Annotated in this window: 116 protein-coding genes, 1 pseudogene and 1 riboswitch (2 of these 118 only partly in view); of the genes and pseudogenes, 62 read left to right on the top strand and 55 right to left on the bottom strand. The window is 66.3% G+C overall.

Annotated features, from left to right (window positions below; translation table 11 throughout):
- Positions 1-604: the 5' portion of a hypothetical protein gene (locus MUN23_RS10790; protein ID WP_248763822.1), read on the bottom strand. The gene continues 104 nt to the left of window position 1, outside the view; the window shows 604 of its 708 coding nt (coding positions 1-604); the start codon lies at positions 602-604; its stop codon lies off the left edge, out of view.
- A 196-nt stretch (positions 605-800) separates the two neighbouring features.
- Entirely contained in the window at positions 801-1,652 is an 852-nt protein-coding gene (locus tag MUN23_RS10785) for a LysR family transcriptional regulator (RefSeq protein WP_248763821.1), read from the bottom strand.
- Between the two features lie 85 nt (positions 1,653-1,737).
- Between MUN23_RS10785 and MUN23_RS10780 the strand changes: the two genes are divergently transcribed.
- Positions 1,738-2,703 carry a DMT family transporter gene (locus tag MUN23_RS10780; RefSeq protein ID WP_248763820.1) on the top strand — a complete coding sequence of 322 codons (966 nt, stop codon included), beginning with the start codon at positions 1,738-1,740 and terminating at the stop codon, positions 2,701-2,703.
- Here the strand turns inward: MUN23_RS10780 and MUN23_RS10775 are convergent.
- Together MUN23_RS10775 and MUN23_RS10770 are read right to left on the bottom strand one after the other, a co-directional pair.
- Positions 2,612-3,958 (bottom strand): formimidoylglutamate deiminase, encoded by a 1,347-nt coding sequence (locus tag MUN23_RS10775; RefSeq protein WP_371876016.1) that lies wholly within the window; start codon positions 3,956-3,958, stop codon positions 2,612-2,614. The genes MUN23_RS10780 and MUN23_RS10775 overlap by 92 nt on opposite strands.
- Positions 3,955-5,154 (bottom strand): allantoate amidohydrolase, encoded by a 1,200-nt coding sequence (locus MUN23_RS10770; RefSeq protein ID WP_248763819.1) that lies wholly within the window; start codon positions 5,152-5,154, stop codon positions 3,955-3,957. The genes MUN23_RS10775 and MUN23_RS10770 overlap by 4 nt, the downstream gene beginning before the upstream one ends.
- Before the next feature lie 257 nt (positions 5,155-5,411).
- Here MUN23_RS10770 and MUN23_RS10765 point away from each other — a divergent pair, with 257 nt between their 5' ends.
- The 8 genes from MUN23_RS10765 (at position 5,412) to MUN23_RS10730 (ending at position 13,509) form a co-directional block, all read left to right on the top strand.
- Positions 5,412-6,098 (top strand): IclR family transcriptional regulator, encoded by a 687-nt coding sequence (locus MUN23_RS10765; protein ID WP_371876015.1) that lies wholly within the window; start codon positions 5,412-5,414, stop codon positions 6,096-6,098.
- On the top strand, positions 6,095-7,201 hold the full coding sequence (locus MUN23_RS10760; RefSeq protein WP_248763817.1) for an ABC transporter ATP-binding protein: 1,107 nt from the start codon (positions 6,095-6,097) through the stop codon (positions 7,199-7,201). Before MUN23_RS10765 ends, MUN23_RS10760 begins: the two co-directional genes overlap by 4 nt.
- On the top strand, positions 7,198-7,848 hold the full coding sequence (locus MUN23_RS10755) for an ABC transporter permease (protein WP_058930984.1): 651 nt from the start codon (positions 7,198-7,200) through the stop codon (positions 7,846-7,848). The genes MUN23_RS10760 and MUN23_RS10755 overlap by 4 nt, the downstream gene beginning before the upstream one ends.
- On the top strand, positions 7,845-8,561 hold the full coding sequence (locus tag MUN23_RS10750) for an ABC transporter permease (RefSeq protein WP_248763816.1): 717 nt from the start codon (positions 7,845-7,847) through the stop codon (positions 8,559-8,561). Before MUN23_RS10755 ends, MUN23_RS10750 begins: the two co-directional genes overlap by 4 nt.
- 96 nt (positions 8,562-8,657) lie before the next feature.
- The gene (locus MUN23_RS10745) at positions 8,658-9,563 is read left to right on the top strand and encodes an ABC transporter substrate-binding protein (protein WP_248763815.1); all 906 of its coding nucleotides are present in this window, start codon (positions 8,658-8,660) and stop codon (positions 9,561-9,563) included.
- A gap of 27 nt (positions 9,564-9,590) precedes the next feature.
- Positions 9,591-11,285 carry a urocanate hydratase gene (locus tag MUN23_RS10740; protein ID WP_248763814.1) on the top strand — a complete coding sequence of 565 codons (1,695 nt, stop codon included), beginning with the start codon at positions 9,591-9,593 and terminating at the stop codon, positions 11,283-11,285.
- 157 nt (positions 11,286-11,442) lie between these two features.
- On the top strand, positions 11,443-12,912 hold the full coding sequence (locus MUN23_RS10735; protein WP_248763813.1) for an aromatic amino acid lyase: 1,470 nt from the start codon (positions 11,443-11,445) through the stop codon (positions 12,910-12,912).
- Positions 12,913-13,035: 123 nt separating this feature from the next.
- Positions 13,036-13,509 (top strand): sensor histidine kinase, encoded by a 474-nt coding sequence (locus tag MUN23_RS10730; protein WP_248763812.1) that lies wholly within the window; start codon positions 13,036-13,038, stop codon positions 13,507-13,509.
- 24 nt (positions 13,510-13,533) lie between these two features.
- Here the strand turns inward: MUN23_RS10730 and MUN23_RS10725 are convergent, their stop codons facing one another.
- Positions 13,534-14,145 carry an NADPH-dependent FMN reductase gene (locus tag MUN23_RS10725; RefSeq protein WP_248763811.1) on the bottom strand — a complete coding sequence of 204 codons (612 nt, stop codon included), beginning with the start codon at positions 14,143-14,145 and terminating at the stop codon, positions 13,534-13,536.
- A gap of 195 nt (positions 14,146-14,340) precedes the next feature.
- Here MUN23_RS10725 and MUN23_RS23470 point away from each other — a divergent pair, with 195 nt between their 5' ends.
- Both MUN23_RS23470 and MUN23_RS10720 read left to right on the top strand, forming a co-directional pair.
- Complete coding sequence (locus MUN23_RS23470; protein ID WP_256468737.1) at positions 14,341-14,475, top strand: hypothetical protein; 135 nt, start codon at positions 14,341-14,343, stop codon at positions 14,473-14,475.
- Positions 14,476-14,635: 160 nt separating this feature from the next.
- The gene (locus tag MUN23_RS10720; protein WP_248763810.1) at positions 14,636-15,274 is read left to right on the top strand and encodes an SRPBCC family protein; all 639 of its coding nucleotides are present in this window, start codon (positions 14,636-14,638) and stop codon (positions 15,272-15,274) included.
- A 172-nt stretch (positions 15,275-15,446) separates the two neighbouring features.
- Here the strand turns inward: MUN23_RS10720 and MUN23_RS10715 are convergent, their stop codons facing one another.
- Positions 15,447-16,391 carry a hypothetical protein gene (locus MUN23_RS10715; RefSeq protein ID WP_248763809.1) on the bottom strand — a complete coding sequence of 315 codons (945 nt, stop codon included), beginning with the start codon at positions 16,389-16,391 and terminating at the stop codon, positions 15,447-15,449.
- A 211-nt stretch (positions 16,392-16,602) separates the two neighbouring features.
- On the opposite strand from MUN23_RS10715, the gene MUN23_RS10710 reads away from it, so the two are divergent.
- Complete coding sequence (locus MUN23_RS10710; protein WP_248763808.1) at positions 16,603-16,941, top strand: hypothetical protein; 339 nt, start codon at positions 16,603-16,605, stop codon at positions 16,939-16,941.
- Between the two features lie 65 nt (positions 16,942-17,006).
- Positions 17,007-17,654 carry a LysE family translocator gene (locus tag MUN23_RS10705; protein WP_248763807.1) on the top strand — a complete coding sequence of 216 codons (648 nt, stop codon included), beginning with the start codon at positions 17,007-17,009 and terminating at the stop codon, positions 17,652-17,654.
- 2 nt (positions 17,655-17,656) lie between these two features.
- Here the strand turns inward: MUN23_RS10705 and MUN23_RS10700 are convergent, their stop codons facing one another.
- Entirely contained in the window at positions 17,657-18,043 is a 387-nt protein-coding gene (locus MUN23_RS10700; RefSeq protein WP_248763806.1) for a hypothetical protein, read from the bottom strand.
- Between the two features lie 136 nt (positions 18,044-18,179).
- Here MUN23_RS10700 and MUN23_RS10695 point away from each other — a divergent pair, with 136 nt between their 5' ends.
- A complete protein-coding gene (locus tag MUN23_RS10695) occupies positions 18,180-18,761 on the top strand; it encodes an AAA family ATPase (RefSeq protein ID WP_248763805.1) in 582 nt (193 codons plus the stop codon).
- Positions 18,762-18,807: 46 nt separating this feature from the next.
- Here MUN23_RS10695 and MUN23_RS10690 read toward each other — a convergent pair whose 3' ends face one another.
- Positions 18,808-19,206: a cupin domain-containing protein gene (locus MUN23_RS10690; RefSeq protein ID WP_248763804.1), complete on the bottom strand. Its 399-nt coding sequence runs from the start codon at positions 19,204-19,206 to the stop codon at positions 18,808-18,810.
- Between the two features lie 317 nt (positions 19,207-19,523).
- On the opposite strand from MUN23_RS10690, the gene bcp reads away from it, so the two are divergent.
- The gene (gene bcp / locus MUN23_RS10685; protein ID WP_248763803.1) at positions 19,524-20,003 is read left to right on the top strand and encodes a thioredoxin-dependent thiol peroxidase; all 480 of its coding nucleotides are present in this window, start codon (positions 19,524-19,526) and stop codon (positions 20,001-20,003) included.
- A 40-nt stretch (positions 20,004-20,043) separates the two neighbouring features.
- Entirely contained in the window at positions 20,044-20,616 is a 573-nt protein-coding gene (locus MUN23_RS10680) for a GNAT family N-acetyltransferase (RefSeq protein WP_248763802.1), read from the top strand.
- A gap of 243 nt (positions 20,617-20,859) precedes the next feature.
- Here the strand turns inward: MUN23_RS10680 and MUN23_RS10675 are convergent, their stop codons facing one another.
- Positions 20,860-21,153: a hypothetical protein gene (locus tag MUN23_RS10675; RefSeq protein WP_248763801.1), complete on the bottom strand. Its 294-nt coding sequence runs from the start codon at positions 21,151-21,153 to the stop codon at positions 20,860-20,862.
- Between the two features lie 235 nt (positions 21,154-21,388).
- Between MUN23_RS10675 and MUN23_RS10670 the strand changes: the two genes are divergently transcribed.
- The 7 genes from MUN23_RS10670 (at position 21,389) to purM (ending at position 28,551) form a co-directional block, all read left to right on the top strand.
- Entirely contained in the window at positions 21,389-22,501 is a 1,113-nt protein-coding gene (locus MUN23_RS10670) for a PP2C family protein-serine/threonine phosphatase (RefSeq protein WP_248763800.1), read from the top strand.
- Positions 22,498-24,468, top strand: coding sequence for a glycosyltransferase family 2 protein (locus MUN23_RS10665; RefSeq protein WP_248763799.1), 1,971 nt, complete (start codon positions 22,498-22,500; stop codon positions 24,466-24,468). Before MUN23_RS10670 ends, MUN23_RS10665 begins: the two co-directional genes overlap by 4 nt.
- Positions 24,458-24,790, top strand: a complete 333-nt coding sequence (locus MUN23_RS10660; protein ID WP_058930966.1) for an STAS domain-containing protein — start codon at positions 24,458-24,460, stop codon at positions 24,788-24,790. The genes MUN23_RS10665 and MUN23_RS10660 overlap by 11 nt, the downstream gene beginning before the upstream one ends.
- Complete coding sequence (locus MUN23_RS10655) at positions 24,783-25,208, top strand: ATP-binding protein (protein ID WP_248763798.1); 426 nt, start codon at positions 24,783-24,785, stop codon at positions 25,206-25,208. Before MUN23_RS10660 ends, MUN23_RS10655 begins: the two co-directional genes overlap by 8 nt.
- Positions 25,209-25,307: 99 nt before the next feature.
- Entirely contained in the window at positions 25,308-25,616 is a 309-nt protein-coding gene (locus tag MUN23_RS10650; protein WP_248763797.1) for a hypothetical protein, read from the top strand.
- A gap of 89 nt (positions 25,617-25,705) precedes the next feature.
- Entirely contained in the window at positions 25,706-27,385 is a 1,680-nt protein-coding gene (purF, locus tag MUN23_RS10645; RefSeq protein ID WP_248763796.1) for an amidophosphoribosyltransferase, read from the top strand.
- Positions 27,382-28,551 (top strand): phosphoribosylformylglycinamidine cyclo-ligase, encoded by a 1,170-nt coding sequence (gene purM / locus MUN23_RS10640; protein WP_248763795.1) that lies wholly within the window; start codon positions 27,382-27,384, stop codon positions 28,549-28,551. The genes purF and purM overlap by 4 nt, the downstream gene beginning before the upstream one ends.
- 55 nt (positions 28,552-28,606) lie before the next feature.
- Here the strand turns inward: purM and MUN23_RS10635 are convergent, their stop codons facing one another.
- Together MUN23_RS10635 and MUN23_RS10630 are read right to left on the bottom strand one after the other, a co-directional pair.
- Positions 28,607-29,386, bottom strand: coding sequence for a VOC family protein (locus MUN23_RS10635; protein WP_248763793.1), 780 nt, complete (start codon positions 29,384-29,386; stop codon positions 28,607-28,609).
- Between the two features lie 230 nt (positions 29,387-29,616).
- On the bottom strand, positions 29,617-29,850 hold the full coding sequence (locus MUN23_RS10630) for a DUF3073 domain-containing protein (protein ID WP_056341155.1): 234 nt from the start codon (positions 29,848-29,850) through the stop codon (positions 29,617-29,619).
- A gap of 275 nt (positions 29,851-30,125) precedes the next feature.
- On the opposite strand from MUN23_RS10630, the gene MUN23_RS10625 reads away from it, so the two are divergent.
- From MUN23_RS10625 to MUN23_RS10610, 4 genes are all read left to right on the top strand, one after another.
- Complete coding sequence (locus tag MUN23_RS10625) at positions 30,126-30,767, top strand: septum formation family protein (RefSeq protein WP_248763791.1); 642 nt, start codon at positions 30,126-30,128, stop codon at positions 30,765-30,767.
- Positions 30,768-30,864: 97 nt separating this feature from the next.
- Positions 30,865-31,398: a hypothetical protein gene (locus MUN23_RS10620; protein WP_248763790.1), complete on the top strand. Its 534-nt coding sequence runs from the start codon at positions 30,865-30,867 to the stop codon at positions 31,396-31,398.
- A 33-nt stretch (positions 31,399-31,431) separates the two neighbouring features.
- Entirely contained in the window at positions 31,432-31,902 is a 471-nt protein-coding gene (locus MUN23_RS10615) for an SDR family NAD(P)-dependent oxidoreductase (protein WP_248763789.1), read from the top strand.
- A 13-nt stretch (positions 31,903-31,915) separates the two neighbouring features.
- Positions 31,916-32,371, top strand: coding sequence for a GNAT family N-acetyltransferase (locus tag MUN23_RS10610; protein WP_248763787.1), 456 nt, complete (start codon positions 31,916-31,918; stop codon positions 32,369-32,371).
- Positions 32,372-32,435: 64 nt separating this feature from the next.
- Here MUN23_RS10610 and MUN23_RS10605 read toward each other — a convergent pair whose 3' ends face one another.
- The 3 genes from MUN23_RS10605 to MUN23_RS10595 all read right to left on the bottom strand — a co-directional run bounded on the left by MUN23_RS10605 (position 32,436) and on the right by MUN23_RS10595 (position 33,634).
- Entirely contained in the window at positions 32,436-32,897 is a 462-nt protein-coding gene (locus MUN23_RS10605; RefSeq protein WP_248763785.1) for an ATP-binding protein, read from the bottom strand.
- A 123-nt stretch (positions 32,898-33,020) separates the two neighbouring features.
- A complete protein-coding gene (locus MUN23_RS10600) occupies positions 33,021-33,494 on the bottom strand; it encodes a DUF1990 family protein (RefSeq protein ID WP_256468736.1) in 474 nt (157 codons plus the stop codon).
- Positions 33,491-33,634: a hypothetical protein gene (locus MUN23_RS10595; RefSeq protein ID WP_248763782.1), complete on the bottom strand. Its 144-nt coding sequence runs from the start codon at positions 33,632-33,634 to the stop codon at positions 33,491-33,493. Before MUN23_RS10595 ends, MUN23_RS10600 begins: the two co-directional genes overlap by 4 nt.
- A 116-nt stretch (positions 33,635-33,750) precedes the next feature.
- On the opposite strand from MUN23_RS10595, the gene MUN23_RS10590 reads away from it, so the two are divergent.
- Positions 33,751-34,329 carry a DinB family protein gene (locus MUN23_RS10590; protein ID WP_248763781.1) on the top strand — a complete coding sequence of 193 codons (579 nt, stop codon included), beginning with the start codon at positions 33,751-33,753 and terminating at the stop codon, positions 34,327-34,329.
- A gap of 358 nt (positions 34,330-34,687) precedes the next feature.
- Here the strand turns inward: MUN23_RS10590 and MUN23_RS10585 are convergent, their stop codons facing one another.
- Positions 34,688-35,254, bottom strand: coding sequence for a GNAT family N-acetyltransferase (locus MUN23_RS10585; RefSeq protein ID WP_256468735.1), 567 nt, complete (start codon positions 35,252-35,254; stop codon positions 34,688-34,690).
- A 71-nt stretch (positions 35,255-35,325) separates the two neighbouring features.
- Here MUN23_RS10585 and MUN23_RS10580 point away from each other — a divergent pair, with 71 nt between their 5' ends.
- On the top strand, positions 35,326-35,475 hold the full coding sequence (locus MUN23_RS10580; protein WP_058930948.1) for a CopG family transcriptional regulator: 150 nt from the start codon (positions 35,326-35,328) through the stop codon (positions 35,473-35,475).
- Entirely contained in the window at positions 35,472-35,867 is a 396-nt protein-coding gene (locus MUN23_RS10575) for a VOC family protein (protein WP_248763778.1), read from the top strand. The genes MUN23_RS10580 and MUN23_RS10575 overlap by 4 nt, the downstream gene beginning before the upstream one ends.
- Positions 35,868-35,892: 25 nt before the next feature.
- On the opposite strand, the gene clpB is transcribed toward MUN23_RS10575, so the two are convergent.
- Positions 35,893-38,550, bottom strand: a complete 2,658-nt coding sequence (clpB, locus tag MUN23_RS10570; RefSeq protein ID WP_248763777.1) for an ATP-dependent chaperone ClpB — start codon at positions 38,548-38,550, stop codon at positions 35,893-35,895.
- 270 nt (positions 38,551-38,820) lie between these two features.
- On the opposite strand from clpB, the gene MUN23_RS10565 reads away from it, so the two are divergent.
- Together MUN23_RS10565 and MUN23_RS23640 are read left to right on the top strand one after the other, a co-directional pair.
- The gene (locus tag MUN23_RS10565) at positions 38,821-39,207 is read left to right on the top strand and encodes a hypothetical protein (RefSeq protein WP_248763775.1); all 387 of its coding nucleotides are present in this window, start codon (positions 38,821-38,823) and stop codon (positions 39,205-39,207) included.
- Positions 39,208-39,539: 332 nt separating this feature from the next.
- Entirely contained in the window at positions 39,540-39,749 is a 210-nt protein-coding gene (locus tag MUN23_RS23640; protein WP_371876039.1) for a YciI family protein, read from the top strand.
- 19 nt (positions 39,750-39,768) lie between these two features.
- Here MUN23_RS23640 and MUN23_RS10560 read toward each other — a convergent pair whose 3' ends face one another.
- From MUN23_RS10560 to MUN23_RS10540, 5 genes are all read right to left on the bottom strand, one after another.
- The gene (locus tag MUN23_RS10560) at positions 39,769-40,443 is read right to left on the bottom strand and encodes a hypothetical protein (protein ID WP_248763774.1); all 675 of its coding nucleotides are present in this window, start codon (positions 40,441-40,443) and stop codon (positions 39,769-39,771) included.
- A 68-nt stretch (positions 40,444-40,511) separates the two neighbouring features.
- Positions 40,512-41,573, bottom strand: a complete 1,062-nt coding sequence (locus MUN23_RS10555) for a sulfate/molybdate ABC transporter ATP-binding protein (RefSeq protein ID WP_248763772.1) — start codon at positions 41,571-41,573, stop codon at positions 40,512-40,514.
- Entirely contained in the window at positions 41,570-42,433 is an 864-nt protein-coding gene (locus MUN23_RS10550) for an ABC transporter permease (RefSeq protein ID WP_248763771.1), read from the bottom strand. The genes MUN23_RS10555 and MUN23_RS10550 overlap by 4 nt, the downstream gene beginning before the upstream one ends.
- Before the next feature lie 40 nt (positions 42,434-42,473).
- Positions 42,474-43,238, bottom strand: coding sequence for a molybdate ABC transporter substrate-binding protein (gene modA, locus MUN23_RS10545; protein WP_371876038.1), 765 nt, complete (start codon positions 43,236-43,238; stop codon positions 42,474-42,476).
- Positions 43,239-43,282: 44 nt separating this feature from the next.
- Positions 43,283-43,693 carry a molybdopterin-binding protein gene (locus MUN23_RS10540; RefSeq protein WP_056341185.1) on the bottom strand — a complete coding sequence of 137 codons (411 nt, stop codon included), beginning with the start codon at positions 43,691-43,693 and terminating at the stop codon, positions 43,283-43,285.
- A gap of 181 nt (positions 43,694-43,874) precedes the next feature.
- Here MUN23_RS10540 and MUN23_RS10535 point away from each other — a divergent pair, with 181 nt between their 5' ends.
- The 3 genes from MUN23_RS10535 to MUN23_RS10525 are packed head-to-tail and all read left to right on the top strand — an operon-like array spanning position 43,875 to position 46,611.
- On the top strand, positions 43,875-45,209 hold the full coding sequence (locus tag MUN23_RS10535; protein ID WP_248763769.1) for an FAD-binding oxidoreductase: 1,335 nt from the start codon (positions 43,875-43,877) through the stop codon (positions 45,207-45,209).
- Between the two features lie 37 nt (positions 45,210-45,246).
- Positions 45,247-46,116, top strand: coding sequence for a DUF4031 domain-containing protein (locus MUN23_RS10530; RefSeq protein WP_248763768.1), 870 nt, complete (start codon positions 45,247-45,249; stop codon positions 46,114-46,116).
- 60 nt (positions 46,117-46,176) lie between these two features.
- Positions 46,177-46,611 carry a VOC family protein gene (locus tag MUN23_RS10525; RefSeq protein ID WP_248763767.1) on the top strand — a complete coding sequence of 145 codons (435 nt, stop codon included), beginning with the start codon at positions 46,177-46,179 and terminating at the stop codon, positions 46,609-46,611.
- Here MUN23_RS10525 and MUN23_RS10520 read toward each other — a convergent pair.
- The 3 genes from MUN23_RS10520 to MUN23_RS10510 form a co-directional block, all read right to left on the bottom strand.
- On the bottom strand, positions 46,608-47,009 hold the full coding sequence (locus MUN23_RS10520; protein ID WP_248763765.1) for a YccF domain-containing protein: 402 nt from the start codon (positions 47,007-47,009) through the stop codon (positions 46,608-46,610). The two genes, MUN23_RS10525 and MUN23_RS10520, sit on opposite strands and share 4 nt — an antisense overlap.
- A gap of 103 nt (positions 47,010-47,112) precedes the next feature.
- Entirely contained in the window at positions 47,113-47,712 is a 600-nt protein-coding gene (locus MUN23_RS10515) for a phosphoribosylanthranilate isomerase (protein WP_248763764.1), read from the bottom strand.
- A 90-nt stretch (positions 47,713-47,802) separates the two neighbouring features.
- Positions 47,803-48,642, bottom strand: coding sequence for an aminoglycoside phosphotransferase family protein (locus MUN23_RS10510; protein WP_248763762.1), 840 nt, complete (start codon positions 48,640-48,642; stop codon positions 47,803-47,805).
- 73 nt (positions 48,643-48,715) lie between these two features.
- On the opposite strand from MUN23_RS10510, the gene MUN23_RS10505 reads away from it, so the two are divergent.
- From MUN23_RS10505 to MUN23_RS10490, 4 genes are all read left to right on the top strand, one after another.
- The gene (locus MUN23_RS10505; protein ID WP_248763761.1) at positions 48,716-49,366 is read left to right on the top strand and encodes a HutD family protein; all 651 of its coding nucleotides are present in this window, start codon (positions 48,716-48,718) and stop codon (positions 49,364-49,366) included.
- 84 nt (positions 49,367-49,450) lie between these two features.
- Positions 49,451-49,981 carry a ferritin gene (locus tag MUN23_RS10500; protein WP_248763759.1) on the top strand — a complete coding sequence of 177 codons (531 nt, stop codon included), beginning with the start codon at positions 49,451-49,453 and terminating at the stop codon, positions 49,979-49,981.
- A 72-nt stretch (positions 49,982-50,053) separates the two neighbouring features.
- Positions 50,054-50,119: riboswitch (guanidine-III (ykkC-III) riboswitch) on the top strand.
- A 9-nt stretch (positions 50,120-50,128) separates the two neighbouring features.
- Positions 50,129-50,452 (top strand): multidrug efflux SMR transporter, encoded by a 324-nt coding sequence (locus MUN23_RS10495; protein ID WP_248763758.1) that lies wholly within the window; start codon positions 50,129-50,131, stop codon positions 50,450-50,452.
- The gene (locus MUN23_RS10490) at positions 50,452-50,856 is read left to right on the top strand and encodes a multidrug efflux SMR transporter (protein WP_248763757.1); all 405 of its coding nucleotides are present in this window, start codon (positions 50,452-50,454) and stop codon (positions 50,854-50,856) included. Before MUN23_RS10495 ends, MUN23_RS10490 begins: the two co-directional genes overlap by 1 nt.
- Here the strand turns inward: MUN23_RS10490 and MUN23_RS10485 are convergent.
- The 4 genes from MUN23_RS10485 to MUN23_RS10470 all read right to left on the bottom strand — a co-directional run bounded on the left by MUN23_RS10485 (position 50,837) and on the right by MUN23_RS10470 (position 55,234).
- Positions 50,837-51,556, bottom strand: coding sequence for a sulfite exporter TauE/SafE family protein (locus tag MUN23_RS10485; RefSeq protein ID WP_248763756.1), 720 nt, complete (start codon positions 51,554-51,556; stop codon positions 50,837-50,839). The genes MUN23_RS10490 and MUN23_RS10485 overlap by 20 nt on opposite strands.
- Before the next feature lie 11 nt (positions 51,557-51,567).
- Positions 51,568-52,680, bottom strand: coding sequence for a YeiH family protein (locus MUN23_RS10480; RefSeq protein ID WP_248763754.1), 1,113 nt, complete (start codon positions 52,678-52,680; stop codon positions 51,568-51,570).
- Complete coding sequence (locus MUN23_RS10475; RefSeq protein ID WP_248763753.1) at positions 52,677-53,771, bottom strand: phosphotransacetylase; 1,095 nt, start codon at positions 53,769-53,771, stop codon at positions 52,677-52,679. The genes MUN23_RS10480 and MUN23_RS10475 overlap by 4 nt, the downstream gene beginning before the upstream one ends.
- 98 nt (positions 53,772-53,869) lie before the next feature.
- Positions 53,870-55,234: an aspartate aminotransferase family protein gene (locus MUN23_RS10470; RefSeq protein ID WP_248763751.1), complete on the bottom strand. Its 1,365-nt coding sequence runs from the start codon at positions 55,232-55,234 to the stop codon at positions 53,870-53,872.
- A 231-nt stretch (positions 55,235-55,465) separates the two neighbouring features.
- On the opposite strand from MUN23_RS10470, the gene ald reads away from it, so the two are divergent.
- A complete protein-coding gene (ald, locus tag MUN23_RS10465) occupies positions 55,466-56,587 on the top strand; it encodes an alanine dehydrogenase (RefSeq protein ID WP_248763749.1) in 1,122 nt (373 codons plus the stop codon).
- A gap of 94 nt (positions 56,588-56,681) precedes the next feature.
- A complete protein-coding gene (locus MUN23_RS10460; protein WP_248763748.1) occupies positions 56,682-58,148 on the top strand; it encodes a PLP-dependent aminotransferase family protein in 1,467 nt (488 codons plus the stop codon).
- Between the two features lie 126 nt (positions 58,149-58,274).
- Here MUN23_RS10460 and xsc read toward each other — a convergent pair whose 3' ends face one another.
- Positions 58,275-60,185 (bottom strand): sulfoacetaldehyde acetyltransferase, encoded by a 1,911-nt coding sequence (gene xsc, locus MUN23_RS10455; RefSeq protein ID WP_248763747.1) that lies wholly within the window; start codon positions 60,183-60,185, stop codon positions 58,275-58,277.
- A gap of 206 nt (positions 60,186-60,391) precedes the next feature.
- Here xsc and MUN23_RS10450 point away from each other — a divergent pair, with 206 nt between their 5' ends.
- The 3 genes from MUN23_RS10450 to MUN23_RS10440 are packed head-to-tail and all read left to right on the top strand — an operon-like array spanning position 60,392 to position 64,128.
- The gene (locus tag MUN23_RS10450; RefSeq protein ID WP_248763745.1) at positions 60,392-61,318 is read left to right on the top strand and encodes an IclR family transcriptional regulator; all 927 of its coding nucleotides are present in this window, start codon (positions 60,392-60,394) and stop codon (positions 61,316-61,318) included.
- On the top strand, positions 61,306-62,328 hold the full coding sequence (locus tag MUN23_RS10445; protein ID WP_248763743.1) for an AAA family ATPase: 1,023 nt from the start codon (positions 61,306-61,308) through the stop codon (positions 62,326-62,328). Before MUN23_RS10450 ends, MUN23_RS10445 begins: the two co-directional genes overlap by 13 nt.
- Positions 62,329-62,337: 9 nt before the next feature.
- A complete protein-coding gene (locus MUN23_RS10440; RefSeq protein ID WP_248763742.1) occupies positions 62,338-64,128 on the top strand; it encodes a cobalt chelatase in 1,791 nt (596 codons plus the stop codon).
- A gap of 114 nt (positions 64,129-64,242) precedes the next feature.
- Here the strand turns inward: MUN23_RS10440 and MUN23_RS10435 are convergent, their stop codons facing one another.
- Positions 64,243-65,664, bottom strand: coding sequence for an amino acid permease (locus MUN23_RS10435; protein ID WP_248763741.1), 1,422 nt, complete (start codon positions 65,662-65,664; stop codon positions 64,243-64,245).
- Positions 65,665-66,067: 403 nt separating this feature from the next.
- Between MUN23_RS10435 and MUN23_RS10430 the strand changes: the two genes are divergently transcribed.
- The 3 genes from MUN23_RS10430 (at position 66,068) to MUN23_RS10420 (ending at position 68,449) form a co-directional block, all read left to right on the top strand.
- Positions 66,068-66,706, top strand: a complete 639-nt coding sequence (locus tag MUN23_RS10430; RefSeq protein WP_248763740.1) for a nucleoside/nucleotide kinase family protein — start codon at positions 66,068-66,070, stop codon at positions 66,704-66,706.
- An 86-nt stretch (positions 66,707-66,792) separates the two neighbouring features.
- Positions 66,793-67,788: an aldo/keto reductase gene (locus MUN23_RS10425; protein ID WP_248763738.1), complete on the top strand. Its 996-nt coding sequence runs from the start codon at positions 66,793-66,795 to the stop codon at positions 67,786-67,788.
- A 10-nt stretch (positions 67,789-67,798) separates the two neighbouring features.
- Complete coding sequence (locus MUN23_RS10420; protein WP_248763737.1) at positions 67,799-68,449, top strand: MBL fold metallo-hydrolase; 651 nt, start codon at positions 67,799-67,801, stop codon at positions 68,447-68,449.
- Between the two features lie 133 nt (positions 68,450-68,582).
- Here MUN23_RS10420 and MUN23_RS10415 read toward each other — a convergent pair whose 3' ends face one another.
- The gene (locus MUN23_RS10415) at positions 68,583-70,514 is read right to left on the bottom strand and encodes a DEAD/DEAH box helicase (RefSeq protein ID WP_248763736.1); all 1,932 of its coding nucleotides are present in this window, start codon (positions 70,512-70,514) and stop codon (positions 68,583-68,585) included.
- 326 nt (positions 70,515-70,840) lie between these two features.
- On the opposite strand from MUN23_RS10415, the gene MUN23_RS10410 reads away from it, so the two are divergent.
- Positions 70,841-71,566, top strand: a complete 726-nt coding sequence (locus tag MUN23_RS10410; RefSeq protein ID WP_248763735.1) for a bifunctional 2-polyprenyl-6-hydroxyphenol methylase/3-demethylubiquinol 3-O-methyltransferase UbiG — start codon at positions 70,841-70,843, stop codon at positions 71,564-71,566.
- A gap of 10 nt (positions 71,567-71,576) precedes the next feature.
- On the opposite strand, the gene MUN23_RS10405 is transcribed toward MUN23_RS10410, so the two are convergent.
- Together MUN23_RS10405 and MUN23_RS10400 are read right to left on the bottom strand one after the other, a co-directional pair.
- Positions 71,577-72,959 (bottom strand): MFS transporter, encoded by a 1,383-nt coding sequence (locus tag MUN23_RS10405; protein WP_248763734.1) that lies wholly within the window; start codon positions 72,957-72,959, stop codon positions 71,577-71,579.
- Between the two features lies 1 nt (position 72,960).
- A complete protein-coding gene (locus MUN23_RS10400; protein ID WP_248764051.1) occupies positions 72,961-74,301 on the bottom strand; it encodes an MFS transporter in 1,341 nt (446 codons plus the stop codon).
- Positions 74,302-74,465: 164 nt separating this feature from the next.
- Between MUN23_RS10400 and MUN23_RS10395 the strand changes: the two genes are divergently transcribed.
- Together MUN23_RS10395 and trmB are read left to right on the top strand one after the other, a co-directional pair.
- On the top strand, positions 74,466-74,861 hold the full coding sequence (locus MUN23_RS10395; RefSeq protein ID WP_248763732.1) for a hypothetical protein: 396 nt from the start codon (positions 74,466-74,468) through the stop codon (positions 74,859-74,861).
- 117 nt (positions 74,862-74,978) lie between these two features.
- Positions 74,979-75,902, top strand: coding sequence for a tRNA (guanosine(46)-N7)-methyltransferase TrmB (gene trmB, locus MUN23_RS10390; RefSeq protein ID WP_248763731.1), 924 nt, complete (start codon positions 74,979-74,981; stop codon positions 75,900-75,902).
- A gap of 60 nt (positions 75,903-75,962) precedes the next feature.
- On the opposite strand, the gene MUN23_RS10385 is transcribed toward trmB, so the two are convergent.
- The gene (locus MUN23_RS10385) at positions 75,963-76,409 is read right to left on the bottom strand and encodes a hypothetical protein (RefSeq protein ID WP_248763730.1); all 447 of its coding nucleotides are present in this window, start codon (positions 76,407-76,409) and stop codon (positions 75,963-75,965) included.
- A 62-nt stretch (positions 76,410-76,471) separates the two neighbouring features.
- Positions 76,472-78,064 (bottom strand): hypothetical protein, encoded by a 1,593-nt coding sequence (locus MUN23_RS10380; protein ID WP_248763729.1) that lies wholly within the window; start codon positions 78,062-78,064, stop codon positions 76,472-76,474.
- Positions 78,065-78,277: 213 nt separating this feature from the next.
- On the opposite strand from MUN23_RS10380, the gene MUN23_RS10375 reads away from it, so the two are divergent.
- Complete coding sequence (locus tag MUN23_RS10375; protein WP_248764050.1) at positions 78,278-79,129, top strand: DUF1206 domain-containing protein; 852 nt, start codon at positions 78,278-78,280, stop codon at positions 79,127-79,129.
- A gap of 78 nt (positions 79,130-79,207) precedes the next feature.
- A complete protein-coding gene (locus tag MUN23_RS10370; protein WP_248763728.1) occupies positions 79,208-79,690 on the top strand; it encodes a type II toxin-antitoxin system RatA family toxin in 483 nt (160 codons plus the stop codon).
- On the opposite strand, the gene MUN23_RS10365 is transcribed toward MUN23_RS10370, so the two are convergent.
- Both MUN23_RS10365 and MUN23_RS10360 read right to left on the bottom strand, forming a co-directional pair.
- Positions 79,691-80,356, bottom strand: coding sequence for an anti-sigma factor (locus MUN23_RS10365; protein WP_248763726.1), 666 nt, complete (start codon positions 80,354-80,356; stop codon positions 79,691-79,693).
- The gene (locus tag MUN23_RS10360; RefSeq protein WP_058930911.1) at positions 80,353-80,853 is read right to left on the bottom strand and encodes a sigma-70 family RNA polymerase sigma factor; all 501 of its coding nucleotides are present in this window, start codon (positions 80,851-80,853) and stop codon (positions 80,353-80,355) included. Before MUN23_RS10360 ends, MUN23_RS10365 begins: the two co-directional genes overlap by 4 nt.
- Positions 80,854-81,043: 190 nt before the next feature.
- On the opposite strand from MUN23_RS10360, the gene MUN23_RS10355 reads away from it, so the two are divergent.
- A complete protein-coding gene (locus MUN23_RS10355; protein ID WP_248763724.1) occupies positions 81,044-81,571 on the top strand; it encodes a hypothetical protein in 528 nt (175 codons plus the stop codon).
- Positions 81,572-81,644: 73 nt separating this feature from the next.
- Here MUN23_RS10355 and MUN23_RS10350 read toward each other — a convergent pair whose 3' ends face one another.
- The 3 genes and pseudogenes from MUN23_RS10350 to MUN23_RS10340 form a co-directional block, all read right to left on the bottom strand.
- The gene (locus MUN23_RS10350; RefSeq protein ID WP_248763722.1) at positions 81,645-82,457 is read right to left on the bottom strand and encodes a hypothetical protein; all 813 of its coding nucleotides are present in this window, start codon (positions 82,455-82,457) and stop codon (positions 81,645-81,647) included.
- A pseudogene (locus MUN23_RS10345) lies at positions 82,450-83,029 on the bottom strand (RNA polymerase sigma factor). The gene MUN23_RS10350 and the pseudogene MUN23_RS10345 overlap by 8 nt, the downstream one beginning before the upstream one ends.
- A gap of 155 nt (positions 83,030-83,184) precedes the next feature.
- Positions 83,185-83,826, bottom strand: coding sequence for a protein tyrosine phosphatase (locus MUN23_RS10340; RefSeq protein ID WP_248763721.1), 642 nt, complete (start codon positions 83,824-83,826; stop codon positions 83,185-83,187).
- A gap of 201 nt (positions 83,827-84,027) precedes the next feature.
- On the opposite strand from MUN23_RS10340, the gene MUN23_RS10335 reads away from it, so the two are divergent.
- On the top strand, positions 84,028-84,573 hold the full coding sequence (locus MUN23_RS10335; protein ID WP_248763720.1) for a DUF5655 domain-containing protein: 546 nt from the start codon (positions 84,028-84,030) through the stop codon (positions 84,571-84,573).
- A 72-nt stretch (positions 84,574-84,645) separates the two neighbouring features.
- On the opposite strand, the gene MUN23_RS10330 is transcribed toward MUN23_RS10335, so the two are convergent.
- Positions 84,646-85,497, bottom strand: coding sequence for a DMP19 family protein (locus MUN23_RS10330; RefSeq protein WP_248763719.1), 852 nt, complete (start codon positions 85,495-85,497; stop codon positions 84,646-84,648).
- Positions 85,498-85,688: 191 nt separating this feature from the next.
- Between MUN23_RS10330 and MUN23_RS10325 the strand changes: the two genes are divergently transcribed.
- Entirely contained in the window at positions 85,689-89,141 is a 3,453-nt protein-coding gene (locus MUN23_RS10325; RefSeq protein WP_248763718.1) for a DEAD/DEAH box helicase, read from the top strand.
- Between the two features lie 25 nt (positions 89,142-89,166).
- Here the strand turns inward: MUN23_RS10325 and MUN23_RS10320 are convergent, their stop codons facing one another.
- Positions 89,167-89,943, bottom strand: coding sequence for an HNH endonuclease family protein (locus MUN23_RS10320; protein ID WP_248763716.1), 777 nt, complete (start codon positions 89,941-89,943; stop codon positions 89,167-89,169).
- Positions 89,944-90,030: 87 nt separating this feature from the next.
- Between MUN23_RS10320 and MUN23_RS10315 the strand changes: the two genes are divergently transcribed.
- Together MUN23_RS10315 and MUN23_RS10310 are read left to right on the top strand one after the other, a co-directional pair.
- Positions 90,031-91,644 (top strand): HNH endonuclease signature motif containing protein, encoded by a 1,614-nt coding sequence (locus MUN23_RS10315; protein ID WP_248763714.1) that lies wholly within the window; start codon positions 90,031-90,033, stop codon positions 91,642-91,644.
- 93 nt (positions 91,645-91,737) lie between these two features.
- Positions 91,738-92,760, top strand: a complete 1,023-nt coding sequence (locus MUN23_RS10310; RefSeq protein WP_248763713.1) for a glycoside hydrolase — start codon at positions 91,738-91,740, stop codon at positions 92,758-92,760.
- Positions 92,761-92,864: 104 nt separating this feature from the next.
- Here MUN23_RS10310 and gdhA read toward each other — a convergent pair whose 3' ends face one another.
- The 4 genes from gdhA to MUN23_RS10290 all read right to left on the bottom strand — a co-directional run bounded on the left by gdhA (position 92,865) and on the right by MUN23_RS10290 (position 97,632).
- Complete coding sequence (gene gdhA, locus MUN23_RS10305; protein ID WP_104063221.1) at positions 92,865-94,202, bottom strand: NADP-specific glutamate dehydrogenase; 1,338 nt, start codon at positions 94,200-94,202, stop codon at positions 92,865-92,867.
- An 86-nt stretch (positions 94,203-94,288) separates the two neighbouring features.
- Positions 94,289-95,101, bottom strand: a complete 813-nt coding sequence (gene nagB / locus MUN23_RS10300) for a glucosamine-6-phosphate deaminase (RefSeq protein ID WP_248763712.1) — start codon at positions 95,099-95,101, stop codon at positions 94,289-94,291.
- Entirely contained in the window at positions 95,082-96,368 is a 1,287-nt protein-coding gene (locus MUN23_RS10295) for an N-acetylglucosamine-6-phosphate deacetylase (RefSeq protein WP_248763711.1), read from the bottom strand. Before MUN23_RS10295 ends, nagB begins: the two co-directional genes overlap by 20 nt.
- Positions 96,358-97,632: a PTS transporter subunit EIIC gene (locus tag MUN23_RS10290; RefSeq protein WP_248763709.1), complete on the bottom strand. Its 1,275-nt coding sequence runs from the start codon at positions 97,630-97,632 to the stop codon at positions 96,358-96,360. The genes MUN23_RS10295 and MUN23_RS10290 overlap by 11 nt, the downstream gene beginning before the upstream one ends.
- A 186-nt stretch (positions 97,633-97,818) precedes the next feature.
- On the opposite strand from MUN23_RS10290, the gene MUN23_RS10285 reads away from it, so the two are divergent.
- From MUN23_RS10285 to MUN23_RS10270, 4 genes are all read left to right on the top strand, one after another.
- Complete coding sequence (locus MUN23_RS10285) at positions 97,819-98,049, top strand: glucose PTS transporter subunit EIIB (protein ID WP_058930899.1); 231 nt, start codon at positions 97,819-97,821, stop codon at positions 98,047-98,049.
- Positions 98,046-98,561 (top strand): PTS glucose transporter subunit IIA, encoded by a 516-nt coding sequence (locus tag MUN23_RS10280; RefSeq protein WP_248763708.1) that lies wholly within the window; start codon positions 98,046-98,048, stop codon positions 98,559-98,561. Before MUN23_RS10285 ends, MUN23_RS10280 begins: the two co-directional genes overlap by 4 nt.
- Before the next feature lie 5 nt (positions 98,562-98,566).
- Positions 98,567-99,286 carry a GntR family transcriptional regulator gene (locus MUN23_RS10275; RefSeq protein ID WP_248763706.1) on the top strand — a complete coding sequence of 240 codons (720 nt, stop codon included), beginning with the start codon at positions 98,567-98,569 and terminating at the stop codon, positions 99,284-99,286.
- A gap of 157 nt (positions 99,287-99,443) precedes the next feature.
- On the top strand, positions 99,444-100,301 hold the full coding sequence (locus MUN23_RS10270) for a prephenate dehydratase (protein WP_248763704.1): 858 nt from the start codon (positions 99,444-99,446) through the stop codon (positions 100,299-100,301).
- A gap of 39 nt (positions 100,302-100,340) precedes the next feature.
- On the opposite strand, the gene MUN23_RS10265 is transcribed toward MUN23_RS10270, so the two are convergent.
- From MUN23_RS10265 to MUN23_RS10230, 8 genes are all read right to left on the bottom strand, one after another.
- Positions 100,341-102,260: an FAD-binding monooxygenase gene (locus tag MUN23_RS10265; protein WP_248763703.1), complete on the bottom strand. Its 1,920-nt coding sequence runs from the start codon at positions 102,258-102,260 to the stop codon at positions 100,341-100,343.
- A 155-nt stretch (positions 102,261-102,415) separates the two neighbouring features.
- A complete protein-coding gene (locus MUN23_RS10260) occupies positions 102,416-102,862 on the bottom strand; it encodes a hypothetical protein (protein ID WP_248763701.1) in 447 nt (148 codons plus the stop codon).
- A 56-nt stretch (positions 102,863-102,918) separates the two neighbouring features.
- Positions 102,919-103,344, bottom strand: a complete 426-nt coding sequence (locus MUN23_RS10255) for a heat shock protein transcriptional repressor HspR (RefSeq protein ID WP_256468729.1) — start codon at positions 103,342-103,344, stop codon at positions 102,919-102,921.
- A 15-nt stretch (positions 103,345-103,359) separates the two neighbouring features.
- Complete coding sequence (locus tag MUN23_RS10250) at positions 103,360-104,343, bottom strand: DnaJ C-terminal domain-containing protein (RefSeq protein ID WP_248763699.1); 984 nt, start codon at positions 104,341-104,343, stop codon at positions 103,360-103,362.
- Between the two features lie 94 nt (positions 104,344-104,437).
- Positions 104,438-105,124, bottom strand: a complete 687-nt coding sequence (locus tag MUN23_RS10245) for a nucleotide exchange factor GrpE (RefSeq protein WP_248763698.1) — start codon at positions 105,122-105,124, stop codon at positions 104,438-104,440.
- A 2-nt stretch (positions 105,125-105,126) separates the two neighbouring features.
- Entirely contained in the window at positions 105,127-107,007 is a 1,881-nt protein-coding gene (gene dnaK, locus MUN23_RS10240; protein WP_248763697.1) for a molecular chaperone DnaK, read from the bottom strand.
- A gap of 221 nt (positions 107,008-107,228) precedes the next feature.
- Positions 107,229-107,456, bottom strand: coding sequence for a hypothetical protein (locus tag MUN23_RS10235; RefSeq protein WP_248763694.1), 228 nt, complete (start codon positions 107,454-107,456; stop codon positions 107,229-107,231).
- Between the two features lie 69 nt (positions 107,457-107,525).
- Positions 107,526-108,305: a TetR/AcrR family transcriptional regulator gene (locus MUN23_RS10230; protein WP_248763693.1), complete on the bottom strand. Its 780-nt coding sequence runs from the start codon at positions 108,303-108,305 to the stop codon at positions 107,526-107,528.
- Between the two features lie 126 nt (positions 108,306-108,431).
- On the opposite strand from MUN23_RS10230, the gene MUN23_RS10225 reads away from it, so the two are divergent.
- On the top strand, positions 108,432-109,361 hold the full coding sequence (locus MUN23_RS10225) for an NAD-dependent epimerase/dehydratase family protein (RefSeq protein WP_248763691.1): 930 nt from the start codon (positions 108,432-108,434) through the stop codon (positions 109,359-109,361).
- Between the two features lie 29 nt (positions 109,362-109,390).
- Here MUN23_RS10225 and MUN23_RS10220 read toward each other — a convergent pair whose 3' ends face one another.
- Positions 109,391-110,979, bottom strand: the 3' portion of a protein-coding gene (locus MUN23_RS10220) for an efflux RND transporter permease subunit (RefSeq protein ID WP_248763690.1). Its footprint extends 655 nt past the window's final position; the window shows 1,589 of its 2,244 coding nt (coding positions 656-2,244); its start codon lies beyond the right edge, outside the window; it ends in the stop codon at positions 109,391-109,393.

Raw genomic sequence — 110,979 nt, 5'->3', positions numbered from 1 at the left:
CCGGCGTCACGTTGTTCTCCGCGTTGTAATACGCGCCGAACATGGCAGCGGTGGGCGGCCAGGTGAAGAAATGGAAGATGGCGCACGCCGAATCACCGGTGGGCGCCGGGACCGAGGTGATGCCGTAGGCCGCGGCCGGGATGTGGGCCGGCCCCGGCATGGCGTCATTCCCGCGGGTCTCGAAAACGAACCGAGGTGCCACGCCGCCCTGCGCCAGCAGCGGCAACTCCTCAGATTCCAGCACCGAGTACGGGTAGCGCTCCAGGCATGTTGAGCCGGTGGCAAAGTTGGTCTGAAGCGAAGCCAGCGGCTTGCCGGCCTGGTTGGTCACCTCGGCGAAGGCACCGCCGCCTTCGGGCAGTTCGCCGGCCGGGTCCCGGATGCTCCACGCGGCCGGGTGTTCGAACGACAGTTGGCCGTCCGCCGTGGTGTAGACGGTCCAGGCGGCCGACGCCGGCGCGGTGCCGGTGGCACTCGGCGAGACTGTCGCCGTCGGCATGGCAGTTGTGGTTCCGGTGGCCGTCGCTGCGGTGACGGTGGGGCTGGGACTCGACGTCGTCGTCGGTCCCGCCTGGGGGCCGCAGCCCGTGAAGAGCAAAGCCATCAGAATGGCTGTAGAAAAAACCGCGCCTGACACGGCCGGACTGCGCATCACACCCTCCTTTGGGTCCGAGTTTGGTCCTTAAATTGTGGGGCTGGCGGGCGCGCCAGGATCCGGCGGCGGCCCGATTGGCGCCGAACCGTTGCGGGGATAACAAACGGATCCCGCAAACGCCCGGGTCAGGAAGCAAACGCGCGGCTCAGGAATAGAGCGCCGCGAGCAGCTCGACGACGCCCTGCGTCCCCGCAGGCGGGTCGGACTTGGACCAGGCGACATAAACGGGAACCGGGGCGGCATCACGCACGTGCCGGTATACAACACCCTTGCGCCGGTACTGGTGCGCCGTTGATTCCGCAGTGATGCCCCGCGCCTTGCCGCTGCCGATCACCGTCAGCCAATCGTCGACGTCGTCCGTGGCGATAGTGCGCTGCGGCTGCTGGCCTTCCGGCCACAGGTCCAGGCGCGTACTTCCGGTGCGCCGGTCCAGGGCCATCGGTTTGCCCGCGGCTTCTGCAAGGGTGATGCTTCGCTTGCCGGCAAGGGCGTCATCCGCTGCCATGGCGCAGAAGCGGCTCTCCAGTCCGATGAGGACAAGGCTGAGCGCCGCCGTGTCGGGGACCCGTCGCAGGATGGCGAAGTCGCTGGTTCCTTCCGCCAGTCCCGCCGTCGGGGTGTTGGTCCGGATGAAGTTCAGCTCCGTGTTGGGAAACGCGTCAGCCCACCTGCGCTGGAATTCCGTGGTGTGCCGGCCCAGCGCGGACCAGGCGTAGCCGATCCGGACTGTGCCGCCGCCGTCGGCCGCCTCCTGCTGGATGGCCTCCAGAATCGAGAGAACGCGGCGGGCGTGACGGACCGTCCGGTCGCCGGCGGCCGTGAACTCAATGCTCCTGGTGGTGCGGTGCATCAGGCGCACCCCCAAGGCGCGCTCCAGCGCGGCAATGTTGCGCGACACCGCCGCCTGCGACATCCCCAGCTCGATGGCGGCGTCCGTAAACGTGCCTGCTTCGGCCACCCCAACCAGGCAACGCAGGTGCCGCAGCTCCATCTCCATGACGTCATTCTATTCATACGCTGTACGCATAAGAGAGCCCGTCTATGCATTTTGGAGGAACTTGCTGCGGCCCCACACTCCAGGGATGGACAACACACTAACTGCCGGCCGCGGCCGGGCCGGCGCCATCCTCGTGGCGAGCGCACTCTCCAACCAGCTGGGTGCTGCCAGCGGTTCACTGGCCTTCCCCGCAATAGGCCCGGTGGGCGTGGTCGCAGCGCGGCAGCTTATTGCCGCGGCGGTGCTGCTGCCACTTGTCCGGCCACGCATCTTCTCCTTCACCCGCCACCAGTGGTGGCCCGTTCTTCTGCTGGCGCTGGTGTTCGGGACGATGAACCTCTCCCTGTACGCGGCCGTGGAGCGCATCGGGCTGGGCCTCGCGGTCACCCTCGAATTCCTGGGCCCCCTGGCCCTCGCCCTGATCGGTTCACGGACCAAGGTGAGCGCCGCCTGCGCCCTCCTGGCCGCGGCCGGGGTTGTGGCCATCACGCAGCCGGAGGCGTCCACGGACTACGTGGGCATCGGCCTGGGACTGGTCGCCGCGTGCAGCTGGGCCGCCTACATTCTCCTGAACAGGACCGTGGGCAAGCGGATCCCGGGCATCCAGGGGACCGCTGCCGCAACCGGGGTGTCGGCAGCACTCTTCCTCCCCGTGGGGCTGGTGACGTTCCTCAACCACCAGCCGGACGCCTTCACCATCCTCTGCGCAGCAGGCGCCGGGGTACTGGCGTCCGTGGTCCCGTACGTCGCGGACGTGGTCACCCTGCGCCGCATCCCCACCAGCCTGTTCGGGGTCCTGATGAGCATCAACCCCGTCTTTGCGGCTTTGGTGGGGGCGCTGGCGCTCGGTGAAGCCCTGGGCATTGTGCAGTGGGCCGGTATTTTCCTGATCGCGGCGGCGAACGCGGCCCTGACCGCCGGGGCCGGGCGGCGCCCGCCAGTACCGCTGATGCCGACGGTCAGGAGAAGTTCTTCAGGGCTGCCGTCAGCAGGTTTCCCGCCGCTCCCAGGCGGTGATGCACGCCGTCGGACGCCACCAACTCCCCGTTGATGACCACGGACGTGACGTCGGAGGCGGTGGCGCTCAACGGGAGCTGCTGCGGTTTCGATCCCGCGGTCCGTGCCGAGCCGGCGGCCACAGCCACCAGATCGCAGACAGTACCAACGCGCAAGGCCTCCGGTGCCACCGGCGTGGCCATGGAGCGGGCTGCCCCCTCCGTGGCGGCGTGGAGCAGCTCCTCCGGAGAGAACCGGCCGCGCTCCCCGGAGCCCAGGCGCTCCCCGTATTCCAGGGCCCGCATCTCGATCCAGGGGTCGATCACGGCATGCTGGTCAGTCCCCAGCGCGATGGAGGCGCCGGCGTCGGACAGCGCCCGGGCGGGCCCGATGCCGTCGGCCAGGTCCGCCTCGGTGGTGGGACAGATGACCGCTGTTGCCCCGGCGTTTCCGAGCAAGGCGATGTCTTCAGCCGTCAGGTGCGTGCAGTGGACTGCAGACAGGCGCGGGCTCAGCAGGCCGTGCCGGGCCAGGAGTCCTGTGGGCGTCAGCCCGTGCGCTGCCACGCACGCCGCGTTCTCGGCGGGCTGCTCGCTCAGGTGGATGTGCAGCGGCAGGTCGTGCGGCAGCTGTTCGGCCACCACGGCCAGGTCCGCCTCCGGTACCCCGCGGACGGAATGGAGCGCCGCCCCAACACTGACCATGCCCTGCGGGAAGGTCCCTGAGATGTGGGTCCGAAGGGAAGCCAGCCGGTCAAGCCAGGCGTGCACGTCCCGGTCCCCGAACCGTGCCTGTTCAGGGCTCAGCGGCATGCCAATGCCGCCGGCCAGGTACAGCGTGTCCAGGAGCGTCAGCCGGATGCCGGCGGAAGCAGCAGCCCTCGCCAAGGCAAGCTCCATGGCATGCGGTTCCGCGTACGGTTTCCCGCCGGGCTGGTGGTGAACGTAATGGAACTCGGCCACGCTGCTGAAGCCGGCCACCACCATTTCGACAAAAACCGCCGTCGCGAGCTGCTCGTAGGCTTCGGGCGTCAGCTCCGCTGCACTCCGGTACATGTGCTCCCGCCAGACCCAGAAATCGCCGCGATTGTGGTGCGTGCGGCCGCGCAGGATCCGGTGGAACGCGTGCGAATGGGCGTTGGCCGCGGCGGGGAAAACAACGCCGGGCAGGAGATGCGCGCCGGGCGAGGCGTCTACGGACGGGGAGATGCGGGTGATCCGGCCGTCCTCAGCCTCGATCTCCACCCGTTCGGCAACTGAGGGACCGGCACCGACGTCGACCATTGCCTGCTCGCACCAGTACCGCATCACAGCAGGCCCGCCAGGACGTCCGCGAGGGCCGCAGCGCCCGCGCCGGCGTCCTCGTCCGTGACGTGCTCTTCCGGGGAGTGCGAAATTCCGCTGGGGTTCCGGACGAACAGCATGGCGGACGGCACAAACCCGGCCAACACACCGGCATCATGACCTGCCCCGGTGGCCAGCAGCGGCGCGTCCGGCAGCATCCCGCTGATGCTTCGGGTCAGGCCCGGATCAAAATGCACCGTCCCGCTGTAGGACTCCTCGGTCAGAGTCACGGTGCAGCCTTCCTCCGCTGACACCCGCTGGGCCCTCCCATGGATGGCTTCGATCAGCCGGGCGGTGACGGCGTCGTCCGGGTGGCGAGCATCCAGCCACATGTCCACCCTGGAGGCGATGACGTTGGTGCCGCCCGGCACCGGGATCAGGCGCCCCACCGTGGCGCGCGCATCGGGTTGGCGGGCGGCGGCCTGCCGGATGGCCACGATGATCTGGGCGGCCGCCACCATCGGATCCGCCCGGTCCGCCATCAGGGTGGTCCCGGCGTGGTTGCCCTGGCCGCTGATGCTGAGCTTCCAGCGCCCGTGGCCCAGGATGGAACTGCCGACGGCGATGGCCGGGCCGCCCGCGCCGAGGCCCTTGCCCTGCTCCACGTGCAGTTCAACGAAGTCACCGATCCGTGCCAGCGCCTGCGGATCCGGCCCGATGTGGCGCGGGTCCAGGCCATTGGCGCGGGCGACGTCGGCGAAGGTGTTGCCGTCGCCGTCGCGCAGGTTCCGCGCTTTGTCGACGTCGATGGCTCCGGTCAGGAGGCGGGATCCGAGGCAGGCAACTCCAAAGCGGGACCCCTCCTCTTCCGGGAAGGCGGTAATGGCCAGGGAGCGGTGCGGCTGGACGCCCCGGGCCTTGAGGAGATCGACGGCGGCCAGCGCGGACGCGACCCCCAGGGGACCGTCGAAGGCCCCGCCGCCGGGGACGGAGTCGAGGTGGCTGCCGGTCACCAGGGCACCATCCTGGGGCTTGCCCCACCACGCCCAGATGATGCCGTTCCGGTCGGTCTCGACGTCCAGGCCACGCCGCGTTGCCTGCTCGATGAACCAGGACCTCAGGTCGAGTTCCGCCGTCGAGTAGACGGCCCGCGAATAGCCTCCGCGGACCGCATCGCGGCCCACGTCCTTGATGGAATCGAGGAGTTGGTTGACGGTTTCCACATGAACCTCCGATTGGTACGAACTGCCACCAAGTAAAAGCCACTTTCCATTCCATGGCAAGGCTTGGGGACAACTGCCCGTGACAGTTAACGAGCCCGCAACACGTCGGAAACAGGACTGTCGCACTGGCGGCGATCAACCCGGATTTTGTGAAGAACGAGTGAAATGTAGGCGCCACCTATTGTCATCGAGTGAAAGTTGGTTTTTACTTAGTGGCAAGACATAGTGATTCACACCACTCGAAAGCGGGTCAACCAGTGGCTGCAGATTCTTCAACCCGGACGGTGGAACGGGCCCTGGCGCTGCTGAGTGCCGTCTGTACAGACGGTGCCATCAGCCTCAGCGACGCGGCCCGGCTGGTTGATCTGTCCGCCAGCACGGCCCTGCGCCTGCTCCGGACGCTGGAGGCCAGCGGGTTCGTATCACGGGATCCGGGCGGGAACTTCAGGCCCGGCGCCAGCGTCATCCAGCTGGGGGCACTGGCCCTGGGCCACGAATCCCTGGTCTCCCTCTGCACCCCGGCTATGAAGGAACTCGTCGCAAAAACCGGTGAGTCCTGCTACCTCAGCATTCCCGGCACTGGCGACACCGGAATCTACATAGCAATCGTTGAAGGAACCCACTCGATCCGGCATGCCAGCTGGGTCGGCAGAAGCATCCCGCTGGAGGGATCGGCCGCAGGCAAAGTCCTCACCGGTGGCGAGTCCGAACGCGGCTTCGCAGTCATGCGCAGCGGCGTTGAAGATGACGTGACGGCGGTTGCCGCCCCCGTCATCATGGGCGGCCGGACCGTGGCCGCCCTGAGCATCGTGGCGCCCAGTTACAGGCTGAACGAGCTGAAGGCAACGAAGATCGGCGCGGACCTGGCGAAGGTGGCCAAAACCATTCTCACCACGCCCTCCGAAAACCATGAAAAGCCCCTGGAAAGCATGGATACAAAATGATCAGGTTTGAAAGTGTTACCAAGACCTACCCGGACGGGACAGTGGCCGTGGATGGGCTGGACCTCGAAGCCCCCACCGGCAAGCTGACCATCCTTGTGGGCCCGTCAGGCTGCGGGAAGACCACCTCGCTCCGGATGATCAACCGCCTCATCGAGCCCACCGCCGGAACCATTTACCTTGATGACCAGCCCACCTCCGGAATGGACGCAGCTTTGCTCCGCCGCAGGATCGGCTACGTGATCCAGCACGCCGGGCTCTTCCCGCACCGCACCATCGTTGACAACGTGGCCACCATGCCGCTGCTCCTGGGCGAGAGCCGGCAGAAAGCCCGTATGAAGGCCCTTGAGCTCATGGAGCGCGTTGGCCTTCCGGCGAACTTCGCCAAGCGGTACCCCTGGCAGCTCTCGGGCGGCCAGCAGCAGCGTGTTGGCGTGGCCCGCGCCTTGGCATCGGACCCCGCGTTCATGCTTATGGACGAACCCTTCAGCGCCGTGGACCCCGTGGTCCGTGCGCAGCTCCAGGACGAATTCCTCCGCCTGCAGCGTGAAATCGGGAAGACCATCATCATGGTCACCCACGACATCGACGAAGCCCTCAAGCTGGGGGACCAGGTGGCGGTGATGCGCGTCGGCGGGAAGCTCGCCCAGATGGCCACGCCGTCGGAGCTGCTTACCTCCCCGGCCGACGAGTTTGTGGCCGACTTCGTGGGACGCGACCGGGGCTACCGTTCCCTCGGCTTCACCAGCGCAGCCGGAACCGTGACGGTGAGCGAAGAGGCTGTGGTTCAGCTCGGAGACTCCGCCGCGGAGGCACACGCCAAGGCCACCGGCGCGTGGGTCCTGGTGGTTGACGGCGGACGGAAGCCACTTGGCTGGGCACAGCCCGAGCTGATCGTCGGCGAGCTCAAGCGGGAGCATCTGAACCTCAGCGGCACGTCCGCAACATCGGCCGGCACCATGCGCCAGCTGCTTGACGCAGCACTGTCCTCCCCCAGCCGGCGCGGCGTCGTCGTCAATGACACCGGTGAGCTCATCGGCACGGTCACTGCGTCCGACATCGTCAAGGCCATCGAAGCCGAACCACACCTGGAGACGGCGCGATGAACATTGAATGGCTGGGCCGCCAGTTCGACAATATTGTCTTCCTGCTCGGCTGGCATGTCCTGCTTGCCGTCACCCCGTTGATCCTCGGCCTGCTGATTGCCCTGCCCCTGGGCTGGTGGGCACACCGCAGCCGCCGGATCTACCCCCTCTTGGTGGGCATCGCGGGCCTGCTGTACACCGTGCCCTCGCTGGCATTGTTCGTGCTGCTGCCGCTGGTGCTGGGCACCAAGATCCTGGACCCCCTCAACATCGTGGCCGCGCTGACCATCTACACGGTGGCGCTGCTGGTCCGAGTGGTTGCCGATGCCCTGGATTCCGTTCCTGAGGACACCGCCCAGGCGGCCAAGGCCATGGGCTACCGCGGCTACCAGAGCCTCCTCAAAGTTGAACTTCCCGTCGGCGTTCCGGTGATCTGCGCCGGTCTCCGCGTCGCAGCGGTCTCCAACGTCAGCCTGGTGTCAGTGGCCGCGCTGCTGGGTATCCCCCAGCTCGGTTCCCTCTTCACCCAAGGCTTCCAGCTGCGGTTCTTCACCCCGATCATCGCCGGCATCATCCTCTGCGTGGTCCTGGCCATGATCCTTGACGGCCTGATCATCCTCCTCAACCGGTGGCTGACACCGTGGACCCCCAAGGTGGTGGCATCATGAACTACTTGTTCGACCCCGCGCACTGGACCGGCGCTGACGGCATCCCGAACCTGATCGGCGAGCACCTCGTTTACTCGCTCATCGCCCTCGCCATCGCGGCCGTCATCGCAGTTCCGCTCGGCGTCTACATCGGTGTCACCGGCAAGGGCGTCTTCATGATCGCCGGCCTGGCCAATGCCCTCCGCGCCCTGCCCAGCGTGGGACTGCTGATCCTGCTCGTGCTGCTGATCTCGCCGGCCTTCCCGTCCAAGATGGGCTACATCCTGCCTAGCCTCATCGTCCTGGTACTGCTCGCGGTGCCGCCCATCCTGACCAACACCTATGCCGGCATCCGGGCAGTGGATGCGGCCGCCGTCGACGCTGCCAAGGGCATGGGCTTCCGCACCATGAAGATCCTCACGGATGTTCAGCTCCCCTGCTCGCTCCCGCTGGTGCTGTCCGGCGTACGCAGCGCTTTGCTGCAGATCATCTCGACGGCGACCATCGCGGCCTACATTTCGCTCGGTGGACTCGGCCGCCTGCTGATCGACGGCAAGGCCCAGAACGACTACAACCAGATGGTTGCCGGCGCCGTGCTGGTAGCCCTGATGGCCCTGGTCTTTGACCAGCTGCTCGCCTTCATCACGCGCCGGATCGTCTCACCAGGACTGACCCGGCGCACCGTCAAATCGGCCGCCGCGGCCGACACCGTGAAAATCCCCGTCACGGTCTGAATCACCGCCCCACGCATCATCCCCCCTCGCCGTCCGGCGAAAACCCCAGCCTGGCCACTGCATACCCTGCGCCAGCCTCCCCCAGAGAGCATCGACATGAAAAAGTACCTGACCGGCATCACCCTCGCGGCCGCTGCCGCCCTTGCCCTGACCGCCTGCGGCGGGGATCCCATGAGCAACTCCAACACCCAGGCAGGCTCCAGCGACAGCATCATTGTGGGCTCCGCGGACTTCCCGGAAAGCCAGCTCATCGCCAAGATCTACGCCGAGGCCCTCAAGTCGAAGGGCGTCCAGGTGACCGAAAAGCCCAGTATCGGCAGCCGCGAAGTCACCATCCCGGCCCTCAAAGACGGCTCCATCGACCTCATGCCCGAATACGGCGGAGCCCTCCTGCAGTACCTTGATTCCACGACCAAGGCAGTCTCCTCCGAAGAGGTTGCCAAGGAACTGGCCACCAAGGTCCCCTCCGGGCTGACCATGCTGACGGCGTCCGAAGCCGAGGACAAGGACGTCCTGGCGGTCAAGAAGGAAACGGCCGAAAAGCACAACCTCAAGTCCATCAGCGACCTCCAGCCCGTGGCCAAGGAGCTCGTCCTGGGCGGCCCGCCGGAGTGGAAGACCCGCCTGAACGGTGTGGCCGGCCTCAAGTCGGTCTACGACCTGGAGTTCAAGGAGTTCTCAGCGCTCGACGCCGGCGGTCCCCTGACGCTGAACGCCCTGCTTTCCGGCCAGGTACAGGTAGCCGACATCTTCAGCACCGACCCTGCTCTGGCCGCCAACAACCTGGTTGCCCTCGAAGACGACAAGAACCTCTTCCTGTCCGAGAACATCGTCCCGGTCATCAACGAGAAGAAGTCCACGGCCACCGTCAAGGAGGTCCTGGACAAGGTCTCGGCCGCGCTCACCACGGAAGACCTGATCGAGATGAACGGCCGCGTGGCGAAGTTCGAGGACATAGGCGAAATCGCCAAGGACTGGCTCAAGTCCAAGAACCTGGCCTAGGCCGCGCAGGATATTAGGAGAAGTACATTGAAAGCCGATTTCACTACCGGTGCCCGCCCGGTCAAAGCTGCCCGCGGCACCGAGCTCACCGCCAAGAGCTGGCAGACCGAAGCCCCGCTGCGGATGCTGATGAACAATCTGGATCCCGAGGTCGCCGAACGCCCGGATGATCTGGTGGTTTACGGCGGGACCGGCCGTGCCGTCCGGTCCTGGGCGGCGTTCGATGCGATCACCCGCACCCTGGAAACGATGGAGAAGGACGAGACGCTGCTGGTCCAGTCCGGCAAGCCGGTCGGTGTGTTCCGGACCAACGAGTGGGCGCCGCGGGTGTTGCTGGCGAACTCCAACCTCGTGGGCGACTGGGCGAACTGGCCCGAGTTCCGCCGGCTCGAGGCCGAGGGCCTGATGATGTATGGCCAGATGACCGCCGGGTCCTGGATCTATATCGGCACCCAGGGCATCCTGCAGGGCACCTTCGAGACGTTCGCCGCGATCGCCCGCAAACTCACCGGCGACGAGAACGGGACCCTCGCCGGGACCCTGACCCTCACGGGCGGGTGCGGGGGCATGGGCGGGGCCCAGCCGCTCGCGGTGACCCTGAACGAGGGCGCCTGCCTGATCGTGGACGTCGACGAGACCCGGCTGCGCCGCCGGGCCGGCAAACGCTACCTCGACGAGGTCGAAACCGACCTCGACACCGCCATCGCCAAGGTCCTGGCGGCCAAGGAGGAGCGCCGGGGCTGGTCCGTCGGGTACGTCGGGAACGCCGCCGAGGTCTTCCCCGAGATCCTGCGCCGCCACATCGCCGGCGAGCTCACGGTCGATATCGTCACGGACCAGACCTCGGCGCATGACCCGCTGTCCTACCTGCCCGAAGGCATCACGGTCGCCGAGTGGCAGGCCGAGGCCGCCGCGGACCCGGAGGGCTTCACGAAGAAGGCCCAGGCGTCCATGGCCCGGCAGGTCCAGGCGATGGTGGAGTTCCAGGACGCCGGCGCGGAGGTCTTCGATTACGGCAACTCGATCCGTGACGAGGCCCGCACGGGCGGCTATGCCCGTGCCTTCGAGTTCCCCGGCTTCGTCCCGGCGTACATCCGGCCGCTGTTCTGCGAGGGTCTGGGCCCGTTCCGCTGGGTCGCGCTCTCCGGAGACCCGGAGGACATCGCGGTCACGGATGCGGCGATCAAGGAACTGTTCCCGGAGAACAAGCACCTGCACCGCTGGATCGACGCCGCCCAGGAACGGGTGGAGTTCGAAGGCCTGCCGGCGAGGATCTGCTGGCTCGGCTACGGCGACCGCGCCAAGGCCGGGCTGCTGTTCAACCAGCTCGTGGCGGACGGCAAGGTCAAGGCCCCGATCGTGATCGGCCGTGACCACCTGGACTCCGGCTCGGTCGCTTCCCCGTACCGGGAGACCGAGGCCATGGCCGACGGCTCCGACGCGATCGCGGACTGGCCGCTGCTCAACGCCCTGCTCAACACCGCCTCCGGCGCCACCTGGGTCTCGATCCACCACGGCGGCGGCGTCGGGATCGGCCGCTCCATCCACGCCGGCCAGGTCTCCGTCGCCGACGGCACCGACCTCGCCGCGCAGAAACTCGAACGCCTCCTCACCAACGACCCCGGCATGGGCGTCATCCGCCACGCCGACGCCGGCTACGACCGCGCCGTCGACGTCGCCAAAGAACGCGGCGTCCGCATCCCCATGCAAGAAACCCGGTAACCGACCAGAACCGGTGGTTGAGCTGGGCCCACGCCAGTCGGGTTCCCTGAGCGAGCTTGCGAGCTTAGGGGGCTGGCGGGGAGCGAAATCCCGGTTTCGACAAGCTCAACCACCGAGGAACAAGGCTCGATCACCGGCCCAGAGAAAGAATCAGTCCATGATTGAAATCGACGGCACACAGCTGGCTTTGGCCGACATCACCAAGGTGGCTGCCGGAGGCACCCGGGTGACGCTGGCGCCGTCGGCCGTTGAACGGATGGCGGCATCCCAGCGGTCTGCGCGGGCAACCGCCCGCGCCCGGCCCGTTTATGGGCGTTCCACCGGGGTCGGCGCCAACCGCTCCGTCACCCTGGATCCAACGGATACAGGGATGGACCTGCATGGGCTGAATCTACTGCGCAGCCATGCGGTGGATGCCGGACGTGCCCTCGACCGTGAAACCGTGCGGGCGATGCTGGTGATCCGGCTCTCCCAGCTGGCGGCAGGTGCCTCCGGCATCAACCCGGCCATAGCCGAAGCGCTCGTGGAGATGTTGAACCGTGATGCTTTGCCGGAGGTGCGGGAATTCGGCGGGATCGGGACGGCGGACCTGCCGGCTTTGGCCGGGACCGCACTCACACTCCTGGGAGAGCGGCCAACCATGGGCGGCGGCGTCATCCCCGAAGCGCTGGACGGCTGGGGCACGGAGGACGCCCTACCATTCATCAGTTCGAGCGCGCTCACCGTTGCCCAGGCCGTGCTGGGCCATCAGAAACTTGCCGTCCTGGTGGAGAACCTCACGCTGGTGAGTGCTCTGTCCTTCATGGCGATGTCAGGCAATCCGGAAGCGTTCAGCCCTGAAGTGGCCCGGGCGTCCGATTCGGCTGCTGTGGGGGAAACGGCGACGACACTTCACGGGCTGGTGGCTGGGACCGGCGTGGCCGCCCGGATCCAGGATCCGTACTGTCTGCGCACTTTGCCCCAGGTCCTCGGGGCGGTCACGGAGGAGCTTGCCTCGCTTGAAATGCTCCTGAACCGGCTTGTGGTTGCCGGCCACGAGAACCCGATGGTCTTCGGCTCTGAGACCGACGGGACCAACGGGGTGGCCCATCACGGCCTCTTCCAGATGACAACCCTTGCCAGGCGGATAGACGCGCTGCACTTGGCCCTGGGGACGGCCTGCGCCACCAACCTCCGCCGGATAGACCTGCTCTGCGACCCCGCGTTTACGGGTCTCAACCGGTTCCTGGCAGCCGACGATTCCGGCCAATCCGGCGTCATGATGCTCGAATACGTAGCTGCAGCCGCCGCGGGGCTTGTACGCGCCAACGCCCAGCCCGCGAGCCTGCAGACAGTGGTCCTGTCCCTCGGCGCCGAGGAAGACGCCAGCTTCGCCAGCCTGGCGGCATCCCGGCTGGACTCCACCGTCCAGGCGCTGGCGACCATGACGGCCGTTGAATTGGTGTGTTCAGCGCGGGCACTGCGGATGCAGGGACGGAAAACGTCCGAGTTCAGCAATCCACTGCTCAGGAGAACCCTCGAAACCGGATTCACGCTGCCGGCTGCCAACCAGGACCGCGACCTCCGCCCCGACGTCGATGCGGCGTTGAAACTCGTCCGGCTGCCGGCCTTGGGACGACACGCGTAAAACAACACGGAATCTTCCCCGAAAAATTGATCCAACCTTGAGCCAACCCTTGGCAACTCATGCAGTGGGCGGTCCACGCTGGATTTATCACCACAAGAATACGGCGGGGAAGCAGGAAGATTCATGGGGAAGGAATCAGCTCTGGACGAGGTCGTCGCGGTGGGAGGACTGATCACTGATCACCACCCGCTCGACTTCCACACCTTGGGGCTGGCCGGTTGCATTGACCGGCTGACCGGCCCCCTCCGTCAGCAAGGAACGGCAGTCCGCTGGGAAACTCCGCACTGGGGCATCGAGATCCCGGCGGACTGCGCGTCCCTCCTCTACCAATCGGCCCGCGAAGCGCTGAGCAACGCCTTCAAGTACTCCGACGCCGCCGAGCTCACCGTCCAGTTGTCTGCCGTTGACCACGGCATCCGTCTTGTGGTGTCCGACGACGGCACGGGCTTTGACTGCGACCTCGCGTTAAGCGGCAAGAACCACGGCTACGGGCTGCGGCTGATGTCCGTGGCAGTACATGAGGCCGGCGGCACCGTCAACGTCTGTTCGAAGCCAGGGCAGGGCACCACCGTGACGGTCACCCTCCCCCTGGACTGAGCCTGCGGGCTTGGGAAGGCTGGACTACCGTGAAAGCTTGTCCGGATCCGGCTCCGGATCGCCGATGTGGCCCGGCGCATTGGCGGCCAGTACCCGCTGGACGAACGCGGCGTATTCCTCCATGTAGTGCCGCAGGAACTTGGCAGTCGATTCATCCCGTATTTCGCCGCCTTCCCCGAAAACCTCGGGCTTGAAGTGAATGTACACTTCCGGGGCGTTCAATTGGGGGGCGTCCAGGAAGCTCAGCACACTCCGCATGGAGGACTGCATCACCGCCGTGCCGATGCTGCCCGGCGAGGCGCCGATGATGCCGGTGGGCTTGCGCGCGAAGGAGTTGGTGCCCCAGGGCCGCGACGCCCAGTCGATGGCATTCTTGAGCGCTCCCGGAATGGAGCGGTTGTATTCGGGGGACACAAACAGGATGCCGTCCGAGGCCTCGATCGCTTCCTTGAGGGCGCGGCCTGCCGGCGGGAAATCGGCGTCGTAGTCGTAGCTGTAGAGGGGCAGGTCCTTAATAGGGATCTCGGTGAATTCAAGGTCCGCCGGGGCCAGCTTGATGAGGGCCTTGGCGAGTGTGCGGTTGATGGAGCCGGTGGCCAGGCTCCCCACGAAGTATCCAATTTTCTGCGTTGCCATGAGATTGTTCCTTCCCAACAGCCGGCAGAACCGGCTGGCCGTAGAGCTTAACAGGATGAAGCGGGCACAGTGCGCCCCCAGTCCAGCACAGAACACGTGCCGCCGCCAGAGCTCTGGAAGGGTTCTTGACACCCCGCTTCGGGAGGCGCTGAATGATGGTTGAGGCACATTCCACACACCATAGGAGCGGTTGAGATGAAGGAAAAACCAGTCGTGGCGCAGCGCATCCACAGCGAGGCTCCGGCCGAAGGGGACGAGTTGGCGGACCCCACCGACATCCGAGTGCACTCCCAGGAACCCGCCGAAGGCGCCGACACAGACGACGACTAACCGCCGTCTCACTCCCCTCTGGCCCATGCGCCTCTGAAGCCTTGCCACTGACGCCCCGCCCCTGACGCCTTGCCTCTGACGCCTTGCCCGCAACGGCGATAGGTAAGCATACTGACTGTATTCAGTTTGTCATCAGACCGTTCCAGTCAAAGGAGACGTTGTGAGCAGCAAAGTCGAGAAGCGGATTGTGGTTGACGTGCCGGTCAGCACCGCCTACAACCAGTGGACCCAGTTCGAGGATTTTCCGCAGTTCATGGGTGGCGTGGAGAGCGTGACCCAGCTCAGTGCCGACCGCCTGAAGTGGGTGGCCCATATCGCCGGGGTCCGCCGTCAGTGGGAAGCCACCATCGTGGAGCAGATCCCGGACCGCAGGATCGAGTGGGCGTCCACCGAAGGGGCCACAAACTCCGGTGCCGTGGAATTCGCCGACGCCGGCGGCAACAAGACCGAGCTCTCCCTCACCCTGGAGTACCAGCCGGAGGGCATGGTGGAGAAGGTGGGCGACCTGCTGCACGTCGTGACCCGCCAGGCGGAGCACGACCTGAAGAAGTTCAAGGAGTTCATCGAACACGAGGGCCATGCCACGGGCGCCTGGCGGGAATCCGTCCCCAAGGGCGAGCCGTCGGCGTACAACCGGTACACGCACCCATTCGACCAGACCGGCGGGATGGTCGATCTTGAGGGCGAGTCGGACGGCTCGGCAGAGGGCGAGATCCGCAGCGCGGCCCAACGCAACGTCAAGAAACCGGACGACGACGGCACTATCCCGCCGCTCGGCGGTACCTTGGGCGACCGTTGACGGGCGGAGTCGCAGACTGGCGGAGTCGAACCTAAGGTGCCGCCCGCCGTCGTACTTTGCAACAGCAGTACGCGGCATCAGCTGCCCGGCCCCACACAAGCTGCCTGGCCCCGCACGAGCGATGCTGCCCCGCACCGCTCAAGCGGGGCAGCACCGTCCCAACGTAAGCGGCCTAATCGCGGGCCGGTACCAGCACCACTTCATGCGGACTGGCCGGCCGCATGAACTGCGCATTCACGGCAGCCAGTGTGTTCCCGAACCGCGCAACCGTGGTGGGAACATCGAAGTGGGGACTGGTGATGGTGTCCTCGATCTCGCCGGAGGAGAGATCGTTGGAGAGGTCAATCCGGACGATCTGGTTCAGGAAGTTCTGCACCGCCCAGACGGTATGGCCCCGGACCAGGATGCCGTCAACATTCGGCACATCCACACCCTCAATCAAGGCGCTGTGGCCGGTCTCCGGGTCGACGGTGTAGAGGGCCCTGTTGTTCGAATGAGCCACGATCAGGACCCGGTCGCCCTTGGCGGCGGCAATGCCGTTGAGGTCGAAGCCCGGAGTCAGCTCGGCAGCCGGCCCGCACAGCGGCAGGAACTCAACAGTGCCCAGCTCGCCGTGCCTGCCCACGGGGAGGAAGTAGAGCTCGCCAGCGGCCGAGTTCGTGAACCACGCGCCGTCCCGCGTCAGGGCGACGTCGTTGATGAACCCGGGAGCGAGCGCGAAGTCAGCCACCGGCTCGCCTGATTCAGTGTCATAGACGAACGCCTTGCCCGTGCGGCCGCCCGCTACAAACAGCAGGTTGTTTCGCGTATCTGCCTTCATCCCGACGGCGGCCCTGGGCTGCGAATCAAATTCGGATACGTCGATGAACAGCCGCGCTTTGCCTTCACGGATGTCGCCGCGGTAAATGTCCCCAAGTGCCAGGTCTCCGGCGTAGAACGTGGTTCCGCTGCCGGCTGCGATCCCCTCGGCGGAGGTGGCATCCTTGAGCACAATGACCGAGTCTTCCGGCGGCGACGCCGAGGCCGGGAGGACAGGCGCCAACAGCCCCATGAGTGCAATGAACCCAATGGCGGTACGGCGCTGTACTTTTCCTGAATTCTGGGTTGTGCGGGCCATGATTCTTCCTTGAATTTAGGTGATCCGCACGGGCCAACCTGCGGCAGGCCCGCACGATTGTCCTGCCAGTCTATGCACGCCGAGAACCGCCCCGCCAGAGTCCAAAGCCCCCTCTCTGCCGGGTCACACTCCGCCCTCCTGAGCCCCCGGAGCGGCAAGGCGCCGCGGTCTCTGCTTACAATCGAAACCTCAATCAACTACTGAGGGACCCATGAAGAAACTCGCCACCGCCCTGATCGCTGCCGGCCTCGTGCTTTCCGCTTCTGCGTGCACCGCGCCCACCAAACTTTCCACCCCCGAAACCTGCGACCGCGTCAAGGCCGTCCTGGCGAACCCCGCGAACAACGTGGGCAAGACCGGCCTGGTGCGTCTCGCCAACCAGATCCGGCCCATCGAAGTTGTGGCATCGGATGACCTCAAGCCTGCGCTCGGATCCATCATCGCGTTCACGGACGAGTCCGCCAAGGAAACCCCGGACGAGGCCAAGCTCGCCGAGCTGGAGTCCAAGTACCAGGAAGCCGGCGCCGCCTTCACGAAGCACTGCAGCTAAGACGCCTCCTGCGCTAACGTTCGACGGCGGCCGGTTGGCCGCCGTCGTTGGCTTATCCTTGGCTCGTGGATCTCTATCAGTCACTGCTCTCGTTCGGCTTTGTGGCCGGACTCCTGACGCTGGTTCCGGGCATCGACACGGCACTGGTGCTCCGTTCGTCCCTCGCCAGGACCCGCGGTTTCGCCTTCGCCACGGCCCTGGGCATCTCCACCGGACTGATGGTGTGGGGAATCGCGGCTGCCGTGGGCGTCTCGGCGCTGCTGGCAGCATCTGAGCTGGCCTACCGGGCACTCACCATCGCCGGCGCCGCCTACATGGTGTGGCTTGGCGCTTCCCTGCTGTGGAAGAGCCGGGCCAAGGACCAGCCGTCCGCCTCGCCCGAGGTTGGAGTGCCCGCGGCGGCCCGCCATCAACTGTTCCAGGGCTGGCTGACCGGGACAGGCACTAATCTGCTTAATCCGAAGGTGGGGGTGTTCTACATCGCCACGATTCCCCAGTTCATCCCGCCGGGGACACCTCCGCTGCTGATGGGAATTTTGCTGGCCGGCGTCCACTGCGTCCTGGGCCTTGCGTGGCTGACCTTCCTGATTTTCGGAGCAGGCTTTGCCTCCAAATGGCTGAAAAGCGCCCGCAGCCTCCGGATCATCGACCGCATCACCGGCACCGTCCTGGTCGGTTTCGGGCTGCGGCTCGCCCTCGAACCAAAGCACTGACGCTAGTTCAGGGACAGGACCAGGTAGAGGGCTGTCAGGATCACCACTGTGGGTGTCATGACCAGGCGCTCCGGTTTGCTGCGGGAGATCCCGTTCAGCACGATGCCCACCGCGAAATAGGCCGTCAGCACCCAACAGAAGACGTCCGTGAAACCTTGGTTCACCAGCGGGGCCGCCATGCCAGCCTTGGCCAGCCCAACATAGGCGAAGAGGACGTAAAGGATGATCGAGGTGGCGCTGCCGATCCGCAGCTTGGTGGGCAGGACGTTGTGCTGGCCTCCCCACGCGAACCGTCCCAGTGGTGCTCCCGCGATCAGGGCGGCCTGAAAAACCGCGAGCGCGGCCAAGAGTACACACGCGGCAATCGCGGCTAGCTGGGCTAACTGCATCGAAGATCCCCCTTCTGCGGGAGCGGTAGCCGGCCTGTTGCAGGCACCGTCCGGACGTAAGCTTATTGTGACCTCCACCTCATGATGGGACGATCACACGGTCCCTTCCGTTAAACCATTGGCGAAAGGAGGCCAAGTGCTTATTGTCTTAACCGGAATCGACGGCTCGGGAAAATCCACGGCCGCCCGCGCCTTGGTAGATGCGGCCCAGGCTGACGGCGAAAGCGCCCTGCTGCTCAGCAACCATGCCGGCAGGCGGAGCATGTCCGTGCTGGCTGAACGGCTGGCCATCCGCTGGCCCCGCCACCTGGCCGACGCCGTGGAAACCACCCTCCGCGTGGCCAACGTGCTGGTGTCCCATGCCCGAGCAAACCGTGTCGACGGATTGGTGGTGATGGACCGGCACCTTCACTGCCAGCTGGCCCTGCGCGCGGCCAAAGGTCTCCGGCGTGGCCGCCTGCTCCCGTGGCTGATTTCGTCCCTGCCGGAGCCTGACGCCGTGGTGCACCTGGACGTTGAGCCTGCGTTGGCACACGATCGCATCATGGCCCGCGGCACCGATTCGGAGACGCTGGCTGACCTGGTGGACTTGCGCGACGCCTACCGCTCCATGCCGGAATACGCGGGTTTCGTACAGCTCGACGCCGACTGCCCGCCGGCCGAGGTTGTGGCCAGGCTCAAGCGGATCATCCGCGCGGAACCTGCCGTGGCTGTATAGCCCCGCCCTGGCCCCGGCAGGCCAGCTCCGGCTCAAATCAGCGCGCTCAAATCAGCGCGTGGGATCCCTTGCTCCGCGGCCGGCCGAAGGACGCCGTACCCAGGAATTCGATGGCGACGAACGGCTCGGAGCCAACCACCCACTCATCGTGCCCGGGAGGCAACGCATAGGTGTCATGGGCGCGGATGGTGGACCTCACGCCGTCGGACGTTTGAATCTCCAGGCTTCCGGACACACAGTAACCGAGGTGGTTGTGCTCGCAGAAGTCTGTCAGTTCAGTAGGCTTGGCGGACTCGGACCAGCGCCAGCCTGGAGCGAGGATGAGGCGGGCCACCGAGTAGTCGTCAACGGTGACGAGATCGAACTCGGCCTTGTCCGGACACCGTTTCTTGTCCGGGATGTCAAAGGATTTTACGGCCAGTGCTCTGATGAAATTTGCGGTCATGGGGAAACAGCCTTGGGATCATGTGCGGTGGACGCTTAGGGCTGGGACCAAGCGGTTGTGCGTGGATGCCGGCTAGCGGCTACGTAGTGCGGATCACGTACTGCGGAGACCAGAAGTGCGTACCTCTAACCGTATCCATCCGGCGCCTCAAGTCAATGGACCGCCGGACATTCACGGGGCCGAAAAGGGCCCCCTGCACAGGTCCCGGCCCCGGACCAGCCGGAATACTTCAAATGACGCCGGAGTTGTTGTTTAAACTGGAAAGCCGATTCACTGGTTTCCTGTCTTTTGCCATCAGAGTCTCCCGAAGGAACGCCATGAGCCCCCAACTGACCATCAAACTTCAGCCAGGTACCCAGGCCCCCGAGTTCACGCTTCAGGACGCCGAGGGCAAGGAAACCTCCCTGGCCAACTACCGCGGCAAGAACGTCATCGTGTACTTCTACCCGGAGGCGGCAACCCCCGGGTGCACCACCGAGGCCTGCGATTTCCGCGACAGCCTCTCATCCCTGCAGGGCTCCGGCTATGAAGTCCTGGGCATCTCCCCCGACGCCCCGGAGAGGCTGGCTAACTTCACCGGCGACTTCAACCTGACCTTCCCGCTGCTCTCCGACGAGGACCACGCAGTTGCCCTGGCCTACGGCGCGTGGGGCGAGAAGCTGGTCGACGGCGAGATCGTCGAAGGCCTCGTCCGCTCCACCGTGGTGGTGGACCCCGACGGCAACGTGTCGCTGGCCCAGTACCAGGTCAAGGCGCAGGGCCACGTGGCAGCCCTCCGGGAGTCCCTGGGGGTCTAGTCTGTCAGGGCACGGGTAGCCCACCAACCGGGAGTCAGGCATGACGATCGAAGTCCGTCCGGGAACGCTGTTCGAAGACGTCAAAACGATGGTTGGACCCAAGCGGCCCGATGCCAACGTGTGCTGGTGCCTGAGCTACCGCATCCCGTCCAAGCAGAACCTTGCGCTGCGCGGAACGGCCCGCGGCGACCTGGTGAAGGAGCTGGTGGCGCAGGATCCGCCGCCAGGGGTTCTGGCGTACGACAGCGACGAAGTAGTCGGGTGGGCAGCTGTCCATCCGCGCGCCGACACCAGCTTTGCCCGCAACCGCAGGATTCCGCACGTGGACGACCTCGATGTTTGGTCTGTGTGGTGCATCCGGGTCCGGCCCGGTTACCGCGGCAAAGGGATCTCCCATCACCTGCTCAAAGGTGCCGTGGAGCTGGCCCGCGGATACGGCGCGCCCGCCATTGAGGGGTACCCGGTGGACAACGGCGGCAGCAAGGTGGACCTCACCATGGCGTACGTGGGCACGCGCAAACTCTTTGAGAAGGCCGGGTTCGTCAAGGCGGCTGATACGGATTCGGTGCTCAACGGATTCCCGCGCGTCCTGATGCGCCTGGACCTGCGCTGATTCCGCGCGAACTGACGCGGGACCAGCTGACCCAGCCTGCGCTAAATCAGGGTTTCTTCCGCCAGCTGCCCGGCCAGTCGTTATCTATGAACCACAAGGCCAGCAGCACCGCGTCCATGGTCATAAGCCCAGCTAAAAGATAAGCCCACCCGGTGTACCAATGCACGGCAATCTCCTGACCTGGTATCCCCCAGCCACTTGATTGTCCTCAAGTGTGGCACGGAAAGGGTCAGCAGGGAACGGCTACTTTGCGAGCGCCGCCAGACGGCCGTGAACTTCGGTTTCGCGGTTGAGGAGGCGGGTGAGCTGTTCGACTTTTTCCGAGAGCTCCAGGCCGACGGCCAGCCGGTCCCCCGGCCAGCTCGAAGCCTCCCAGGACTCCCCCAGGGCCTGGGCCAGCGAGCGGGACAGCGAGCGGAGCTTCCAGGAATGGCTCAGGTAGTGAACGGTGCTGCGCGGGCGGCGGCCCTGCTTCAAGAGCCGCCGCCACGAGCGCCCCAGCCTGCCCGGCAGTCTGACGGATTCCGTTGGTTCCATAAGTCCTGCACCGTCCTCCGGCAATCCGCACATTCCGTTCAAAACTGGTCCTTCGAGTGTGGCCAAGGAGCCTCAAGGTCCCATCAAGGGCAGGTAAGTATTCCGGCAAGTCCGGGCCACACCAAGGCCAGCACAAGGCCGCCCGCCCCTGAATGCCGGTACTGCGACGACTTCCGACCGTCTATGTCAGGTCCATGACATGCTTCAGCGGCACTAATACGGTAGAAGTAGAGGCATGCCTTCCATGCCCGAACCGCGCCGTGCCGTTGTGATTGAGGACGATCCGGACATCCGAGGCCTCCTTGTCCGGATCCTGGCCAAGGAGGGTTTCGAGGTCACCCACGCTGAAGCCGGTCTGCCAGGCGTGGAGGAGGTCCGCCGCGCCAAGCCGGATCTCATCACCCTGGACCTGAACCTCCCGGACGTGGACGGGCTGGAAGTCTGCAAACTCCTCCGTGAATTCTCCGATGCCTTCATCGTGATGCTCACCGCCCGTGCCGACGAACTGGACAAGCTCACGGGCCTGGACAACGGCGCCGATGACTACATCAGCAAGCCATTCAGCCCGCGCGAACTCCAATCCAGGATCAACGCCCTGTTCCGCCGCCGGCAGCCGTCCGCCGCGGACACAGCCGTGGCGAGCGAGCTGGAGCGGGCCACCGAGGTCCAGCAGAGCCTGCTGCCCCAGGAGGACGTCCGGGTGGACGGGTACGACGTCGCCGGCGTCTTTCGCCCCTCCCGCAGCGTCGGCGGTGACTTCTACGATTGGTACCGCACGCCGGAGGGTCTGCACCTGACGTTCGCCGATGCCATGGGCAAGGGCATCGGCGCCGCCCTCATCGCGGCCACTGTCCGGGCCGTCATGCGGTCCACGGGACAGCGCCAGGACCTGGACGCCGCCTTCGCCTCCGCCAGCACCACCATCGCGGCGGACCTGGATTCCTCCAACTCTTTTGTCACCCTCTTCCACGCCCGCCTGGACGCCGCTTCCGGCGTCGTCAGCTATGTCGACGCCGGCCACGGACTGGCACTGCATGTCACCGCCGAGGGGTCGGCGCACCGTCTCCCCAGCGGCGGTCCGCCCGTGGGCGCCTGGGCCGGATCCGCCTGGCCGCAGTCCGCCGTCGGCCTGGCCCCGGGAGACTCCCTGGTGGTGGCCAGCGACGGCGTGCTGGACGTTTTTGACTCGGTGGAGCAATTCACCGAGGCGGTGCTCGCCGCAGCCCATGGCCAGGTTTCTGCGCAGTCCGCCAGCGACGCCATCATGGCACTGGCCCCTGCCGAAACCGCCGAGGATGACGTCACCGTCGTGGTGGTCCGCCGCCTGCCTGAGCCAGCCCCGGCATGACGCGCTTCTGGACCCGCCTGGTTGTGGTCCTGACGGTCATCTTCGGCCTGAACTATGTGGGCTGGCGCTGGGCGTCGTCGCTGAACTGGGATGCCTGGTGGATCGCCGTGCCCCTGGTGCTGGCTGAGACCTACAGCCTGATCGACGTGATGCTGTTCGGGATGACCGTGTGGCAGCTCAAGATCCGCAAGGGAGCCCCCGCGCCGCCCCACGATGCCACCGTGGACGTCTTCATCACCACATACAACGAAGACCTGGACATGGTGATGACCACTGCCCTGGCGGCCCAGAAGATCCGGCACCCGCACAGCACCTGGATTCTCGACGACGGCGCCCGGCCCGAGCTGAAGGCCCTCGCCGAACAGCACGGGCTGGGTTATGTGACGCGGAGCGGGGACTGGACCACCAACGTGCCGCGCCACGCCAAGGCCGGCAACCTGAACAACGCCCTGATGGTCACGCACGGCGAATTCCTGCTGATCCTGGACGCGGACCAGATCCCCGAACCGGACATCCTGGAAAAGACCCTGGGCTATTTCAACAACCGCCGGGTGGCCCTGGTCCAGACCCCGCAGTACTTCAGCAACGTGCCCGCCCACGATCCACTCGGCAGCCAGGCACCCCTGTTCTACGGCCCCATCCAGCAGGGCAAGGACGGCTGGAACGCGGCGTTCTTCTGCGGCTCCAACGCCATCCTGCGCCGCGAAGCACTGATGCAGCTGGGCCTGGTGGGCTACGTCAAGGAGACTGAAAAGAGCATCCGCCGTGCCCTCACGGCGTCCCGGTCCGCCATCCGCCAGGCGCGGAAATCCGCTGACATGGACACCCCGCTCGTAGCTGAAGTGCTGGATGCGGTGGAGGCCGCCACGCGCGAAGCCCAGGAGCAGCTGGCGGCCGGACAGCCATTGAGCGAGATCACGTACCGGGTCCGCCGCCGCGTGGACGCGGCCGTGCAGACGCTGGTCCAGGCTGACATGTCCGCGCTGCAGGCCGACCTCGAAGAGATCGCCGCCATGGAAATCGCCCACGTGGGTGATGCCGGCGTCCCCGTGGTGGCCGATGACGCCGTACAGCGCATGTCGGCCCGTGACTGGTCGCCGCTCGGCGCGCTGGAATCCGTGCAGGCCGTCCTTGATGCCCTGAGCGTTGAACGCAACGACGAAGCCCAGCCGGTCATGCCGCTGGCCACCATCTCCGTCACGGAGGACATGGCCACAGCAATGCGCATGCACGCCATGGGCTGGGAAAGCGTCTACCACCACGAGATCCTGGCCTATGGACTGGCGCCCGAGGACCTCAAGACCATGCTCACCCAGCGCCTCCGCTGGGCGCAGGGGACCATCCAGGTGCTGCTCCGCGAGAACCCGCTGGCCCAGAAGGGTCTGAAGATCGGCCAGCGGCTGATGTACTTCGCCACCATGTGGACCTACCTCAGCGGCTACGCGGCGATCATCTACTTCGCCGCCCCCATCATCTACCTGCTGCTGGGCGTCCTGCCCGTGGCCAGCCTCAGCTGGGACTTCTTCATCCGGTTCATCCCGTTCATGGTTGCAAACCAGCTGCTGTTCGTCGTCGCCGGCCGCGGGATCCCCACCTGGCGCGGCCAGCAGTACAGCCTCGCGCTGTTCCCCACCTGGATCAAGGCCTGTTCGACGGCGGCCCGGAACGTCTGGTTCGGCCGTCCCCTCGGGTTCGCCGTGACCCCGAAGTCCCGCCAGAGCGGCGGCCCCAGCTGGAGCCTCATCCGCCCCCAGATCGTGGTGACCGTGCTGCTGGCGGTGGCCGCCGTCGTCGGGATTATCCGCCTGACCGCGGGACTGGCGGAGCCGCTTGGCACGCTGGTGAACGTGGCCTGGGTTATTTTTGACCTGGTGATCATGAGCGTCCTGGTCCGCGCTGTTTTGTACAAGGGGTACGTACCCGCTGAGGACGTCGAGGCTGGAGAGAGGAAACGGGATGGAGTTTAGTTATGAAGTCAAGGATTCGTATGCGGAGGTCAAGGCGGACGGGCGGCTGAACATGGTGTCCGCGCCTAAGCTGCGCGAATTCGTCACCGATGTGATCGCCGGCGGTTCCTCGCGGATCGTGGTGAACCTGGAGAACACGGCGTTTATGGATTCCTCCGGCCTCGGCGCGCTGATCGGGTGCCTCAAGGCCGCCCGTCAGGCCGGCGGGGACCTGCGCATCGCCGCCGTCCAGCCGCAGGTCAAAATGGTTCTTGAGCTGACCAGCATGGACCGGGTGTTGACTGCCTACGCCTCCGCCGACGAGGCGTTCAGCAATGACTGAGGTCCTGGCCCGGCGGACGTTCCGGGGACTGTCCTCTGCCGAGTCCATCGACTCCGTCCACAACGAACTGGACAAACTCTGGGAGGACGCCCCGTTCGTCCAGGCCATGGACCAGATGACCTTCACCACGGCGGTGATCGAGTCCGCGTCCAACATCGTCCAGCACGCGCGGCCGGCCAAGGCGCAGAAACCCGTGGAGCTGGGAGTGGACATCAGCGTCCAGCCCACGCTCCTGCAGGCCCGGGTCAGCGCGTTCTTCGCCAAGCCCCCGTTCGGCCCACTGGAACCGAGGACTCCGGACGACGATTCCGAGTCCGGCCGCGGCCTGGCGCTCATCGAGGCGCTCGTCACCACCGTGACCTTCGAACGGCAGGACGGCACCAACACCTGGATCCTGTCCCGGACGTCACAGCCCTGACCCTCCCACCCCGGATGCTCTATCACCTACGGTTCCCATTCGGCTGCTGTGGCAGCTGTACGTGATAGAGCAACGCCAATGATGAGTAGGCTAGAGGGCATGGCTTTTGAAGAAACCCCCGCTGAACGCCGCGAGGTCACCGTCCGCCGGGCACCGAAATATGTGCCGTTCCTCATCCTCGGCGCCCTGGTGGGCGCAGCGGTGGCTGCCGCCGTCGCATACGGTCTCCCCGGTGACGAATCCTTCGAGCGCGGCTCGGTGTTCGGCTTCTTCCTGGTGATGTTCGGCGCCGGCGGCGCGGTGCTGGGCGCCGTGGTGGCCCTGCTGCTGGACCGGCGAAGCGTCAAGCGCCAGAAACGTGCCATCGTGGAAGCGGTTCCGGATTCAGAGCCCGACGACGGCGCTTAGCCGCTGCACGTCGCCTGCGGCCGGCCCCCGGCCCGGTCACAAAGCCGGCGGCGGAAAAGTCTTAGCGCATCTCGTGAGATAATCGACCAGTGGCACGCGGCGATGGAAAACTTTCTCATGATCTTCTCCCTGGCGAAAAGGGACCTCAGGACGCTTGTGGCGTTTTCGGGGTCTGGGCACCAGGTGAAGAAGTAGCAAAACTAACCTATTACGGGCTGTATGCATTGCAGCACCGCGGTCAGGAGTCGGCTGGTATAGCTACCAGTGACGGCAAGCGGATCAACGTCTACAAGGACATGGGCCTCGTATCCCAGGTCTTCGACGAGACCACGCTGAACACGCTGACCGGGCACCTGGCGGTGGGACACTGCCGCTACTCCACCACCGGAGCCAGCCACTGGGCCAACGCCCAGCCCACCCTCGGCGCCACCAGCACCGGCACGGTTGCCCTGGCGCACAACGGCAACCTGACCAACACGGCCGAGCTCAACGCCATGATCATGGAACGCAACGGCGGCCAGCTCAGCGGCGAAATGAAGCAGGGCAACACCTCGGACACCGCCCTGGTCACGGCATTGCTCGAAGGCGAGGAGGGCAAGACCCTCGAACAGACCGCCATGGAGCTGCTGCCGAAGATCAAGGGCGGCTTCTGTTTCGTCTTCATGGACGAAGGCACCCTCTACGCAGCTCGCGACACCTACGGAATCCGCCCGCTGGTCCTCGGCCGGCTGGAGCGCGGCTGGGTGGTTGCCTCCGAGCAGTCAGCCCTGGCCACCGTCGGCGCCAGCTTCATCCGTGAAATCGAGCCAGGCGAATTCATCGCCATCGACGAGGACGGCGTTCGTTCCAAGCGCTTCGCGGAGGCGACGCCGGCCGGCTGCGTTTTCGAATACGTTTACCTTGCCCGTCCGGACGCCGCCATCGCGGGACGCTCCGTGTACGAGTCCCGCGTGGAGATGGGCCGCCAGCTGGCCCGCGAAAACACCCAGGACGCGGACATCGTCATCCCGGTCCCGGAGTCCGGCACCCCTGCGGCCGTGGGTTACGCCGAGGAATCCGGCATTCCCTTCGCGCACGGCTTCGTCAAGAACTCCTACGTGGGCCGCACGTTCATCCAGCCCTCGCAGACCCTGCGCCAGCTGGGCATCCGGCTCAAGCTGAACGCCCTCGAGTCCGTGATCCGTGGCAAGCGCGTCGTGGTGGTGGATGACTCGATCGTCCGCGGCAACACCCAGCGCGCCATCGTCCGGATGCTCCGCGAGGCCGGCGCCGCGTCCGTCCACATCAAGATCTCCTCCCCGCCGGTCAAGTGGCCGTGCTTCTACGGCATCGACTTCGCCTCCCGCGCGGAACTGATCGCCAACGGCGCCACCATCGAGGAAATCTCCCAGGCCATCGGCGCCGATTCCCTGGCGTACATCTCCGAAGACGGCATGATCAACGCGACCATGCAGCCGCGGGAGCGCCTCTGCACCGCCTGCTTCACCGGCCAGTACCCCATCACGCTCCCGGGCGCGGACAAACTGGGCAAGAACCTGCTGGAGCGCACCGACCTCGGCGGCCTCACGCCGTCGCCCTCTGCGCTCCCCGGCGCAACGGTGGCACTGGCCATCGACGCCGAGGAGGACCCGGCGGACAAGGCCGGCGCCACCGGCTGCGATCCGGGACCGGACGCCGAGTTCGAGAACCTGCTCACCGAAGAAGACCACGTGCCCGCGATCCGCCACGAAGCCACCACCCCCGGCGCTGAAAAGAAAGAGTCCGTATGACTTCCGCAACCCCCGCCGCCGGCAACAGCCCACTGATCCCCGCAGGCATCACGTACGCCTCCGCGGGTGTTGACGTTGAAGCCGGCGACCGCGCCGTGGAACTGATGAAGGGCGCCGTGAAGGCCACCCACAATTCCTCCGTCATCGGCGGTGTGGGCGGCTTCGCCGGCCTGTACGACGTCTCGCGCCTGCTGACCTTCAAGCGCCCGCTGCTGGCCACGTCCACCGACGGCGTGGGCACCAAGGTAGCCATCGCGCAGGCCATGGATATCCACGACACCATCGGCTTTGACCTGGTGGGCATGGTGGTTGACGACATCGTCGTAGTGGGCGCCGAGCCGCTCTTTATGACTGACTACATCGCCTGCGGCAAGGTTGTCCCGGAGCGCATCGCGGACATCGTCCGTGGCATCGCCGCGGCCTGCTCCGTGGCCGGCACCGCCCTGGTGGGCGGCGAAACCGCCGAGCACCCCGGCCTGCTGGGCGAGCACGAATACGATGTTGCCGGTGCCGCCACCGGCGTTGTTGAAGCTTCCGACCTGCTGGGCCCGGACCGCGTCCGCGCCGGCGACGTTGTGATCGGGATGGCCTCCTCCGGCCTGCACTCCAACGGCTACTCCCTGGTCCGCCGCGTCATCAACCACGCCGGCTGGGCACTGGACCGCCAGGTCTCCGAACTCGGCCGCACGCTGGGCGAGGAACTACTGGAGCCCACCCGCGTCTACGCTGCAGACTGCCTGGACCTGGCCCGCGCCTTCCCGGTCAGCGGCTCCGCCGGAGGTGCAGCCGTGCACGGCTTCAGCCACGTCACCGGCGGCGGCCTGGCCGCCAACCTGGCCCGCGTGCTGCCGCAGGGCCTCGTGGCCACCGTGGACCGCGCCACCTGGGAGCTTCCGGCCATCTTCAAGCTGGTCTCCGAGCTGGGCAACGTCCCGCTGGCCGACCTTGAGCGCACGCTGAACCTCGGCGTGGGCATGGTGGCCATCGTGTCCGCCGAAGCCGCAGACGCCGCCGTGGCCCGACTCAATGACCGCGGCGTCCCGTCCTGGATCATGGGCACCGTCACCGCGGACTCGGATTCCATCTTCAAGTCCGGTCCGGACTACGTCCAGGGCGCCAAGGGTGTGGACGGCGGCGCCGTCCGTTTGGTCAACGCCTACGCCTAAAGCGCGTCCTCGGGTGCCCCGCAACCGCCAACTGGCGGCTGGGGGGCATCCGTGTTTAAACCTCCAGCAGGCTGAACTCACCGCCCTGCGGGTCCCGGAGGGTGGCCGTGGCGCCCGGAGTATCGTCGTCATCCGGCTCCGGCGCGATCAGCACTTCCGCCCCCGCCGCCACGGCCTTCCGCACGGCCTCGGCCACGTCGGTGACGCCGAAGTAGATCTGCCATCTGGCAGGCGCCTCGGCCGCGACGATCCCGGCCACCTCCGCGCCGTTCACCATCAGCGTGCTGTACGTCCCGCCGTCGTCCTGGGGATACTCGGTCACCTCGTGGCCGAACAGTTGCTGGAAGAACCCGACGGCGGCCCGCGGCTCGGGCGTCAGCAGTTCCGTCCAGGACAGCGCACCGGCCTCGTTGTACCGGCCGGAGCCTGTGTGGGTCCCGGGCTGCCACACGCCGGTGGTCCCGCCGCCTGGAGGATCCACAAACACCATCACGCCGGTGTCCGCCACTTTCTCGGGGCCGAACTGCACAGCGCCGCCGGCGTGGGGAACTTCCTCGGCCAGCGCACCGGCGTCCTCGGCCGCGAAGTAGATGTTCCATTGGGCGCGCGTGCCGAGAGATTCCTGGTGCGGGTTCTGCGGCGCCACCACGGCCACCAGGTCCTCCCCCGCGAACGCCTGGGCATAGCTGCGGCCATCGGGCGTGGGGAGGTCCTTGAAGGTCCACCCGAACACCGCCGTGTAGAAGGCCTTGGCTGCTTCCACGTCCCGGGTCTGGACGTCAGCCCAGCACGGTTCACCATGGCGGTAGCTGGGGGATGAGGAGTTTCCTGGCATGGGAGGTCCTTTCGCGGGCGGCACACGCATCAACGCCTCCAGTCAACACCAAAAAGCCCGCCGCCGGCACCGGGTTTCGGCGCAGGCAACGGGCCTGATAACTGAGGCCAGCACCGCGGGTCCGCTGGGATCCGGGGTGCTGAAAAGAAGCGCTGTACTAACGAACGGCGTCCGAACGTACTGCAGCGTCGCGGGGCCGGGCACCTTGCGGCGGGGCCGGCGTGCAACAACTAGCCGATCCGACGGGTGTGTACCTCGTCGTCGTCTTCTTCCAAATCGTCCGCGTACTTATCCACATAAGCCGAATAGTCCGGTTCAACCGGGTCATTCGCGAAATGGCTCGTGGCACGACCTTCAGGACCTTTGAGCTCTCGCTGAAGGGCCGAATAGTCAGTGTTCGGGGAATAGTACTTAATATCCCGAGCCTGCTTGGTAGCTTTTGCCTTTTGACGGCCGCGCCCCATGGCGTGACCCCCTTTTGTACTCGGACCGGAGGTGGTCACCTTGGCTATCGGTGAGGCCCCGGAATGTTTGGTCAATTTGTCGTAACACCTAGATTACATGCTTTCCGCGCACGGTGCGCCCCGGCCCGTGCGCGCGGACGCCATGTCGGGTACCCTTTCCGCCGCGACGCGCACGGTTCCCGGCTTTTTTGTTGGATAGAGTCTCTTCATCAGCTGCCGATCCGGGTCCCCGGAGAATCCAGCATCCCGAGGCGAAACCCAGGAGGGGTATCCGGATGGACAACCAGGAACCGCGCCCCGTCCCGCCCAAACCTGCCGCTCCGCCCACCGCCGGATTGCCGCAGGTGGCTTTTCCGGCAACTGCGGTGGAGCCCCCGGCGCGGAAGCCGCGGCGGGTCGCTTCTACGCTCCTGAAGACTGTCTTCGTGGTGGTTCTGCTCGGTGTGGTGGGAGGCCTGGTGTGGCTCGCCGCGTGGCTGGATTCCGGGGCACCGGAAACGACCGGCGACGGCGGCTCCGTGATCGTGGAAACCTCACCCACCCCCCTGGCCACGCCGCTCCCGCTCCCCCGTGAGGGTGTGGAGCCGCCGGACTACCGGCTGGGCGACTGCTTCAAGGATTTTGACCCCGAGGCTTTGCGGTCAACGGTGGTGGCCTGCGATGCAGGCCACTCAGCCCAGCTTGTGGCCGTTTTCCGCTACCCCGCCGTCGGCTCCTATCCGGGCCGGGAGGCCCTGGCCGCCAAGGCCCTGGAGGCCTGCCAGGCGGCGAAGCTGGGACCGGCGGCGAACGAGTACACGCTGAACTTCCAGCGGGCCTACCCCAGCAGCACCAGTTGGGAATCAGGCGACCGGCGCGTGGACTGCTACGTCACGGCCGACGGCGGGAACGTCATCAACGCCAGCGCGCTGCCCTAACAGACCGCATTGCCCGCGAACGGATACAGAGCCTACGGCTTCATTGCATTCGGCGGTTCGCTGGATTGACCTTTGGGCTGGGGTTTAGGCTCGGGGCATGTCAGCTCTTTGGGGGACGCAGACTCAGCGCACACGGGTCCTGTTCGTTTCGGCCGCACTGGTGGTGTCGCTGTCGGGCTGTGAGTACGGTGGCCCGGCTGAGGGTGCAGCTGGCTCCTCGTCCCAAGGCGCAACGGCGCAGCCCCGGTCAACCGGCGTTACTTCGGCGCCGAACAGCGACCCGCGGGCATCATCGCTCGAAGACATGAGTGACTGGTCATCTCAGCAGCTGAAACCGGCGCTGCCCGGCCAAGTGGCGGGCAGCGCCAGTTCGAATTCAACCACCGGCTTTGGGATGACGGCCAAGCCCGGCAATTACGAACTGCACTTCCTGTGCGAAGGACCCACCGGCGTCGAGTTGTCAGTGGCGAGCTGGGCAGGCGCCGCCGTTCTGGATCCAGTCCGTGTCGCGTGCGACGGCGGGGTGTTCGCGGCGCAAGTGAAGCTGGACACCGACGGTGCAGACTTCACCATGAATCCCGGCAGCGGCCCAGACGGACGCTATGCCTTCAGGCTCGTCCCCGCTTCGTAGCTTCTGGAAGTCCTGGACGGCCGCCCCGTCGATTTGCTGATCAACAACGCGGCCCAAGGAGCGCCCCATGATGAGCTGGGATCGATTCCAGCCGATGGGGTCTTGAACGCGGTCGACGTAAACGCCGCGGGTCCGTTGCGACTGGTGCAGTTCCTGTTGCCAAACCTGCTGGCGGCGCCTGATCCGATCGTCGTCAACGTGACCTCTCGCCTGGGCTCCCTGTCGGCCCAGACCAGCGGTACGTTCGCGGACCTGTCCACAAGTTATGCCTACAAGATGTCCAAGGCGGCGCAGAACATGCTGACCATCGCGCTGGCTCAGGACCGTCAGGGGCGGGTCCGCTGCTGGGCAGTGCACACTGGGAAACTGGCCACGGACATGGGACAGGCCGACGCATCCAAGGATCCTCGCACTGCTGCTGCGCAACTGAGAGAACTCGTCGACTCTGGCGACCGCACCTCGCCCCGGTTCTGTGCGCTCGGGGAACGGGACCTCCCCTGGTAGCTACAGTAGGCGGATGCTCATCATTCGACAGGCAACCACCGCTGATACGCCCAGCCTCATCCGTCTGCGGGCCGCGTGGGTTGCAGAGCAAACAGGGGTATCGACCGAGGATCCGGACTTCGAGACTGACTACCGAGCCTGGCAGGAAAATAACGCGCGCACCATGTTCGTCGCAGATCTGCACGGCACGCTTATCGGAATGCTGAATCTCATGGTCTTTGAGCGGATGCCTAAACCCGGCAAGAAGTCGACCTGCTGGGTGTATCTCGGGAACGCCTTCGTTGCTGCCGACTATCGCAACTGTGGAGTGGGAGGCCAGCTATTGGAGGCGGCTAGTCAGTTCTCACAGAGCATCAAGGCAGCCCGGATCGTCCTCTCCCCCTCAGCCGAATCAAAGACCTTCTATGCCAGGTACGGGTTTGCTCCGGCCGAGGAACTGCTCGTCAAACGCTTCGAGTACGAGAGTTAGAAACGCCTTGCCGGTGTAGATACCTGGTGTCGCATCGGCGAACATGAACGCCATCATTGGGCCACTACGTAATGACCGTGAGTGGACCTTCCTCTGCTGTGGAGACTTCGAAGTGGTCGAAATATTCGGCCGCCAGTTCAGCGCTCAACTGGAAATCGTCCGCGTGGCCGGCCATGCGGGCGCGGACGCGGGCAAGTGCAACTTCGCGGGTCGTGGCCAGGTAGATGGTCTCGGGCTCGACACCCAGCGGCGTTAACAGGAGACGGTAATCCTCCCTCATGCTCCTGGACCAGAATGAAAAGTCGAGAACAACATCTGCCCCTGACGCGACCAGATCTAGGAGGCGGGCCTTAAGCGCCGCCGCGATCTGCCGCTGGATGCCCTCCTCAACGGGCATGATGCGGAGTCCCATCTGCCACGCCACTTCGTCAAAGGACAGCCGGACCATACCTTCGGCCGCCAAGCGACCGGCAACAGCGGATTTGCCGGAGCCCGCCGGCCCGCACATGAAGATAACTCGACTCATACTCACGATCGTACGCAGGGCAATCTCGCACCGACGGGGATCTTAACCCCCCATACTGTTTTGTTTCCAGCGGATGAGGCGACGACGGTAACTGTCACCCTTCACGGCGATTAGTTCGCTAGTTCATCGGAGAGCCCGCAGGTATCGCCTCCGCACGATTCGCTGCGCCACCAGAAGGAGTGGGTAGAGCACTCGCCACGGCTGCCGTGCGGCCGCCCGGGTCAGGGAGCGGATGGTGAGGTGCACGTCGTCGCCACGGCGGTCGACGATGAAGGCTTCTTCGCCGTCGACGGGGTGACCTGGCATCGTCCGGTAGGAGAACCCGCTTCGGTCAGGCTCCTGCACGACAGTCACAACTTCGACCGGTTCTACAACGGTGAAGCCCAACGCGCGGGCCGTCACGATCGCGCGGTCGCCTGCGGACACCTGGCTCGTGGTGTCCACATCAAAACCACTCGCGGTTTTTACCTTCCAACGGAGCACCTCTGATGCAGCGCGCTGCCAAACAAGGTCGCCGCTTCCCACTATGGCTGTGACTTCTGACCGACGGTATTTGCGATCACTGGGAGGCCACGGCCGTAAGTCCGGGCTGGTCACACAGAGCCGTCAGTTCGGGTTGCGTCAGCCTTTTCGGCCTTTCGGGCCGCAATGTTTCCGTCCCGCGTCGCCGCCCGGATGACCCCATAGAGGACGTAAAAGAAAATGGCCGCAAAAACGGCCGACAGGACAATATCCATGTGTTGTTCTTCCCCCAAGAAGTTTTGCAGTCCCGTTCGGACGTTTGAAAGCCTACGTCAGATAACCGCCATGTTGTTTGCGGTTTTAGGCGTCGCCCTAAGGCAGAGTGAGGGATATGGATCAAAAGGCTGACTTGCTTGGGTACCTTCGCCTTCGAAGGGCAGATCTTCTCGCGAAACTCGACGGCGTCAGCGAGTACGACATTCGCCGTCCGATGACGCCCACAGCTACCAACCTCCTGGGGCTGGTCAAGCACGTCGGTGGCGTGCAATTGGAATACTTCAGCGACGTCTTCGGCAGACCGCACGGCCGGGAAGTGCCCTGGTTGTCCGATGCTGGGGAAGTCGACGATGATATGTGGGCAACGGCCGACGAGAGCCGGGCAGACATCATTGACTTCTACCATTTCTCCGCTCGACAAAGCGACGCGACGATAGAGTCACTCAGCCTCGACTCTGCAGGTGAAGTACCTTGGTGGACGCCCGAGCGCCGACGTGTGACCCTCCATCAGATCCTGGTTCACGTGTGCGTTGAGACAGCCCGGCATGCAGGGCATGCCGACATTTTGCGCGAGCTAATCGACGGCACAGCGGGCAACGGACCGCAAGATCCGAACGTGCCAAGCCGCACATCGGAAGAATGGGCTGCCTATCGGTCCCGGATTGAAGCCGCTGCACGCGAAGCCGGACGATAAAGTCAGCGCCTACGAAATTTCGGACAGGTGATCAGTTGGGAACCATGGACTCGAAGTATGTGCGCTACCAGGCAGGCATCGCCAATGGCCGTGGACGCTACCCGGGCATCTTTAATCTCGCCAACGGTTTAGCAAACGGTGGCAGACTCAGCACCCAGGACTGGGCTTCCTGGCGGCGCTCAAATGACCATTACGATTCCGCATATTTGAATCCGTCGACGATGGATAAATCGATATACGACCATGCAATCAACCCGACAGCGGAGGCTTGGTTCAAATGCACAGCTGGGCATTTGCTCGTCCGCGTTGAGTTCTACACGGACCTTCTAAGCCGGTACGGCATTGAGTGGCAAGTGCTTCATTCAAACGATCCCGGACGGTTGTTGTACGAAGACGACGTACAGGTAATAGTCGCGCCCCATGCCGCCAGCTGAACTCCGAGAACCATCCGGGTCGTGACGGCCCCGCCATGATCGTTCTCGGTGTACCTCATGCCAATTTTCTCCACCACCCGACGAGAAGCCATATTTTCTGGATGGATAATGGCGACGAGCTGCCTAACAGCGAGCTCGTCGCGTGCGAATTCCATGCACGCCGCGGCCGCTTCGGTCGCATATCCCCGGCCCCACGCCTCCGCTCGGAGGTGAAATCCGACCTCCAACTCGCTGCGACCATTGACCTGCTGCCAGGTAAGTCCGCAGTCGCCCAGAAACTCGCCATCGAGGGTTTCCACAATCCAAAGGCCGTACCCGTGCGTGGCGTAGTTCGCTTCATTCCAGGCGATCCAGTGCGCGGCCTCTTCCCGCGTCTTGGGCGCAGGGTAATACGCCATGACAGCAGGATCACCCAGAAGCGCAGTCATGTTGTCCAGGTCTGCTGACGCCATCTGCCGGAATCGAAGCCGGGACGTCTTTCCGGGAATCACCTACGAAGCCTACAGGCGCCCCCGCACGCTGGCCCTTGTGCATCGAATGCTAGATTGCTAGCATTCTAGCCATGGCCGATAAAACACAGTTCAACATCTACCTGCCGACGGACCTGGTCAAGCAGGTCAAACACGCAGCCATCGAACGCGGACTATCACTGTCGTCGTTCGTTGAAGAAACGCTGACCCAGGCCCTCAACAAGGAAGGTTCCACCAAATGAGAGTTACTCCAATCCGCTTCGTGCGGAACATCGAGGCCGCCAACAAGTTCTATTCCACGCTTGGGTTGAACGAGAACGCTGCAGCAACGAGCGGAACCTGGGCGGACCTGCACGGCAACGGCGGGCAACTTGGGCTCCACATTGCCCAAGCGGGAACCACACACTCAGATGCGGGAGCAGTCGCGCTGCACTTCTCCACCGACGAAAGGCTGGAGCTCACCGCAGAGCGACTAAGAGCTGCCGGATATGCCCCGTCGGACATCATGGACGAAACGTTCGGCCGTTTCATCACTGTCAATGACCCCGAGGGATACCGCATCCAAGTCAACGAAGTGGATGCGGACCTCCAAAACCTCAGCTATGAAATACGGGAATCTGCTGCCCTGAAATAGGTTTCGCCCGAGCCTTGCAGGACCGCTATTCCTTGCGCCGCACCACCAGGCCCGTGCCAGCGGGAGCATCGCCGTCGGGTCCCGCAAGCGCCTCCAGCCCTTCGATCGTGAGTTCGTCGACGTCGGCCGCGGTGTCCACCAGCACCGTGTCACCGTCGGCGATGTCGCCGGACAGGATGGCCTTGGCCAGGCGGTCGCCGATCTCCCGCTGTACTAGCCGGCGCAGTGGCCGGGCACCGTACGCGGAGTCGAAGCCGGACATGGCCAGCCAGGCTCGGGCGCCGTCGGACACGTCCAGGAAGAGCCGGCGATCGTGCAGCCTCCTGCCGAGCTCGGCCACCTGCAGTTCCACAATCTCCGCCAGCTCGTCAACGGTCAGGGCTTCAAACAGCACAATCTCGTCCAGCCGGTTCAGGAACTCCGGCTTGAAAGAGGCGTTGACCATGGTCATGACCGCGGTCCGCTTGGCCTGCGCGTCCAGCGACTGGTCCACCAGGAACTGGCTGCCCAGGTTGGACGTCAGCACCAGGATGGCGTTGCGGAAGTCCACGGTGCGGCCCTGGCCATCGGTGAGGCGGCCGTCGTCGAGCACCTGCAGGAGGATGTCGAAAACCTCCGGATGGGCCTTTTCCACCTCGTCCAGCAGGACCACCGAGTACGGCCGGCGGCGGACGGCCTCCGTCAGCTGGCCGCCCTCCTCGTAGCCGACGTACCCCGGAGGGGCACCCACCAGCCGCGCCACCGAGTGCTTCTCGCCGTACTCGGACATGTCCAGCCGCACCATGGCGCGTTCGTCGTCGAACAGGAAATCCGCGAGCGCCTTGGCCAGCTCGGTCTTGCCCACGCCCGTGGGCCCCAGGAACAGGAACGAACCCGTGGGCCGGTTGGGATCGCTGATGCCGGCCCGGGCGCGACGGACGGCGTCGGACACCGCGGCCACCGCCTTGGCCTGGCCGATCAGGCGCTTGCCGAGCTCCTGCTCCATATGGAGCAGCTTCTGGCTTTCACCCTGCAGCATGCGCCCGGCGGGGATGCCGGTCCACGCGGAAATGACCTCGGCAATGTCGTCCGCGGTGACCTCGTCAGCCACCATCTGGGCAGGCTTTTCCGTCACCGCCTCTTCGGCTGCGGCGGCCGCATTCAGCTCCCGCTCCACTGCCGGAATCTCGCCGTACAGGATCCGCGACGCCGTCTCCAGGTCGCCTTCGCGCTGCGCCTTGTCCGCCGTGGAGCGGAGCTCATCGAGCTTGGCTTTCAGGTCGCCCACCCGGTTGAGCCCGGCCCTTTCGGCCGCCCAGCGCGCATTCAGCGCGTCCAGCTCCTCGCTCTTGTCGGCCTTGTCCGCGCGGAGGGCCGCCAGCCGTTCCACCGAAGCGGCGTCCTTCTCGTTCGCGAGGGCCAGTTCCTCCATGGTGAGCCGGTCCACGGCACGGCGCAGCCGGTCGATCTCCTCCGGTGCGGAGTCGATCTCCATCCGCAGCCGCGAGGCGGCCTCGTCCACGAGGTCGATGGCCTTGTCCGGCAGCTGGCGGCCGGAAATGTAGCGGTTGGACAAGGTTGCGGCGGCTACCAGCGCAGAGTCGGCGATGGTGACCTTGTGGTGCGCCTCGTAGCGTTCCTTGAGTCCGCGGAGGATCCCGATGGTATCTTCCACGCTGGGCTCACCCACGTACACCTGCTGGAACCTCCGCTCCAGCGCGGGGTCCTTCTCGATGTTCTCGCGGTACTCATCCAAGGTGGTGGCACCGATCAGCCGCAGCTCACCGCGTGCCAACATGGGCTTGAGCATGTTGCCGGCATCCATCGATGATTCCCCCGTGGCGCCGGCGCCCACCACCGTGTGGATCTCGTCGATGAACGTGACAATCTGGCCGTCCGAATTCTTGATCTCCTCCAGGACGGCCTTGAGCCGCTCCTCGAACTCGCCGCGGTACTTCGCCCCTGCCACCATGGACGCGAGGTCGAGGGCGATCAGATTCTTGCCCCTCAGGCTTTCCGGGACATCGCCCGCCACGATCCGTTGGGCGAGCCCTTCGACGACGGCCGTCTTGCCAACGCCCGGCTCGCCGATAATGACAGGGTTGTTCTTGGTGCGGCGGCTCAGCACCTGGATGATGCGCCGGATCTCGGTATCGCGGCCGATCACCGGGTCCAGCTTGCCCGCACGCGCCATCGCGGTAAGGTCAGTGCCGAACCGCTCCAGCGACTGGAACGTGTTTTCCGGGTCCGGCGTGGTGACCTTGCGGTCGCCGCGGACACCCGGCAGGGCGGCGAGCAGCGCTTCATGGGAGGCACCGGCGTCGCGCATTAACCGCCCGACGGCGTCACTCCCGGCAGAGAGCCCCAGCAGCAGCACTTCGGTCGAGACATACGTGTCACCCAGCCGGTCGGCCTCGTTTTTCGCGTTCTGGATGGCCAGCAGCGCGGGCCGGGACAGCTGGGCCTGCTGCGTGGAGCCGCCCGACGTTGCCGGCAGCGCCTTGATGGCGCCACTCGCCTGCACGCTGACGGTATCCGGGTCTGCGCCGGTGGCGCGGAGAAGCGCCACGGCGACGCCTTCCCGCTGATCCATCAGCGCCTTGAGCAGGTGGGCAGGTTCCACCTGGGGATTCCCCGCCGTCGAGGCGTTCATGGCTGCTGCCGAAAGAGCCTCCTGGCTCTTGGTGGTGAATTTGACGTCCAAAGAGAGCTCCTTCCGGGATGTGCATTTTTCGCTAAGTTGAGTCTACAACGCTCAACTTTGAGGAAATGCCCTCTACGCCCCATGTTTGCCGACGGCGAACTGCCTGTCCAGAGCCGCACCACGCCTATGTGGAAATCCGTGTCCAGGGACTGGCGTAGCGACAAGATGCTCGCGAAAAGTGTTGTGCGGAGCTAGAGGCAATCGTTAGAATCCTGTCACTGCGGTTGGGGCCGCCCGACAAAGAATCGGAAGGACCCTAACATGAACCGTTTGACCCGCTTGGTCGTCGCCTCCGGCGCTGGCCTGGCTCTCGCCCTCACTGCCTCGCCGGCGCTGGCCGCGCCGCCGTCCGACCCGGGCAGCAACCGCGCCCAGGTGGAACAGACCGAAACCAGCAGCCCCGATGGGTCATACACCTATGACTACCGCGGCGCGACCCGAAACGTCGACGGCCACTACACGACGAACACCCGCGATCAGACGACTGCCAGCCAGTCGTCGTTCGACTATAAAACGCACTACACGCTGACGGACAACGTGACAAAGTTGAGTAGCCAGAACACGTTTACCGAGGATGGCGTGACGTGCCGCGCCAACTCCCAGGTTGTCCTCACGAACGGTGAGACGCGCACGGAGAAGACGCGTTCGAGCTGCTGAGGGAAAACTGAGGCCGGCCCCTAAGGGGCCGGCCTCACTCGTTAAGAGCTGCTCAGGAATCCGTTGACAATGTCATTAAGATTCCTCGAGGCCCTCCTTCGTCGGGGGCCGTCGGCCACCCCTGCCGTAGCGGCGCGTGACGCCCTAGGATCATCCTGTGACCGGCGGGAGATCCTTTCGGCGCACGAAGACAAGGACGTACCGTGAAGAAATTTGTGGTTCTGTACAAATCGCCCAAGCCAGCCGAAGAAGCCATGGCGGAAGCGAGCCCCGAAGAGGCCGAGGCCGGCATGAAAATGTGGATGGATTGAGCTGCCAGGGCCGGTGACGGCATCGTTGACCTCGGAACGCCGCTGGGCGCCGCCAAGGTCCTGGACGGTTCGGCAGTCACAGATGCCGAGGCAACGCTGGGCGGATACAGCGTCATCCAGGCCGAGGACCTGAACGCCGCTGTTGCGTTGATGGAAGGCCACCCGCACTTCATGTCCGGCGAAGGCGCCACCATCCAGATCCACGAAACACTCGACATCCCGGGGATGTAGCCAGCGGTCTGCGGCCGGTTTAGGGCTTTGCCGGATAGCCGGCCGCAGGCTTGGTTTCGATGTAGTTGATCACCAGGAACTCCCCCGCCGGGACGAGTTCCACGTACCAGCGGGTCGGTGTGTCCAGGTCCTCCCAGCTGCCCTGTCCGGCAATCACGGGGCGGTAGACGGCGTCGAACTTCAGGAACGTGCCGCTGTCCGTGGCGCTCGAATCGATCTCCTGCAGCAGCTCAAACGTGCCGCGCCCGCCCGAGCCCGCCTCGGCAACGCGGACCGCCGCCAGGTTCTGCTGGTTCATCACCTTCACCGCCGCAAAGTATTCCTGCCACGCGACGTCGCTGTGCGTGGTGAACAGCGTGCTCGAATAGGCTTCGGCGTTTTTTGCAGCGAGGTCTGCGACGCAGTCTTCCGGGACGGCCTTGCCCGGGCTCCAGGCCCTGACCAGCTCGGAGCCGGCGTTGAGCCATCCGCTGTAGGCGTTCAGGACGCTGCCGATGGTTTCGCGCGGCGTGCCCTTGGGGATCCGGACCGGCGACACGTCGTCCCGGCCCACAAACGGGCACTCCGGCGGCAGCACGGACGCAGGCGTTGCCGGGGCGATGTCCGGCAGCGGCGTCGGCGACGGGAACAGGCTGCACCCGGACAGGCCCGCCAGCAGCGCCAGGACGGCAGCCGCCGTCGTAATTTTCTTCATCGTTCTCCCCCAATACCGCCGCCGCGTCCGGACGACGCTGACCAGCCTACCCGCACATTCCCGCCCCTTCAGCCCGGGTAGATGGCCACGGCACCGGCCTTGATCACGAAGAACACCTGCATGCCCGGCGCCAATCCGAGATCAACAGAGGCCGCCGGCGTGATGTCCGCGCTCAGCTGCCCGCCCTCCCCGGCGCGGACCCGGATCCCGTCCCCGTGCGGCTCCAGGTCGGTAATGGTCACGGCGAAGGAGTTCCGCGGGCTGCCATGCGCTTCGGTGAGGAAAACGGAAACGGCCGACGGCGGGAAGACAGCCACGCCCGGCTGACCGGTGAGGAGCGGGGCGGCTACGTCGTGGTGGCCATAGAGGTTAAGGGCGCCGGACCGCAGACCGTGTTCGGTCAGGTGGCCGGCCACAAAGTTGAGTCCGGCGAGTCCGGCCGCGAACCGGCTGCGCGGGCGCTGGAGGATGACGCGGGTGGGGCCTTCCTCAATGATCCGCCCGTTTTCGAAGATGACCACCCGGTCGGCCAGCATCAGGGCATCGAGGACGTCGTGCGTGATGATGATGGCGCGCCGGCCCGTCAGAACGCGCTTGAGCAGGCGCCGGAGCAGCGGCGCGGCATGGATATCCAGCGCGGCCATCGGCTCGTCCAGGAGCAGGAGCCCGGGGTCGGCAGCGAGGGCCCGCGCCACCGCAACGCGCTGCGCCTGGCCGCCGGAGAGCTCGGCCGGGCGGCGGGACTGCAGCTCCGTCGCCTCGACTTCCGCAAGCCACCGCAGGGCGGACTCCCGCGCGGCTGGCTTTGAAGCCCCCGCACTCCGGGGCCCAAAAGCCACGTTCTCCAGCACGCTCAGGTGCGGGAACAGCAGCGGTTCCTGGGCCAGGAGCGCCGTGCCGCGCCGGTGCGGAGCCGTCCATGGGCCGCGTCCTGCGGTGAGGTCAAACAGCGTCCTGCCGTCCAGTTCGGCCGTGCCCGAGTCCGGGTGCAGCAGGCCCGCGATGACGTTCAGCAGGGTGGATTTGCCCGCGCCGTTGGCCCCCATCACGGCAACCGTTTCGGCCGGTCCCACCGCGAGGGAGACGTCGAACCCGCGGCCGGCCACGGCGGCCTGAACCGAGAACGTCACCGGACCGCACCTCCCTGGGCGGGCGCCGTCGTCGTGCGTTCCCCGCTAAGCGCGGGGGCCCGTTCGGCGGCGCGGGGACTGCGGTACGCGAGCGCCACCACGGCAACCGCCACCGCCACGAGGACCAGGGAAAGCGCGACGGCGGCATCGGCGTCCGTTTCCCGCTGCAGGTAAATTTCCAGCGGCAGGGTCCGGGTCACCCCCTGCAGGCTGCCCGCGAACGTGAGGGTGGCGCCGAATTCGCCCAGGCTGCGCGCGAAGGACAGCACCGCGCCGGAGGCCAGACCCGGCAGCACGAGCGGGAGGGTGACCCGGCGGAGCACCGTGGTGGGCCCGGCGCCGAGCGTCGCGGCCACCGCTTCGTACCGGTTCCCGGCGGTCCGCAGGGCACCCTCGAGGCTGACCACCAGGAACGGAAGGGCCACAAAGGTCTGGGCCAGGATGACCGCCGTCGTCGAAAAGGCGATCTGCAGGCCGGCCACTTCCAGCGTCCGCCCCAGCAGCCCCTGTCGCCCGAACGTGTACAGGAGTGCGATGCCGCCCACCACGGGCGGAAGCACCAGCGGGAGCAGGACCAGTGAGCGGAGGAAGCGCTGGCCGGGGAAGCTGCCGCGGGCCAGGACCAGGGCCAGCGGCACACCCAGCACGATGCACAGAAGGGTGCTGGCCGCGGACGTGCGCAGGCTCAGCCCAAGGGCCTGCAGCGACGCTTCCGAGGTGACCAGCGGAATGAACTGCGCCCAGTTGACCCTGGCCACCATGGCCGCGAGCGGCAGCACCACAAACAGGCCGCCGGCAGCGGCAAGGACGTAAATCCAGCGCGGGACGCCGCCGTACCCGCCGTTCCTGGCCTGTCTCATGGTCTCCTTGGGTGCGGCTTTACATACGGGTGTTGCTTACTTACGGGGCGCCGAAGCCGGCCGCGCTCAGGGTTTTCTGCCCGTCGGCGCCCGTCACCATGGCGATGAAGGCCGCCGCCAGTTCCTTGTTCCGGCTCGAGCCTACTGGGGCGATGGGATACGTGTTGACTGCCTTGCCGGATTCGTCGAACGGGATTCCCTTGACCTTGCCGCCGGCGCCTTTGACGTCGGTGACGTAGACCAGGCCGGCGTCGGCCTCGCCCGAGGTGACCTTGCCCAGGACGTCCGTCACCGATGACTCCTCGCTGACCGGCGAGAGGGTCACGCCCGCGGCCTTTTCCACCGTGTCCGCGGCCGCCCCGCACGGAACCTGGCTCGCGCAGACAACCACCTTGACGCCCGGTTTGGCCAGGTCGGCGAAGGACGCGATCGACGCCGGGTTGGACGGCGGGACGGCGATCTCCAGGACGTTGGTGGCGAAGTTCTTCGCGGTCCCGTCCAGGAGCTTGGCATCGGCCAGCTTGGTCATGTTCTTGGTGTCGGCGGAGGCAAAAACTTCGGCCGGTGCGCCCTGGGTGATCTGGGTGACCAGGTCCGAGGACCCGGCGAAGCTCAGCACGATCTTGGTTCCCGGGTTCTTCGCCTCGAAGTCACTGGCCAGCTTGGTGAACGTCGCTTTGAGCGACGCGGCCGCGAAGACCGTGATGGTCCCCGAGACCTGGCCGGCGGCGTCCGGGGACTGCGACGCGGCTGACTGCGTGGCCGTGGGCGTCGTAGCCGGTGCGCACGCGGCGACGCCCAGCATGAGGGCAGCCGTGATGATGGCCGCGCTGGCGTGTTTGCTGATGCTCAAATGATGCTCTTTCCGTGCGGGGTTTCGATGATGACTGTGGTTGCTTTGACCACCGCTGTGGCCACGGAGCCCAGTTCCAGGCCCAGGTCCCGGACGGCTTCGCTGCTCATCAGCGACACCACCCGGAACGGTCCGCACTGGAGTTCCACCTGCGCCATGACCTTGTCCGCAGTGATCCCCGTGACCAGGCCAACGAACCTGTTGCGCGCCGAACTCCCTGAACGGTGCGGGTCCTCGGGAAGCTGCGCGAGCTTCTGGGCGTGCCGGGCCAGTTCGAGGCCGTCGACTGCCAGCCGGCCGGCGTCGTCCTTTACGGGCGTGAGGCTGCCGTTCTCGGTCCAGCGCCGGACTGTGTCGTCACTAACGCCGAGGAACCGGGCGGCTTCGGATACGCGAATAGTTGGCATTTCATGATCCTAGTCCGCATTTGCGGGTTTTCTTAGTAGTTTCCGCCGCGGATCAGAATATGACTTTGCCGCTTCTTCCGCCCCCTCGCGAGCCTCCGGACCGGCCACCTATGGAACGTCGTGTGCCGAAGTCCTACGCTATGTGGAGGGGAGGGGCCGCAGTCGCTGAGGAGCGTTTGTGATGAAGTGGATCAGGCCTGACAGCCCCGACTATGACCCGGCCCGGAAGGTCTTCAACGCCATGATTGACCGGCGGCCGGCGGTCATTGCCCAGTGCTCAAATGATGCGGACGTGGCCGAAGCCCTGCGCTACGGACGGCAGAACTCCCTCGCCATTGCCGTCCGCGCCGGTGGCCACTCAGTGGCCGGAATGTCCATGAACAACGACGGCCTGGTGATCGATGTCCGGCCCATGAAGTCGATCGACGTGGACCCCGAATCCGGCATCGTCACGGTGGGAGCAGGCGTGACGTGGGGCGAGTTCGACCGCGCTACCCAGGAGCATGCCCTGGCTGTGACCGGCGGGCGGGCCTCCACCACCGGCGTCGCCGGCTTCACCCTGGGCGGCGGATCCGGTTGGCTGGAGCGGTCCTTCGGGTTCGCGTGCGACAGTCTCGTCTCGGTGGACCTGGTGACGGCCGACGGCGAGCGCGTCACCGCGAGCGTCCGTGAAAACCCCGAGCTCTTCTGGGCTCTCCATGGCGGCGGCGGCAATTTCGGCGTGGCCACGTCCTTCACGTTCCAGGCGCACCGGCTCGGCCCGGTGGTCCACGCCGGGTTTTGGCTGTGGCCCGGGGAGGCAGCCACTGATGTTTCGCGGGCGTTCCGGGACCTGGCTCTGGCCGCCCCTGATGGCGTGGGCCTGGGGCTCCTGTATTTCACTGCGCCGCCGGAGCCGTTTGTTCCGGAGCACCTGGTGGGGAAGATGGCCACTCTCATCGCCTACCTGTACGCGGGTGAGCCCGAGGAGGGCTCCGAACATGCCCGGCCGTTCCGCGAGCTGGGGCCGGCCGCTGACCTGGTGGCCGACACTCCCTATGCAGAGTTCAACGGCTCCATCGACGATCCGCCGGACCACTACAACTACTGGAGCGCGGACTACCACGACGAACTTCCCGATGCGGCCCTGGACCTGTTTGTGGAGTCGGCCCGGAACCTGCCCGATGCCACGTCCCAGCAGCTCATCGCCCGCTGGGGCGGTGCCGTCGGCGGGAACGCGGGGGCGGCCACGCCCTTGAACAACCGGAACGCGGCCTGGGTGAGCCACCCCTACGGCATCTCGCCAACACCCGAGGAAGGCCAGCTGGCCAAGGCCTGGGTGAAGGACTTCCGCGGCAAGATCGCACCCTATGCCACGGGTGGCGTGTGGCTCAACTTCATCGGCAACGAAGGCCAGGAGCGCATCCGCGCCGCGTTCGGCAACGGAAACTACGCGCGACTGGCCAGGGTCAAACGCGACTTCGATCCGCGGAACGTCTTCCAGGGCAACCAGAACATCCTGCCGGCCGGCTCCTGACCGGCCCAGCGGAGAGCCGCCGCACTAGACTTCCCCCATGGCGATTTACCTGGATCCGCCGCTGTGGCCCGCCCACGGCACACACTTTTCGCACCTCATCTCGGACACGTCGCTGGCGGAACTGCACGCCTTCGCCGCCGCGGCCGGCATCCCGGACCGGGCGTTCGACGGCGACCATTACGACGTCGCCGAGCGCCGGTTCGATGACCTGGTGGCTGCGGGCGCCATTCCGGTGGAAGGCCGGATCCTGGTGCGCAAGCTCATCGCCAGCGGGCTGCGCATCCCGGCCCGGCAGCGCAACAAGTCACTCAAGGTCCCATTGCTGAACCGCTGGGAAACCATCATGCCCGGACACGACGCCCTCTTCCTGGACCTGCTGGACCGCTGGAGCGAGGACCACCGCCGGTATCACGGCTGCACGCATCTGCTGGCAGTACTTGAGGCCATGGACCTGCTTACCGACCCCGCCGATCCGCCGCGGACCGTGCTGCTCGCAGCCTGGTTCCACGATGCCGTGTACCGAGGGGTCGCCGGCCTGGACGAGGAGGAATCGGCCCGCCTCGCCGAGGAGCGCCTCACGGACGCGGGTCTTCCGGCCGCCCAAGTCGAGGAGGTGGCCCGGCTGGTCAGGCTGACGTCGGACCACCGCCCGGAACCAGGGGACGACGACGGCGCCCTCCTCTGCGACGCGGACCTGTCAGTCCTCGGCGGCGAACCTGAGCCGTACGCCCGGTATGTGGCCGCCGTCCGGGAAGATTACGCGCACATCGGCGACGCCGACTTCGCGGCCGGCCGCGCCGCCGTCGTCCGTCACCTGCTGGAACTGGACCCCCTCTTCCACAGCGACCGCGCACGGGAACTGTGGCTCGAAGCCGCCCGCCGGAACCTGCGGGGCGAGCTGGCCTGACTCAACGCCGCAACCGCCGGAAGCCTTTACGGGCGCCCCGGCCGGTGCAAGACTGCTCGGATGAACCTGCGCATCCAATCTGTCAGCGTCGACTCCACCGACCCCAAAGTGCCCGCCGATTTCTGGGAGAAGGCCCTGGGCTGGCGCCGCACCTACGAGGTGGAGGACGAAATCGTACTGGAGCCGCCCGCAGGCAGCCCGGCCGACGGCGTCAGCCCGGACCTGCTGTTCGTGAAGGTGCCGGAGCAGAAGGAGATCAAGAACAGGCTGCACCTGGACCTGCGTCCGGATGACCAGGCCGAGGAGGTGCAGCGGCTGGAAGCCCTTGGCGCGTCGCGCATTTCGGTCGGGCAGGGGCCGGAGGTGACCTGGGTGGTCATGGCTGACCCGGACGGAAACGAATTCTGCGTGCTGCGGGCGCTCCGGTCAGAGGAGCTCGAAGCCCAGGGACTGGTCCCCGGGTTTAGCGAAACCCCCGGGAATGCCGCCGGCTAACGGTACGCGGTAACGAACGGGCTGTTGGTGGGAACGATCTGCTTGCCCAGCGGCATCAGGCTGACCGGGATGAGCTTGAGGTTGGCGATGGCCAGGGGGATGCCGATGATGGTGACCGCCATGGCAATGGCCGTGAGCACGTGGCCGATCGCGATCCAGATACCGGCCACCACCAGCCAGATGACATTCCCCAGCAGCGGGAACACGCCCGTCCCGCCCGGCTTGTCCACCACCATGCGCCCGAACGGCCAGAGCGTGTACGCCGCAATCCGGAACGACGCGATGCCCCACGGGATGGTGACGATCAGCAGGCAGCAGATGATGCCGGCCAGGAAATAGCCCAGAGCGAGCCAGAGTCCGCCGAATACCAGCCAGATGATGTTGAGCAGAGTCTTCATCTGTCCATTGTGCCCCGCGGGGTCTGACAAAAACGTAGGGGTATGCCCTGATTGGCCCCTGATCTTCGGCCCTGGAACTTGGACCCTAAACCTGGACCGGGCCTCAGCCCTTGGCGGCCTTCACGAAGGCCCGGATCTTGTCCAGGTCCTTCACACCACGGGAAACCTCGACGCCGGAGGAGACGTCCACGCCCCACGCGCCTGAGGCTGCGGTGGCGTGCGCCACGGTGTCTTGATCCAGGCCGCCGGCCAGCAGCCACTTGCGGTCCTGGAGCGCCGTCACGTCCACCATGGAGGCGTAGTCCCAGGCCTCTCCGGAACCGGGCACGGCGGCATCAATCAACAGAAGTTCCTCCCCCCAGTCGGCGAACGCGCCTGCTGTGGCAGCCATGGTGACCGCCCTGATCAGCTTCATGCCGGCGTCGTGCACTGTTGTGACGTCTTCCGGGGTGAGGTCCGCGTGCAGCTGCAACCATTCCAGGCCGGCCGCGCGGGCGATGGCAATGGCATCGGCGACAGGTTCATGCCGGAAAACGCCGATGGCAATCACGCCTTCCGGCACATCGGCCAGAAGGGTGGAAACCTGCGACGGCGAGACCACCCGCGGGCTGGCAGTCAGGACAAAGCCGACGGCGTCCGCCCCGGCATCCACGGCGGCACGGACTGATTCGGGCGTACTGAGACCACAAACTTTGACGAACATTTTCCGGCTCCTTCAGGCTGTCTTCGCATAGTCCCCCCGGAGGAGGCTAACAGGCAAGTACCCGCGGCGCCGATGTTGGCCGGTTCCATTTCAGGAGCCGGACAGCACACGCTCCACCATGGCGCGGCCCGTCTGTTCAAACGCGGCGTCGCCCACCTGGTTGGCCCACACCACCGTGCCGATGGACTGGTTAAGGTTCTCCAGCCGCCACAGGTCAGCCTCCGCCGGGCCCACCGTTTTGCCCAGGCCCGCATAGAACGCATCCGCCAGGTCGGGCCGGCCCACGAACCTCTGGTGGCTGAGCCGCACCAGATCGTGCACCCACGGACGCGGATCGGCCCGGCCGAAGTCGATGACCTTGATCTGACCGTTGTCCTGCAGCCAGTTCCTCGGCTGGTAATCGCCGTGCGTTGCCACCAGCTGCGCCACGCCCGGCCGCAGGGCATCGAGCGCCTGTTCAAAGCTGTCGAGTTGGGATTCGGGGAGCAGCCCGTGGGCGCGGTCCATCCATGCCCGGGTCTTTGCCGTGAGGGCTGTTGCGTACGTGGACGAGTCCCCGGCCGGCCGGTGAATCCTCGCCAGCAGCTCCCCCGCCTGGCGGTAGGTTTCCGGATCATCCTCTGCCGGCGTCCCCTCCACCAATGTTCCCGGCAGGAATTCCGTCACCAGGATCCCGGCCTCCGCCGAGGCCTGCCGTAACGCCGGAACGCGGCCGTGGAGCCCTTCGAAACCGCCGGAATGGGCGGCGATCTCGCGGCGGATATGGTGGCTGGTGGTGCTCGCCTTGACGATGAATCCTTCGCCCGACGGCGTTACAACGTGGAGGACGTTCGTGTCCTGCAGAGGCCAGGAGTAGTCCTGCACCATGCTGAATTCCCCAAGCCAGGATGTCAGCAGCCGGCTCTGTTCCTCGGTGATCCCCTGGCGCATTTGCCCAGCATGCCACGCGTGGCGGCGACGCCCAAACACAGGCCAGGACGCCCAAACAAACTAGGCTGGTCCGATGGAGATCATCCGCTTCGCAGAACTCAGGTCCGAACCGTGGCGCAACGGCGGCGGGGTGACCCGGGAGCTTGCCAGCCACCCGAAGGCCGCCTCGGCGCAGGACGGCGCCTGGGACTGGCGGGTCAGCATCGCCGATGTCAGCAAGGCCGGGGATTTCTCGGCGTTCCCGGGCATGGAACGTGTGCTGACCGTGATCGACGGCGAGCTGCTCCTCCTCACGGTGGACGGCGCCGAGCACCCGCTGGAAAAGTACCGGCCGTTCAGGTTCTCCGGCGAAGCTGCCGCGCACGGGGCCCTGCCCACCGGGGACATCCGCGACCTGAATGTCATCACCCGGACGGCGTCCTTCAAGGGCTTCACGTCCATCATCGAGCTCTCCAAAAAGCGCGCGCACCCTGTTTTTGAGGGCCAGCTTGCTGTGCTGCTGCAGGGCCAGGCCACCGTCAGCGCGGGCAACCTCAGCGTCAGCGCGGAAGCCGCGGAAGCCACTGCCGCCGCGGAAGCCGACGGCGACGAAGCTGCCCCCAGCCCCACGGAACCCGAGGCACTCAACAGGTATGACGCCGTCGTCGGCTCCGATACCGGGACCCCCGAAATCCTGGGCCGCGGCTTCCTGGCCGTGGTTTCAATCGACCGCGTGACTGCCTGATCCAGCGCTGCAGGCTAGCCTCGCCTTCGTTATCTGAGCCTTCCCACACTGGTCAGCGGCGCGGGGCGCTCCTAGACTCTGGCTATGACCTCCACACCCTTTAATGCGCTCCTGTCCACCCAGATCGGCAACGAATTCGCGGCCTCGCAGCAGTACATCGCCGTGGCCACTTGGTTCGCCAACCAGGACCTCCCGCAGCTGGCCCGCTACTTCTACCGGCAGTCGGTGGAGGAGCGGAACCACGCCATGATGATGGTGCAGTACATGCTGGACCGCGACATTGAATTCACCATCCCCGGCGTCCCCACCGTGCGCAACGACTTCTCCTCCGTGACCGAGCCGCTGGCCCTGGCGCTGGAGCAGGAGAAGGAAGTGACGGCCGCGATCGAGGCCTTGTTCCGCGCTGCCCGTTCCGAGGACGACGCCCTGGGCGAGCAGTTTATGCTGTGGTTCCTGAAGGAGCAGGTGGAGGAGGTTGCCGCCATGACCACCCTCTTTAACATCGCCGAGCGCGCGGACAACCTGTTCGACATCGAGAACTTCATCGCCCGCGAAACGGTGGGCAACGGGGGCCGCGACTCCTCCGCTCCGGAAACCGCCGGCGGCGCGCTCTAAAGTTCTGCCCGCCCGGCCGGTGAGGTTGGCCACCAACCCGGCCACCCGCCGTCGGGCGTTGCTATGCTGGAAACAAGGCTCCGCACAGGACCCTCCGGACGACGGTTCAGTACCCGGCACGCGACAAGACTGGCCAAAGGATCTGTCATGTCGTGGTTAATTCTCATTCTTTCCGGGGCGCTGGAGGCCGTCTGGGCCGCAGCCCTGCACCGGACATTCCAGGCCTCTGGCCGACGCCGGCTCGCGCCTGCCCTCCTCTTCCTGGTCTCCGTCCTCGCCAGCATGGCCGGCCTCGCCATCGCCATGCAGTCCATCCCCACCGGCACCGCGTACGCCGTGTGGGTGGGCGTGGGCGTGGTGCTGACCTCCGCCTACGCGATCATCACCAAGGCGGAACGTCCGACGACGGCGCGCCTGCTGCTGCTCACCGGCATCGCCGCGTGCGTAGTTGGCCTGAAGGTGGTGGCGTAATGAACAAGCGTTCCGCTGCGTGGCTGATGCTGCTGGCCTCCGCCGTGCTGGAAGCCGTGTGGGCCACCGCCCTGGGCCTGTCCGACGGTTTCACCCGGCCCCTGCCCACTCTTGTTTTCGCCGTGACGGCCACCCTGAGCATGATCGGCCTCGGCCTGGCCATCCGCAGCATCCCGCTTGGCACTGCCTACGCCGTCTGGGTGGGGATCGGCGCTGCCCTGACGGTGGGCTGGGCGATGGCCACGGGCGTCGAACCCTTCAGCGTCCTGAAGGTGCTGTTCATCGGGGGGATTGTGGCCTGCGCGGCCGGGTTGAAGGCGCTGCCGGCTGGCAGGAACACTGAGCCAGCCACCGAGGACACGCCGGCGTCGGGAACCGTGCCCGTCAGGCCAGAGCGCCTTTGATCAGCAGGCTCACCCCGGCAACCAGGCACAGGCTGAGGGCCGCGGGACGGATGGCGGCGGCGGAAATCCGCTTCACCACCGGCCGCGATGCCAGTGCCCCGAGGGCAACGCCCGGCAGCAGCCAGCCGGTGAGCAGCAGTTCCTCCGTGCCGAAGGAACCGGCGCCCGCCAGGGCGAGCAACGAGACCAACGACGAAACCAGAAAAAACAGGGAGAGGTTGGCGCGGTACCGGGCCGGGTCCTCGCTCCGGTAAACCACCACAAGCGGCGGCCCTGAGGTGGAGGCAACCGTACCCAGGACTCCGCCGAGCAGGCCGGCCGCGAACAGGGAGAAGCGGTTTTGCGGGATGCGGAACCCCTTGAGTCCGGTGAGCACGCTGGCCACCACCAGCCCGCCAACGATCATCCCGGTCCATTTGCCGTTCAGCAGGGGCAGCACACACAGTCCGGCAACGGCACCGGGCAGGCACCCGGCAATCGCCAGCGTGAGATCCACGTGCCGCAGTCCCCTCCGGTTCTGCCAGCTCACGAACAGCATCACCACCACAGACACGAGAAGCAGCGGGCCGGGCACCAGCTGCGGGCTGATCATCAGCAGCAGCGGCGAGGAGACGATGCCGAATCCGGACCCGGTGCCGGCCTGCGCCACCACGGCGACGGCAACTATGAGGGCCGCGATGATGAGTTCCGTGGTGGTCATGATGTCCATTCCTAGATGAATTGCACTCCCACGTAGGCGAGTACTCCGATGAGGCCCCAGGAGAGCATGGCGACGACGATCGCCCTGCCGCTGGTGTGAAGAATTGACCGTATTTGCACGGACGCTCCCAGCCCGAACAGCGCCGCAGCGAGCAGAAGGTCCTGGGCGAGCGCAGCACCTTCCAGGACCGCATGCGGCAGGATTCCCAGCGTCCGCAACACGATCATCGCCATGAACCCGGCCACGAACAGCGGGATCAGGGGTGGGAATTTGAGCTTGCCTTCTTCCATGCCGGCGGCGGCGTTGCTGTGCTGGGAACGGTTGCGCCGGGAACGACTGCGGTAGCGCTGCACCAAAGCGGCGGCGGTGACCATTGGGGCGAGCATCAGGACACGGGTGAGCTTGATGACCAGGGCCCCTGCCAGGGCCGCGGTGCCTGCCGTCTGTGCCGTCGCGACAACCTGCCCCACGTCATGGACGCTGGCCCCCACCCAATGCCCGAACTGCACCTCGTCCAGGCCGAGAGGACCCATGAGGGCCGGCAGCACGGCGATGGCAAGGGTTCCGCACAGGGTCACGAGCGCGATGGGCACCACGGTGCCGCGGTGATCCGTCCTGGTCACTCCGCTCATGGCCCCGATGGCGGAGGCGCCGCAGATGGAAAAGCCTGCGGCCAGGAGCAAAGGCTGGTCCCCCGGAAGCCTGAAAGCCTTGCCCAGCAGCAAGGTGCCCACGAAGGTCAGCAGCACGATGCCCACGACGATTCCCAGCGTCGCCCAGCCGAGGGCCGCGACGTCTATGAGGCTCAGCTTCAGTCCGAGCAGCACGATTCCGAGCCTCATGAACCTCCTGGCGGCCAGCACCAGCCCAGGCTGCATGACTCCTTCGACTGCCGGGCCGATCCCGGGCAGGTTGGCGGAAAGGATGCCCAGGATGACGGCCACCGTGAGGAAGGGGAGCACCGGGACGGCCGCGTGGACAAGCCAGGCGACAGCCACGGCAGCGGCCGCCAGTGCGAGCCCAGGCAGCCGCCCGTCCCGCAGGCCTCGCGGGAGAAATCCACGCTGTTTGCCGCTTCCTTCTGGCTTGTCGCTTCCTACGGGCGTGGCAACGTCTTGTGTCATGGTCGTCTGCGATCCTCCCGGAGCGGGCTTGCGCCGTGCTCAGGCCGGATCTCCTTTCTGTCGAGTACGGAGAGCGATTGCATGGCGCTCAACAGGCCAACGGACGCGATGTCCCCGGCGCTGCAACCACGGGACAAATCGTTCAGGGGCGCTGCCAGCCCCTGCAGGATCGGGCCCACGGCCACGGCTCCCCCGAGCCGTTCGGTGATCTTGTAGCCGATGTTTCCGGCGTCCAGGCTGGGGAACACCAGCACATTTGCCTGACCCGCCACCTCCGAGCCGGGTGCTTTCGCCGCCCCGATGGCGGGGACCATCGCGGCATCAAACTGCAGCTCGCCGTCCACGTGCAGCAGCGGGTGGCGGGTCCGCAGGATTTCCATCGCGGACCTGACCTTGTTCACGTGCGAGTGGCTAGCGCTGCCCCGGGTACTGAAGGACAGCATGGCCACCTTCGGCGACTGCCCCGTCAGCGCCTGGTGCATGGCGGCCGCCGAGGCGGCGATGTCCGCCAGCTGTTCGGCGGAAGGATCGGGAACGACGGCGCAATCGCCGAACGTCAGTTCCCTTCCGTCGGGCAGCAGCATCAGGAACGAGCTGCTCAGGGTGGTGCAGCCGGGGTCCAGGCCCACCACGCGCAGCGCGGCCCGGAGCACCAGCGCCGTGGGCGTCCCGGCACCGGCAACACAGGCGTCCAGATACCCGGCCCGCAACGCTGCCGCGGCAACATGGACCGGTTCCCGGCTGGCGTGGGTCAACAGCCCGGGCTTGCGGGCGTAAGCCTCCCCGATCAGCGCGGCGATGCTGCTGTCGCCGGCCAGCCCGCCGACGTCGAGGATGGCGTCGCCGGGCAGCACACAGTCCAGTTCGGCCGCCACGCGCCGGATTTCACGGCTCCGGCCAATGAGCCTGGGGTTGATGATCCCTTCCGCGGCCAGCGCACTGGCAGCGCGGACGGCACGCTCGTCCTCGCCGTCGGCGAATCCGACCACCCGGCCGCGGCCGGACAGCTCCTGGCGCCAGCGCTCAAACAGCGCGCTTCCCGCGGGCGGCGCTGCCTGCGGAATGCGCTTCTCAACAATCGCCGTCACCATGGTTGCACCTCTTCTCTCGAACCTGCGGAGGTCACATCGGATCCTGCGGAGGCGTCCACGAAGGGGCGCCTCCGCAGGCGAAGAACCGGATGCGGTGGTTAGGGCTGGATGGCCTTCTCGATGTCGGTGAGCATGCCGTCCACACCATGCAGCAGCGCGGACAGGACCTCTGCGTCGGCCACGAGCGGCGGGGAGATCATGATCATGGTGGCACCGCGGTCATCCCCCCGCAGGATCACCTTGGTCCGCTTGAAGGACTCGGGAAGGACTTCGCGAAGGACCTTCAGCGACTCGGCTTGGGTCAGTTCGCGGCCGCTGAAACTGTCCGCCATGAGTTCGATCGCGTAGAAGAAGCCCATGCCCCGGACTGCCTTGACGCAGCGGTGCGAGTTCTTCAGGGATTCCAGGGCCTCCATGAGCTTCGGGCCATGTTCCTGTACGTTGCCCAGGACGTTTTCGTCGCGCATGGCGGTGATGTTGGCGACCGCGACGGCGGTGGAGACCGGGTGCCCGCCCCAGGTGGCGCCGTGCGTGAAGACGCCGCCCGTGGATGAGTTAAACAGCTCCTGGACCAGCTGCTCGCGGACGATCAGGCCGCCCAGGGGTGCATAGCCTGAAGTGGAGCCTTTGGCGAAGGTGACCAGGTCCGGGACCACGCCGGTGACGCCGTAGCCGAAGAAGTGGCCAAGCCGGCCGAAGGAACAGATGACTTCATCGGAGACCAGAAGGATCCCGTACTTGTCGCACAGTGCGCGCAGGGCCGGCCAGTAGCCGTCAGGTGCCACGAGGGCTCCGCGGCCGTTCTGGACCGGCTCGACAAAGATGGCCGCAACGGTTTCCGGACCCTCTTCGAGGACAACCCGCTCAATGGCGCGGAAGCAGTCGAGTTCCGTGACCGGGCCGCAGTCGCCGGTGAAACCGAGGGTGTTCGGGACGCTGCGGATTCCCGGCAGGAGCTCGCCGAACGGTTCCTTGATCTTGGGCAGTTGCGTGATGGACAGGGCACCCATGGTGGTGCCGTGGTAGGCCATGTCGCGGCTGATGACTTTGGTGCGCTGCGGCTGGCCCTGGCTGCGGAAGTACTGGCGGGCAAACTTCAGGGCCGTCTCCACGGCCTCGGAGCCGGAGTTGACGAAGAACGTGGTGCCCAGGTCCCCCGGGGCCAGGTCCGCGATGAGCGCGGCGGCCTCGATGGCCGGCGGGTGCGCCGAGCCCCAGTTGGAGGCGTAGGCCAGGGTGCTGATCTGCTCGCTGGCAGCCTTGGCGATGTCCTGGCGGCCGTGGCCCATGTTCACGCAGAAGAGCCCGGCGAGGCCGTCCAGGTAGCGGTCCCCTTCGGTGTCGATGAGGTAGCTGCCTTCGCCCCGGACAAAAATCGGGAACTCGCTGTCCCAGGTGTCCTTGCGGGTGAAGTGGGGTCCGAGGTGGCGCCGGGCCTGGGCCCGGAGTGTGGTGGCGTCCAAAACTATCTCCTTCTTGTCGAGGTGAGTAGCGATGATCGAAGCCTAGGCTGGCGGCCACCCCGGGCATCAGGGCCACATCGTGCCCGGCTGATGGGTCCAGTTTGGTCCCGTCAGCCGGCGCGCATCTGGTGCTTCTGGTCCCATCCTGGACCGGACCATACTTCGATAACGCTGCGCAGCCCGCACGGCGGACTTATTTGCAGAGCACCCATCAACAACATGGAGGTCACAATGAAGATCGGCATCCCGAAGGAAAGCAAATCCCACGAATACCGAGTAGCCGTCACGCCGGCCGGCGTCCACGAGCTCGTTACCCACGGGCACGATGTGTTTATTGAGGCCGGCGCCGGAGAAGGCTCGTCCATCTCCGATGACGCCTACACGGTAGCGGGAGCCACCATCCTTCAGACGGCCGACGAGGTCTGGGCCGCCGCCGATCTGCTGCTCAAGGTCAAGGAACCGATCGCGGGGGAATACCACCGCAGGCGGCCGGACCTGACGATCTTCACCTACTTGCACCTGGCCGCCGACGAGGCCTGCACCCGGGCCCTGCTCGACGCCGGCAGCACCTCCATTGCCTACGAGACGGTCCAGCTCGAAGACGGCTCGCTGCCGCTGCTGTTCCCCATGAGTGAAGTGGCCGGCCGGCTGGCTCCCCTGGTGGGCGCACAGTGCCTGACCCGCCCCGAGGGTGGCCGCGGCGTACTGATCGGCGGCGTCTCCGGTGTGGCACCGGCCCGCGTGGTCATCATCGGCGCCGGCGTGTCCGGCATGAACGCCGTTGCCGTGGCTGCCGGCATGTGGGCGGACGTGGTCCTCTTCGACAAGAACGTGGACAAGCTGCGCGCAGCAGACCGGATGTACCAGGGCCGGGTCCGCACGCTCGCCGCCAACCAGCTCGCCATCGAGCAGGAGGTCATCCAGGCCGACCTCGTCATCGGCGCCGTGCTGGTCCCCGGGGCCAAGGCGCCCAAGATCATCTCCAACGAACTGGTCTCCCGCATGAAGCCCGGCAGCGTCCTGGTGGACATCGCCATCGACCAGGGCGGCTGCTTCGAAGACTCGCACCCCACCACGCACCAGGAACCCACCTTCCGCGTCCACGGCTCGGTCTTCTACTGCGTGGCCAACATGCCGGGCGCCGTTCCCCACACCTCCACCTACGCACTGACCAACGTCACACTGCCGTACGTGCTGCAGATCGCCGACAAGGGTGTGGAGCGGGCCGTGGCAGAGAACGCGGCACTGCGCGCAGGCCTGAGCACACTGGGCGGGCGCCTGACCAACGCGGCCGTCGGCGCAGCCCACGGCATCGACGTCGCTGATGCACTGGAATCTTTGGCCCGTAGCTAAGGTACAAGGAGTAATTCTTGGCGGGGGAGTTCATACTGAACTCCCCCGCTTCTTTCGGTCCTGATACTTCATCGCGCTGCTTGGGAGGCGAAACGTGCCACGGACACTCATAGAGATTGACCGCAGCTCCAGCGAACCCCTGTACCGGCAGGTCCGTCGCGTCATCGAGCACGGCATCGCCGTCGGCATCTTCGATTCACGCCGCAGGCTCCCCAGCTCCCGGGAACTGGCCGCCGAGCTCAAGGTTGCCCGCAACACCATCAACCTGGCGTACCAGGAACTGCTCACCGAGGGCCTGGTACTCAGCCACGAACGCAGCGGAATCTTCGTCAACCCGGAAATGCTGGCCGCGGCGGAAGCCGAAGTACCGGCCACGGATTCGATGATCGATTGGTCCTCCCGGATGCGCCGCTACGCGGACGAGGGCGTCCCGGAGGTGGAAAAGAACGCGGACTGGCACACGTATCCGTACCCGTTCGTCGCCGGCCAGGTGGACGTCCACAGCTTCCCCGCCACGGCCTGGATACGGAGCCTGCGCGAAGCCCTCTACCAGCCCCACCGCTTCGCCAGCCTCCAGGACAGCGTGGGCGCCGACGACCCGATGCTGATCGAGATGATCCGCCGCCAGATCCTGCCGGCACGCGGCATCGAGGCCGGTGCGGACGAAATCCTGATCACGGTCGGGTCCCAGCAGGGACTGGACCTGCTGGCCAGGACTCTGCTCGGCCCCCACCAGCGCGTGGGCATCGAGAACCCCGGGTATCTGGACGCCCGCCACATCTTCCTGCGCACCGGCGCCCAGGTCTACGGGATCGACGTCGACCAGGACGGGCTCTGCCTTCCCGGGACCCTCAGCGGCACCGCCTTGCTCTACGTCACCCCCAGCCACCACCACCCCACCAACGTCACGCTGAGCATGGAGCGCCGCCGTCGTCTGCTCAAGCTCGCCGCCGCGTCCGGAACGGTCCTCATCGAAGACGACTACGACAGCGAGTTCCGCTACGAAGGCAGCCCCAGCCCCGCGCTGAAGGCCCTGGATTCCACCGGCGACGTGCTGTACCTGGGCACGTTCTCCAAGTTCCTCTCCCCCGGGCTGCGGCTCGGGTTCCTGGTAGGGCCCGCAGAACTGATCACGGAACTGCGGCGCGTGCGGCGGTACCAGGTACGCCACCCTCCCGGGCACATGCAGCGCGCCCTCGCCCTGATGATCGACAGCGGCGATTACCACCGCGCCCTGCGCCGTCACCGGCGGCAGCTGAAGACGCGCTGGGAGACGGTCACCGAGATCTCCGCACTGTGCCTCCCCTGGGAGCAGGGCCCGTACCCGCCCGGTGGCGTCAGCCTCTGGATGGAGGGACCGGCCCGGCTCGATGCCGTGGAGCTCGTGCGCCGTGCCGAAAAGCGCGGTGTGCTGATCGAGCGCGGGGACATCTTCTTCAGCCAGGAAAATGCGCCGCGGAACTGCTTCCGGATCGGCTTCGGCGCCATTCCCACGCGTTCCATCCCGGAGGGCCTGGCCCGCGTGGGCGAGGTGGCCACGAAGCTGCTCGCCGAGGGGTAGTCCGGTCCCGCGGCGCCGGACCAGGCGCCGGCAACGGTCCGGCCTCTTAGCACCGGCAAAAGCCAAAGACTCCCCGGACCTTTCGGTCCGGGGAGTCTTTGTGTCACCTACCACTGGCTGTCCGGTTTACACGTAGTCCTTGTACTTCTCGAGCGTGCGGACCGGCTTCGCGAGGGCATCGCGGCGGAAGGGGTCTCCCAGTTCGCGGGTGCACATAATCTCGATGACCGTGGTCTTGCCCTCTTCCATCTGGGCGGCGAGCGCGCGCTTGAGCGCGGGGCCCACCTCGTCGAGCTGGTCGACCACGATGCCTTCGGCTCCCATGGTCTGGGCCATGGCGGCGAAGCTCTCGCCGTTGTCGAGTTCTCCGGCGATGAAGCGTCGGTTGTAGAACTCCACCTGGTTCTTTTTCTCCGCACCCCACTGGCGGTTACGGAAGACGACGGCGGTAACAGGGATGTCGTGCCGCACGGCGGTGAGGACTTCGCCCATGCTCATGGCCCAGGCACCGTCGCCGGCGTAGGCCACGGCGGGACGGTCCATGGCTGCTGCCTTGGCGCCGATCATGGTCGGCAGGGCGTAGCCGCAGTTGCCGAAGCTCATCGGGGCGAAGAAGCTGCGCGGTTTCTCGAAGCGCAGGTAGCTGTGGGCCACTGAGTTGATGTTGCCGATGTCCGTGGAGATCATGACGTTCTCCGGCATGGCCTTCTCCAGCTCGCGGAGCACCTGGCGCGGGGACAGCCAGTTGCCGTCTTCGTTCTTGTGCTCCTCGAGCATGTCGAGGCTGTACTCATCCTTTTCGTGCGTCCACGCGGTGAGTTCCTCTTCCCAGCTTTCCTTCTCGGCCTTGATAGTGGCGGCACGCTCGGCCTTCGTGGCGTCGCAGGCGAGGGTGAGCTGGTCCAGGCGCTTGCTCAGCTCAAGTGCCACGGCCTTGGCATCGCCGCAGATGCCCACGCTGATCTTCTTGACCAGGCCCAGCATGGTGTGGTCGGCGTCGATCTGGATGATCTTCGCTTCGGTGGGCCAGTACGCCTGGCCGTACTGCGGCAGGGTGCCGAACGGGCCCAGACGGGTGCCGAGGGCGATCACGACGTCAGCCTGGGAGATGAGCTTCATGCCTGCCTTGGATCCCTGGTAGCCCAGCGGACCGGCCCAGAGCGGGTGGCTGGCCGGGAAGGAGTCGTTGTGCTGGTAGCTGTTGACCACCGGGGCGCCCAGGCGTTCGGCCAGGGCTTTGCATTCCTCGACACCGTCGGCCATGACCACGCCGCCGCCGGAGACGATCACGGGGAACTTGGCCGTGGCGAGCAGGGCGGCTGCCTCGTCCAGGCTCTTGGTACCGCCGGCGCCGCGATCCACGCGGCGCGGCTGCGGGATCTCGACAGTGATCTCGCCGTAGAAATAGTCACGCGGGATGTTCAGCTGTGTGGGTCCGTTTTCAGACATGGCGCGGTCGAAGCAGCGGCCGGTGAATTCGGCCATGCGGGCCGGGTGGGTCACGTGGCCCTGGTATTTGGTGAATTCCTGGAACATGGGCAGCTGCTTGGCCTCCTGGAAGCCGCCGAGGCCGATGCCCGTGGTGCCGGCTTCCGGCGTCACGATGACCACGGGGCTGTGCGCCCAGAATGCCGCGGCGATGCCGGTGACGCAGTTGCTGATGCCCGGGCCGTTCTGGCCGATGACCACGCCGTGGCGTCCGCTGGCACGGGCATAGCCGTCAGCCATGTGGGCTGCGCCCTGCTCGTGGACCACTGGAACCAGACGGATGCCTGCGGGGGCGAAGATGTCCATGGCGTCCATGAAGGCTGAACCCATGATGCCGAAAATGTCGGTGACGTCGTTGGCGACCATGGTCTCCACGAAGGCCTCCGAGGGTGTCATTTTCTGCACGCCCTTGGCGACTTCGCGGGCGGCCTTGGCCGGTGCTCCCTGGGCCGGGGCGCCTTTGCCCCGCCCCTCGGATGAGTCGGTGACGAGCGCTTCTGCCGTGCCGTCGTCGGCAACGGATGAGAGTTCGACGGTGTCTTGGCTCATGATGATTGCTCCTCCTCCAGGATTTCGCCCAGATACGTTTGACTATAAAAAATGGAACGTAGCGTTCCTGTTTTGGTGCTGATGCCGAGATTATGGCAAAAAAACAATAACGTCAACGGGTATTTCAATTATTCGGAACGATGCGTACGATATTCTTGAACCAGATGCCAATTTCGGTGCGGCTTGACCACGTGGAGGACAACAAAATGGCTGAGATTCACAGGCTGGGCGAGCCCGCCCTGCAGGCGCCGACGGAGCTGGCCGGGGACACGCCCACCATGCGGCTGTTCTCGCTGCTGGAACTGATCGCCACCAAGGACCAGCTCTTCACGCTCCAGGGCCTGGTGGAGGAAACGGGCACACCCAAGCCCACGCTGCACCGCATGCTGCAGCAGCTGGAAGGCTCCGGCCTTCTGATCCGGGAGAACAACGGCCGGCACTACGGCACCGGGGTGCGGCTGCGGCGCATGGCGGAGAATCTGCTGATCAATGACATGCACCACGGCGCACGCCATGCGGTGCTGCGAAACCTGGTCGCGGAACTGGGCGAGAGCTGCAACGTGACGGCGGTGTCCGGCAGCGAAGTGGTCTACCTGGACCGTATCGAAACGTCCGAACCGCTGCGGATCACCCTCCAGCCCGGCTCCCGGGTGCCGGTGCACTGCTCGGCCAGCGGGAAGATGATCCTCTCCCAGCTCAGCCCGGCACAGCGCAGGCGCCTCATTGCCGCCGCGCCGCTGGAACGCTACACGAACAAGACCGTGACGGACCCCGAGCTGATCGAGGAGGAACTCCAGCGCGTCCGCCGGGACGGCTACGCGATCGACGACGAGGAATTCCTCCCAGGCATGGTGTGCGTGGCCGTGCTGGTTCCCACAGCGAACACCGTGTCCAACCTCTGCGTCGCGGTCCAGGCGCCGGTCATGCGGCTCACCCCCGAGAAGGGGCTGAAGCTGCTCCCGGCCCTGCAGCGTGCTGCGGCGGCGATCGGTCTGATCGAGGCAGAGGCCGGTTCCGGCACCGCTGAAGGAACCGTCGACGGCGGCAGCACCACCGGGGGCAGCCAGGCCGGGGCGGCCGGCATCGACGCGGGCCGCTCTGACGGCGTGGAGGACGAGCTGTGGACCAGCTGAGCCGCCTGATGCCGGACGAGATGGTTTCAGTCCGCGAGGTGTTCAATCTCGATTCTGACCTCAAGGTGGCGGCCTTCCGGGAAGCCGACGAGCACGTCCCCGAGGTGGACCCCGCCTACCGTTTCAACCACGACGTCACCCTGGCCATCCTGGCCGCCTTCACCCGGAACCGGCGGATGCTGCTCCAGGGCCTGCACGGCACAGGCAAGTCCACGCACATCGAGCAGGTGGCCGCGCGGCTGAACTGGCCCTGTGTCCGGGTGAACCTGGACGGCCACATCAGCCGCCTTGACCTGGTGGGCCGCGACACCGTGGTGCTGAAGGACGGCAAGCAGGTCACCGAGTTCCAGGAAGGGATTGTCCCCTGGGCCATCCAACGGCCCGTGGCCCTGATCCTGGACGAGTACGACGCCGGCCGCCCGGACGTGATGTTCGTGATCCAGCGGCTTCTGGAACGCGACGGCAAGCTGACCCTGCTGGACCAGAACCGGGTCCTTGACGTGCACCCCGGGTTCCGGCTCTTTGCCACGGCCAACACCGTGGGACTGGGAAACCTCAACGGCATGTACCACGGCGTCCAGCGGCTCAACCATGCGCAGATCGACCGCTGGAACATCGTCGCCGCCCTGAACCATCCCCCGGCGGAGGACGAGATCGGGATCGTGCTGGCGCGGGTCCCTGAGCTGGACGACGCGGCCGGCCGAAAACTGGTGGCGTCCATGGTGGCCGTGGCCAAGCTGACGCGGGACGGCTTCCGGGTGGGCGATCTGTCCACCCTGATGTCCCCGCGCACCGTCATCACCTGGGCCGAGAACATCGGGATCTTCGGCGATCCCGGCAAGGCGTTCCAGCTGTCCTTCGTCAACAAGTGCGATGAAGCCGAGCAGCCACTCATTGCCGAGTACTTCCAGCGCTGCTTTGACCGGGAGCTGGAAGCGCCACGGACCTCGGGGTACCTGCCCGCCGAGCTGCCGCCGACCCGCGCCTTCGCTGCCGCCGCGGCCAGCTAAGGGCCGCCCATGGCCTCCCTGGCGGAACAGACGGAGCAGGCGGAGAGGGAAGGGGCGGAGACCGCCGCCCGGCAGCTCGCCGCCACCTCGCTGCGCCGCCGCAAGCAGACCCTTGAACTGTGCGCCGCAGCCATGCGCGGGCTCAGCAGGCAGGGCGGCCTGCACTTCCGCGGCCCCGCGCTGTACCGGGAGAGCACCCCGGTGGCCATGCCCGCGCCCCATCTCCACCCGGGCACGGACGCCGTTACCTTGGACGCCTTCCGCGGCGCGGCGGACGGCATGGCGCTGCGGCTGCAGCACAGCGATGCCGCGCTGCATGCGGAGTTCTGCCCCGCAACGCCGGCACGAAGGCTGGTGTTTGAGATGCTCGAACAGTTCCGTACCGAGTCGCTGGCCGACGCCGCCATGCCGGGGGTCCGGGCCAACCTGAACCGCCGCTTCCAGCAATGGTCCCGGGAGTTCGAGGCGTCCACGCTGGCGGACACGGACCTGGGACTCATTCTCTTCACCGTGGCCCAGGTCTGCCGGGCGAGGATCACCGCGGAGCCGATGTCCCCGGACTTCGAGGACCGGATTGAATCCGCCCGGGCCGAGCTTGCCCCGCACCTCGGCACGCATCTGGCCGCCCTGCGGCGGGAACGGTTCTCCCAGCCGGGCTTTGCCCGCCATTCCCTCGCCATCGCGGAGACCGTCGCCGCCATCAGCGAGCACCTGGAAGCCCGGGAAGCGCGGCCCTCCCGCTCCAGCGGCCGGGTGCCGCAGTTCCAGCTGCTCTTCGATCAGGACAGCAACGACGACGCCGTCCCCACCGCCGGGTATGGGCGCAGCGATGCGCTGGAAGCCGGAGGGGACGGCTACCGAAAGTTCACCACGGCCTATGACCGCGAGCTCCACGCCACGGATTTGGTCCGCGCCGAACTACTGCGCGGATATCGGCAGCAGCTGGACGACGACATTGCCAGGCAGGGCATCAACGTGCCCCGGCTGGGCCGTGCCCTGGGCGCGGTGCTGTCCACAGCCGTCCAGGACGGCTGGGACGGCGACGCCATTGAGGGCCGGCTCGACGGCAGCAGGCTCGCCCGGCTGGTCACGGCATCCGGGGACCGCAGGGTGTTCCGGACCGAACGGATCGAACCCCGGACCGACGCTACAGTGACGTTCCTGGTGGACTGCTCCGGTTCCATGAAGGAGCACAGCGCCGCCGTGGCCGCCCTGGTGGACGTCTACGCGCGCGCCCTGGAACTGGCGGGGGCGCGCTGCGAAGTCCTGGGCTTCACCACCGCCGCCTGGAACGGCGGCCGCGCCGGGAAGGACTGGATCCGTACCGGCAGGCCCCCGCATCCGGGGCGGCTCAACGAGGTGCGGCACCTGGTCTTCAAGGACGCAGACACCCCGTGGCGGCGGGCCCGCCCGGCCATTGCCGGGCTCATGAAGAAGGACCTGTTCCGTGAAGGAGTCGACGGCGAGGCCGTGGACTGGGCCTGCGCTCGGCTCGGGGGCGGCCCTGGGAACGGCGGCACGGGGAGCAACGGCTCCGAACGGCGGATCCTGCTGGTGGTGTCCGACGGCAGCCCGATGGACGGCGCCACCGCCCTGGCCAACGACGGCCACTATCTGGAACAGCATCTCCGGGATGTCGTGGCGGCGCACGAAGCCGCCGGCAACGCGGAGATCTTCGGACTGGGCGTGGGGCTGGATCTCTCGCCGTATTACCGCAGGAACATCGCACTGGACCTCTCGCGCGGAAGCAGTGCCGCCGTCGTCGGGCAGGTCCTGGCCATGCTTGCCGGACGCCGCTGACGCTACCCCCGTGCGGCGAAGCCGCTCAACGCAAAAGCCCGCCGCGGGGATGTGCCTCCATTGGCACTTCCCCGCGGCGGGCTTTACGGACCGGACGGACATCCGGCCTGAAGATCAGGGGCGGGCCGCTACCGGCTGCTTGTCGGGCTCCTCCTCGAGCCCTTCAGCCGAGGGGTCCAAGGACGGATCCGCCGGAAGGTCGGCGGCGTCGTTGCCGGCTTCTTCTCCAGGCGTACGGCCGTAGCGCCGGCGCAGCTCGTAGCTGAGCAGGATGATCACGAGCGTCACGCCGCTCATCACGAACTGGGTCTGGGTGCTGGGCAGCAGGGCCATGGCGGCGATGACCAAGAGCATAAGCGCGATGGTTGCGTAGCTGAGCCACGGGAACAGCCACATCTTCAGTTTCAGCGCGCCGGGGTCGTCGCGGTCCAGCCTCTTGCGCAGCACCACCTGTGACAGTGCGATCGCCAGGTAGACGAAGAGCGCCACGGCACCGTAGGAGTTCACCAGGAAGGCGAACACCACATCGCCCCACACGTAGACACACACCACCGAAACGTAGCCCACGGTGGTGCCCAGCAGGATGGCACGGCGCGGAACGCCGCTCCGTGACAGCTTGGTGAAGAACTTGGGGGCATCGCCGTTGCGGGTGAGCGCAAACAGCATGCGCGAGGTGGTGTACAGGGCTGAGTTCAGGCACGAGAGCACTGCCGTGAGGACAATGAAGTTCATGATGGTGGACACCGCCGGGATACCCAGGACGTCCAGCACCGCCGCGTAGGGGCTCACGCCGACGCTCTCGGCATCCCACCTCTGGATCGCCACCACCACGAAGATCGAGCCGACGTAGAAGGTCACCACCCGGGCCACGATGGAGCGCATGGCCTTCTTGACGGAACGCTCGGGGTCTTCGGACTCGGCGGCCGCAATGGTGATGATTTCCGCGCCGGTGTAGAAGGCCACACAGGGAACGACGGCGGCCAGCACGGCACCCCAGCCCAGCGGCGTGAAGCCACCGTGGTCAAAGAGGTTGCCGATGCCCGGCGTCGACTCGGGCCACAGGCCGGTGATCCACAGTACGCCCAGCCCCAGGAACAGGACGATGGCCACCACTTTGATGGAGCTGAACCAGTACTCGAACTCGCCGAAGGAGCGGGCCGAAGCCATGTTCGTGGCGCTCAGTACCACCATCAGGCCCAGGCTGAGCATCCACAACGGAACCATGGGGAACCACAGCTGGATGATCCGGCCACCGGCAATCGCCTCGACTGCCACCACAATCACAAAGAAGTACCAGTACATCCAGCCGGTGGCGAACCCGGCCCGCTGTCCCAGCGCCTGGCGTGCGTAGACATAAAAAGAGCCCACCACCGGACGCGCTACGGCCATTTCGGCCAGCATCCGCATGAGGAGCAAGGTGATGACGCCTGCGATCGCAAACGAGACGATGGCCGCCGGGCCGGTGCTGCTGATCACAACGCCACTGCCGACGAACAACCCGGCACCGATGACGCCCCCAATGGCGATCAAATTCATGTGTCTGTTCTTGAGGCCCTTGCTAAGGCCGGCGTTGTCGGCCTGCCGGGGTTCGGCTTGATACACGTTTCCTCCAAGATGCTCTGACGAAACCCGTTGAAGTGCACTTCGGTGCCCGCGCCACGAAGCGCGAAGCCAGGTCCACCGGAGGTTCGGACCGTACTGCAATCACTGGGTGATTCAGATCACTCCTCCTGGTGTAGCCATAAACCTACGGAGCCGACATAGGGGGTGCACAGGGCCAGATCACGCGGAAAAGAGGGAGCCAGCGTTGAAAGCGTGGGTCCAGGAAGTGTCTCATGGCTGCAGTCCCGTCCGAAGATGACTGCACCTCCACCGCCGCGACCTCCGCGTTCCGATAGTGGAAACCTGGGAGGACCGGCCTCCGGTTTAGGCTTTTGCCATGGACTCCCCCGAAGTACAGCAGGCACTCGCCGCCCTGCGGCACAGGCTCGACGGCGGCCGGCGGCTACTCCTGGGCATCACGGGCGCACCCGGCTCCGGCAAGTCCACGTTCGCGGCCCGGCTGCAGCGGGAGTTCGGCCCTGGTACCGCCGTCGTGGTGCCGATGGACGGCTTCCACCTGGGCAACGCGATCATCAACGGCACACCGCTGCGACAGCGCAAGGGCGCAATGGACACGTTCGACGTCGGCGGCTACCTCTCGCTGTTGCAGCGGCTCGTGCGGCGGAATGAGGCCGTGGTGTACGCGCCCGAGTTCCGGCGGACTTTGGACGAACCGGTGGCCGCGTCCATCGCAGTCCCCGCGTCCGTGCCGCTGGTGATCACCGAGGGAAACTATCTGCTGGCGGAGATGCCTGAGTGGAAGGATGTCCGGGCGCAGCTGGATGAGGTCTGGTTCATGGATTCCCCTCCCGCGCTGCGGCTGGCCCGGCTGGTGGACCGGCACGTGGAATTCGGCATGGACCGGGCCGCAGCGGAGGCGTGGGCGGCGGGACCGGATGAGGCCAACGCGGTGATAATCGAGGCAACGCGGCAGGGCGCCGACCGGATCATCCCGTGGTGCCAGGACATCGGCTAGGAATCCAGGACATCGGCTAGGAATACTGGGGCAAGGGCCGGGGTTCTTGGCTGGGACGAGAATCCACAAACGAATGGAGAGCGCTCATGACTGCACCATTGGTACACCTCGGCGACGGCCTCAACGTCAGCCCCCTGGGTTTCGGCGGCATGGCCCTCACCCCGGTCTACGGCGAAGTTGACCCGCACGAGGCCCTCAAAACCCTGCACCATGCGGTGGATGCCGGCGTCAGCTTCATTGACACCGCGGACATCTACGGCGGAGGCAGCAACGAGCAACTCATCGCGCAGCTGCTCAAGGACCGGCGGGGTGAAGTGCAGCTCGCCACGAAGTTTTCCCTGGTGGGCTCGCCGGCTGATGGCTACACGGATGTCCGGGGAGATGCCGCCTACGTTCGGCAGGCGGTCGACGCCAGCCTGAAGCGGCTTGGCACGGACGTGATCGACCTCTACTACATGCACCGCCGTGACCTCCGCGTTCCGATTGTGGAAACCGTGGAGGCCATGGCGGGGCTGGTGCAGCAGGGCAAGGTCAAACACCTCGGCCTGTCAGAGGTGACCGCGCAGGAGCTGGCCGAAGCCCACTCCGTGCACCCCATCGCCGCGGTCCAAAGCGAATGGTCCATCTGGAGCCGCGATGTGGAACGCAACGTGGTTCCGGCCGCGGCCAGCCTGGGCGTCGGCTTTGTGCCGTATTCGCCACTGGGCCGGGGATTCCTCACCGGCACGGTGGACGCTTCCAGTTTGGGAGCCAACGACTTCCGACGCCGGATCCCGCGGTTCGCCGCGGACGCCTTTGACGCGAACCAGGGCGTCGTGGCGGCCGTGCGGACGGTCGCCACTGAGCTGTCTGCAACACCTGCCCAGGTTGCACTCGCGTGGCTGCTGGAGCAGGGCAAACGGCGGGGACTGGCCGTGGTCCCCATCTCCGGCACGCGCAAGACGCACCGGATCGACGAAAACCTGGGCGCCCTGTCCCTGGACCTGACCCCGGCGCAACTGGAGGCGCTGGACCAGGCTGCGGACGCCGTCGTCGGCTCCCGCTCGGCGGACCCCAACTGGGTGTCCCAGGGCCGTGAATAGACTGAAACCCATGGACACGCTCATTCACGACCTCCCCGACATCACCATCCGCAGCATTTCCGTCAGCGAGATGAACAACAACGTGTACCTGCTGACCGCGAAGGCCAGCGGCGCACAGCTGCTGATTGATGCCGCGGACGACCTTCCGGCCATCCAGGCGATGCTGCAGGACGCCGCTGCGGATACCGCGGCCACAACCAGACTGGCGCAGATTGCAACGACGCACCAGCATTGGGACCACGTCCGGGTACTGCCGGCGTTGGTGGCAGCCACGGGCGCCCCAACCCTTGCCGGAAAGGACGACGCCGAGGCGATGCCAGTGCCCGTGGACCGGATCCTGGAACAGGGGGATACCTGCGCCGTGGACGGCTTCGAGCTCACCGCCGTGCACCTGCGCGGCCATACCCCGGGATCGATCGCGTTTGTGTACCAGGCCCCGGAAGGGCCCGCCCACATTTTCAGCGGGGATTCGTTGTTCCCGGGCGGCGTGGGCAACACCCAGAATGATCCTCAGCGGTTCACGTCGCTGCTGGACGATGTCACCGCGCGGCTGTTCGAGGCCTACCCGGACGACACATTGGTGCACCCGGGCCACGGCAGCCCCACCACCCTCGGCGCGGAACGCCCGCACCTTGAGGAGTGGCGCGCCCGCGGCTGGTAACTTTCGCTACGCTTTCCGGCTGGCGCTGCGCTTCGTGATTTGCGCTACGCGAAATGCCGGTCGCTGCGGATATATCCGTCGCGGCCGGCATTCTGCGTATCGCTAGCTACTTTACGTAGCGAAAACACGAATCTTAGCGGCTGCGGCGTTCGTTCGAGGCCGGAGCCGACGCGCGGCGGGGACCGCTGCGTGCCGGACGGCCACTGCCGCCACCGTTACCGGCGTACGAGCCACCGGACGTGCCGCCGGTGTTGGAGGACCAAACAGCCTTGTTGCCGGCGTTGCCACCGTTGCCCGAGTTGCCGCCGTTGCCCGTGGAGGCACCGGCGCGCTGGCCGGATCCACCCGTGCGGGCACCTGCACCGGCGCCCGCAGTGCGGGCTCCGGCTGCGCGCTGGCCCGTTGCCGGACGTCCGCCGCGCTGTCCGCCGGTGGTTGCCGGGCGGCCCGTGCCGCCACGGGGAGCATCGCTGCGGGTAACGCGTGAATCAGAACGGCCGTCGGAACCGCGGCCGGCCGCTGCACGGCCACCTGCTGCGGGGACGTCGTTGCGGTGCGTGGAGCCTGTGGCGCCGTGGCCGCGGGAATTGCGGCGAGCAGCAGCTGCTGCAATGGCGCGGTCCTCGTTCTGCTCAGCTACACGGTCAAATGCTGCCCGTGCCTCGGTGCGGCCTTCGTAGGCAACAGCGCGGCGCTCGGCGCGCGGAAGATCGGTGCGGGTCGGCTCAGCGGAGACGCGTCCACGTCCACCACGGCCGCCACGGCCACCGGCGGTGGGGCCTTCCTGGCTGCGGCGGGCGCGCTTGCGCTCGGCGTTGGCACCCGTGGAGGTGCCGCCACCCTGCTGTGCGGACTTTTTGGCGAGAAGAGCGGCGCGGGTGCGCGGATCGATCTTATCGGCCATTTCGCCCACGAGCTCGGCAACCAGCGGGGAGTTGGCGGTGACGCGCTCGAAGTTGACCTCGACGCCGGCCGCCTTCATGAGCTTCTTGACGTCGGACTGCTGCTCCGGGAGGGTCAGCGTGACCACGGTGCCGTCCGAACCTGCGCGGGCCGTACGGCCTGAGCGGTGGAGGTATGCCTTGTGCTCTGTGGGCGGATCCACGTGGATCACCAGTTCGACGTCGTCCACGTGGACGCCGCGGGCTGCGACGTCGGTGGCCACCAGGACGCGGACGTCACCGGAGGAAAACTCGGCCAGGTTGCGGTCACGGGCGTTCTGCGAGAGGTTGCCGTGCAGATCGACGGCGGGGATCCCGGCGTCGGTAAGGGTCTTGGCCAGCTTGCGGGCGTGGTGCTTGGTCCGCATAAAGAGGACGCGGCGGCCGGCGCCCGAGGCGAGCTCAACGATCAGCTGCTTCTTGACGGTCTGGTCGTTGACCACCAGGACGTGGTGCTCCATGGTGGTCACGGCGGCCTGTGACTCGTCCACGGCGTGGGTCAGCGGGTTGGACAGGTAGCGCTGGACGATCTTGTCCACGCCGTTGTCCAGGGTGGCGGAGAACAGCAGTCGCTGGCCCTGGCTGGGGGTCATGTCCATGAGCTTCTTGACCACCGGGAGGAAGCCGAGGTCGGCCATGTGGTCGGCCTCGTCCAGGACGGTGATCTCGACGCCTTCGAGCGTCAGGATGCGCTGGCGGATCAGGTCCTCCAGGCGGCCCGGGCAGGCGATGACAATGTCGACGCCGGCGCGCAGCGCCTTTTCCTGGCGTGCCTGGGAGATGCCGCCGTAGATCACGGTGGTGGTCAGGCCCATGGCCTTGGCCATCGGCTCGATGGTGGCGTTGATCTGGGTGGCCAGTTCACGGGTCGGCGCGAGGACCAGGCCCATGGGGCGGCCGGGCTTGCGGAAGTGCTTGGCTTCCCGCTCAGCGAGTCGTGCTACAAGCGGGATGGCGAAAGCGATGGTCTTGCCGGAGCCGGTGCGGCCGCGGCCCAGGACGTCGCGTCCGGCCAGGGTGTCCGGGAGGGTCTTGACCTGGATGGGGAACGGCTCAACAATTCCCTGTGCGGTGAGGGTGTCGGCAAGTTCTTTGGGTGTGCCGAGGGCAGCAAAAGTAGTCATATATTTCATGGTCTTTCAGGCGGTATCCGTGCGGATATCGGCCCCCGATGCCGGTTGGCTCAAGGGTTTCGCCGAAGAAAAGTCAGGTGATCAACCGTGCTGCTGCCCAATTCTGGGCGGCGGCTGGGACCAAATGGAACGCGTTCATCGACGCAGGATGTGCCTCTCACATGAAAAAACCCGCTTCCCAAATGAAGGGACGAGCGGGCATCACTGCACATCAAGTCCCCTAAGCGTACCATCCCCGCGCCTTGGCCTCTTTCAGGCAGGTGGTGCTGGGGGTGCTGGCGTTGCCTTTGGGTGCCCGGCAGGCGCAGGCTTGAGGCATGACTGAACAGGGTGCGGACCACCACCACACAACGGACGACGGCGACACCCGGCTGGGGGATGCACCGCAGCGCAGTGCCGCCGAGGCGTGGGACGAAAGGTACCGGAGCAAGCCGAAATTCTGGAGCGGGAAACCCAACCCGCAACTGGTCCGCGAAGGCGCTGGACTGAAGCCGGGCAAGGCGCTGGACCTGGGCTGCGGCGAAGGGGCCGACGCCATCTGGCTCGCCCAGCAGGGCTGGACCGTCACCGCCGTCGACGTTTCCGCCGTCGCTCTGGAACGGGCAGCAACCCACGAAAAGTCGGCCCTGGACCGCGAGAGTGTGCACGCCGAGGGAGCGGGTGAAATTCCCAGCCGCATCCACTGGCAACAGTGTGATCTGGAGGACTGGCAGCCCACGGCAACCTTCGATCTGGTGACCTCCCAGTTCCTGCATTCCCCGCACCTGGCGTGGCAGGGTCCGCTGCGGACGGCGGCTGCGGCGGTCAAGCCGGGCGGCACGCTGCTGATCGTGGGCCATCATCCGGACCACCTGCCGCCGTGGGGAAACCACACCAGACCGGAGATGTTCTACACCCCGGCGCAGCTCGTGGCGGAGCTCGGCCTGGACTCGCCGGACTGGCAGCTGGAGGTCAACACCACACGGGAGCGGACGGCTTCGGGTCCTGACGGCGAGGAAGCCATCATCGGCGACACCGTACTCCGCGCCACCCGGCTGGCTTGAGTTTTTGTAGTTAGCGGGAAACCCGCGGCGCCACCGCAACCGCGGCGACGGCCACCACCGCCGTCAGTGCGAAGACCCCCGCGAACGATTCCGCCGTCGTCGTAAACGCCGCGAACACGATGCCCGTGGCGGCGAGCGCCAGCGCCCCGCCCAGCGAGTCCGAGATGGACATCGCCGAGCTGTTGAAGCCTTCGTTTTCCTTGGCGGACATGGCGAGCGTCATCACGCTGAGCCGCGGATACAGCAGCCCCATGCCGCCGCCGGCGAAGAGCCAGCCGGCAATCGCGACGGCGGCAGGCCAGTGGAGCGCCGACGTCGCCAGCGTGAGGAGAATGGCTCCCAGCACGAGCGCTGAGCCGATGCGCACCGCGGCCCGGTGCTTCAGCCGGGTGCCGAGGCGGCCCTGAATGGCGGCCGCGGCTGCCCACGACAACGCGCCTCCGGTGAGTGCCAGGCCGGCGAACGTCGGCGGGAACTGGTACTCCTCGATCAGCAGGTACGGCAGGTAGACCTCGGCGCCGAAGAATGCGGCAGACGCCAGGCCGCGGGTCAGGATCACGCTGGGCAGGCCGCGGCGGGCGAGCAGTGTTCCGCGCGGTACCAGCGGCCGCACGGCTACGAGGGCAATCACGACGGCGGCCGCGGCCAGGAGTGCCGGGGCTGCGGGAATGCCCGCGATGGTGACTCCGGCGGAGAGGTTCAGCCCCAGCACAGCGAGCGCGGCGAGCGCCGCCCAGGCCAGGCGGCCCAGCGCCCAGGGCGGGACCGTGGCCTGCTCAGCAGGCCGGTCGATGCCGCGGAGCACCGGAACAATCATCACGAGGGCGGGCACCACCAGGCCCACCACACCCAGGAACACCCAGTGCCAGCTCAGGACCTCCGCCACGATGCCGGCCGCGAACGGGCCCACCAGGGACGGGATCACCCACGCGGCGGAGAAGGCAGCGAAGATCCCGGGGTGCAGGACGGCCGGGTAGACGCGGGCCACCACCACGTAGAGCGCCACCGTCAGCGCGCCGCCGCCAAGCCCCTGCACCAGGCGGCCGGCAACCAGCATGGGCATGGACACGGCCGTGCCCGCGATGATCAGGCCCAGCACGAACAGGGCCACGGAGGCGTACAGCGGGACTGTTGGGCCGCGGCGGTCCGACCAGTTTCCGGCCGCCACCATCCCGATCACGCCGGTGGCCAGCGGCCCGGCGAAGGCCAGCGCATACAGGCTGGCGCCGTCGAGCTCGCGGCTGACGACAGGCATGATGGTGGTCACGGCGAGCGATTCGAAGGCCGCGAGGAACACCAGGGCACATGCGCCGATGGTGACCCACAGGTACGGTCGCTGCAGGATCCCGGCTGTGGTGGCGGAATGCGTGGCCGGCAGGGCGGGTTCCTGCACGCTATTGGCCCGATCGGCTGGAGTCGCCGATGTAGCGGTTCCGGCCCGCGCGGTAACCGAACACCGCGGCCAGTGAACCGACCACCAGGAACAGCACCCCGGCGGCCGTGAACGATCCCGTGGCCTGGTGCAGCTGGCCCACCATCAGCGTGCCGGTGGAACCTAGCCCGTAGCCCACGCCCTGCATCATCCCGGACAGGTGCGCCGCGGTGTGCCCGTCGCGGGTCCGCAGCATGATCATGGTCAGGGCAACCGCGGTGAGGCTTCCCTGGCCCAGGCCGAGCAGCCCCGTCCACACCCAGATGAGTTCCAGGGGTCCGAAGATGCTCAGCGCAAACCCGCCGCCGGTCATCAGCGCCACCACTACAGCGATGGCCCGCTGGTCACGGAACCTCGCCGCCAGTGCAGGGGCAAACAGCGAACCCGTCATCTGGAGCACGATCGAAACAGAGACCATCAGGCCGGCCGTGCCGCCGTCCACGCCGCGTTCGCGCAGGATCGGCGCCAGCCAGGCAAAAACGCTGAAGGACATCATGGCCTGCAGCACCATGAAGATGGTCACCTGCCATGCCACCGCCGAACGCCACACGTTGACGCCGAGGTTGGCGGCCTGGTGCCGGACGGGATGCTGGCGCAGCGCCACCGGAAGGAACAGCAAAAGTACGACGGCGGCAGGAACGGCCCAGAACCACAGCGCCGAGGTCCACTCCCCCGTCGCCGTGAAGACGGGGTAGGTAAAGCCGGCTCCGAGGGCGGCCGACGCGCAGATGGCAGTGGTGTACAGGCCGCCCATGAGACCCAGCCGATGCGGGAAATCGCGCTTCACCAGCCCTGGCAGCAATACGTTGCACAGGGCGATGGCGGCACCGCAGGCAGCAGTTCCCGCCAGCAAAGTAGGGAGGTGGCCGGCACCGGGCACGAGGCCGCCGATGTCCGCGGGCCGCAGCAGCAGCCCCGCCGTGAGTACTGCCATGGCACCAAGCAGGACGCGTTCGGCGCCGAACCGGCGGGCCAGGACAGGGGCCAGCGGCGCGAAGACCCCCAGGAGCGTCACGGGCACGGTGGTGAGCACCACGACGGCCCAGCCCGGCAGGCCGGCGTCGGACGTGATCTCCGGAAGAACCGCAGCGAAACTGGAGAACACCGTGCGGAGGTTCAGCCCGATAAGCACCAGGCAGAGGCCCAGGTACACGAGCGCGCGCCGGCTGCCCCGCGGGCTCTCCGGACCGCCGCCCGACTGGCCCGGAAGGCGCGTCGGGGCGGCTGGGGGGATGTCGTCGATTTCGGCGTCGATCAGCAGTCCAGGCACGTCAACGTTGTCAGCACGGGTCACGGGACCCATTCTGTCATTGCGCATCCTTGAGCCCTCACGCCCGGACTGGCCTTGGCGCCAGCCGGCCCTTGCGAAGTTATCCACATAGGCCAGAAAGGGGCTGGTGACCCGCTTGGAGCGACTCTAGTTTGGGATCAGCAAGCGGTATCCAGCCACAGCATTCGGGAGAAACCATGAGCCTCGCACCGTTGCACGATCCGTCCATTGCGCCAGCCCCGGCCTCGCCGAAGGCCCACGGCAGCGGCGAAGGGACAGCCAGCCTCGCCTTCAGCCTCATTGCGCCCGCCAGTATGTTTTTGACTGGGCCGCTCAGCCTATTGGTTGCCCTCTTTACGAGGCCTTCCGAGGGCGCTGGGCGGCTGGACTGGGTTGCACCGTTGGTGCTGTGGAGCTATCCGGCGCTGTTTGGCCTGCTCGCAGTGGCGCTCGGCATTGTTTCGCTCCGCGTATTTGTGCGTCGGTCAAACGGTTGGCGGGCTGGTGTGGCTGCGTTGTGGATATCGGCGGCCGAGGTTGCCGTGGGCCTGGTGCTCGTGCTCAGGGACGGGGACTTTATGATCCTCTTCTGAGATTTCATTTTCCTTTCCGACTTCGCAGGGCGACCATTTTCGCGTTCCATCGCGTCCCGTTCGAGGCTCAGGTGAGTGCCCAAGCCGTGGGCGTGGGCCCCGGGTATTCTGGAAGGGATGAGCGAATCCCCAGAATCTCCCCAGCCTCCGCATGTCCCGCGCCCGGTGACACCCGGAACCCAGGCGTCTTTCGGCACCTACGGCGGCAGGCCGGTGAGCTTTGTGCGCCGCGGCACCCGCCTCCAGGGACGCCGGCAGACGGCGTGGGAAGAGCACTCGGACCGGTGGGCGCTGGACGTGCCCCGGCACATTGCGAACACGTCGGTCCACCCGGACTACACCTTCGACGCTGAGTCCGAGTTCGGCCGCAAGGCACCGCTGATTGTGGAAATCGGTTCGGGGCTGGGCGATGCCATCTGCCACGCGGCCGAGGAAAACCCGGACACGGACTTCCTGGCTGTCGAGGTCTATACCCCGGGGCTGGCCAACACCATCATCAAGATCAACAGCCGCGGGCTGAACAACGTCCGGGTGGTGGAAGCCAACGCGCCCGAGGTCCTGGCCACCATGCTGCCGGCAGGATCCGTCAGCGAGCTGTGGGTGTTCTTCCCCGATCCCTGGCACAAGTCACGCCACCACAAGCGCCGCCTCATCCAGCCGGAGTTCGCCGAACTGGCAGCACGGGCACTCACCAAGGGCGGACTGTGGCGGGTCGCCACGGACTGGTCCAACTACGCCGTCCACGTCCGCGACGTCCTCGCGGACTCCCCAGACTTCGAAAACCTCCACACGGGCGAGCGCCACGGCCCGGAAAGTCCGCTCACCCAGGTGTGGCAATCCGGCGTCGAAACCCTGGTGGGCGGCGCGCCCGTCCGCGAAGGCCGGGCGCCGGTGAGTACCGCGCATACAGGCCCCAACGAGGGTGTGGATGAAACGGGCGGCTGGGCGCCACGCTTCGAAGGCCGGATCCGCACGAGTTTCGAGGCGAAGGCCCACGAGGCCGGCCGGCTGATCTTCGACCTCTGCTACCGCCGCCGCTGAGCCACGGAAACTGAGTAGTTATGAGCCGTCATAACGACACCTACTGCTACTTAGTTGGGGTCAGTTCACGCTGATGGAGGCGACGATCTCCTTGAGCATCCCCAGCCGCGGCTCGATCTCCGGGTTCACGTACGGCCAGATCACCACAACACCGATGAAGCGGTTGTTCTCCCAAACACCCACAGTGGCCGCGACCCTCGCCTCGCCTGTCGGATCCGTGTATCCAACCACGACGGCGTACGAGGACTTACCGGGTACGTTCAGTTCGCCTTCGGTGAGGATGGTCCCGGCCCGGTCTTCAAGGTAGAAGCCTGACATCAGGTGTGCCCAGCCGTTAGCCTGCGCGGCGCCGGTCACGGAGGTGTCGTCCTTGATGACCGTCACCAGGACACCGCCCAGCAGGCCATACTGCTCAGTGTTTGGCCCGGCGGCGGAGTCCTCCAGAACCTGGGTGTGCTCGGGGAAGTCTGCCGTGAATCCCAGCGGGGACTCGATATGAACTGACATGGTTGCTCCTTAGCGGTAAGTCTTGGCTGGGCTGGCCGGCACGTGCGGATCCGCACGGGACGTCAGAGCTCCTCGAGCTTGGTGTCGTTCGGGACCTTATAGTACGTGGACACGTTGGTGGTTGCCTTGTTCTCGGTTTTGACCTCCACCTCGCCGGCCTTGAGGTCAACGCCGAACTCGTTGGATGCCGTCACCACACTGTTCACCTGGACCGTGGCGGAACCTGCCGCGTAGAGCTTGGCCGCGTCGTGGCCGGCCGCAACTGTGTCTCCCAACGCCATATTGCGCATGTAGCTATCGATCACAGGCGCGTTCTCCGGTGAGTACTCAACATTGATCTTCACGGTGCCCTGAGTGCCCACTGTCACGCTGGACTCAGCCTTTGCGCCCTGGAGGTCGGCACCCGTGCTGGCGCCCGAGGCAACCGTGCCCTCCATGGATACGGCGACCGATTCCATGTTGCCGTTCTTATCCAGGTTCACTTCCAGGCCGCCCTTGCCCGAGGCCTCGAACACCCTGCCGTCAAGGTCCAGCTTGCCCTGGGCCGACACCTCGGCGCTGGCGGTGGCCGTGCCGTCCGTCAGGTTCCGCTCGTAGGCAAGATCCAGCTTCGCCGAGCCCGAAGCCTGGCCGGATTCACCCTCGGCTTCCAGGGAAAGGGTTCCCTTGGCTTTGTCGTCGTGGCCGGTGGAGCCGTTGTCGTCCGCAGCATCGTTGATGGTGTCCAGGACGTAGCCGGGCGGGTTGCCTGCCATATCCTTGATCTCACCGACGCTGTCCGGCGGGAGATCCGTGTAAATCTGGTTGCGGGCGGCCATGGCCTCCTCCAGGCTGCCGAATTTGTACTCGCGCGAGGCCTCTCCGTTCAGCGTGACCCCGGCCGTGCCGGTGGTGTCGTTTACTCCTACGCCCACGTTTCCGTAGACCTTTATGGTGGCCGAACCGTCTGCATTCTCTACGACGACGGTGCCCACCTCCGCGCCGGCGTGGAACCAGGCCACCCGGGCATCAAGGGAGGCCTTGCCAGACTCCGTGTATACAGGAGTTTCTGTCCTGGCGAGTTCCCGGAGGTGGGCACTCGCCTGATCCTGGGCGGACTGGGGAATCCCGCCGTCCATCCTCATGAGGTCCTCGGCGAACGGGCCGTTCTCGTCTTCGCCTTCTATCAGGTATTTCCGGTCCGCCTCGGACAGGCTGGCCCACCACTTGGCTTGCTCTTCCGGGCTGGCCTTGAGCATGCCATCCATGTCCCCCTTCAGCTCCTGGCGGTGGGCCTCAGCCGCTGCCGCCTTCGCCACCTGTTCCTCCAGCCAGTTCTGGGCGCGGCTGCCCAGGTCCTTGATTTTGTCCAGGACGCTGGTCCCGCCACCGCCACTGCTGCCGCCGCCGGTCGCGGCAGAGGACTGTTCCTGTTCGTTTGCGTGCTGCAGGAGCAGCTTGGAGTTGTGGCGGAGGCTGGATGCCACCCGCTCCAGGCTGGGGCGGTGGTTGCCGGACCAGTCCTGCCGGAACAGCTCGCCGTCGGCACCCTTCCATGGCGCGGACTGGATCTGGCCCTGCAGGGAGCTGGCCCGGCTGCTGAGCAACGCGGCCGCCTTGTCAACGGCCCTCGCCAGCTCCCGCAGCTGGCTGACGTCGGCGCCGTAAAAAGTCATGGTGTCTCCCCCGGAGAATATTAAGAGTTAGTTCTATCGCTGGACATATCGTCGCATGGTGGCAATTCTCCCGCGATGGGGAACACTCCCATCGCCGGGCACACCAACGCACGTGCAGTTATTGTCGGTCCGCGGTGCGCAAGAGTTGGTACTGTTCGCGGCCGGTTTCCCGTGGCACGATGGGGTTGTGCGGGGGCACGCAAATCTGCGCCCCTGCGGCGCTGGCCCGAAGGAAGCGCCATCAAAAGAGAACTCAAAGACGCCGCAGGCGCGGCGGAGGACGTCACCAACTCGCGCGCACTGGAGTTGCTGGCGAGGGTGGGTTTCGCGGTAAGCGGCCTACTGCACTTTCTGGTGGGCGCCATAGCCATCCGCCTCGCCATGGGCGGTTCAGGGAATGCTGATTTCAGCGGGGCTGTTTCCGAACTGGCCAGCCAGCCCGCCGGGCCGTTCCTCCTGTGGGCAAGCTTTGCCGCCTGCGCGGCCCTTGCCCTCTGGCAGGCGAGCGATGCCGTCTTCGACTACAACCGGCTGCCCACCAAGGACAAAGCCGGCAAGAAGGCCAAAGCGGCAGCGCAGGCCGTGGTGTTTGCGGGGCTCGCCGTGACCCTGGCCAGCTTCGCCATGGGCACAGGGTCCGGCGGCGACAACCAGCAATCGGCAAGCGACCTCACCGTCGCCGTCATGAAGGCCCCCGGCGGCGTAGCACTGATGGTCCTCGTGGGACTAGGCGTCGCCATCACCGGGATCATCTACGGCATCCGCGGAATCAAGAAGACCTTCGAGAAACACCTCACGATGCCCGTTTCCCGCCCTGCCCGGACGGCCGTCTCCGCCTTGGGCGTGACCGGCTACGTCGCCAAAGGCGTAGTCCTGCTGCTGACCGGGATGCTCATCACCATCGCCACCCTGCAGGCCGATCCGGGTGAATCCACGGGCCTGGACGGTGGACTCAGGGCCCTGCGCGACCAGCCCTTCGGCGTGTATTTGCTGGCCGCCGTGGGCACCGGCCTCATCTGCTACGGCGTGTACATGGTGGTCCGGGCTCGCCTGGCCAAAATGTAGGGTGGGGCGCCATCACCGGGCCCCACCTGGAACACCCGACCCAACCCGGAACACCCGGCCTCCGGTTAGGGTGGGTCCATGCCCCAGGTACGCGCCGAACGCCTCATCCGCCTCGATCCGGAGACAGTCTTTGCCCTCTCCCAGACCACGGGTGCGTTCCGGCTCCAATGGGACCCGTTCATCTCGGCCCAAGGTTTCCTGGACGGCGCAACGTCCGCCGGAAAGGGCGTCCGGACCCGGACCGTGTCCCGCCTGGGCCTGGTGATGGTGAGCGAATACGTTTCCTATGCGCCACCCAGGAATGTGGGTATGACCATGGTGTCCGGACCGTGGTTCTTCGGGAATTTCGGCGGCGGCTGGCGTTTCACCGCGGACGACGGCGGCACGCGCACCGTCTGGAAGTACACCTTTTCGTGCCGCCCGGCCTGGTTGCGGCCGGTGGCGGAGCGGATGGGCGCCTGGCTCCTGGGCCGTGAGATCAATAAGAGGATCGAAGCGTTTGCCCGTGCCTGCGAGGATCCGGCCCTGGTCGCCGAGTTCCGCGCCCTCACTGCACAATAATCAAGGCACTGTAATCACAGCCACGGCGTGCTGGGTTTCGTCCCGCAGTTCCAGGCTGGCGATGCTGGCCAGCTGAACAGGCGTGGCGCCCGTGACCTTCACCCTTCCGCTCGGCGTGGCGGTCCAGGCGCAGGCCCGGTCCTCGCCGCCGTCGCGGTCCCGGATCCAAAGCGAAAGGGTTCCGTCCAGCGGCAGTTTGCTGCCGTTCACGGCCAGCTCGGTGCCCCATGTTTTCCGGGCGAGGTCGATGCTGAACTGCAGGCCATTGCCGGACTGGACCGAGTAGCTGGCGTCCGGCGCTGGCGGCCGGCTGAGCAGCGGGGCCGCCGCTATGCCCAACGCGAGGCACGCGGCGGCGACGGCACCCACCAACGCCACCCACCGCCGTCGTAATTTACGACGCCGGGTGGCCAGTTCATCGAGGACCCTGCGCGGCACGGAGCTGGCCGGCTCAGCGGCCACCCCGGGGCGGGTGCTCCCGGTGAGCGCCACCGCGTCCGGGACGGGCAGCGCGTCGAGCAGGGCCGGCAGGCTTTCAAGCTCGGCAAGTTCGGTGCGGCAGTCCGCGCAGTCCTCAAGGTGGGCTTCGAAACGTTGCGAATCCGCGGGATCAAGCCCGCCGAGCACGTAGGCGCCCAGCAGCTGGTGCAGCTCAGAGGCGTTCACCGCTCCACCCCCATCTCATCGAGGATGGTCCGCAGCGCCCTGACGGCGTAATAGGCCCGGGACTTCACGGTTCCGCTGGGGATGTTCAGCTGCACGGCGGCCTCGTTGACGGTGAAACGGCGGTAGTGGAGGGCGACGAGGACATCGCGGTGTTCGGTACTGAGCCGCAGTAGCGCCTCTTCCATCAGCACGCGGTTCAGGAGTTCATCCACGCGTTCCACGGCCTCGGCGGGATCGGCGAGTTCGCGTTCCATCACTTCGGCCGGACGCCTTTGGGCTTTGCGGTAGTTGTCGATCATGATGTTCCGCGCTGTACGGAACAGGTAGCTGCGGAGGCTTCCGGTGATGTCCGGGGCCTGCTGCCAGACGCGCAGCACGGTCTCCTGGACCACGTCCTCTGCCAGCTGTGGGTCGCGGGAGGCGCTGAGGACAAAACGGCGCAGGGCGGAGCCGTGTTCGCGGTAGATCGCAGCCACCACGTCCTCGTCCAGCGGCATGCCGCCCTCCTGTCCCTGATCCGGTCTGCGGTTACAAATGCGCGCCTACAACGACGCTGAAGCTCCGAGCACTCATGCGATATAACGTCGGCGGACGGAAAACGGTTCACTTTGAACCATTCTTCACCCTGGTGCGTCGTACCGGTTAGCGTCCGGTGATCTACGCCGGGCCCCAGCCGAGGAGCATTCCATGAAACAGCATTTGTGCACAGGTCTTGCCGCAGCGGCTCTCATAGCCGCACTTTCCGGCTGCGGCGGCAGCCCCGGAACCACCACAACCACTCCGGCGGCCACCAGCCCGGCCGCCACGTCCGCCGCCCCGACCGCTGGCTCCCCCACCGCAGCGGCCGCCGTCGACCTCAAGACAGCATCCTCCAGCGCCGGCAACATCGTGGTGGACGCCGCCGGCATGAGCGTCTATTTCTTCACCAAGGACGTGAAGGATTCCGGCACCAGCGCCTGCACGGGAGCGTGCCTGACCGCGTGGCCACCACTCCTCACCACAGCGGCCACGCCTGCCGCCGAGGGGGTCACCGGCACTCTCGGGACAATCACGACGCCGGACGGGGCCAAGCAGGTGACCCTGAACGGACTGCCGCTGTACTACTTCGCGCAGGACAAGAATCCCGGCGACATCCTGGGGCAGGGCGTCAACAACGTCTGGTATCTGGCCACGCCGGCCGGGGAAATGATCCCGAAAGCGGCGTCAGGCTACTGACCGTTCAGGCTAGGACCGTCCTGGCTACTGACCGTTCTGGCGCCCACGGACGAACCGCCTACGGGTTGACCGCCTAAGGATGGAGGCCGGGCAGCGGGACTGGAGGCGTGGCCGGCAGGGGCAGGGCCGGGGGCTGTCCCTCGCCGTTCAGCGGCCCACCCGGCATACCCGGTGTGACGTTTTCGGGGAGGGGAAGGGCCGGCACGGGCACTGCCGGCACTGAACCTGAGGGGGCCGGAGTGGGCTGCGTGGCCTGGCTGGAGCCGGATCCCGGTACGGCCGGAACCGGCACAGTGTCAGCCGTCCCGGTGGGTCCTACGGCAGGGACGGCTGGCTGGCCCGGTCCCGGAGCCGGGGTCTCCACCGGCGCGGGGGCAGGCCCGCCGCCAACGGTGGACACGAAGGATGTAACTGCGTGGTTGACCTGGCCGATGGAATCCCGGATCCCCTGATCGGAGGCCACGGCAACGGCGCCGCCGGCCGCCAGCGAAACCGCGACGGACAATGTAGTGAGGGTGATTCTGCGCTTGGCACGACGGCGGGCGGCAAGCTCGTCGGTGGCCGCGGTGACCTGGCCGGTTGCCGCGGCGGGGGCTACGGCGGGCTCTGACTGAGGGGATGCCGCCACGGCCAGGTGACGGGTCGCTGCCGCGTGGCTCGGTCCAGGCGTCGGGACAACAGTCTGTGTTACGGCAGGAGTCTGTGTCACGGCAGGCCTCATAAGCGCGGCAACCGCAGCGGAGGGCGTTGGCTGCTCGGCTGCGAGTGCACGGAGTTCCAGCAGAGCGGGGCGGAGGCCGCCGTCGTCCAGCCCTGCCTCCAGCAGCAGCCGGTCAACAGACGCGTCGTCGCGGGAACCGTTGCGTGAGCCTGCGGTGTCACTCATGATCTGCCTGGTTTCTTCTAAGAGTCTGGTCCTTGAGGTTTTGCAGCGCCCTGCGTTGGAGCTGCTTAATGGCACCCTGGGACTTGCCCATAATGCCGGCCACCTGTTCGATGGAAAGATCGGCCACCACCCGCAGTGCCAGGACCTCGCGGTGTTCATCGGAGAGGCCTTCAAGCAGGGCAGTCGCGCCGCCGCCGTGGCCCAAGGCGTGGTCCTCTGCGGACGCCGTGCTGCGCCCGTCCTGCAGGGGGTCGTACGGAGTGAAGTCCGGCCTGCGTTCAACCCGCCGATAGTAATCCACCATCCGGGCGTGGGCGATGGAGAATACCAGCGACTTGGCGCCCTGAAGGCCGCCGGTCAGCTCACCAATCTTGGGGAAAAAACGCCAGGAACACGTCCTGGGTGACAGCCTCGGGATCATCCACGCCACGGGCCTTGAGGTAGCCCAGGACCGCTCCGGACAAGGTTCGATAGACAGCGCCGAAGAGCACAGCCGGATCAGCACCGGCTGTGTCTGCAAATGTATCTATGTCTTCTTCGGCCAAAGTGTCTAGCACCAGTGGCTCCTCCATCCCGGGCAGCGTAGTCGCTCATCCCGGTATTCGGCGCGGCGTGCTCCGCTGCTGTCGGTCAGCTGCGGTCGGTCAGCTATCTGGCTGCCATGTGGACTGCGGGAATCCGGTCCGTCCGGAGCCGGTTCCCGCAGTCCACACTAGCTGAGCAGGTCCTACTGGCCCGAAACGGCGGGAACGTCTACAGCGTCGCCCGGTACGGCGGGAACAGCAGGAACGGCGGGAACGGAAGGCTCGCCGTCGACACCCGGAACTGCCGGCACGGCGGGAACGGCAGGAACAGCGGGCAGCTCGGGGCGCTCAGCCTTGGCTGCGGCAGAACCCTCGCCAGCAGCGTCGGCGTCAGCGGACCCGGCACCCTGCGCGACAACGTCGGCGCAGAAGGCATCAACATTCGTTTCGCCTTCGGCGGCGATGACCAGCGAGGAGAAGCCTTCAGAGGCTTCGTTCAGTCCACCGTTGGCGAAGGCGGTGCAGAGGCCAAAGGCTGCGGCGCCAGCTGCGTCCACTGCGGTGGCGGCGGCGGAGGCGTTGGCCTCGGCTGCGACCTCATCCTCGGAGACGGCTGCTTCGCCGGTTACTGCTGCATCGCCGGAAGCGTTTGCGGAAGCCGACTCGGTGGCCTCAGCGGCCAGCTTGGGGGCCGGGGCGCCGAGCAGTTCGTGGGCGGTCTGCTGTGCGTCGGCCGGGAGGGCGCCGGAAGCAGCTGCGACGCCGGTTCCACCGACGGCCAGGGTGCCCGCGGCGAGTACTCCGGCGGCGATTTTGCTGGTGGCGAGAACAGTGAACAACGACATGTGACACTCCAAAACCTAGAGAACAATTCAGATCCGGCTCCGTGAGGAACCCTTCACCCCCTTCATCGCTGGCCGGACCGGGAAAGTTACGGCGCCTCCCAATTTTCTTTTCCAGGGCCCGGCTCCGGCCCATGGACCGCACTAGCATCGAGGCATGGCGATCACTCCGGAACAGCAGAAAACGGCCAAGACCTGGCAGCCATGGTGGACAGCAACAAAGCCCTGCTCCTGCGAAAGACGGGGCACGACGTCGGGTACTGGGCCGAGCAGGCACGCTCCGCCGGGCTGAAGAACGACGCCGAGCTCCGCCACTGGATGCGCGACGAGCACGGCGTCACGGGCTATGCGCAGTACGCCGTCTCGTGGGAGCTGTTCGGCTATCCGGAGTTTATGCTGCGCGACGCCGACGAGCTTATCGATGGCCAGTACATCAACCACCCGGAGCTGCGGCCCATCGCCGATGCGCTCCTGGCGTGGGCGGCGGCCACCGAGGGCGTGGAGATCCAAATGCGGAAGGGCTACGTCTCGCTGCACAGCCCACGACGGAAGTTCGCCCAGGTCACCCGGACCACCAACACCGCCGTGGACGTCGCGCTCCGCCTCGACGCAGCTACCGGCAGGCGTTTGGAAGCCCTGAAGACCCGGGCCGATGATCCCTTCGACCGCCGCGTCCGGCTCACGTCTCTGGACCAGGTGGATGAGGAACTGCTGGAAATCCTCGCCAGGGCGCTGGACCAGAACACCTAACAGCAGGAAACAACAGCGGGCCGGGTCGCCGGAAACTTCCGACGAACCCGGCCCGCAGCCGTGGTGAGGGTTCTACGCGTCGATCATCTCGTCGTCGTCCGCTTCCTCGAACTCAACGGCGGCGACGATTTCCTGGGTCTCCGGGTTGATCATGAACGCCTCTTCGTCGTCCTCGACCATGATGAAGTCGCCGTGGTCCGTGGTGAAGTGCCAGGCCAGCGTCTTCTCGCCGTCGTGCATGTAGTTGGGGTCGCCCATGGTGATCTTCTGGAGCGTGTAGCCGGCGATGTCGCAGAGTTCGCGGATGATGACCTCGAAGTCCGGAGCGTCCTCCAGTGCTTCCTCGTCGGCCGCGGCCTGGCGTTCCTCCAGGTTGGGGATGAGCGCAACCTGGCGCTCGATGTAGGCGTCGAGCTCTTCTTCGTCGAGCACCAGCAGGCCTTCCTGGGACAGGAGCCAGGCGGCGTTGAGCGCCGTGATGTTTTCGGTTTCGAACAGTTCCTCGAACTCACCGTCGAGCTCTTCGATGGTGCGCACTGCGTCGTTGGACTCTTCCTCGGTGTCCAGGTCGCCGTCGAGGTAGCGCTCCTCGTCTTCCTCGGACAGGGCATCAAACGCCGCAACGGTCCGGTTGAAGAGTTCCAGGTGGGCGTTTGCGCCCATGCCGGCGAGGCCCTCGCGGATGAGCGGGTCCACTTCGTCGCGGTCCGCGGTGAACACGTACTGGGCGAAGCCGCCCTCCAAGGACTGCGTGACGTAGAAGTCAACGTAGTAGCTGCCGAGCGCCGCGGGCGCGATCTCGCCGGCGTCGAGCAGTTTCCCGTACATGGCGTTCACCACGTGAACGTTGGCATCTACGACATCCTCGCTGCCTGCTTCGATGCTGGCCTGGGTCAGGACGACAGGGTTCTGGCTCTTGGTCATGGGATTCCTCACTGCTGAATGCCGGGTGCTGCTCGGGACACTTTCACGCTACGTCGGCGGGGGCGGCGCCGTGTTGAGGCGGAAGTGAACGTCAGGCGAAGTTTCAGGCTCCCGCCGGGCGAACTAAGATGAAGCAGATAACCTCCGATCGGACACGGCACCCCCGTGGCCAGCTGAAAGTAGCGCGCACCATGCCATCCCAACCGGACGAGAGTGCGGCACTGGCAATACAGACCCCCGCCATTAACGACCGCTCCCTCGCGGCCGGGTTGGCGTATGCCATGGGCAGCCGGGTTTCCGGGATGTCGTTCGACGCCGCCACCGGGCTGATGCTGGGCAAGGTCCGGGGAGGTGCCGACGTCCCGTACTCCACCACGGCCAAGCTGGTGCGGAAATCGGGCGGCTGGAGCTGCACCGTGGGTGTCTGCAGCTGCCCCGTCCGCAAGGACTGCAAGCACGTGGCCGCGCTGCTGTTCGCCGCCGAGGACAACCCGGCCATCCGGGTCCAGCTCCTGGCCCCGGCTGAAGTGTCCCGGCTTTCCCGCCAGCCCGCCAGCCTGGACCTGGCCGACTGGGAGCAGGCCCTCAGCCCGCTCATCTCGCAGCCGGGCATCACCCAGTCCATCAGCGGCATCCCGCTGGCCCTCCAGTTCGAGATCGAGGAACCGGCGCCGCACTTCTCCTACACAGGCCGCCGCGACCCGCTCCGCAGCGTCCGCCAGCTCAAGGCCCGGCCCGTGATCATGGGCGCCAAGGGCAAGTGGATCCGCGGCGACGTCTCCTGGAACACCCTGAGCTACCTGAACTTCCGCCGCGAATGCAACGAGGCGCACATCGAGTGGATGCAGGCATTCCTGGCCGCCCACACCGCCGCTGCCAACCGCGTTCATAACTCCTCCGCGCTGTGGCTGGGCCTGAACACGTTCGCCGGAAAGAACATGTGGAGCCTGCTCGTCGACGCCAAAAAGATCGGCCTCGCCCTGGTTCACAGCCGCGGCACCGAGCCGGTGCGGCTCGCGGAGTCTCCCGCCGCCGTCGGGCTTAATTTGAGCCGTTACGGCTCGCCTGTGAGTGGGGACGCTGCGGCTCCCGGCGCAACGCACGACGACGGCGGGCTGGAGCTCGCGCCCACCATCACCGTTGAGGGGGAAGACGTTGATCCGGCGTCGGTGGGGACCATTGGCCGCCCCGCGCACGGCATTTTCCTGACCACGGGCGGGGAGGCGTTGCCCGGTGTTTCCGCGGACAATGTGATCACGCTGGCCCCGCTGGAAAACGGGCTGAGCGAGGAACTGCTGACCTTCGTGACTGCCGGCAGCACCCTGCACATTCCGGCGAAGGACGAGACGCGCTTCCTCACCGGCTTCTACCCGAAGCTCAAGCAGGCTGCCCGGGTCACGGCAACGGACGAGTCGGTGGCGCTGCCCGCCCTGGCCCTCCCGACCCTTTCCCTGCTGGCCAATTACGGCGCGGACCACCGGGTCCGGCTGCATTGGGAATGGCACTACAAGTCCGGAAACCTGGTCACGGCCCAACCGCTGTGGCGGCACCCCGGCGACCACGGCTACCGCGACGACACCGCCGAGGCCCGCATCCTGGAGGGCATCGGCCAGCCGTGGAACGTTGTTCCGGCCCTGGGCGAATCGGCCACCGGCGGCTGGGGCACGCCCCGCCTGTCCGCGTCCGCCGAACTCAGCGGCCTGGACACCCTGGCCTTCACCGAAGACGTCCTGCCCGAACTCCGGAACGCGCCGGACGTATCAGTGGACACGGCCGGCGACATCGCCGACTACCGCGAGGCCGAGGAAGCGCCGGTCGTTTCCATCTCCACCAAGGCCACGGAACAGCGCGACTGGTTCGACCTTGGCATCCAGATCTCGCTCGAGGGCCAGCCGGTGTCGTTTGCGGCCGTGTTCTCCGCACTGGCCGCGGGCCAGACCAAGATGCTCTTGCCCAGCGGCGCCTACTTCTCGCTGGACCTGCCGGAACTGCACCAGCTGCGTGCCCTCATCGAGGAGGCCCGCTCGCTGCAGGACAACAAGGACGCCCCGCTGCAGATCAGCCGTTTCCAGGCCGGGCTCTGGGACGAGCTCGCGCAGCTTGGCATTGTCGATGAACAGGCCGCCGCCTGGCGTGAGGCCGTGGGCGGGCTGCTCGAAGGCGGGATCAACGGGCTGCCGCTGCCTCCCTCGCTCAATGCGGAGCTGCGGCCGTACCAGCTCGAGGGCTACAACTGGCTCAGCTTCCTGTACCGGCACAGCCTCGGCGGGATCCTCGCCGACGACATGGGCCTGGGCAAGACCGTGCAGGCACTCGCCCTGATGTGCGCGGCGAAGGAGCAGGCCGCGTCTGTGTCTGAGGGTGCTGATTCTGCCGGGGCGCCAGTTCCGGCGCCCGACGGCGTGACTCCCTTTTTGGTGGTGGCCCCCACCAGCGTCGTGGGCAACTGGGCGGCGGAAGCCGCACGCTTCGCTCCCGGCCTCACGGTCCGTATTGTGAGCGAAACGTTCGCCAAGAACAGCCAGGATGCGGCCGTTGAACTTGCCGGCGCGGATATCGTGATCACGTCCTACGCGCTTTTCCGGATCGACTACGATTCCTACGCGTCCAAGACCTGGGCGGGGCTGGTGCTCGACGAAGCCCAGTTTGTGAAGAACCACCAGTCCAAGGCCTACCAGTGCGCCCGGAAGCTGCCCGCGGCGTTCAAGCTGGCCATCACCGGCACGCCGCTGGAGAACAACCTTATGGAGTTCTGGGCGCTGACGTCCATCGTGGCGCCGGGCCTGTTCTCGAGCCCCAAACGGTTCGCCGAGTATTACCAGAAGCCGGTGGAAAAGAACGGCGACAAGGGGCAGCTGGACAAGCTCCGCCGTCGCGTCCGTCCGCTGATGATGCGCCGCACCAAGGACCAGGTCATCCAGGACCTGCCGCCCAAGCAGGAGCAGATCCTGGAGGTGGTGCTGAACCCGCGCCACCAGAAGGTCTACCAGACGCACCTGCAGCGCGAGCGGCAGAAGATCCTGGGCCTGATCGAGGACGTGAACAAGAACCGGTTCACCATCTTCCAGTCGCTGACCCTGCTGCGTCAGCTCAGCCTGGACGCGTCGTTGGTGGATCCGTCGCTGTCCGGCGTCCGGTCCAGCAAACTGGACGTGCTGTTCGAGCAGCTGGAGGACCTGGTGGCCGAGGGCCACCGGGCGCTGATCTTCAGCCAGTTCACCGGTTTCCTGGGCAAGGTCCGCGAGCGGCTGGTGGAGGAGAAGATCGAGTTCTGCTATCTCGACGGCGGCACCCGGAACCGTACCGACGTCGTCAACGAATTCAAGAACGGCAGCGCGCCGGTGTTCCTGATTTCGCTGAAGGCCGGCGGCTTTGGCCTGAACCTGACCGAGGCCGACTACGTTTTCCTGCTCGATCCCTGGTGGAACCCCGCGTCCGAGGCGCAGGCCGTGGACCGGACGCACCGGATCGGGCAGGCCCGGAATGTGATGGTCTACCGGCTGGTGGCCAAGGACACGATCGAGGAAAAGGTCATGGCCCTGAAGGCCCGGAAGTCGCAGCTGTTCGCGGATGTGATGGAAGGCGACGCCCTGTCCAGCGGGTCGATCACGGCCGAGGACCTCGCGGGCCTGTTCAAGGACTGAGCTCTCGTTCGCGTCCCGGGGCCGTCTAACTGCAGCCTGCCAGGATACCGGCGATCGCGTCCCGCTCGGCCTGGGTGACCCACAGGCTGTACTTGGCCTTCACGGCGGTCTGGCGGGCTGCGTATTCGCACCGGAACGCCTTGTTTGGCGGGAGCCATGTGGCCGCATCCTTGTCGCCCTTGGCGCTGTTGGTGGGCCCGTCGGCAGCCATGAGGTTCAGCGGATCGTTGGCCAGCTGCCTGCGCTGTTCGTCGCTGAGCTGCTGGGCGCCCTTCTGCCAGGCGTCGCTGAGGGCGATGAGGTGGTCGATCTGGACGGCGGAGCTGGTGGTGTTGCCGCGGACAAAGCTGATGGTTGTGCCGGTGTACTTGTCGGCCAGCGTACCGGTGGCAACGACGCAGTTTTGTGTACCGGGCTTGAACGTCTCACCTTCGAGGTCCCTGGCGAGGATGTCGTTCCGGGTGTCGCAGCCGTTTCGGTCGACGTCCGCCCACGCGGGGCCGAATTCCTCGCGGGTGTAGCCGGTCTTGGGTGCGCGCCCCTTCACCGGGATAGTCTCCAGCTGGGCGAGGGCCGTCGCCACGTCGGCTGGCCTCACGGATGATTCGCCGGAGTTGCCCGACGGCGGTGCTTCCCCGACCGCTTCGGCCACCTTGTTTGCGGCCTGCGTTGCGGCCTGGGCTTCGGCGTCACAACCGGTGAGGGCGCTGGCGAGAAGCAGCGTGGTGAACAGCGTCAGTGCTTTGGTGGCGGCGGAGCGGTTGATCGTTATGTCCTTCAGGAGTGCGGCGGAGGTGAACACGCTACTAGCGCGGGGCGTTCTGACCTGTCATGCCGGGTGTGGAGTCTGTCACCCTAAAATGTCGTACCCCCTGGACATGATGGAGGTATGGACAACACGGCAGCGGCAGAGATTCTGGAGACCATCGCGGCCTCTGCCCTGCAGATGGCCGGTGTGCTTCGTGGGACGGCCGTGGATCCAGTGGCCAGCCCGGCTGATTGCCCTTCAGCACCTGGGCCGTCCGCGATGTGTGGGGACTTGGCTCGCTGGCAGGCTGAGCTTTGCCTGACCGTCCTGTCGGGGACCGCGGGGATGGAAGCCATGTTCGCTGCCGTGAAGGTCCATGCCGCCAGCGGTTACGACGACGCCGCTCAGACCATCGCGGGCCCCATCACTTCCCCTCAGGAGCAGACCGCCCAGGACATGGGCATCGTGGCCGAGGTCGCCTGCGCCCTGACCGTCAGCGAACGCATGGGTGACGCGCTGCTGGGCGAAGCACACCGCCTGACCACCGCTCTGCCTTTGACGCTCGCCGCCTTGGAAGCAGGGACCATTTCGTGGCAGCACGCCCGGATCATGATTGACGAAACACACAACTTGGATCCCGCCGGCGCGGCCGCGTTGGAAGCGCATTTCCTGGACCCGGACGCGCCCAACCCGGCGAGGGGTGGCCCGGCCGGAGAAATGGTCCCGTCCCGGTTCCGTCACAAGGCCCGGACCTGGCGCGAACGCCACCACCCGGACAGCATCGAAAAACGCCACACCCGCAGCGCGGCGGACCGGCGGCTTGAGTACTCCCCTGACCGGGACGGCATGGCCTGGCTCTCCGCCTACCTCCCGGCCGATCAGGCCGCCGGGATCTGGGACCGCGCCACCACCGCCGCCCGCGCCCTGCAGGGCCCCACCGAGTCCAGGACCCTCACCCAACTCCGCGTCGACAGCGCCGCGGCGTGGCTTCTGGGCGGGCAGGCCGATCTGATCCCGTCACCCAGGGCCCAGGTCCTGGTCACCGTGCCGGTGTTTGCGCTGATGGGCCTGACCGATGAACCCGCGATGCTCGACGGGTACGGGCCCATCCCGCCGTCCATGGCGCGGAGCCTCGTCGCCGACGGCGCCGATTCGTTCCACCGCGTCCTGACCGATCCGCGCGACGGAGCATCGCTTGAAATCGGCCGTGACAGCTACCGGATCCCCAAAGCCATGCGCCAATGGCTCAGATTGCGGGATGGGAAGTGCCCGTTCCCCGGCTGCAGCAACCAGTCGCTGGACAACGAAGCCGACCACCTCCTCGCCTGGCAGCAGGGCGGGACCACCGGGATCAGCAATCTCGGTCAGCCTTGCCCCAAGCACCACCGGCTCAAACACACCACACCCTGGAAACCCGCCACGGCGAGTTCCAGCGAACCGCCCGGCTGGATTTCACCCACAGGCCGCCACTACGCCAGCGAACACCCGGACTGGGAACCACCCATCTGGCCAAACCAGATATTGAACCAACTCCCGCATAAGGAACCTGGCCCTGCCCTGCCCGAAAGCCATCTGCCGGCAGACCCAGACCCAGAGCCGGAGCGGAAATGGCTGCGCCGCCTCCAAGAAGCAGAGCCGGCACCTTTCCCATCCGTACCCGACTTCCTCTGGCTGACACAACAGCCTGGGGCCGGCGCGGCACCTCCAGCTAGGGACGGTGCGGCAGCTCCAGTCCCCTGCTCAAACACCGGCTGAGCCCTGCCACCGCAGCAGGGAAGCAGCTGCGGGAAAGCGATTTCCCGCATATGCTGTAGGGAATTCTGACTTCGCATCCACCTGGAGATTCCCGTGCGCACCGAAGCCACCGCTTCAGATTCAATCCGTGAACCTGCAGCATCCAGCGTCCCGCCACTCAGGGCTGATGCCTTCAGGACTCCCTACCGGGATCCAGTCTGGGACGGCCCCACGGATCCCGTCCTGGTGCCCGACCACCTGACCGGCGACTGGGTGCTTTTTTACACGCAGCGACGCGCCACGGAACCCGGGCTGACCGGCGTCGAGTGGGTCCACGGCACAGCCATTGGAGTGGCCCGCTCAGCCGACGGCGGACTCACTTGGGCGTATCAAGGAACCCTGGACGGACTGGTCCCGCCAGGAACTGAACTGCCCGCCACACTCTGGGCGCCCGACGTCGTCCGGATCGGCGATCAATGGATCATGTACCTGACGGTCCTCGGCGGCGTCCGTACGGACTGGACCGGTACCGCATCCATTGTCCAGCTCGCCAGCCGGGACCTGGTTACCTGGGAACACCTGGGACCCATCGATCTGGACTCCCCTCGCGTCATCGACGCCGCCGTCGCCGTTTGCGGGGATGGCCAATACCGGCTCTGGTACAAGGATGAATCCCGGGGATCAAACACGTACAGTGCGGTAAGCAGGACCCCGGCAGATCCGTCGTCGTGGGTTCTTGAAGGCCTGACCATCGCCGGGCGTCCGCACGAAGGACCCAAAGTCTTCAAGCTCGACGGGCAGTTCTGGATGATCGTGGACGAATGGCGCGGCCAGGCGATCTACCGGTCCGAGGACGCCTCAGGCGGCTGGACGCGGCAGGAGAATTCTGACGGGCTCATCCTGACGGCACCTGAAACAGCCGACGGCGGTCCGGTAGTAGGCCGGCACGCGGACGTGGTGCCACTGGAGGCCACGGCAGACGGTAAAGAACGGGCGCTCATCGTGTATTTCACGCACCCGCACTGGAACGGCGAGGATATCGACGGCATGACAGCGGACCCCAAGAGCCACCTCGGCCACATTCGGGCAGCAGTGCTGGAAGTGCAGGACGGCACCCTGCTCTGCTCACACAGCTAACCCGTCACACAGCTAACCCGCCGTGTGAAGGGCGGCGATGTCTCGACCGCCGCGAATGCACGGTCAAGAGGCAAATGCACGGTCAGGAAACTGCCGGCATGCCGTCAGATAAGACCCTGCGCGAGCATGGCGTCAGCCACCTTGACGAAGCCGCCGATGTTGGCGCCCAGCACGTAGTTGCCGGGGTCGCCGTATTCGTCGGCGGTTGACGCGCAGCGGTGGTGGATTCCCACCATGATCTCGGTGAGCCGCTGTTCCGTGTGCTCGAAGGACCAGGAATCGCGGCTGGCGTTCTGCTGCATCTCGAGCGCCGATGTCGCCACACCGCCTGCGTTGGCGGCCTTGCCGGGCCCGAACAGCACGCCGGCATCCTGGAACACCGAGACAGCGTCGCGGGTGGAGGGCATGTTGGCGCCTTCGCCGACCGCGACCAGGCCGTTGCGGACCAACCGCGCGGCAGCATCGCCGTCGAGCTCGTTCTGCGTGGCGCAGGGCAGCGCCACCGTTGCGTCGACATCCCACACCGATCCGGCTTCCACATAGGAAACGCCGGGGCGACGCACTGCATAATCCTTGAGGCGTCCGCGTTCAACTTCCTTGACCTCGCGGAGGAGCGCGACGTCGATTCCCGCCTCATCCACGATGTATCCGGAGGAGTCGGAGCAGGCCACCACGCTGGCACCGAGCGTCTGCGCCTTGGCAATGGCGTTGATGGCCACGTTGCCGGAACCCGACACCACCACGCGCTGCCCGTCGAAGGAGGACCCACGGGTTTTCAGCATCTCCTGGGTGAAGATGACGGTGCCAAAGCCGGTGGCTTCCGGCCGCACCAGGGAACCGCCCCAGGACATGCCCTTCCCGGTGAGGACGCCGGATTCGTAGCGGTTGGTGATGCGCTTGTACTGCCCGAAGAGGTAACCGATTTCACGGCCGCCGACGCCGATATCACCGGCCGGCACATCGGTGTACTCGCCGATGTGCCGGTAGAGCTCGGTCATGAACGACTGGCAGAACCGCATCACTTCTGCATCGCTGCGGCCGCGAGGGTCGAAGTCCGAGCCGCCCTTGCCGCCGCCGATGGGCATGCCGGTGAGGGCGTTCTTGAAGATCTGCTCGAAGCCCAGGAACTTCACAATGCCCAGGTAGACAGAGGGGTGGAAGCGCAGGCCGCCCTTGTAGGGGCCAAGGGCGGAATTGAATTCGACCCGGAAGCCACGGTTGATCTGCACGCGGCCGGAATCGTCGGTCCACGGGACGCGGAAGATGATCTGGCGTTCGGGCTCGCAGAGCCGCTCCAGGATGGCGGCTTCAAGCAACTCGGGGTGCCGGTCGTGGACGGGGCCAAGGCTCTCAAAGACCTCGGTCACTGCCTGGTGGAATTCAGCTTCACCTGGGTTCCGCGCCAGTACCGTATTCCGGATGGCCTCAAGCCGAGCGTCCACGCCGCCTCCTCTAGTTCAGCAGTTATTCCATGTCATGATAGCAAAATTTCATTTTGCGGAATCTAACGCGACGAGCGTCACACACCTCAACGGCTGACCGGCTGCCGGAGCCATGGCCTTGTGGGTGTCTGGCCCAGCCTGTCGTTGAAGTCCTGGGCTTCCCGGTAGTAGTCCAGCAGGCTCAACTGCGAAGCTGCTCCCGGGTCCAGGATGACAACTGCCCGGCGGTGTAGCTGGAGCACCGACGCGGGGCAGTGGGCGCTGACCGGACCTTCCACCATGGCCTGCACAGCGGCGGCCTTGTTCTCCCCCATTGCCACCAGCACTGCCAGTTTGGCTTCCCGGATGGTCCCGAGACCCTGCGTCAGGCACAGCCGCGGAACATCGCCGTCGGAAAAGAACCGCGCGTTGTCAGCCCGCGTGGCCCCGGCGAGCGTCTTCACCCTCGTGCGGGAAGCCAGTGACGACGTCGGCTCGTTGAAGCCTATGTGGCCATTGGCGCCGATGCCCAGGATCTGAATGTCCACACCCCCGCCGCCGGCAATGGCTGCGTCATAACGGTCAGCTTCGGCCACCAGGTCCGACGCGTCCCCCTGCGGGGTAAAGAGCCGTTCCAGGGGCAGGTCCACCTGGTCAACGAACTCCCGCCGGATGGTGGAGTAGTACGACTGGCCGTGTTCCGGCGGCAGGCCCGCGTATTCGTCCAGCGTGAAGCCGGTGACCTGGCTGAAGCTGAGTTGCTCCTCGCGGTGCCGCCGGATGAGCTCCTGGTAGGTGGATCGTGGGGAGCCGCCGGTGGCCAGCCCCAGCACGGCAGGACCCTGGCGGACCCTGGCCTCGATGATGTCGGCCGCCCGGGCTCCTACGTGATCGGCGGAGTCACACAGAACTATCTGCACGGTCATTCCTTTCCTGCGTTTGTGGTGTGCCGGCGCGGTAGGCCTGCACGAGTTCAAGTTCTTCGGTGGTCACCAGCACGTCCGCCCGGAAACCCTGGGCAATGGCTCCCACCCGGTTGGGGCCAGGCCGATCCAGGCCCATCAGCCGCGCCGGAGTGGAGGATGCCGCGACGACGGCATCGGCCAGGGGAACGCCCCACTCAACGCAGCGGCGGACGTTCTCCAGCAGGTGGCTCGTCGCGCCGGCGATCGCCCCGGGACCGGCGTCCGGACCGGCGTCGGCAGTTCCGGCCAAGCGCGCCACGCGGTCCTGGACCAGCACGTCCAGGCTGCCGAGAGTGTAATGGCCGTCGGGCATGCCCGCCGCTGCCATCGCATCCGTAATGAGCGCAATGGAGCGGGGTCCCACCAGCCCGAAGACCATCCGGACGATCTCCGGGTCCAGGTGCACGCCGTCGGCAATCAGTTCCAGCACCATCTGCCCGGGCGACCGCTCGGCCGCCTGCAGCAGGACCGCGATGGGTCCGGGCGTGCGGTGGCCCAGCGGGGGCATCCGGTTGAACAGGTGCGTGGCCGACCACGGGCCGCTAACCCCACCGTTTGCGCCGCCCAGGGCTTCCCGGGTGCGGGAAGCCGTAGCGGCGGTGTGGCCAAGGGAAGGCACGACGCCGTGATCCCGGCAGAGCTGCACCAGCTCGGCAAAGTGCGGGGTTTCGGGGGCAAGAGTCATTGACCGCACGGCCCCTCGTCCCGCCTCAAGCCACTGCTGCAGGAGCGCCGGGTCTCCGTCGATGATGGCTGCCGGGTCCTGGGCCCCACACATGCTTGTGGTGATGAACGGCCCTTCCAGGTGCAGGCCGGCCAGGGTGCCGTCCTGCACCAGGTCCCGCAGCACCTCGATCTGTTCCTGCAGTACCTGCGACGGCGCCGAGACCAGCGAGGCGAGTACCGACGTCGTGCCCTGCGCTGCATGGTGGCCGGCAGCCAAGCGCGCGCCGTCCGCATCCGCGGAGAAAGTGTGCCCCACGGCACCGTGGCAGTGCACGTCCACGAGTCCGGGCAGGATGAGCGGCACTTGCCGTAGGTCGGCGTCGAAACCTTCCGGCAGGTCCGACGTCGGGCCGCACCACACGACGTTCCCTCCGGCCATCACCACGGTGCCGTCGTCGATCACCGCATCACCGGGGAGTCCGGTGACGAGGCGGCCCCGCAGCCCCACCGCGCCGCCGGCCCCGCCGGCCCGGGCCGACGAAGGCTCAGCTGGCATCGGCTTTGGCCATTGAGCCGTTCTCGTCGTTTTCATCTTCGCGGCCCATGGTGCGCAGGTTCCAGCGACGGATCACAAAGCGGAACACGACGTAGTACACGGCGGCGTAGCCCAGCCCGATGGGGATCAGCCACAGCGGATTCTGTGCGATGCCGAAGTTCAGGACGTAGTCGATCGCTCCTGCTGAGAATCCGAACCCGTGATGGATGCCGAGGAAGTTGACCAGCATCATGGACGTCCCGGTCAGGAAGGCATGGACGACGTACAGCGGCCAGGCCACAAACATGAACGAGAATTCCAGCGGTTCGGTGATCCCGGTGAGGAAGGCCGTGAGACCCGTGGAGAGCATGATGCCGCCCACGATCTTCTTCTGCGACGGCTTGGCTTCCTGCCAGATGGCAAGGGCGGCCGCGGGCAGGGCGAACATCATGATGGGGAAGAATCCGGTCATAAAGACGCCTGCGGTGGGGTCCCCGGCGAAGAACCGGTTCAGGTCGCCGTGGGCACCGTCATAGTCTCCGATGATGAACCAGACGATGGAGTTCAGGATGTGGTGCAGGCCCAGCGGAATGAGCAGCCGGTTGAGGACGCCATAGACCCCGCTGCCCACCACGGTGTTTTCCGCAACCGTGTTGCCCACGGCGGTCAGTCCGTTGTTGAACAGCGGATACAGGAGCGCCATGGCCACGCCGATCACGATCGCGGCGAAGGACGTCAGGATGGGCACCAGGCGGCGGCCGGCGAAGAAGCCCAGCCAGTCCGGCAGGGTGGTGCGGTGGAAGCGCTGCCAAAGCAGCGCCGTCGTCAGGCCCATCACAATGCCGGCCAGCACGCCGTAATTGATGACGGGGTCCTTGCCGCCCTCCGGGGCGGCTCCCAGCACCAGCGGGGCCATGACCTTGAAGACGTTGGTCAGGACCAGGTATCCGACGACGGCGGCGAGGGCCGTGGAACCGTCACCCTTTTTGGCGAAACCGAAGGAGATGCCGACGGCGAAGAGCAGCGGCAGGTTCTCGAACAGGGCACCGCCGGCGGCGCCGATGACCTGGGCGACGGTGGTCAGGTTTTCGAAGCTGCCCAGCAGGTCGTCCTGGCCCAAGCGGAGCAGGAGGGCCGCCGCGGGGAGGGCCGCGATGGGCAGCATCAGGCTTCGGCCGAAGCGCTGCATGTTCTGCAGGGCCTTGCCGCTGCCCTTGGTCTTGCCCGGGGCCGGGTCGGCCAGCGGGCCGGCCCCGGCGGAAGCTGATGGGTTTTCCGTGGTCATAATGTTCCTCGTCTCGAAGAGGGTGGTGCTTGTGCGGGGATGCTTGATTCAGTAGAGTCTAGCTAACTGGTTATAACCAGTGACAACCATCACTGTGAAGGGCGCCGACCTCAGTTGTCAACCTCAAGCCGTAAAAAAGCTTCCGGACCCGGCGTCATTCACCGCGAAACGAACTCAGGAGTGGACATGTCCAAAGCAGAAATCATCCTCGCCGCCCTTGGCGGCGCCGATAACGTCGAAGAAATCGAAGGGTGCATCACACGCCTTCGCACCGAAGTGGTGGACTCTTCCCGGGTTGACGAGGCCGCCCTCAAGGCCGCCGGCGCCCACGGCGTCATGATGTCCGGCACGGTGGTCCAGGTGGTTGTGGGCCCGGAAGCCGAAAGCCTCGCCGAAGACATCCAGGACCTGATGTGAGCAGCCCTGACGTGGGCACGCCTGACGTGGGCACGGAAGCGCCGGCCCAGGTCATCAGCGTTGTTTCCCCCCTGCCGGGCCGGCTCATTCCCATGAACGAGGTGCCGGACCCCGTGTTCGCCAAGGGGCTTGTAGGTGGCGGCGCCGCCGTAATTCCCGACGACGACGCCGGCGTCCTCACCGCCGTCGCACCGCTGGACGGCCGGGTCATCAAGGTCATGCCGCACGCCTACATCGTCCAGCACGCGTCCGGGCCCGCAGTGCTGGTCCACGTCGGCATCGACACCGTCGGCCTGAAGGGCGAGGGCTTCACCGTGCTCGCGCAGAAGGGGGACCAGGTCCGGGCCGGCGACCCCATGATCACCGTGGACGTCACCTTGGTCCGTTCAAAGGACCTGAGCATGTGCAGTCCCGTGGTGGTCCTGGACAGCGCGGCGGACGCCATCGAACCTCCGGCCTCGGGTGGCCGCGTGGAAGCAGGCGGCCACCTGTTCAAAATTCCCGGAAAATAGGAGACATGGATACGGCAGGGGAACTAAAACACGTCTGGGTCCGCAGGCAGCTCCAGGATCTCGTGGCCACCACAATGCGGCCCGGGGATGCCCTGCTGGGTGAGCGGCAGCTGGAGGAGCAGTTCGGCGTCTCCCGCATCACAGTGCGCCGTGCCATTTCGGACCTGGTCCAGGACGGCGCGCTGGTGCGGATCAAGGGGAAGGGCACGTTCGTCTCCCATGGGCTGGTGCGTTCCACCCTGCACCTGGCCTCGTTCAACGAGGACATGCGGGCAGCCGGATTCGAACCCAGCACACGGGTCATCAACGCCTCCACGGCAGTGCCGCCGGCGGCGGCCGCCGATCACCTCGGGCTGGCGCCCGGGGAAGCTGCCTTTCGCGTCCGCAGGCTGCGGCTCGCGAACGGCGCGCCCGTCAGTGTGGACGAATCGTGGCTGCCGCCCGCGCTGGTCCCCGGGCTGCTCTCGGAAGACCTGACGGGGTCCCTTTACCGGGCCCTCGGCGCCGCGGGGCACCCGGTGCAGCATGCGGAACAGACCGTCGAGGCCGCCGCCGCCCCTGACGAGACCGCCGCGCTGCTGGACATCGAACCGGGGGCACCTGTCCTACTCTTCCGGCGCCGTTCGTTCACCGGCGAGGAGGATCCTGGCACGCCCATCGAATACGCCGTCTCAACGTACCGCTCCGACCGGTATCAGGTGTCCATGCGGCTGGGCGTGGGCTAAGCCAAGACTGCTGCGCCGCACCAATGCCTCTGGCTCGGTGTCATCCCGCCTCTGATTCCCCGACTGAGTAGCGCTATCAGTCGTTTTGAACCCTCAAAACGACTGATAGCGCTACTTAGTTGGGTGGGCAGGCACCTGACGTGAAACCATACGGACCATGGCCCAGAAGATTGCGTACCAGGGTGAGCCCGGCGCCAACTCCAATATCGCGTGCATGCAGATGTTCCCCCAGCTGGACAGCGTTCCCTGCGCCAGCTTCGAGGACGCCTTCGAGCTGGTCTCCAGCGGCGAGGCGGAGCTGGCGATGATTCCGATTGAGAACTCGATCGCTGGCAGGGTGGCGGACATCCACATCCTGCTCCCCCAGTCGCACCTGCAGATCGTGGGCGAGTTCTTCCTGCCCATCCACTTTGACCTGCTGGGCATTCCGGGCAGCACCATCGATGCCGCCACGGAGGTCCACAGCCACATCCACGCCCTGGGCCAGTGCCGCCGCCTGATCCGCGAAGCCGGGCTGCGTCCGGTCATTGCCGGGGATACCGCCGGTTCCGCCCGGGAAGTCCGGGAGTGGAACGACCCCACCAAACTGTCCCTCGCTCCCCCGCTCGCGGCCGAGATCTACGGCCTCGAGGTGCTGGCGTCGCGGGTCGAGGATGACCCGTCCAACACCACCCGTTTTGTGGTTCTGGCGCGGGAGAAGGAACTGCCCACCCGGGAAGAACTGCCCGGACCGGCGGTGACCAGCTTTGTATTCCGCGTCCGGAACGTCCCATCGGCGCTGTTCAAGGCCCTGGGCGGGTTCGCGACGAACGGCGTGAACATGACCCGGCTGGAGAGCTACATGGTGGGGGACGAATTCGCCGCCACGATGTTCATGGTGGACGTCGAAGGACACCCCGAGGACCAGCCGTTGCGCCTGGCCCTTGAGGAATTGGATTTCTTCACCACCGAAGTCCGCATCCTGGGCGTCTATCCCGCTGCCGATTTCCGGACCGCACAGACTGTCAACGCCTGACCCCGGGTCAGCGAATCAGGCCGATCGATGCCCCGCCGGTCAGGCCTGCGTGGGCAGCTCCTGCGTCTCATGGAGCAGGAGGAGCGGGGCGAAAAACGCGGCGAGTTCCGCCGTCGCGTCCAATGGCAGGACGTTGGCCACGTACTGGTCCGGCCGCACCACCACCACCACGCCGCCGCGGTCCAGGCCGCGGAGCTCGAAGATGTCAGCTGAGGGATCGGTAGCGTAGACCTTCTCGTAGTCCGTCAGCTGAAACGGCCCCACTGACGGCTTGAACGCCGCCGGAACCGCACCGATATCAACGTTTGTGTGGTCCTGCTGGTAGATGACCTTCACATCGAACCATGCGTCCCAGTCAGCGCCCGACGGCGTAGCGGCCAGCGGCGATTCCGGCGAGTTCGCGATCCACTCGGCGAAGCCGGAGACGGACGACGGCGGCGACGCCGTCTGGGGTGCCGCCGCGTCGGCGAAGACGTAGATGCGCCACCGGCCGTCCGCTGTGGCGTGGTGGCCGAGATGCATCGGGTTGCCGTCGCATACCCGCACCACGGGCGCGGACTTGAACCGTTTGCCGATGGGGAAGCCGGCGGACACGTGCTGGTGCACCGGTTCTGCGGTAATCATGGACGGCGGGTACTGGGTCATGAAGCCCGCGGGGAACTCGGCGGTACTGACGTAGAAGTCCTCAAGCTCGGAGGGGTTCGCAAACTCCTCCGGCTTCTTCGCCATCATGGTGGACCACTCTTTGTCGAAGTCGATCAGGTTCTTCGCCACCACCTGGCGCTCGGCCGAGTACGTGGCCAGCAGGCTTGCCGGGCTCCGGCCCTCGAGCACATGCCCGAGCTTCCAGCCGAGGTTGAAGCCGTCCTGCAGCGAGACGTTCATGCCCTGGCCGGCCTTGGCGCTGTGCGTGTGGCAGGCATCGCCGGTGATGAACACGCGGGGTGTGCGCGTCCCGCGCTGGTCCGGCAGGACGTCGTCGAACCTGTCCGTGAGGCGGTGGGCGACCTCATACACGCTGTGCCAGGCGACGTTGCGGACGTCCAGGGTGTAGGGGTGCAGGATGGTGTTCGCGTGGCTGATGATCTGCTCGATGGTGGTGCTGCGCACGGCCCCGTGATCCTCCGGCGCGACCTCGCCGAGGTCAACGTACATGCGGAAGAGGTGCCCGCCTTCGCGCGGGATCAGCAGGATACTGCCGCCCGCACCGGACTGGATGGCGCATTTTGTGCGGATGTCGGGGAAGTCGGTGACCGCGAGGACGTCCATGACTCCCCACGCGTGATGGGCCTGGTCGCCGGCCATGGTGCAGCCGATCGATTCGCGCACCTTGCTGCGTGCGCCGTCCGCGCCGACGACGTACTTGGCCCGGACCACCCGGGTCTTGCCCTCGTCAGGTCCTGAAGTGTGGACGAGCCTCACGGTGACGGGGTACTCGCCCTCGCCGACGTCGAGGCTGCGGAACTCATAGCCGTAGTCGGGCGACATCCGCGCTGGCGCGTTGGCCATGTACTCGGCGAAGTAGTCCAGCACACGGGCCTGGTTGACGATCAGGTGCGGGAACTCGCTGATGCCCGTGGGGTCGTCCGGCGTGCGGGCGGCGCGGGCGATCCGGGAATGGTCGGCGGGGTCCGGCTTCCAGAACGCCATTTCGGTGATGCGGTACGCCTCGGCGATGATGCGCTCCGCGAACCCGAACGCCTGAAAGGTTTCGACGCTGCGGGCCTGGATGCCGTCCGCCTGGCCGATGACGAGCCGCCCGGGGCGGCGCTCCACGATGCGCGTGGTGACGCCGGGGAACCGGGAGAGCTGGGCCGCGGTGAGCATGCCCGCAGGACCGGTGCCCACGATGAGCACGTCCACTTCGTCGGGAAGTTCGCCAGGCCGGTCCAGGCCGACGCCGGATGCTGGCTGGACCCGCGGGTCACCGGATACGTAACCGTGGTGGTGGAACTGCACGGGCTTTCCTCACTTCGTTGTGTGGCTGGCACTTTCGAGTTCGATAATAGAACTCTGCGTTCCATATACGAATCATGCCCTGAAGTGGAATTCTACGCGGCCGTGATGCATGCCACAACCGGCCCCTTAGGCCGTATGCCCGGGTCGCCGGAGTCCTACCCCATCGCCGGCGCTACCGACGTTCCCGAGCTGAACTGGCGGCGGGCCCAGCGGGCGAGTTTTTTGCCCTTGCCCTTCCACCAGTTGTCTTCGTCCTTGTCGTGGTGCAGACGGAAGATGATTGCCACCATCACGAACATCGACATGCCAACGTCCATCCAGGACCAGGCCAGCGCGTCGATCAGCACGCTCATGCCGGCGGCGATGATGGACGGAACGGCCAGCGTCCGGAAGACCGTGCTGGCCACGTAGCGCCGGTGCGACCTCGGCACGGACAGCGCCCGCACCATGTCAAAGCACACGCACACCACCACGACGGCCTGACCGACGGCAAGCAGGATCAGCCCAACACTGGACCCTGCGAACATAACGACTGAAGAACCAAACACGAGAAACCCCCAGAGGCTCGAACCCTGCGCTGCGAGACCCAGCTGCAGTTCCATTCAAGCCAGTGGGGGTGGTCCGGTCACGAGTAGTGGGTACTCTAATTTCCCAGCTGTTAGTTTCCCAGTGCCCTGGGCCGCCAGACCACGACGGCCTGGGACCGCGCGCGGGGGCGCTGGCCGCGGGCCAGGCTCACCACGTCGCCGGCCGCACCGGCTGCGAAGATCCGCGAATCGAGGGGATCACGACGGCGGCCCAGCTCCTCGGTCAGCTCGCTCACCCTGCGCTGCAGGGCGGCCACCTGGTTCTCGAGCTCAAGGATCCGTTTAATGCCTTCGAGCGAGACGCCCTCGTGGGACAGCCGCTGGACTTCGCGCAGCATGTTGATGTCCCGCTGCGAATAGCGGCGAGACTTCCCCGGCGCCCGGCTGGGCGACACAATGCCCAGCCGGTCATACTGCCGGAGCGTCTGCGGGTGCATATCCGCAAGTTCAGCCGCGACGGAGATCACGAAGATCGGCTGGTCAGCGCTGATGTCCACGGTCTGCTCCGTTGCTTACAGCCGGGCCTTGGCGGCCAGGCCTTCACGGACATCGGCGTCGGCGGTGGCTTCGGCAAAGGCCTTCACGGCCGCTTCGGCTTCCGTGTTCAGGTTCTTCGGCACCGCGACGTCGATGGTCACCAGGAGATCCCCGGTGACCTTGGAGGTCTTCACGCCGTGGCCTTTGACCCGGAGCGTACGCCCCGAAGGCGTGCCGGCCGGAACACGGACCTTGACGGTCTCGCCGTCGATGGTGGGGACCTGGATGTCGGCGCCCAAGGCAGCTTCCGGGAAGGTGACCGGGACATGGATGCGGAGGTTGTCGCCGTCGCGCGTGTAAAACTCGTGCGGCTTGACGGACACGGCCACCATGAGGTCGCCGTTGCCGGCGGGCCCTGGCTGTCCTTTGCCTCGGACGCGCACTTTCTGGCCGTCCCTGATGCCGGCGGGAACCCGGACGTCAATGACGTCACCGCTGGGTTCGCGCAGGCCGATGGTGGTGCCGCGGATGGACCCGGAGAAGGAAATGCTGGTGGTAGCCGTACGGTCGGCACCCTTCTGCGGCGGGCGCTGGAAGCCGGTCTGGCCGCCGAAGCCGCCGCCGCCGCCAAACAGGTCAGCAAACTCGGGCGGGATGCCACCCGACGTGTTGAACCCGCCGGGCTGACGCCGCGCGCCTCCGGTGAACAGGCCGCCGAACATGTCCTCGAAGCCACCGTTACCGGCACCGGCACCGGCACCACCGGGGGCAAAGCGGGCGCCGCCGCCCATGGCCCGGATGGCGTCATACTGCTGGCGCTCGTCCGGATCCGACAGCACTGAATAGGCCTCGGAGATGTCCTTGAACTTCTTCTCCGACGCAGCGTCCCCCGAGTTGGTGTCCGGGTGGTGCTGGCGGGCAAGTTTCCGGTAGGCCTTTTTGATGTCGGCGTCGGAAGCGTCCTTGGCGATACCAAGGATCGCGTAAAAGTCCTTGTCCACCCAATCCTGGCTAGCCAATGGCGTTTCCTTTCAAATCTCTGTGCCGAGATGGCAGTTCGCGGCAATGTTCTTGCGAATCACTGCCGCGAACTGCCATCTCGATGGGGTAATGCTAGGCCGGAACTGCGACGATGACCTGTGCTGCGCGGAGGACGCGTTCGCCTGACCGGTAGCCGGAGCGGAGGACCTGGCTGACGGTGTCAACCTCGATGTCCTCGCCCGGCTGCTGGATGAGGGCCTCGTGGATCGTGGGATCGAACTCCACTCCGGTCTCATCAATGCGGACCAGGCCGTACGTCTTCAGCGCGTTCTCCAGCTTGGTGGCGATCGCGGCGAACGGGCCATCGGTCAGGTCACCGTGCTGGCGGGCTGCATCGACGTCGTCCAGTACCGGCAGCAGGGAGTTCAGGACGCCGATAACGGCCATCTCCCCTGCCACGGCCCGGTCGCGCTCAACGCGCTTGCGGTAGTTGACGTATTCAGCCTGGAGGCGGAGGAGATCGTTCTTCAGCTCGGCAGCCTCAGCGTGTCCTGCACCCTGTGCCACCGATTCCTCGGCCGGCACCTCGATGCCGTTCAGGATTTCCTCGGCCTGGGCGAGTGCATCGCCGTCGCTGTCAACAGGCTCGCCCACTAGGGGCTCGCCAACCGGAGACCCGCCCGCCGGCGCGTCAGCGGGCTGCTCGCCCTCCGGGTGCCGGGCCTTCCCTGTCACCGGATCAACCTTGCGGTTGTCCCGGATGACCGGCTCCTGGTTCGCGGATGAGTTGTGCTCTTCCTCGTTACCGTGGTGCGGCATGGCTACTTCTTCGCTTCGTCTTCGTCGATGATCTCGGCGTCGACGATGTCCTCATCAGCAGCCTTGTCACCGGAGGAGGCTCCACCAGCGGCGCCTTCGGCACCTGCGGCACCCGTGGCACCGTCCGGCGAACCGGCCTGTGCGTAGATGGCCTCGCCGAGCTTCGACTGGGAAGCCTGGAGCTTCTCGAACGCGGTCTTCACGGCTGCGTCATCGGTGCCTTCGAGGGCCTTCTTGAGCGCGTCGACGTCGGCCTTGACCTCGGTCTTGACCTCTTCGGGCAGCTTGTCGGCGTTGTCGGCGATCAACTTGTCCACGGAGTAGGCGAGCTGCTCGGCAGTGTTTCGGGTGTCGGTCGCCTCACGGCGGGCCTTATCCTCAGCTGCGTGCTCCTCGGCGTCCTTGACCATGCGCTCAATGTCTTCCTTGGAGAGCGCGGTGCCACCGGTGATGGTCATGGACTGTTCCTTGCCGGTGCCCTTGTCCTTCGCGGAGACGTGGACGATGCCGTTGGCGTCGATGTCGAAGGTGACCTCGACCTGCGGGACGCCGCGCGGAGCCGGCGCGATGCCGGTCAGCTCGAACGTGCCCAGCGGCTTGTTGTCCCGGGTGAACTCGCGCTCGCCCTGGAAGACCTGGATCGCCACGGACGGCTGGTTGTCATCGGCCGTGGTGAAGGTCTCGGACCGCTTGGTGGGGATGGCGGTGTTGCGCTCGATCAGGTGCGTCATCACACCACCCTTGGTTTCGATGCCCAGGGACAGCGGGGTGACGTCGATCAGCAGGACGTCCTTGCGCTCGCCCTTCAGAACGCCGGCCTGGAGTGCTGCGCCAACGGCTACAACTTCATCCGGGTTGACGCCCTTGTTCGGCTCCTTGCCACCGGCAAGTTCCTTGACCAGGTCGTAGACAGCGGGCATACGGGTGGATCCGCCAACGAGGACGATGTGGTCGATCTCGGAAAGCTTGATGCCGGCTTCCTTGATGACGTCGTGGAACGGCTTCTTGGTGCGCTCGAGGAGGTCCTTGGTGAGGTCCTGGAACTTGGCGCGGGTCAGCTGCTCGTCCAGGTGGACCGGGCCGTCGGGGGTGACGGAGAGGTACTGGAGCGAAACGTTGGTGCTGCTGGAAGAAGAGAGTTCCTTCTTGGCCTGCTCGGCAGCTTCACGGAGGCGCTGCAGGGCGATCTTGTCCTTGGACAGGTCGATGCCCTTGACCTTGAGCTGGTTCAGCAGGAAGTCAACAACGCGCTGGTCCCAGTCGTCGCCGCCGAGGTGGTTTTCGCCCGCGGTGGAGCGGACCTGGATGGTGGAGAAGTTGTCTTCGTCCTTGCCAACCTCGAGCAGGGAGACGTCAAACGTTCCGCCGCCGAGGTCGAAGACCAGGATGAGTTCGTCTTCCTTGCCCTTGTCCAGGCCGTAGGCCAGTGCAGCCGCGGTGGGCTCGTTGACAATGCGGAGGACCTTGAGTCCCGCGATTTCGCCGGCTTCCTTGGTGGCCTGGCGCTCGGCGTCGTTGAAGTAGGCCGGGACGGTGATAACAGCGTCGGTGACCTTTTCGCCCAGGTAGGACTCGGCGTCGTTCTTCAGCTTCATCAGGATACGGGCGGAGATTTCCTGCGGGGTGTACTTCTTGTCGTCAATGCCAACGCCCCAGTCGGTGCCCATATGGCGCTTGACGGAGGCGATGGTGCGATCGATGTTGTTGACGGCCTGGCGCTTGGCGATCTCGCCAACCAGGACTTCGCCGGACTTGGAGAATGCAACGACGGACGGCGTGGTGCGGCCGCCCTCGGCGTTGGCAATAACGGTGGGCTCGCCACCTTCGAGAACGGAGACGACGGAGTTGGTGGTTCCGAGGTCGATACCTACTGCACGTGACATGTGTTGCTTCCTTCTTTCCTTGGAAACTTGCTGGCGCTCGTGTTGAGCGTTCTGCACTCAACTTTACTCAGGGCGCAAGCGATGTCAATCCAAAGTTGAGCGTAGTACGCTCAACTTTGGATTTTTGGGTCACGGCACTCTCAATCGAACCCCCGGAATCCCGGGGGTTTCAGGCGAGAAATCCGCTTCCCTGGCAGTAGTTCGCTGTGCGTGAACGGCCGCTACGAGTTCTTGTCCTCGTCCACTTCCACCTCGCGCGCGCCGTCAACAGAGCCGGCGTCGCCGTAGTCGCCTTCGGGATAGTTGCCCTCCTCGGGCTGGTTCTCCGCGCCGCCCACCACGCCGGCCTCGCCGTAGTCGCCTTCCTCATACTGGCCACCTTCACCCTCCAGCCCGGGTTCGGTGCTGCCTTTGCGGCGGTCTTCTTCAGGTGCGGTGTTCTCAGTCATGATGCGATCTCTCCTTTGAGTTTCCGCGTCCATCCGGGCGCATTTGGAGTCTACCCAGCCGGAGGCGGGCTAAACAGGGGTGGCGGCAGACTTCGGGGCGTCCTGCGGGTTTCTGTCAGGCACGAGCCCGGCCACCCCCGCGAGGACGGCGAGGTGGTGTTCAAAGAGCTCGTCCCGGGCACGGAACGTGTCCGCTCCGTATTGGCCAAAAACCTCAAAACTCACGGCCCCGAAGAGCGACGTCCATACGAGGGCGCCGTTCGCCTGGAGCACGTCCGGCATGGCCAGCCCGAGTTCGCTGCGGATCGCTTCCAGATCGGCAGACAAGGCAGAAGGTACGACGGCGGTGCGCGCCGACGTCGCGGTCAGCGCACCTGCCCGGTAGGCGGCGTCGAGAATGCCGATCAGGCGGTAGATCACGCGCGTTCCCGGGGTTGTGGTCTGGCTCGAGGGGGCCTGGTAGCCGGGGACCGGACTCCCGAAAAGCAGGCCGTAGCGCGCCGGCTCCCGTAGCGCCCAGGTCCTGACAGACCGGCCGAGCGCCTTGAACCTGCCATCAAAGTCACGCTCCGGCACCGCGTTCACCGCGGCATCCACGGCGTCGCCGAGCTCGCTGTAGGCGTCCACCAGAAGCAGCGTGAGTAGCTCGTCGCGGCTGGCCACGTAGCGGTAGACCGCGGAGGAGACCACGCCAAGATCCCTTGCCACGGCGCGGAGGGACAGGGCGGCCGCGCCGTGCGTTGCCAGGTGCTCCCTGCCCAGCCTGACGATGTCAGCAATGGTCTGGGCCCGGGCGCGCTCCCGCGGTGTCCGAAGGGTGGTTTCCGCGTCCGCGGCAGGGTCATTCATCGGTCCAGCATCGCATAAAGCAGAGCAGTGTCAACAATTGAGAGCACCGCTCTTGACAGCTGCGGGCTGGAGGTGCACGCTACTGGGAGAGCGGTGCTCTCAATAACGAATCCTAAAGGGGAAGCCATGAACGATGTATTTGTAGTAACGGGCGCGGGGCCTGTGGGCTGGACGGTCGCAGGACAGCTCGCCAACCAGGGGAAAACCGTCAGGATCCTCACCCGTTCCGGCAGCGGCCCCGAGCATCCGCTGGTGGGGCGGGTCAAGGCCGACGTCCAGGATGCCGCCCAAGTGCGGGAGGCCTTCGCGGGCGCCACCGCAGTCTTCCACTGCATCCACGGCTCCTCCTACACCGTGGACGCGTGGCAAGCAGAACTGCCCCGGGCCGAGCAAACGGTGCTGGCCGCAGCGGGCGAGGCGGGCGCCGTCGTCGTCTTCCCCGAAAGCCTTTACTCGTACAGCGAGCCTGAACGCCCCATGGTCGAGGCGGGTCCGCGGACTGCCGAGGGCGGCAAGCGGGGCGTCCGCACCGCGCTGCTCAAGGCGCGGGACGCCTCCCCCGTCAACACTGTCAGCGTGGTTGCCGGCGATTTCTTTGGCCCACGGGTGCGAATCTCACATGGCGGCGAGCGTGTGGTCCCCACAGTGCTGGCCGGCAAGAAATTGTGGGTCATAGGAGGCACAGACCAGCCCCATTCGTTCACGTACGTCCCGGACCTGGCCGCGGCGATGATCCATGCCGCGAAGACGCCCTCGCTGTGGAACAAGGTGTGGCACGCCCCCACGGGTCCGGCAGTCACGCAGCGGCAGCTGGCCACAGCGTTCACCGAGGCCGGCGGAGTACAGCCGCCGAAGATAGGGGCCATACCCGGCTGGGCGCTCCGTGCCATGGGTGTGTTCTCGAAAGACTTCCGCGAAGTTGCGGAACTGCTCTACCAGTTCGAGCAGCCGTTTGTGATGGACTCCGCGGCCAGCCAGGCCGCGTTTGGGCTCCGCCCGACGCCCCTGCCCGAGGCGGCCGCGGCCACGGCGGCCTGGTGGCGCGCGCAGGGCTGAGGGAACCCCGGCCGGACAGGGCTCCAGTCCTACCGGCGGCCAGCGTCCTCTGCGGATTCCAGATCGGCGCCCAATGCGCTGGCATCCAGCGCGCCAGCATCCCGCCGCCCCGCCACTTCCAGCGCCGCAACATCCAGCTCCGGCCTGCCGAGCTTGCCGGGCCACCAGATGCGCGGGCCGATGTCGTGCGCCAGTGCGGGGACCAGCAGCGAGCGGACCAGCACGGTGTCCAGCAGGACGCCGAAGGCCACAATGAAGGCGAGCTGCACCAGGAACATGATGGGAATGACGCCCAGGGCGGCGAATGTGGCAGCCAGCACCACGCCGGCCGAGGTGATCACTCCGCCGGTCACTCCGAGTCCGCGCAGGATGCCCGGCCGGGTCCCGTGCTTCAGGGATTCCTCCCGGACGCGGCTCATCAGGAAGATGTTGTAATCCACGCCCAGGGCCACCAGGAACACAAACCCGAACAACGGGACGGTGGCGTCGGCACCCGGGAAGCCGAGGATGTGGTTGAAGACCAGCGCCGAGACGCCCATGGCCGCCCCGTAGGACAGCACCACCGAAAGCACCAACAGGACCGGCGCCAGGACTGATCGCAGCAGCAACATCAGGATGAGCAGGATGACCGCCAGCACAATGGGGATGATGATCACCAGGTCGCGCTGGGCGGTGGTGTTGGTGTCCAGCGCCGTGGCGGTCACGCCGCCAACCAGCGCGCCGGCGTCGACCGTTTTTACCTCGTCGCGCAGCGCCTTGACGGCATCCTCCGCCTCGATGGAATCCGCGGCGTAGTTGAGCGTGGCGTTGATCAGCACCTTGCCGTCGTGGACGTCCGGCACGCTGGTAGTCCCGGGGGCGCCGGTGATCGGCACACCGCCTTCAGCCAGGAGGTAGGCGTCGCCCACGCCGTCGGCCGCTTTGACCTTTGCCAGCACTTCATCGGCTTTACTTTCGTCCGCGATGACGACGGCGGGGCTGCCGCTGCCGGCGTCGAAATGTCGGGCCAGCGCGTCCTGGCCGTCCACCGCATTGGACGCGGTGAGGATGACGTCGGTCTGCGGCACGCCGTTGGCCTTTAGCTGCAGCACCCCGGCCGAAGCGACCAGCAAAAGGAGGACCGACGTGACCCAGACCGTTCGCGGGCGGCGGGAGACCAGCGAACCCGTGGCCCGCCAGACGCCTTTCTGCCCTTCCAGGCCGGTGACCAGCTCGGGCTCACGCTCGCCTGCCGGAACCAGCTTGGGGCGGAACGGCCAGAACGCAGCCCGGCCCGAAAGCGCCATCAGCGCAGGCAACAGCGTCAGCGCGGCGAAGAGCGAGCAGAGGATGCCAGCGGCCGCCACTGGACCAAGCGCCTTGTTGGAGTTCAGGTCGGAGAACAGGAGGCAGAGCAGGGCAATGATGACGGTGGCACCGGAGGCCAGGATGGGTTCGAACGAAGCTTTCCACGCTGTGAGCACGGCTTCGGTCCGGTTGCGCGTGTGGGTCAGGGCCTCGCGGAACCGCGCCACGTACAGCAGGGCATAGTCCGTGGCCGCGCCGATCACCAGGATGGACAGGATGCCCTGGCTTTGGCCGCTCAGCTGGATCCAGCCGAGCTTTGCCATGCCGAACA

Source organism: Pseudarthrobacter sp. SSS035, from assembly GCF_023273875.1.
Lineage (GTDB): Bacteria > Actinomycetota > Actinomycetes > Actinomycetales > Micrococcaceae > Arthrobacter.
Note: the sequence above shows the minus strand (reverse complement) of the source record. Positions and strands in the feature narration are given on the sequence as shown.

Excerpts from the sequence above, each read along its gene's own strand:
- MUN23_RS10680 (WP_248763802.1), top strand. The coding sequence starts at position 20,044 with ATGACGATCGAAGTCCGTCCGGGAACGCTGTTCGAAGACGTCAAAACG.
- MUN23_RS10260 (WP_248763701.1), bottom strand. The coding sequence starts at position 102,862 with ATGGAACTGCAGCTGGGTCTCGCAGCGCAGGGTTCGAGCCTCTGGGGG.
- MUN23_RS10530 (WP_248763768.1), top strand. The coding sequence starts at position 45,247 with ATGGCGATTTACCTGGATCCGCCGCTGTGGCCCGCCCACGGCACACAC.
- MUN23_RS10435 (WP_248763741.1), bottom strand. The coding sequence starts at position 65,664 with ATGAATTTGATCGCCATTGGGGGCGTCATCGGTGCCGGGTTGTTCGTC.
- MUN23_RS10330 (WP_248763719.1), bottom strand. The coding sequence starts at position 85,497 with ATGACCAAGAGCCAGAACCCTGTCGTCCTGACCCAGGCCAGCATCGAA.
- MUN23_RS10505 (WP_248763761.1), top strand. The coding sequence starts at position 48,716 with ATGGAGATCATCCGCTTCGCAGAACTCAGGTCCGAACCGTGGCGCAAC.
- MUN23_RS10340 (WP_248763721.1), bottom strand. The coding sequence starts at position 83,826 with ATGTCGTTGTTCACTGTTCTCGCCACCAGCAAAATCGCCGCCGGAGTA.
- MUN23_RS10700 (WP_248763806.1), bottom strand. The coding sequence starts at position 18,043 with ATGCAGTTAGCCCAGCTAGCCGCGATTGCCGCGTGTGTACTCTTGGCC.
- MUN23_RS10540 (WP_056341185.1), bottom strand. The coding sequence starts at position 43,693 with ATGCCAACTATTCGCGTATCCGAAGCCGCCCGGTTCCTCGGCGTTAGT.
- MUN23_RS10515 (WP_248763764.1), bottom strand. The coding sequence starts at position 47,712 with ATGTTCGTCAAAGTTTGTGGTCTCAGTACGCCCGAATCAGTCCGTGCC.
- MUN23_RS10270 (WP_248763704.1), top strand. The coding sequence starts at position 99,444 with ATGGCCCAGAAGATTGCGTACCAGGGTGAGCCCGGCGCCAACTCCAAT.
- MUN23_RS10410 (WP_248763735.1), top strand. The coding sequence starts at position 70,841 with ATGACTGAACAGGGTGCGGACCACCACCACACAACGGACGACGGCGAC.
- MUN23_RS10395 (WP_248763732.1), top strand. The coding sequence starts at position 74,466 with ATGAGCCTCGCACCGTTGCACGATCCGTCCATTGCGCCAGCCCCGGCC.
- MUN23_RS10230 (WP_248763693.1), bottom strand. The coding sequence starts at position 108,305 with ATGAATGACCCTGCCGCGGACGCGGAAACCACCCTTCGGACACCGCGG.
- purM (WP_248763795.1), top strand. The coding sequence starts at position 27,382 with ATGACTTCCGCAACCCCCGCCGCCGGCAACAGCCCACTGATCCCCGCA.
- MUN23_RS10495 (WP_248763758.1), top strand. The coding sequence starts at position 50,129 with ATGTCGTGGTTAATTCTCATTCTTTCCGGGGCGCTGGAGGCCGTCTGG.
- MUN23_RS10285 (WP_058930899.1), top strand. The coding sequence starts at position 97,819 with ATGTCCAAAGCAGAAATCATCCTCGCCGCCCTTGGCGGCGCCGATAAC.
- MUN23_RS10550 (WP_248763771.1), bottom strand. The coding sequence starts at position 42,433 with ATGAGACAGGCCAGGAACGGCGGGTACGGCGGCGTCCCGCGCTGGATT.
- MUN23_RS10235 (WP_248763694.1), bottom strand. The coding sequence starts at position 107,456 with ATGACTGAGAACACCGCACCTGAAGAAGACCGCCGCAAAGGCAGCACC.
- MUN23_RS10295 (WP_248763711.1), bottom strand. The coding sequence starts at position 96,368 with ATGCCAGCTGAGCCTTCGTCGGCCCGGGCCGGCGGGGCCGGCGGCGCG.
- MUN23_RS10690 (WP_248763804.1), bottom strand. The coding sequence starts at position 19,206 with ATGACCGCAAATTTCATCAGAGCACTGGCCGTAAAATCCTTTGACATC.
- MUN23_RS10760 (WP_248763817.1), top strand. The coding sequence starts at position 6,095 with ATGATCAGGTTTGAAAGTGTTACCAAGACCTACCCGGACGGGACAGTG.
- MUN23_RS10520 (WP_248763765.1), bottom strand. The coding sequence starts at position 47,009 with ATGAAGACTCTGCTCAACATCATCTGGCTGGTATTCGGCGGACTCTGG.
- MUN23_RS10715 (WP_248763809.1), bottom strand. The coding sequence starts at position 16,391 with ATGGCCCGCACAACCCAGAATTCAGGAAAAGTACAGCGCCGTACCGCC.
- MUN23_RS10485 (WP_248763756.1), bottom strand. The coding sequence starts at position 51,556 with ATGACCACCACGGAACTCATCATCGCGGCCCTCATAGTTGCCGTCGCC.
- MUN23_RS10315 (WP_248763714.1), top strand. The coding sequence starts at position 90,031 with ATGGACAACACGGCAGCGGCAGAGATTCTGGAGACCATCGCGGCCTCT.
- MUN23_RS10575 (WP_248763778.1), top strand. The coding sequence starts at position 35,472 with ATGAGAGTTACTCCAATCCGCTTCGTGCGGAACATCGAGGCCGCCAAC.
- MUN23_RS10380 (WP_248763729.1), bottom strand. The coding sequence starts at position 78,064 with ATGACTTTTTACGGCGCCGACGTCAGCCAGCTGCGGGAGCTGGCGAGG.
- MUN23_RS10440 (WP_248763742.1), top strand. The coding sequence starts at position 62,338 with ATGGCCTCCCTGGCGGAACAGACGGAGCAGGCGGAGAGGGAAGGGGCG.
- MUN23_RS10535 (WP_248763769.1), top strand. The coding sequence starts at position 43,875 with ATGAAGTGGATCAGGCCTGACAGCCCCGACTATGACCCGGCCCGGAAG.
- MUN23_RS10605 (WP_248763785.1), bottom strand. The coding sequence starts at position 32,897 with ATGAGTCGAGTTATCTTCATGTGCGGGCCGGCGGGCTCCGGCAAATCC.
- MUN23_RS10635 (WP_248763793.1), bottom strand. The coding sequence starts at position 29,386 with ATGCCAGGAAACTCCTCATCCCCCAGCTACCGCCATGGTGAACCGTGC.
- modA (WP_371876038.1), bottom strand. The coding sequence starts at position 43,238 with ATGCTGGGCGTCGCCGCGTGCGCACCGGCTACGACGCCCACGGCCACG.
- trmB (WP_248763731.1), top strand. The coding sequence starts at position 74,979 with ATGAGCGAATCCCCAGAATCTCCCCAGCCTCCGCATGTCCCGCGCCCG.
- MUN23_RS23470 (WP_256468737.1), top strand. The coding sequence starts at position 14,341 with ATGAAGGAAAAACCAGTCGTGGCGCAGCGCATCCACAGCGAGGCTCCG.
- MUN23_RS10525 (WP_248763767.1), top strand. The coding sequence starts at position 46,177 with ATGAACCTGCGCATCCAATCTGTCAGCGTCGACTCCACCGACCCCAAA.
- MUN23_RS10510 (WP_248763762.1), bottom strand. The coding sequence starts at position 48,642 with ATGCGCCAGGGGATCACCGAGGAACAGAGCCGGCTGCTGACATCCTGG.
- MUN23_RS10655 (WP_248763798.1), top strand. The coding sequence starts at position 24,783 with ATGACTGAGGTCCTGGCCCGGCGGACGTTCCGGGGACTGTCCTCTGCC.
- MUN23_RS10500 (WP_248763759.1), top strand. The coding sequence starts at position 49,451 with ATGACCTCCACACCCTTTAATGCGCTCCTGTCCACCCAGATCGGCAAC.
- MUN23_RS10430 (WP_248763740.1), top strand. The coding sequence starts at position 66,068 with ATGGACTCCCCCGAAGTACAGCAGGCACTCGCCGCCCTGCGGCACAGG.
- MUN23_RS10245 (WP_248763698.1), bottom strand. The coding sequence starts at position 105,124 with ATGCCGCACCACGGTAACGAGGAAGAGCACAACTCATCCGCGAACCAG.
- bcp (WP_248763803.1), top strand. The coding sequence starts at position 19,524 with ATGAGCCCCCAACTGACCATCAAACTTCAGCCAGGTACCCAGGCCCCC.
- ald (WP_248763749.1), top strand. The coding sequence starts at position 55,466 with ATGAAGATCGGCATCCCGAAGGAAAGCAAATCCCACGAATACCGAGTA.
- MUN23_RS10325 (WP_248763718.1), top strand. The coding sequence starts at position 85,689 with ATGCCATCCCAACCGGACGAGAGTGCGGCACTGGCAATACAGACCCCC.
- MUN23_RS10710 (WP_248763808.1), top strand. The coding sequence starts at position 16,603 with ATGAAGAAACTCGCCACCGCCCTGATCGCTGCCGGCCTCGTGCTTTCC.
- MUN23_RS10650 (WP_248763797.1), top strand. The coding sequence starts at position 25,308 with ATGGCTTTTGAAGAAACCCCCGCTGAACGCCGCGAGGTCACCGTCCGC.
- MUN23_RS10610 (WP_248763787.1), top strand. The coding sequence starts at position 31,916 with ATGCTCATCATTCGACAGGCAACCACCGCTGATACGCCCAGCCTCATC.
- MUN23_RS10360 (WP_058930911.1), bottom strand. The coding sequence starts at position 80,853 with ATGCCGCTGGACGAGGACGTGGTGGCTGCGATCTACCGCGAACACGGC.
- MUN23_RS10290 (WP_248763709.1), bottom strand. The coding sequence starts at position 97,632 with ATGACCACGGAAAACCCATCAGCTTCCGCCGGGGCCGGCCCGCTGGCC.
- MUN23_RS10355 (WP_248763724.1), top strand. The coding sequence starts at position 81,044 with ATGAAACAGCATTTGTGCACAGGTCTTGCCGCAGCGGCTCTCATAGCC.
- MUN23_RS10745 (WP_248763815.1), top strand. The coding sequence starts at position 8,658 with ATGAAAAAGTACCTGACCGGCATCACCCTCGCGGCCGCTGCCGCCCTT.
- MUN23_RS10750 (WP_248763816.1), top strand. The coding sequence starts at position 7,845 with ATGAACTACTTGTTCGACCCCGCGCACTGGACCGGCGCTGACGGCATC.
- MUN23_RS10595 (WP_248763782.1), bottom strand. The coding sequence starts at position 33,634 with ATGGATATTGTCCTGTCGGCCGTTTTTGCGGCCATTTTCTTTTACGTC.
- MUN23_RS10385 (WP_248763730.1), bottom strand. The coding sequence starts at position 76,409 with ATGTCAGTTCATATCGAGTCCCCGCTGGGATTCACGGCAGACTTCCCC.
- MUN23_RS10580 (WP_058930948.1), top strand. The coding sequence starts at position 35,326 with ATGGCCGATAAAACACAGTTCAACATCTACCTGCCGACGGACCTGGTC.
- MUN23_RS10620 (WP_248763790.1), top strand. The coding sequence starts at position 30,865 with ATGTCAGCTCTTTGGGGGACGCAGACTCAGCGCACACGGGTCCTGTTC.
- dnaK (WP_248763697.1), bottom strand. The coding sequence starts at position 107,007 with ATGTCACGTGCAGTAGGTATCGACCTCGGAACCACCAACTCCGTCGTC.
- MUN23_RS10475 (WP_248763753.1), bottom strand. The coding sequence starts at position 53,771 with ATGGTGACGGCGATTGTTGAGAAGCGCATTCCGCAGGCAGCGCCGCCC.
- MUN23_RS10630 (WP_056341155.1), bottom strand. The coding sequence starts at position 29,850 with ATGGGGCGCGGCCGTCAAAAGGCAAAAGCTACCAAGCAGGCTCGGGAT.
- MUN23_RS10625 (WP_248763791.1), top strand. The coding sequence starts at position 30,126 with ATGGACAACCAGGAACCGCGCCCCGTCCCGCCCAAACCTGCCGCTCCG.
- MUN23_RS10730 (WP_248763812.1), top strand. The coding sequence starts at position 13,036 with ATGGGGAAGGAATCAGCTCTGGACGAGGTCGTCGCGGTGGGAGGACTG.
- MUN23_RS10755 (WP_058930984.1), top strand. The coding sequence starts at position 7,198 with ATGAACATTGAATGGCTGGGCCGCCAGTTCGACAATATTGTCTTCCTG.
- MUN23_RS10785 (WP_248763821.1), bottom strand. The coding sequence starts at position 1,652 with ATGGAGATGGAGCTGCGGCACCTGCGTTGCCTGGTTGGGGTGGCCGAA.
- MUN23_RS10560 (WP_248763774.1), bottom strand. The coding sequence starts at position 40,443 with ATGAAGAAAATTACGACGGCGGCTGCCGTCCTGGCGCTGCTGGCGGGC.
- MUN23_RS10425 (WP_248763738.1), top strand. The coding sequence starts at position 66,793 with ATGACTGCACCATTGGTACACCTCGGCGACGGCCTCAACGTCAGCCCC.
- MUN23_RS10400 (WP_248764051.1), bottom strand. The coding sequence starts at position 74,301 with ATGGGTCCCGTGACCCGTGCTGACAACGTTGACGTGCCTGGACTGCTG.
- MUN23_RS10780 (WP_248763820.1), top strand. The coding sequence starts at position 1,738 with ATGGACAACACACTAACTGCCGGCCGCGGCCGGGCCGGCGCCATCCTC.
- MUN23_RS10480 (WP_248763754.1), bottom strand. The coding sequence starts at position 52,680 with ATGACACAAGACGTTGCCACGCCCGTAGGAAGCGACAAGCCAGAAGGA.
- MUN23_RS10735 (WP_248763813.1), top strand. The coding sequence starts at position 11,443 with ATGATTGAAATCGACGGCACACAGCTGGCTTTGGCCGACATCACCAAG.
- MUN23_RS10225 (WP_248763691.1), top strand. The coding sequence starts at position 108,432 with ATGAACGATGTATTTGTAGTAACGGGCGCGGGGCCTGTGGGCTGGACG.
- xsc (WP_248763747.1), bottom strand. The coding sequence starts at position 60,185 with ATGAGCCAAGACACCGTCGAACTCTCATCCGTTGCCGACGACGGCACG.
- MUN23_RS10350 (WP_248763722.1), bottom strand. The coding sequence starts at position 82,457 with ATGAGTGACACCGCAGGCTCACGCAACGGTTCCCGCGACGACGCGTCT.
- MUN23_RS10665 (WP_248763799.1), top strand. The coding sequence starts at position 22,498 with ATGACGCGCTTCTGGACCCGCCTGGTTGTGGTCCTGACGGTCATCTTC.
- MUN23_RS10660 (WP_058930966.1), top strand. The coding sequence starts at position 24,458 with ATGGAGTTTAGTTATGAAGTCAAGGATTCGTATGCGGAGGTCAAGGCG.
- MUN23_RS10590 (WP_248763781.1), top strand. The coding sequence starts at position 33,751 with ATGGATCAAAAGGCTGACTTGCTTGGGTACCTTCGCCTTCGAAGGGCA.
- MUN23_RS10725 (WP_248763811.1), bottom strand. The coding sequence starts at position 14,145 with ATGGCAACGCAGAAAATTGGATACTTCGTGGGGAGCCTGGCCACCGGC.
- MUN23_RS10420 (WP_248763737.1), top strand. The coding sequence starts at position 67,799 with ATGGACACGCTCATTCACGACCTCCCCGACATCACCATCCGCAGCATT.
- MUN23_RS10415 (WP_248763736.1), bottom strand. The coding sequence starts at position 70,514 with ATGACTACTTTTGCTGCCCTCGGCACACCCAAAGAACTTGCCGACACC.
- MUN23_RS10450 (WP_248763745.1), top strand. The coding sequence starts at position 60,392 with ATGGCTGAGATTCACAGGCTGGGCGAGCCCGCCCTGCAGGCGCCGACG.
- MUN23_RS10335 (WP_248763720.1), top strand. The coding sequence starts at position 84,028 with ATGGTGGACAGCAACAAAGCCCTGCTCCTGCGAAAGACGGGGCACGAC.
- MUN23_RS10490 (WP_248763757.1), top strand. The coding sequence starts at position 50,452 with ATGAACAAGCGTTCCGCTGCGTGGCTGATGCTGCTGGCCTCCGCCGTG.
- MUN23_RS10670 (WP_248763800.1), top strand. The coding sequence starts at position 21,389 with ATGCCTTCCATGCCCGAACCGCGCCGTGCCGTTGTGATTGAGGACGAT.
- MUN23_RS10370 (WP_248763728.1), top strand. The coding sequence starts at position 79,208 with ATGCCCCAGGTACGCGCCGAACGCCTCATCCGCCTCGATCCGGAGACA.
- MUN23_RS10675 (WP_248763801.1), bottom strand. The coding sequence starts at position 21,153 with ATGGAACCAACGGAATCCGTCAGACTGCCGGGCAGGCTGGGGCGCTCG.
- MUN23_RS10275 (WP_248763706.1), top strand. The coding sequence starts at position 98,567 with ATGGATACGGCAGGGGAACTAAAACACGTCTGGGTCCGCAGGCAGCTC.